The following is a 114,582-nucleotide window of genomic DNA, read 5'->3' on the forward strand; positions in this document are numbered from 1 at the left end:
GGCGCTGGCGACCCGGTGGCCGTAGGTCCCGCAGCGCTGGCGCAGAGTTTTGCCACGGCCAATGGCACGGCCAACGGCACTCCTGCCACGGTGGTTTACAACGACTCGGTGGGCGGTGCCAAGGCCTGGCAATTCGCCATTTCGCCCTCGACCGGCGTGGCCGATTTTGGCCTCGATAACGCCCTGTGCCAGCGCGCGCTGGTCACCGGCACCGACCCGGTCAGCGGCGCGGCGCTCACGGCCACCACTACGCCAAGCAAGGCGCAGAGCGATGCGGTGCGTGCAGGCATCGCCGAGGTGGTGCTGAATGGCAACCTGCGTGGCAAGCCCACCATCATCGTCAGCGGCCGCAGCGACGCCTTGATCCCGGTGAACAACAACTCGCGCGCCTATGCCGCCTACAACAAAGTGGTGGAAGGGGCCGCCAGCAAGCTGCGCTATATCGAGGTGACGAACGGCCAGCATTTCGACGCCTTCCTGCCGCTCAGCGGGTTTGACACGCGCTTCGTGCCGCTGCATCCGTACTTCAACCAGGCCATGGACGCGATGTATGCGCACCTGAAGTCGGGCGCCGCCTTGCCCGCCAGCCAGGTGGTGCGCACCACGCCGCGCGGCGGGTTGTACGGCGCTGCGCCGGCCATCACGGCTGCCAATGTGCCGCCGTTTGTGGCGGCGCCTGCCGCTGCGGACCAGATCGGCTTTGCCGGCACGTCACTGAGCGTTCCCAACTGAGCGCTTAACCAAGCGCACACCTGAGCGCCCATTGATCCGGCCCTTTGTCGTTTCCAGCGCCGTTCGGTTTGAGCGGGTTGATGTACTTCGACCCGCTCAGGGCGGATGGCTCACGCTTCATCGGGCCGGAGCATGAGGCCTTGTATTTCGCACCGGAGTTTCGATTCATGAAAAAGTTATGGAAATCATGCGCGGCAAGCTGGCTGGCCGCCATGGCCCTTTGTGCTGGTGCAGGGCTTGCGCCGCCCGCCGGGGCGAACGAGATCGTCATCGGCCAGGTGGCCCCGCTGTCGGGCGTGCTGGCCAGCACCGGCGCACAGATGGTGCTGGGCGGCAAGATCTACTTTGACTGGGTCAACGCACAGGGTGGCGTGCATGGCGCCACCATCCGTCAGGCGGTGGTGGACGACGGCTACAAGGTGGCCGATACCGTGCGCCTCACGCGCGAGCTTCTGGCCAAACCCGAGGTGGTGGCACTGTATGGCTTTGCCGGCACGGCCAACATCACGCAGTTGCTGGCCGACGGCGTGCTGGCGCAGGGCGGGGCGGCACTGGTGGCGCCCTATACCGGAGGGGAATCGCTGCGCAACCCGTTCAACCCATGGATCTTTCACGTGCGTGCTGGCTACGTGGATGAGACGGAGCACATGGTGCAGCAGCTCACCACGCTGGGCATGAGTCGCGTGGCCGTGATGTACCAGGATGACGGCTTTGGCAAGGCGGGCCTGGCCGGTGTGGAGGCTGCCCTGTCCAAGCGCCAACTCAAGCTGGCGGCTTCTGCCGGTTATGAGCGCAACACCGACAAGGTGGACGATGCCGTGAAAGCGATCAAGGCATCCGATGCCCAGGCCGTGATCATGATTGCAGTGAACAAGCCGGCTGCGGCCTTCATCCAGCGCTACCGCGAGCAGGGGGGCGGAGCGCAGCTGTACAACATCTCGGTGGTGGACCCGAACGAGCTGGTCAAACTGGCGGGCCTGAAGAACGCGCACGGACTGGGCATCAGCCAGGTGGTGCCTTATCCCTATCGCCCCTCGTTGTCGGTGGTGCGTGAATACCAGGCATTGCTCAAGAAATTCGCGCCGGACGCAGAGGTCAACTACACCAGCTTCGAGCAGTTCCTGGGCGCCAAGGTGCTGGTCGAGGCCCTGCGCCGTGCCGGGCCTGCGCCCACACGCGCCAAGGTGGTGAAGGCGCTGGAGTCGTTGCAAAACTACGATCTGGGCGGCATCACGCTGGGCTACTCGCCTACCAACCGCGTGGGCTCGCGCTATGTCGAGGTCACGGTGATTGGCGCCAACGGCCGCCTGATGAAATAAGCGCACGTTGACGCCCCTGTACCTGTTTCTCAAGGCTGACCACCATGCTGCCGTCTTCGCGTTACATCCGCTGTGCTGGTTACGAGATTCACGCCACCGAATGGGGTGCGCCCGATGCGCCCGTGGTGATCGCGTGGCATGGCCTGGCGCGCACCGGGCGTGACATGGACGAGCTGGCGCGGCACCTGGCCCCGCGCTACCGGGTGATCTGCCCCGACACCATCGGCCGGGGATTGAGCCAGTGGGCGCGGGCGCCGCAGGACGAATACCGCCTGTCGTTTTATGCGCGCATTGCTGCGGATCTGTTCGACCAGTTGGGAATAGCCCAGGCGCACTGGATAGGCACCTCCATGGGCGGCGCCATCGGTACGGTGTGCGCGTCGGGTCTGTTCGAGCCGCAACTCAAGGGCCGCATCGCCAGCCTGCTGCTCAACGACAACGCGCCGCGTCTGGCCGATGCGGCGCTGGAGCGCATCAGGGCCTACGCGGGCCAACCGCCCGCTTTTGACACGGTGATGGAGCTGGAGGCATTTTTTCGGCAGGTGTACCAGCCTTACGGCTGGCTCAGCGATGCCCAATGGCGCCACCTCACCGAAACCTCCACCCGGCGCCTGCCCGATGGTCGCGTGACGCCGCATTACGACCCGGCCATGGTGCAGCAGTTCACGCACCATGCTAACGACTACCTGATTTGGGCGCACTACGACGCGCTCGACATCCCGGTGCTTTGCCTGCGTGGTGCACATTCCGATCTGGTGTTGCCCGAAACCACCGCCGAGATGCTCACCCGCGGCCCTGGCGCGCGGGCCTGGCGCAGGTGATCGAGGTGCCGGAGTGCGGCCATGCGCCTGCGCTCAATGTGCCCGCGCACTATGCGCTGGTGGATGGTTTTCTGGCAGGTGTTTGAGCCCGGTCGCTGTCTGATCCGTAAGGCCAGAGGCCGGCCCTGTAGCGACGGACTGCACTAGTGCATGGGAGAGCCTGCACAGGCGCCTTGCTTGCCATCCCTGGACGCAGCGTGGCCCTGCACAGCGCTCCATCCAGGGTTGGTATACCATTCGGTTTTGTTTGTGACCGATTGGTAATCAATGTCTACGCTGACTTCCTGGCTGCGCGGGTTCGCGCTGCTTGTCATTGCGGCCGTCGTGCTGGCCGTCTCCGGCTGCGGCTCCATGCGTCCGCCGGAGGGCATCTCCCCCGTCACTCCGTTTGACCTGGCCCGCTACGAGGGGCGCTGGTACGAGTTGGCACGGCTCGACCATTCGTTCGAGCGCGGCATGACGGACGTAAGCGCCACCTACCAGCGCCAGGCTGACGGCAGCGTGCGGGTGGTCAACAGGGTTTTGTCACGGACAAGAACGAGTGGCGCCAGGCCGTGGGCAAGGCACTGTTCACTGGCGATGCGCAAACTGCCTCGCTCAAGGTGTCGTTTTTCGGGCCGTTTTACGGCGGCTACCATGTCGCCGCGCTCGATGCGGATTACCAATGGGCCCTGGTGGTGGGGCCAGACCGCAGCTACTGCTGGATCCTGTCGCGCAGCAAGCAACTGGCACCCGCCGTGCGTGGGCAACTCATCGCCCGCGCCAGCGCGTTGGGTATCGGTACCCAGGCGCTGATCTGGGTGACCCACGAGCGAACCGATCCGCAGTCATGAACTTCGCGGCCCCCCAGGCTGTTGCTGGCATCGGCCCGGGCCCGTCGGGTGTGCCGGTGCTGCTTTCCGCTTGCGACGCCGATTCATCCTCACCCTGGCCAAATTTCTGATCCATGCGCATGCGCAAAAAGCACGACCTGCCGCACAAAACCTGCCTGCATTGCGGTCTGCCGTTCACATGGCGCAAGAAATGGGAGAAGGTGTGGGACGAGGTGAAATACTGCTCTTACCGTTGCCGCAGCGAGCGCAAGCGCAGGGGTAATGCAACGGATGCCACAACCTCAGAGGGTGCTGCATGAGCACCGTGCTCATGTGGTTTCGCAACGACCTGCGCCTGCACGATCAGCCGGCGCTGCACGCGGCTCTGACCAGTGGCGCCACCCACCTGATGCCCTTGGTGTGCCAGCCACCGGTGGATCAGGTCACGCGCTGGGGCTTTGCCCGCGTGGGCCCGCACCGCCGCGCCTTTGTGGCCGCCGCGCTGCGCGACCTGGGCGCACGCATGGCCGCGCAAGGCAACCCGCTGCAGGTGTGCCACGCCGCGCCCGCTACCGCTTTGCCCGCGCTGGCACGCGCCGTGGGCGCCACCACTGTGGTGTGCGAAGACATTGCTGCCCCCTACGAACAGGCCGAGGTGGCCGCCCTGCGCGCTGCGGGGCTGCAGGTGCGCACTGTGTGGCACAGCAGCCTGCTGCAGCCTGCCGACATGCCGTGGCCTGCATCCGACTTGCCCGGCGTGTTCACCACCTTCCGCCAGATGGTGGAGCGCGCAGGCATCACCCCACCCGCGCCGCTGCCCGCGCCGGGGGCGCTACTCCCGCCGCCGGCTGTATCTGCCGATGTAGTGCAAACCCTGGGCGCAGGGCAGGGCGCCGTCACCGCTGGGGCCGATGTCGACAATGCCGCCGGGCAAGACCCGCGCTCCTCTTTCCCCTACGGCACCCCGGCCTGCGATGGTGGTGAAACCGCTGCCCTGGCCCATCTGGCGCAGTACCTGGCCCGCAAGCTGCCCCACAGCTACAAGGCCACGCGCAATGGGCTCAAGGGGTTTCAATACTCCAGCAAGTTCTCGCCCTGGCTGGCAACGGGCGCTCTCTCGGCCCGGCAGGTGTTTGCCGATCTGACAACCTTTGAGCGCGAGCACGGTGCCAACGATGGCACCTATTGGCTGTGGTTTGAACTGCTGTGGCGCGACTACTTTCGCCTGCTGCATCGGCAGCACGGCGCGGCGCTGTACCGTGCGCAGGGCCTGTCGGCACTGCCCCTGGCCCCGCACAACACGCCGGGGTTCGAACGCTGGTGCCAGGGCCGCACGGGCGAGCCGCTCGTTGATGCCGCGATGCGCGAGCTGGCCGCCACCGGGTACCTGAGCAACCGCCTGCGTCAGGTGGCGGCCAGCTACCTCATCCATGTGCTGCACGGCGACTGGCGCGCGGGTGCCGCATGGTTCGAATCACAACTGGTGGACTACGACCTGTACGGTAACCAGGGCAACTGGCTCTACATTGCCGGGCGCGGCACTGACCCGCGCGGTGGCCGCCGCTTCAACCCGGTGAAGCAAGCGCAAGATCACGACGCCGACGGCAGTTACCGCCGCCTGTGGGGCACGTTGTGAGCACAACGCCGCCTCGTGCCCACACCCTGCGCCTGCTGCTGGGCGATCAGCTCAACCCCGGGCACAGCTGGTTTGCCACGCGCGACGAAGGCGTGGTCTACGTGCTGATGGAAGTGCGGCAAGAGACCGACTACGTGCTGCACCATGCGCAAAAAATCCTGGCCATTTTTGCCGCCATGCGCGACCTGGCCCGCCACCTGCGCGAGGCCGGGCACCGCGTGCGCTATGTGGCCATTGACGACGCGAGCAACCGCCAGTCCATCCCCGACAACCTGGCCGCCCTCATGGCCCACTACGGCGCGCAGCAGCTGCACTACCAGGACCCCGACGAATGGCGGCTGGATGCGCAACTGCGCGAGTGGGGTGCTACCCAACCCTTTGCGGTGCAGGCCTTCAGCAGCGAACACTTCTACACCACCCGCACCGAAATGACCGAGGTGTTCCAGGGCCGCAAACAGTGGCTCATGGAGCACTTCTACCGCCGAATGCGCCAGCGTCACCAGGTGCTGATTGACGCAGCCGGCGAGCCCGAGGGCGGCCAGTGGAACTACGACCACGACAACCGCAAGCCCTGGCCGGATACCACGGACGCGCCAGCACTGCCGCCCGATGCCCGCCCCACGCACGACCACCGTGCCCTGTGGGTCGCCATCGAGGCCGCAGGCGTGCAAAGCTTTGGCAACCCCCAGGCGGCTGCATTGCGCTGGCCGCTCAACCGGGCCGAGGCCTTGGCGTGGCTCGAGCACTTCATCTCCACCACGCTGCCGCACTTTGGTGCATACGAAGACGCCATGAGCACGCAGAGCAACCGGCTGTTCCACTCGCTGCTGTCCTTCGCTCTCAACACCAAGATGCTGCACCCGCACGAGGTGGTGCAACGCGCCGAGGCCGCGTACCACGCAGGCGCCGCGCCCCTGCCGGCGGTGGAAGGCTTCGTTCGCCAGATATTGGGCTGGCGCGAATACGTGCGCGGCATTTACTGGGCCCACATGCCCGGCTACGACGAGCGCAATGCCCTGGGCCACCGCACGCCGCTGCCGCAGTGGTTCTGGTCCGGCAACACCCGTATGCGCTGCCTGGAACATGCCGTGGGCCAGTCGCTGCAGGATGCCTACGCCCACCACATCCAGCGCCTTATGGTCATCGGCAACTTTGCGTTGCTGGCGGGGCTCGACCCGGCCGCCGTGCACCGCTGGTACCTGGGCGTGTATATCGACGCCTTTGAATGGGTGGAATTGCCCAACACCGTGGGCATGAGCCAGTTTGCCGACGGCGGCCTGCTGGCCACCAAACCTTATGTGAGCAGCGCCGCCTACATCGATCGCATGAGTGACTACTGCAATGGCTGCCACTACGACAAGAAGCTCAAGGTCGGCGACCGCGCCTGCCCGTACAACGCGCTGTACTGGGACTTTTTCGCCCGTAATGAGTCCACGCTCGGGCAGAACTTCCGGCTGGGCATGGTGTACCGCCAGTTGCAAAAGATGCAGGGCCCGCAGCTGGAGGCGCTGCGCGGGCACGCCGCCCACCTGCGCACGCGGCTGGACATCCTGTAGTCACCTGGCACTCTGTGCCCCCCACCTCCATACCGGAGCCCACCCATGACCATGCCAACCCTCCCATCCCTGCCGCAGGGCTACCGCGCCATCGTCATCGGCGCCACCGGCGCCATCGGAAGCGCCTTGCTGGCCCAACTGCAGGCCGACCCACGCTGCGCCCAAGCCGTGGGCCTGGGCCGCCACACCACGCCCGCGGTGGACCTGGACGACGAAGCCACCATTGCTCAAGCCGCCGAGCAACTCAAAGCCCATGGGCCATGGCACTGCATCATCCACGCCGCAGGCATGCTGCACGGCCCCCGTGGCCTGCCCGAAAAACGCCTGAGCCAACTGAATTACGCACAGATGGAAGCCACCTTTCGCACCAACACCTTCGGCCCCGCCCTGGTGCTGGCCCACTTTGCCCCGCTGCTGGCCAAGCGGGAGCGCAGCCTGCTGGCCGTGCTCTCCGCCAAGGTGGGCAGCATTGGCGATAACCAGTTGGGCGGTTGGTACAGCTATCGGGCATCGAAAGCGGCCCTCAACATGTTGCTCAAAACCGCGTCGATCGAAATGGCCCGCACCCACCCGCAGGCGGTGCTGGTGGCGCTGCACCCGGGCACGGTGAACTCGGCGCTGTCGGCGCCGTTCAATGGGGCAGAGATTGGGCGGCCGGCTGCAGAGGCTGCCGCCGATTTGCTGCGGGTGCTCGATAGGCTGGGGCCGGAGAAGACGGGCGGCTTTCACGCCTACAGCGGGCAGGAACTGCCGTGGTGAGTTCAGCTTGATGGGTGGCCTCAGGTGACTTGTCAGCAGCGATTGCGTGTGCAGTCAAATACTGCGGGTACGAAGTGGTTTCAAGCGCGCGAAACACCTTCCAACAAAGAAGGGACACAACCCACCGCGCAGCCGTGCGTGAAAAGGGCACGCGCTGCGCGGTTGCAGGTGAAGGGTGTGTTTCCCTTTACCGTGTCGTGGCCGCGGTGGAGGTGCTTGCGCCGACCGCCAGGTTGGCCTGCACGTTCACGCTTTGCTGCACCAGCGAAGCAATGCCGCTGTTCTGGCTGGCGATCATGATGCCCGCAGCCGACTGACCCACGCTGCTCATGGTGTTGGACATGTCGAACGTACCGGCGCTCACGGTATTCGTTCCGCCCGCGCCGCCGATACCGCCCTGGCCGGCTCCGCCCGTGCCCGCGCCCGCAGTGTTTACGCCACCGTTGCCTGTGCCGCCGTTACCCCCGGTGCCGTTACCTCCAGCGGCGCCGTTGCCGGCGGTATTGGAGCCGTTGCCGGCGTCGCCGTTGGTGGCGCTGCCATTGGTACTTGCGCCACCAGCGCCACCGGTGCCCACACCTCCAGTGCGGGCGCCGCCGCCGCTGGTATTGCTTGCTGTACCGCCTGTACCTGTGCTGTTGGAGGCGCCGCCGGCACCGGTGTTGCCGCCGTTTCCACCTGAGCCGCCCAAGGCGCTCGCTGCAATGGCGGGGGTTTCGCCGTCAGTAGGTATGCCTTGGTTGCCGCCGCCGTTGGCCGAGCCACTGCCGCCGCCATTGCCACTACCTTTGCCATTGGCAGAGGCCATGCTGCTGCTGTCGCCGCCGTTGGCGCGCCCGCCATAACCCTTGCCGCCGTTACCGGCGTTGGCGTCGCCGTTGCGGGCGTCGCCGTTGCTGACGTTGCCATTGGAAGCGTAGCCACCCGAACCGCCCATGCCACCGTCGCCGTAGCCGCCCGATCCACCCTGGCCCGAACCCTTGGCATCGCCACCATAGCCCTTGCCCCCATCGGCGCCATACGCTTTGCCACCGTTGGCATTGCCGTAGTTGGTGACGTTGTTGCCAATGTCACGCACCTTGTTGCCTGTGACCATGCCATGGAGGCTGCTGGTGGCTGTGGCCTTGGACACGTTGAAAGCGTCGGTGAAGCTGCCCGTTGAGCCATTGCTTATCACAGCAGAACGTTCCGCGCCGGCTGTGGCAGCGCCCGACCGCTTGTTGACGCTGTTGTCCGTACGGTCCGCGTTGCGCGTAAGGGTGATGTTGTCGTTGCTGTTTCGCGTGCTGGTTTTGGAGCTGTTGTCGGTATACGAGCGACTGTTGTTGTCGTTGCTGTTGATGGTGCTTTCGCTGGTGTTGCTGTTGTCCCCAGTTACGGTGACCTGGTCGGTGGTCTGGTTCGTAGTGCTGGCGAAAGCCACGCCACTGATGCCAAATGCAACTGCCATGGCCGAAGCCACAAGTGTCTTCTTCATAACGCCTCCTGAGTGGATTGAAACAAGGTCAAGGGTTGAGTTGCGCGCACGCAATTCGGGGGGCTTTTAGCAACTTCAGTGCCAATCACATGAGTGCCGATTGCAACGGTGCGGTCCTTGCATGGGACACAGCGATTCGAGGGAGCAGAAGAGACATGTCCAACGTGAAGCAGTTGCAATGCTTGCGCGCGAACTGTCACAACAGCTTGACGGCAATACAGCCGTGCAAAGCGGTTTCGGCGGATTTGGTTCGGCCCTTGCAGTCCTGCCTGTTGGTCCATGCCGAATGCACTACGCAACTGCAGTAGCACTGATGTCGCAGCAGTGTGACGATGTGGGTGCAGGGCGCGCATTGCCGCATGATCAATCGCACGCAACAAGGGCCGAGCGACACATTGCAGTGGCTTTGCCCAGTGCACGCAAAGGCAGCCAGGGGTGGCTTCAGAAGATGCTGACAGGACGTACATGATGCTATTAGATGTATAGCTGTATGCGCTTTTCTATCAATCGGTTGAGCTTGATTTTTCGCATGGTCAACGCTGTCCAATGCTCTGCTGAACCGCCTCGGTCAGCGTGTTGTGCAGGTTCATGGACCGCACCATGCCCAATCCGTTGCTGCTGGCATTGATGATGGTTTGGTAGCGGATCTGCTGGTTGTTCAGGGAGTTCTGTATCAGCGTGCCTGTGCTGCTGCCGGCGATGGCGGTGACTGTGGGTCCAGCTGCATCGGGGTTGCTGATGGTGGTGGTCGAGGGGCTCGATGCAAAGGTGTTTCCCGGGCCGTTTTGCACCAAGCTGAGGGTTGCCAGCTTCTGGCTCAGCTGGGTTGCCTGCGCCGGCGTGATGTCTGCCATGCGGCCGACGTTGATCGTGGTTTCGGTGATCAGTGCGCCGTTGATGTACACCGCGCGGGAGATACCGAACGACACCATCAGCCCATCACCCAGGCTGAAGCCGCCACGCAGCGAGTCCAACTTCTGGTCGCCCACGGCCATCCAGAACCGGTCTTGCACCGGTGGCGCAGCATGGGCACTGTTCGCCAGTGTCCCCAGCAGGCTCAGTTGCGCTGCAGTCCGGATGATGGCTAAGGCCGTTTTCACACGGAAATGCAGGTTGCGCATCAGAAGTCTCCCGGCCCCTGCTTTTGCAGGGTAAAGCCGCTAATCCCGGCCCGCGCTACGTCACTGCCGATGGGTGCGCGAGGCGCCACACGCCATTCGGCGGCAAGGTTGAAGCGTGCGGAATCCATGCGGTTATGGATGACAAACAGCAGTTTGCTTTGCCAGTGGGATTCGAAGTCCTCGCGCGAAAGAGCGCGCGTGCCTTGCGCCGGATCGCCCACCAGAACGCGGTCGCCTTGCAGGCCCTTGACCACGACGAAATGCTGGTAACCGTTTTCGTTGATCAGCACGATGGCAGGAATACGCGCCTCCAGTAACTTGTCCAGTGGTTGCTCGAACCCGTCTGCCAGGAAGCCGAGGCTGCCCAAAAAGCGCTTCATGTCGAGCAACGAGAAGCCTTCGCGCTGGATCTTTGCCTGGTCGCCATGGATATACATCTGGGCAAACACGGTCTGTTCGTCGATCGGTGTGCCGTAGTGGTGGGTAAGCAACGTGGCGATGGCCGCCGAACCGCAGCTGAAATCGAATTTCTGGAGCAATGTGCCAGCCAGGCGCGCCTGTTTGATGCTGGTCACGGGCAAGGTCACGTCGCCGACACCCGTGGACGGGAAATAGGCCGTTTGTGCACACACACCAGTTGCCAAGCCAAGCAGCGCGATAGAAAAGAGAGCGAGTCGCATGGTGGCCACCGGGGTCAGTTCATCTGCACGTGCACGATGACGGCGTTTTGGATCAGCACGTTCGCGCCCGAGTTCTGAATCACGACGGGCATTCCGTTCATGTTGGCGAAAGCACCAGCGCTGATAGCGTTGTTGCCGGTGTTGACGTTGTGCGCCGTGTTGTCGGCAGTGGTCCCTGCCAGTGTCAAATCGTTGCTTACCTGGGAGCTACCGCCACGGTATGTGTCGAGGGAGGCGTTGTCCACGGCCGAAGCTACAAAGGCGGATGGTGCGGGCGCAAAGGGCACGCGTGCGCTGTCTGTTTCCGTGATTACATGGTGCACTTGCGCTGTCGCATGGACTGTCAGCAATGATGCAGCGATCAGGCTCAGAACTGCGTGGATGGTGCGGGTCGAGGTCATGGGTGAGCCCTCTATGAACAAGGTGGACGGCAGAAAATGCCGCGCAGCCGTGCATGAAAAAGCACGCGCCGCGCGGTTTTCTGTTGGCTGCGCTTACTTGCCGACGGCCAAGTTGGCCTGTACGTTCACGCTTTGCTGCACCAGCGAAGCAATGCCGCTGTTCTGACTGGCAACCATGATGCCCGCAGCCGACTGACCAACGCTGGTCATGGTGTTGGACATATTGAAGGTGCCAGCGCTCACGCTGTTCGTGCCACCCGCGCCGCCAGTGCCGCCCTGGCCTGAGCCGCCCGTGCCAGCGCCGGCGGTATTCACACCACCGTCGCCGTTGCCGCCGTTGCCACCGGTGCCATTGCCACCAGCGCCGCCATTGCCGGCGGTGTTGGTGCCGTTGGTGGCACTGCCGTTGGTGGCGCTGCCGTTGGTGCTTGCGCCGCCGGCGCCGCCGGTACCCGCACCTGCAGTGCGAGTGCCGCCGCCGCTGGTGTTGGTAGCCGTACCGCCAGAGCCGCTGGCGGTGGAGTTGCCACCGGCACCGGGGTTTCCACCGTTGCCACCGATGCCAGCCCCACCGTCGTTGTTGCCGCCATTGGCCGAGCCGCTGCTGCCGCCGTCTCCACGACCTTTGCCGTTGGCGGAGGCCGTGCTACTGCTGTCGCCGCCATTGGCGCGGCCACCGTATCCCTTGCCGCCGTCACCGGCGGTGGAGTTTCCGTTGCTGGCGCTGCCGTTGGTGACGTCGCCGTTGGAAGCGGAGCCACCCTTGCCGCCCTTGCCACCGTCGCCCGCGCCGCCATCGCCGCCCTGGCCATAGCCTTTGGCATTGCCGCCATAGCCCTTGCCGCCATCGGCGCCATAGGCTTTGCCGCCGTTGGCATTGCCTTCGTTGGTGGCGTTGTTGCCAATGTCACGCACCTTGTTGCCTGTGACCATGCCATGGAGGCTGCTGGTGGCTGTGGCTTTGGACACGTTGAACGCATTAGTGAACGTGCCGGTGGAGCCATTGCTCACCGCAGCCGAGCGCGCACCGCTGGCTGTGGCGTCGCCAGAGTCCTTGTTGACGCTGTTGTCGGTCTTGTTGGCGTTACTGGTTTTGTTGATCGTGTCGTTGTCGTTCTTTGTGTAGTTGCGCACACTGTTGTTGGTCTTGACGACGCTGTTGTTGTCTGTGCTGGTGGTGTTGCTGGTGACGTTATTGGTGTTGCTTCCTTCTTCGGTCGCCTGGGTTGTGGTTTGGTTGGTGTCGCTGGCAAATGCCGCGCCGCTGATACCGAACGCAATTGCCATGGCCGAAGCCACAAGTGTCTTCTTCATAAAGCCTCCTACGGTGGAATGAACCAAGATCAAGGGTTGAGTTGCGCGGACGCAATTCGGAGGACGTTCAGCAACTTCAGTGCCAGTCACCTGCCAGTGGGTTGTGGTTGTGCGGCCCTACAGGAGAAAAGGCAAGTCAATGTGGCGAATGGGCATTTGCAGAGTGAAGTGGACGGGATGGTTCCGCGCAAAGTGTCACAGGAGGTTGACGCCGGGACCACATGTCGCAGCGCTTTCGGTGTTTTCGCTTCTGCTGTGGCAGTTGATTCTCATGAAGAATCGCCCTGTATTTGTCCTTCCACTGGTGTCTCAGTGCTGTGACGCTGGCTGTGTCGGGGCGCGTGCGAGGGGGGTGATGCACGGATATAGCCGTCGAATCGAGCATTGCGAATCACATGCGCGGACGCTGCAGATTCCGCACCAATCTTTGGGCCTGTCACTTGATACCAGTGTGAAGTCTTGCACCCAAAATTACTTCCTCTTGCAGAGTGTTGCTTGCCCGATGAGAGCCTCGCTCCTATTCTTGCCCGGCGTTCACCGCCACTGTTGGCAAAACAAAAACGCCGTTGCAGCGCCATGGGGAGTAGTCGCATGAAAACGCACAGTTCACCCAGATCGTGGGTTCTGGTTACCGGTTCGGTCATGGCCCTTTCAAGCGCCATGGTGCAGGCACAAAGCTTGCCTGCCCGCCAGGGCATTGGCCAGCGCCTTGAGGCACTGGAGGAGCAGGTCAGCGCACAACGTCGCCAGATCGAGGCAATGCAGCGGCAGGTACTTGACCAGGAGGCCCGCTACCGGGACTTGGAGCGCTCGGTTGCCGAAGCAGCGCGCAACGCGCCGCAGCCGGTCACGGCAGAGGCGGCGCCTGCAGGCAAGGCGCCTGCGGACACCGGGGAACGCCCCGTGCAGGTGGGGGTGGCACCGGCAGTGGACAACCAGCCTCCGGCGGTGGCGCCCTTGTTCGACCAGCCCGGCATCCTCACGCAGCCGGGCCACTATGTGCTCGAACCGTCTCTGCAATACGGCTATTCGTCCAGCAACCGCGTGGCCCTTGTTGGCTACACCGTCATTCCGGCGTTGTTGATCGGGCTGATTGACGTACGGGAAGTGAAGCGCAACACACTGACTGCGGCGCTCACAGGCCGGTGGGGACTGACCCGCCGCCTTGAAGTCGAGATGAAGGTGCCCTATGTGTACCGCTCGGACAATTCGATCAGCCGTGAGATCTTTACGGGGTCGGCATCCGAGCAGGCGTTCAACTCCAGCGGCCGAGACATTGGCGATATCGAGTTTGCGGCGCGCTACCAGCTCAACGAGCCCAAGGGCAACGACCCCTATCTGATTGGTTCGCTGCGCTTCAAGACCCGCACTGGCAAGGACCCGTTCGAGGTGGTTACCGACTGCGTGACGCGCTGCCTGGGCAACACCACCGGAACGGGGTTGCCGCTGGACCTGCCCACGGGGTCGGGCTTTTATTCGCTGCAGCCTTCGCTGACCTGGCTGCTGCCTTCAGACCCCGCGGTGTTTTTTGGCGGCATCAGCTACACGCACAATTTCGGCCGCAGCAACGTGAGCCGCCGGGTACTGGCAGGTGAACAGGAGTTCATCGGCAGCGTCAAGCCTGGTGATGTGTGGGGCATCAACTTCGGCATGGGCCTGGCGCTCAATGACCGCTCGTCGTTCAGCGTGGGCATTGACCTCAATTCCGTGGGCCGCACCAAACAGAACGGCGTGAACGTACCGAGCTCTGTGCGCACGCAGCTGTCGTCGCTGCTGCTCGGGTATTCGTACCGGTACAGCAATCGGACCACCCTGAACGTCACGGTGGGTGCAGGCCTCACGCGCGACACGCCCGACCTCACGCTGAGCGTGCGCCTTCCGATGTCCTTTTGACCGTGCAACGTGAACCAACGAGAACAAGATCCTATGCCTGCGCGCAAGATCCTATGCCTGAGTCTGGGAGCAGAGGGCAAGACAGTGGAAGGCCACCTGCGGCGCGCCGGGTGGGACGTTGCATGCTGCAGCGATGTGTCGGCAGCCCACAGCCTTCTGGCACAACGTAAATTTTCCGTGGCTCTGGTCGTGGCAGATGCCGCGCAGCGGCTGGACGAAGCCGGCGTGGCCGCCTTGGAGGCCTGTGTGCATGCCTCGCTGAAAACGGAATGGGTGGCTTTGTGTGAACAGGCGGTGCTGGAGTCGCATGTTTTCCGTGCGCTGATCCTGAACTGCTTTTTTGACTACCAGGTGCTGCCGCTGGAATGGCCCGATCTGGACCGGATGATCGAACATGCCGCGCAGCGCGCCATGCTGCGCCACGGCGTCGCCGACACATCACCGGAGGCCGACACCTTGGGCATGGTGGGGCAGGCCGGGTCGATGGTGCAGTTGCGCAAGGACATCCGCAAGGTCGCCGGGGCTTTTGCACCGGTGCTGATCCACGGTGAAAGCGGCAGCGGCAAGGAGCTGGCGGCCCATGCCATCCATGCATGCTCGCCACGCAAAAGCGGGCCCTGGGTGGAGGTCAACTGCGGCGCCATTGCGCCGTCCCTGATCCATTCGGAGCTTTTTGGTTACGTGAAGGGGGCGTTCACGGGAGCGTCTGCCGATCGGCGCGGGCTGATCGAAGCCGCCGATGGCGGCACCATCTTTCTAGACGAGATCGGGGACCTACCGCTGGAATTGCAGGCGAATCTGCTGCGCTTCCTGCAAGAAAAAACCATCCAGCGCGTGGGCGCCGTGCGCAGCACCGCGGTGGATGTGCGTGTGGTGGCTGCCTCGCATGTGAACCTGGCCGAGGCGGTGGCGCGGGGGCGCTTTCGGGAGGATTTGTTCTACCGGCTCAATGTGCTGACCATCGAGGTTCCCCCGCTGCGCCAGCGCATGGACGATGTGCCACTGTTGGCCAAGCATTTCCTCAAGGTCTGCGCTGCCGACCGGCCCCGGCGCGTGGAAGGCTTCGACCGGCAGGCCCTGGCGGCCATGGCCGCCTATTCGTGGCCAGGCAATGTGCGCGAGCTTTACAACTGTGTGCAGCGTGCGGTGGTCATGACCGACCAGCGCTATATCAGTGCCCGCGACCTTGGTCTTGCGCCCGCCGATGTGGTGGCCAGTACCGACCTGGATGCTGCCCGCACGCTGGCCGAGCGCGAAGCGATCGCGCGGGCGCTGACGCTGATGGGCAACAACGTTACGCGCGCCGCGCGCGAGCTGGGTGTTTCGCGCATGACGCTGTATCGGCTGATGGACAAGCACCGCATCAGCGCGGAGGCATCGTAAGCCCCGCTTGAGGGGCTCAGCCAGCCTGCCGGGCCGCCCCGTTGCGCCTGACACTGCCACGCCGGGTTTGCCCTGCGCTCTGGCAGGCACGCCGGAAGGCGCGCAGGGTCTGCTCGGCCCGGCTGAGCACGGTGCCCTCCACATCGGCGGCCAGGTCGGGCAGGGCGCCGGGCACCATGCCCGAGGCCTCGCCCGTCAGCAGCGCAATGCCTTCGCTCACATGGCACACGGTATACACATGAAACAGCCCGCGTTCCACGGCATCCACGATGGCGCGGCTGAGCATCAGGTGGCGCAGGTTGCGGGCGGGGATGAGCACGCCCTGCGTGCCATCGAGCCCCGCGGCAGCGCAGGCGTGGAACCAGCCCTCGATCTTTTCGTTGATGCCGCCCACGGGCAGCACCTCGCCGTGCTGGTTGAGCGCGCCCGTCACGGCAATGCCCTGGCGCAGCGGCAGGCCCGACAGGCTGGATAGCAGCGCATAGAGCTCGGCACACGAGGCCGAGTCACCCTCCACGCCGCTGTATTCCTGCTCGAACACGATCGAGGCATTGAGGGCCAGCGGGGCCACATGGCTGAACAGCGCGGTCAGGTAGCTGTGCAATATCAGCACGCCCTTGTCGTGGATGGGGCCCGACATATCGACCTCGCGCTCGATGTTGAGCAGGCCCTCGTGCCCGGCAAAAGTGCGCGCCGTGATGCGCACGGGGAACCCAAAGCGGTAGTCGCCCAAATCGACCTGCGTCATGGCGTTGATCTGGCCGGCCACCGTGCCGTGCAGTGTGATGAGGCGCTCGCCCTCGGTGATGGATTCGTGCAACTGCTCCTCGGGATAGTTGTGGCGCAAGGTGTGGGCCAGCAGTGCGGCATCCACATCGGGGGCCTCGACCAGCGTGCCGCCGCGCGCGCGGCACAGGGCGGCGCTTTCGATCACCAGCGCGTCGGTGTTGGCAAACAGCGCGCTCTGGCGGCACTGGTCGTCGGCTTCGCGGTGGGTTTGCTCCAGCAGGCGTGCCACGGCGCTGGGTGCGAAGTGGGGCAGGCCTCGTTTTTTGCAGCTGTGGGCAACAAAGATGGCGGTGGCGTGGCGGGTGGCAGGGCTGGCAGCAAAACGCTCGGCAAAGTCCACCTTCACGCGAAAGCGGCGCGCGGTGTCGGGGTCGGCCTCCTGCAGGGCGTAATACTCCTCGACCGAGCCAATCAGCACGATCTTCACGTCCACATCCACCGCTTCGGGCTGCAGCGCGATGGGCGTGGTGGGGCCATGCGCCGCTGCGCTGGCCTCGTCGATCTGCAGGCGGCTGCTGCGCAGAAACCGGCGCAGCCTGGGCCACAGGCCCTCGTCTTCCACCAGGTCGCGCAGGTGCAGCACGATGAAGCCGCCATGGGCCTTGAGCAGGCTGCCCGCGCGGATGCAGGAGAAGTCGGCGTGCGGCGGGTCGGTATCGGTCTGGATGTCGATGGCGCCGAACAGGCCACGCATCTGGGGGTTTTCTTCCACCACCACCGGCGCGCCGTTGCGTTCGCTGTTGTCGACGGCCAGGTTCACCTGGCAGCGGGCCAGCAATTCGGCCAGCTGGTGCTTGCGCTCGTCTTCGGCGTCCTCGTCGTCCGCGTTGCCCGCTTCGAACAGCGCCAGGCGCGCCAGCACTTCACGTTCCACCTGGTCGAGCCACTGCCCCAGCTTGGCCGCGTCCTTGATCTGCTTCTTGAGGCCCTGGCGGATGTCCTGCACCGCATGTTCGATCAGCGGCTTGATGGTCTGGCGGCGCAGGTTGGCCAGGGCCTCGTCGCGTGCCCGCTCCAGCGGGCGCATGGCGTCCAGGAACCGCGCAATCTCGCTGCGCAGGGCCTGCTCGGCGGCATCGATTTCGGCGCGGCGTTCGCGCGGCAGGGCCAGGGCCTCGTTTTCGGTCAGCGGGTGGCCTTTGTCGCCCGTAAGGGTGAACACCATCTGCCCGCCTTCGCGCGAGAGGCGAAAGTGGCGGGCCTCGGCAAACGCATCCAGCGTGGCAAAGGCGCTGGCCTCCTCTTTTTGCCAGGCTTTCTGGATTGTCTCGGTTTCGGCCTTGCAGTCGGGGCTGGCCAGGCGCTTGGGGATGTCGGTCTGCAGCATCTTGGCCATCTCCAGCATGGCCACGCGCAGCTGGCGCCCCTGGCCGGCGGGCAGGCGCAGGGCGCGGGGCCGCTCGGGGGCGTCAAAGTTGTGCAGGTAGCACAGGTCGGGCGGCACGGCGCGCTGCGCGGCCGCCGCCTGGGTGGCCTGGCGCAGCAGCGAGGTGCGCCCGCTGCCCACTTCGCCCAGCACGAACAGGTGGTAGTCGGGCTGGTCCATGGACAGCCCAAACTGGGTGGCGGCCTGGGCGCGCTCCTGGCCGATCCAGGGCAGGGGCAGGTCTTGCAGTTCGGCGGTGCTGGCAAAGCCCAGGGATTCGGGTGCGATGGTCAGCCGCAGCTGATGGGGTTCAAGGGCGATGGCGGGCATGGGCGAGGGCGTTGCTGCAAGCGGCATGGGCCTGCGCACGGCGCAAGGCGGGTGGCAGGTTGTTGCATTCAAAATATGGATAAAAATGGCCTCTGGCGCTTGTTGGATAAGCGCTAGAAGCTATAAAAATAATAGTTAATGCGCTACGGGGCAGGCCCCCGCAGGCGCTCCACCCGCCAGCGCCAGGGCCCGCGCATCGGCCAGCGCGGCCGCATCGGGCACCGCAGTGGGCCAGCCGGCCAGGTGCTGCTGGGCCACCTGGCTCAGCGCAGTGATCCAGGCGGGGTTGTCATTCAGGCAGGGGATGTAGTGAAACTCCTTGCCACCGTTGTGCAAGAAAGCCTCGCGCACTTCCATGTTGATCTCTTCGAGCGTCTCCAGGCAGTCACTGGTGAAGCCGGGGCACACCACGTCCACGCGCCGCGTGCCGGCCTTGCCCAGGGCCTCGATGGTGGGCTGGGTATAGGGCTCCAGCCACTTGGCCTTGCCAAAGCGCGATTGGAAGGTGATCTGGTAGTGATCCTTGCGCATGCCCAGGCGTTCGGCCAGCAGGCGGCCGGTCTTGAGGCTTTCGCAGTGGTAAGGGTCGCCCAGTTGCAGCGTGCGTTCGGGCACGCCGTGAAAGCTCATCACCAGCTTGTCGGGCTGGCCGTGGTGCTTCCAGTGGGTTTCGATGGTGCGGGCCAAGGCGTCGATGTAGCCGGGATGGTCGTGGTAGCGGTTCACAAACCGCAGTTCGGGCACATTGCGTGTGCGGGCGGCCCAGCTATACACGGCGTCCAGCACGCTGGCCGTGGTGGTGCCAGAGTACTGCGGGTACAGCGGCAAAATCAGGATGCGGGTGGCACCCTCGGCCTTGAGGGCGTCGAGCTGGCTGGCGATGGAGGGGTTGCCGTAGCGCATGGCATGGCGCACCAGCACGTTGTGCCCGGCCTGGCCCAGCCAGCCGCGCAGCAGCGTGGCCTGTTTGGCGGTCCACACCGCCAGGGGCGAGCCCTCGGGGGTCCACACGCTGGCGTATTTCGCGGCGGATTTGGCAGGCCGGGTGCGCAAAATGATGCCGTGCAGGATGGGCCACCACACCAGCCGTGGAATCTCGACCACCCGGTGGTCGCCCAGAAAGTCTGCAAGATAACGCCGCACGGCAGGGGCCGTGGGCTCGTCGGGTGTTCCCAGGTTGCACAGCAGCACGGCGGTGCGCTCGGCCTGGCCGTGGGTATAGGGCGGTTCGGTTTGAAAAGGCATGCCGCATTCTCACGCAAGGCAGGGCCGGTGCACCGGCATGGGCCTTTTGCCGTGCTCGCGGCCTGTGTGTCAGCCCGTAAAGCGCAGGACTACGCCCGGGCGTGGCTCTTGCCTTGTTCCCAGCGCGACTTGCAGGCCACGCAGTGCTGCGTCTGCGGCTCGATCTTGAGGCGCTCAAACGGAATGGAGCAGCCGCATTCGGCGCACAGGCCGTAGCTGCCGTCTTCCAGGGCATCCAGTGCGTGGTCGATGCGCGCCAGGTCGGCTGCGTCGATGTTGGTGAGCGCCTGGTCCACTTCGCGCCCCACATTGCCCTGCACGGTGCCGTCCTGGTCGGCAGCGGGGGGCGCGAGGTTTTCTCGGTTTTGCTGCATCTGGGCCTGCACGTCCTTGCGCGCCGCCAGCAGCAGGGCCTTGAGTTCTTCGCGTTGTGTGGCGGTCAGTGTTTCGCTCATTTTTCTCTCCTAGAGGGGTTTATCGGTGCGTGGCCGGAACCCGGCCCATGCGGCGGTCTGGCGGAGATGGCCCCGCCGGGAACCTGCCGTGCACCATGGTCTGCATGGTACGGGGGTTTGCGGCGGTGTCTGGCCCCCGCTGCCTACAACGACATATTGTCGTGCGACAGCACGGTCTTTTTCACATGCACCGAGATGATGGCCACCACTTCGTCGGGCTTGGCCGGGCGCAGCAGCTGCTCGGACTCGACCGACACCTTGGTGACCAGCGAGTCGTCTTCGAGCAGGCAAAAGAAGGGCAGGGGGGCTGGCTCCTGGGGCAGCTCGGCGCGGCCCTCCATGGCGCCGCGCGGCACGCGCAGGCCGTCGAGCAATGTTTTGAGTCGGTTGTCGATGTCTCCGCCATCGGTGATGAGTGTGCCGCGCGGCTGCTGGCGAAACAGCAGCACCGAAAGCTCGGCATACAGGTCCAGCCGCTGGGTGACCAGGGGCGCAAAAAGCAAGCCGCCTTTTTCCACGATGACGGAGACACGGTCCGGTGGAGCCGGATGGGCCAGCAGCCGGCTGGCGGCTTCTTTGAGCGGGCGCTCCTGCCACAGGCGTTGCAGTTGGGGATGCAGGGCGCGGCGGATTTCCCACTTGTGCGAGGACTTGGCGCCCTGCCCGTGCAGGGGGCCTTCGTAGATCAGGCGAAATTCCATGGTGGTCCGGGTTGTCTGTGCAAGCGTGGCGACGGCGCCTGTTGCCATTATGGGCAGAGCACCAGGGCTGAAAATGTCTGCGGCTGGCGCATAAAGCTGCTCCTGTGGGCTGTGTGGAGTATTCTCTGACTGGTCTTTTCCAGGCTCTGCCTGCCACCCGCCTCTCACTCATCCACTGTGCCTGCTGCCGCCTTCGACATCTCCCGTATCCGTGCCGTCACCCTGGATCTGGACGACACCCTGTGGCCCATCTGGCCCACCATCACTCGGGCCGAGGCGGTCTTGCTGCACTGGCTGACCGAGCAGGCCCCGCCACCGCGGCCTTGTTTTCCGACACCACGGCGCTGCGCGCCATCCGCAACCAGATGGTGAGCCTGCGCCCCGACCTGCAGCACGACCTGAGTGCGTTGCGCCGCGAGTCCATTCGCCTGGCCCTTACCCAAGCCGGGGATGACGCGGCACTGGCCGAGCCCGCGTTTGACGCGTTCTTTGCCGAGCGCCAGCGGGTGGAGCTGTTTGACGACGCCCACGCCACCCTGGCCTTCCTGGCGCAGCGCTACCCTGTGGTGGCAGTGTCCAATGGCAATGCCGATGTGCACCGCGTGGGCATTGGGCACTATTTCAAGGCCAGTATCAGCGCCCAGGAGTTTGGTGTGGCCAAGCCCGACCCGCGCATCTTTCACGCCGCCGCCAGTGCCATGGGGGTCGCGCCCCATGAAGTGCTGCATGTGGGGGATGACGCGACGCTCGATGCGCTGGCGGCCATCACGGCCGGCATGCAGGCAGTGTGGCTGAACACCGCGCAAAAGGCCTGGCCCCACGACACACCGCCCCATGCCACCGTCTCCAGCCTCACCGAGCTGTGCCGTTTGCTGGATGGCCCGGTGGCGCTCCCTTAACCCGCTTTGCCCGATAAACCGATGCGTTTTACCCCGCCCCCATTGCCCGTCGTCCGAACCATCGGGCTGATGCAACCGCTGGTATGGCTGGCCCTGGGCTGGCGCGACATGGCGCGCGCCGGCTGGATCAGTTTTGCCCACGGCCTGGCCATGACGCTGCTGGGTGCCGTCATCATGGCCGTGGCATACAACCGCTTCTGGCTGCTGGCCGGTGCGCTTTCGGGCTTTCTGGTGGTGGCGCCCGTGCTGGCCACCAGCCTGTATGCGCTGAGCCGGGCGCTGGAGCGGCGCGAGCCGGCCAACACCGCCATGGTGCTGAAAACCTGGCTCAACTGGCAAAACAGCCACGTCAACAAGTGGGGCAACGACTATTGGTGCATGGTGCAGTTCGGTGCCTTGCTGGCGCTGGCCGCCACCGGCTGGGTGTTGACCTCGGCGGCCCTGATCACCCTGCTGGCCCCGGTGCCCATCGAGACGCCGCGTGATTTTCTGCAGCATGTGGTGCTGGCCAGCGAGGGCTGGCTGTTTGAGCTGTGGCTGGCGCTGGGCAGCCTGATGGCCGCGCCCATATTCATGTCCAGCGTGGTGGCCATGCCCTTGCTGCTGGACCGCCGCGCCAGCCTGCGCCAGGCCATCCTCACGAGCTGGCTTACGGTGCTGGCCAACCCGGTGCCGATGGCACTGTGGGCCGCGCTGATTCTGGGCTTTACCCTGCTGGGTCTGGGTTCGTTGTTGCTGGGAATGATCGCCGTCATGCCCATGCTGGGCCATGCCAGCTGGCACGCCTACCGCGACCTGGTGGATGCATCCAGTCTGCCGCTGCGCGAATCGTACCGGGGCCCCGCCCAAGGGGGGAAGCTGTGATTTTTGGTTTCACCGAAGCGCAGATTTCGGGCTTCTTCCTCACCTACGGGGTGGGAGCTTTCATTCTGTACATGATTTTCATCATCGGGCAGCTGGCCTGGTCATCGAAGGCCGGGCGGTTTGGCACCTTTGTGCTGTTCCTGGGGCTGGGCGTGGGCTTTCTGGGCTTTCTGGCCAAGGTGGTGATCCAGTGGTGGCTGGAGAAATAGCGGCGCCGCCCGCCGGACCACGGTCTTGGGCCCGGCGCCGATAGCCATGCAGGCTGCGCAGCTCAGTCGGGCTTGACCTTGGCGCGCAGCAGCACCTTCTTCCAGCGCGCCTGTTCGGCTGCGATGAACTGCGCAAACTGTGCGGGCGTGCCGCCAATGGCTTCCGCCGCGTCGCCATTGAGGCGCTTGAGCGATTCCGGTGCCTTGACGGCCTTCATGGTTTCGGCGGCGAGCTTGTCCAGGTGTTCCTGCCGCAGGCTGGCGGGGGCCAGCATGCCATACCACTGCGTCATCTCGAAACCGGGGAAGCCCTGTTCGGCCACGGTGGGCACGTCGGGCAGTTGCGGCAGGCGCTGGGCCGAGCCCGTGGCGATGCAGCGCACCTTGCCAGCCCGGATGAACGGCAACATGGCGGCGGCGCCCACCGCGGCGGCGTCAAGCCGGCCCGAGAGCAGGTCGGTCACCATGGGGCCGGTGCCGCGGTAGGGCACATGCAGCATGAAGATCTCGGCCGTCATCTTGAGGTATTCGAACGCCAGGTGCCCCGCGCTGCCATTGCCCGCCGAGCCGTAGCTGAGCTTGGCCGGGTTCTTTTTGGCGTAGGCAATGAACTCCTTGAGGTTATTGGCCGGCACATCGGGGTGCACCACATACAGGCTGGGCACCTTGGCCAGCAGGCTCACGGGCTTGAAATCCTTGTTGGCGTCGTAGGGCAGCTTGTCGAAGATGAAGGGGTTCACCGCCAGCGTGCCGATGTGGCCCAGGATCAGCGTGTGCTGGTCGTCTGCGCGGGCCACTTCCGACATGGCGATGTTGCCTGCAGCGCCCGGTTTGTTGTCCACAAAAACGCTCTGGCCCAGCGTCTTGGAGAGCTCGGCGGCGGTGGAGCGGGCCACGATTTCCGAACTGCCGCCCGGTGCAAAGGGCACCACAAAACGCACCGATTTGCTCGGCCACGCGGCCTGGGCCCATGAGGCCGCGGGCAGCAGGCCGCCCAGGGCCATGGCGCCGCTGGCGCTCAGCAACCGACGGCGATTGGGTGCAAGGTACTTGGGGTTATCTGAATGCATGGACTGTTTTCCGTTCAATGGCACATACGGTATGCGGGTGGTGCGATGGTGCCCGGTGTGGCTGTCGAAATGCTGTCAGTAATATGGGTAGTTTCCCGGGGTGGGCACGCTACGGCCTCTACCGGTCGCAACGCAGCTCAGGTGGCTGACAGGCAAGCCGCCACGGCCGTACCGCTGAGCACGGCGCCTTCAAGCGTGGCAGGGTAGGGGCCTTGCACATAGTCACCGCAGGCAGTCAGCCCCGGCAGCACCTGCATGCCGGGCCGCTCCAAGCCGGGGGTGCAGGCAAAGGTGGCGCGCTTTTCCACCACGGTCTGCACGGGCTGCAAGGCGGGCAGCGCGAGCTGCGCGGCGGCCTGCTGCAGCACTTGTTGTTCGACGCGAGCGCGATCGCCATGGCTGGCGCTGACCACAAAGGCCAGCAGCCCGTGCTGGCCGTCGAGCTGGCCCCGGTCGAACACAAACTGCGCGGGGTGCTGCGCCGTGTTGCGCAGCGCCAGCATGGGCCGGTGCAGGCTGGCGCCGAGGGCATGCGCGTAGACGGTGGTGATGGCTTCAAAGCGCAGCGCGTTGGCCGCCTTGCTCCAGCGGCTGGCGTGTGTTGTTCCGTCCAGTCCGCACAGTCGGTCCAGCCCGGGCAGGTCTGCCAGGCCCTGCACCAGGCGGCTGGCCTCCCAGGAAGGGCAGGCCAGGGTGATTTGGTCAAACACCTCGCGCGTTGCGGGGTCGTCGGCGCTGTCGCCGGTGCACACCGCCTGCCAGCGTCCGCCCGGCACGGGCTGCAGGCGTTGCACGCGTTGCCCGGTGACAACCTGGCCGCCGGGGCGCTGCAGCCAATGGGCCGCAGCCTGGGGGAATAGCGCCCCCAGATCGACGCGCGGCAGCAGCAGGTTGGAGCCGCCCCGGCCGCTGAACAGGCTGTCCTGCAGCACGCGCAAAAAAACCTGGCCGCTGGCTTCACGCGCCGGTGTGTTCAGGGCCGATACGCACAGTGGGTCGATGAACTCGGCCATCAGGCGCGGAGTGAGCGGCGCGCACAGCTCGGCCACCGAAGTCTGCGGCGCGCAGCGAAAACCGCGCAGCTGCCAGGCGGTAGCCGTGCGCAGCAGCGCCAGCTTGTCCCGCCAGTGCCACCCCTGGGCGCGGGCAATGCCCAGCAAGGCATCCAGCGGCGGCGGCAGGTCGGGCAGTTGCAGCCCCTGGCCATCGGGAAACTGCAGCGTGAGCGGCAGGCGCAGCAGGGCCGAATGCGTATCGACCCCCACCAGCCGCATCAGGCGCAGGCTCTCGGCATAGGCGCCAATCAGGATGTGCTGGCCGTTGTCGAGGCTGACGGGTGTGCCGTCAGGCAATGTGGCTGGCACGGCCCGCGCACGGCCGCCCACGGTGCGCGCCGCCTCGAACACCGTGACCTGGCGGCCTGCCTGCTGGTGCCCAATGGCAGCCGCCATGCCCGCCCAGCCCGCACCGATGACGGCCACTTTCATACCTGAATATCCACGAAATCAACGAAAGAACTGGGCGCGCACCACTGGCGCGGCCCAAGGCCAGGGCCACTGTGGAACCGGCTTTGCCGGGCCACTGGTGGCGTCCCCCTTCCCGCGCGCAGCGCGAGAGAAGGGGGAAGCGGCGCAGCCGCACAGGGGGTTGTACTCACATTCTGCCCAGCGCCTGCACCTTCCACGCCAGCCAGAACTTGCGCAGCGGCGTGAGGCGGATGCGCTGGTGCAGCACCTGAAAGTTCTCGTGCTCCACCTCGCGCAGCAGCGTGCGGTAGATGCTGGCCATCATCAGGCCGGGCTTTTGCGCGCGGCGGTCGGCATCGGGCAGCAGGGCAAAGGCCTCGTCATAAAGGCGGTGCGCACGCTCGGCCTGAAAGCGCATCAGCGCGGTGAAGCGGTCGGAATACTGGCGTTTCAAAATCTCGTGCGCCTTCACGTCAAACTGCTGCAGCTCGCTGACCGGCAGGTAGATGCGGCCCAGCATGGCGTCTTCGCCCACGTCGCGGATGATGTTGGTGAGCTGAAACGCCAGGCCCAGCCGGTGGGCGTATTCGGTGGTGCGCGCATCGGTCTGGCCAAAAATGCGCGCCGCCACTTCACCCACGATGCCCGCCACCAGGTGGCAATAGCCCTTCAGGCCCGCAAAGTCGAGGTAGCGGGTCTGCTCCAGGTCCATGTGGCAGCCGTCAATCACCGCCTGCAGGTGGCGTTGCTCAATGCCGTAGTCAAAGGTGTGCGGCATCAGCGCCTGCATCACCGGGTGCGTGGGCTGGCCGGCAAAAGCCTTGGCCACCTCTGCTTGCCACCAGGCCAGCTTGGTGCGGGCCACGCCGGGGTCGCTCACCTCATCGACCACATCATCCACCTCGCGGCAAAACGCATAAAACGCCGTGATGGCCGCGCGGCGCGGCGCGGGCAGAAAAAGAAAGGCGTAATAAAAGCTGCTGCCCGAGGCCACGGCCTTTTGCTGTACGTACTGCTGCGGTGTCATGGGGCGAGATTGTCCCATGGCGCACAGCGCCGGCTGGGGTGTCGGGGTTTGGGATGTTTTTGGCTTCTAGCGCTTGCTGAGTAAGCGTAACAAGCTACTATTTTTATAGTGTCATCGGAGCGGGCGTCGTGGTGCCAACGCCGCTCCTTCTTCTGTGGCCTCTTTGCGCGCAACCCGGCGTGGTGGTTGTCGCTGTCTTCCGGGTGTGCAGCGTCGTAGCCGTTCGGGTGCCGGTGCCTGCGCTGACCAGGTGGGTGCTTTGTCTCGGTGCGTCATGCTGGGCTGCAGGCCTTGGGGCAGCGTGCCCCCGGGGCACTCCTCAGTGGCGGAATTTTCCTTCGCGGGTCACGATGGCCAGGTCTACCAGCGACAGGCCCGTGTGGTTGCCGTTGCGGTAGCTCACCTTCAGGCCGTCGATCTGGAGGTCGGCGTCCTTAAGCCCCGCGACGAAGCTGTCACGGGTGGGGTTGGGCCCCGCGCGGCGCAGGGCTCCCACCAGCGCGCGGGCGGTCATGTAGCCCTCCAGGCTGCCGTATGAAAAGTCTTCCTTGGGCTTGTAGGCCTTGAAGGCTTCCTGGTAGGCGCGGGTGATCGCGGTCTTGCGCTCCCAGGGGCTGGGCATCACCTGGGCAAAGATCATGTTGTGCGCCAGAGGCCCCAGGTGCCTGGCCAGCTGGGCAGAGCCCGAGTTGACGCCATAGAACTGGGTGGAAAGCTGCTGTTCGCGCGCTTTGCGGATGATCTTTTCATACGTGCCGGTGCTGCCATGGTTGAACACCATCTGCGCGCCACTGCTGGCGATCTGTTTCACCACGGCGTCGATGCCCGCGTCATTGATGTCAGATTTGAACGGCAGGTCGGCCGCCAGCTCCAGTCCGAGGGGCTGGATGATCTTGCGCACGTTGGCCAGGTGCTCCTGCCCCACCGCCGAATCCGAGCGAAGGAAGGCCACGCGAGTCATGCCCAGGTTTTTTGCGTGTTCTAGCAGTGCGCGGAATTCCTCCTTGTGCTCGGCGCGCACGGGAAAGACCAGCGGCTGGTGCGGCGCGCGGAATGTGGGGGAACCTGCCATGGGGCCAAAAAAAGGCACTTTGAGCTCGTTGGTGACCTGCATCACCGCATTGGACGGCCCACCTTCAATGGAGCCGAACACCATGAAGACCTTGTCTTTTGTAATCAGCTCGCGGGCGTTGGCCTCTGCCTGCGCGGGCTTGTTGTCGTCATCCAGCACCTTGACGACGACTTTGCGCTCGAAAACGCCACCCTGGCGGTTGACCTGCGCGAGATAGGCCTGGACACCATCGAGCACGGCGACGCCGTAGTCGTTTTTGCCGCCCTGCAGCGTGATGGTCTGGCCAATCAGGAGTTGTTGGGCCGTGACGCCGTCTGCGGCGTGAGCGCTGGGAAATGCCAGCACAGTGGCCATGACAGCCGAAAGGAATCCGTGACGAATCGATGTATTGATGTTCATAGTGAATTTCTATTGCATCGCGATTTTACGAAGCTCCAGTATCCCCCGCCGGTGTCTGGCATAGACAAGGACGGGCAACGCGAAACAGCCGACAGGTCCCATCCATCCATCCATCACGATGGTCAAAGCGAAGAAATCCATGAACCCTGTGAAGCCACTGTCAGCATGGGTGCCGCCATCGGCCGGGGCTGCATCCGCCGCACCCTGCTGAAAGGGGCAGGACATTGACCAGATAGGCAGCCTGCTTAACTGCCTCAGCACTCGACCACGTTCACTGCCAGGCCGCCGCGCGAGGTTTCCTTGTATTTGGCTTTCATGTCGGCGCCGGTCTGCATCATGGTCTTGATGACCTTGTCGAGCGAAACCACATGCTGGCCGTCGCCGCGCAGGGCCATGCGGGCGGCGTTGATGGCCTTGATGGCGCCCATGGCGTTGCGCTCGATGCAGGGGATTTGCACCAGGCCGCCCACGGGGTCGCAGGTCATGCCCAGGTTGTGCTCCATGCCGATCTCGGCAGCGTTTTCGATCTGCTCGGGCGTCCCGCCCATCACGGCGGCCAGGGCGCCGGCGGCCATGGAGCAGGCCACGCCGACCTCGCCCTGGCAACCCACCTCGGCACCCGAGAGCGAGGCGTTTTCCTTGTAGATGATGCCGATGGCGCCCGCAGTGAGCAAAAAGGTGGCGATGCCGTCGTCGTTGGGCTTGCCAGCGCCCTGCAGAAAGTTGACGTAATAGTGCAGCACGGCCGGGATGACGCCCGCCGCGCCGTTGGTGGGGCCGTCACCACGCGGCCACCGGCGGCGTTTTCTTCGTTGACGGCCATGGCGTACAGGTTCACCCAGTCCAGCATGGCGAGCGGGTCGCGCAGCGCGGCCTCGGGGTGGCTGCTGAGGCTTTTGTGCAGCTCGGCGGCCCGGCGGCGCACCTGCAGGGGCCGGGCAATGTGCCGGTGGCGGCACAGCCGCGCTGCACGGCACCCGCCATGGTCTGCCAGATGGCCATGAGCTGGCGGCGCACTTCAGCGGCGCTGCGCCAGTGCTGCTCGTTGGCGGCCATGAGCTGGGCCATGGACAGGCCTGTGGCGTGGCATTGCGCCAGCAGTTCGGCACCGGTGCGAAATCGGTAGGGCAGGCCCTGGCCGTGGCCTGCGGCGTCAGGTTGCGCGGTGGCGGCGGCGTTGAGCACGCGCTGGCCTGCCGCGTCGATCACAAAGCCGCCGCCGACCGAGTAGTACTCGCGGACCGCGATTTCTTCGCCCTGCGCGTTGAAGGCGTGAAAGCACAGGCCGTTGGGGTGCAGCGGCAGGCTTTTGCGGCGAAACAGCAGGTGGTCTTTTTCGATGAACGGCACGCGGTGCTCGCCCAATAGGGCCAGCGCCCCGCTGCTGCGGATCTGCGCGATGGTGGGCGCGATCTGCTCGGGGTCGATATGGTCGGGCTCGTGCCCGGCCAGGCCCAGCAGCACGGCGCGGTCGGTGCCATGGCCCACGCCGGTGGCAGAAAGCGAGCCAAACAGTTCCACGGTGACGCCGTGCACCGCCGCCAGCCCCACGGTGGCCTGCAGGTGGCAGGCAAACTGGCGCGCGGCAATCATCGGCCCCACGGTGTGCGAGCTGGAAGGGCCGATGCCGATCTTGAAAAGATCGAAAACGCTGACGGGCAGGGTAGGTGTGGACATGGTTGCGAGGCTAACCGGGCTACAGGGCCGCAGCATGCTCGCAATCCCTGCTGGTGGGGTGTGGCCGGGGGTGCAACCCTGGCGGCAGGCAGGTCGATTGCTTCAACTTTTATAGCTGCTATCGCTTGCTGGTTAAGCGCTAGCGACTGTTCTTGCTTGAAACCATGCGGGCTGGGCGCAGGGGTCTGTCAGACCGTCTTGCCGCCCATGAATCTTTCTTACATGACCAGCGCACGGCCCAGCATCACGCCCCAGTCCCACGCATGCAGGCGCGGGCGGGTTTGCAGGCTGGCGCCGTGCAAGACATCGACCTTGTCGAGGATGCGCAGGCCGCCTTGCACGACCAGGCGCAGCTCCCAGCCCGCGCGGCCGGGCAGGCGGTGCACCAGGGGGGCGCCTTGTTCCATGAGGGCGCGGGCCCATTGGGCGCAGTCGGTAATCAGCAGCACGTTTTCGGGCGTGCTGTGCAGCGCCTGCAAGTCTGCCGGACCCGCGCCGTGGCGGGCGCAGTCGGCGTGGGGCAGGTAGTGGCGGCCACGGGGGATGTCCACACTCAGGTCTTGCCAGAAGTTGATGAGTTGCAGGGCGGTGCAGATGGCGTCGCTTTCTTGCAGGGCCTGCTCGCCCGTCACGCCATACAGGTGCAGCAGCAGGCGGCCGACGGGGTTGGCAGAGCGGCGGCAATAGCCCAGCAGCTCGGCGCGGTCGGCGTAGCCTTGGGCATCGCGGGTTTTTTCCACGTCCTGGATGAAGGCGCTGAGCAGGTCGTCGAGCAGCGGCACCGGCAGCGCGTGCTGGTGCAGCGTGGCCTGCAGCGGGCCGAACACGGCGGCCCAGCGCGCTGCGGGCGGCTGGCCGGCGGCCACGCGGGACAGTTCGGCGCGGTAGGCCACCAGGTCAGCGAGGCGCTGCGCGGGCGTTGCGTCGCCCTCGTCGGCAATGTCGTCCGCCGTGCGGGCAAAGGCGTAGATGGCTGCAATGGGCTGGCGCAGGTGCGGCGGGCACAGCAGCGAGGCGACGGGGAAGTTTTCGTAATGCGTGACGGGCGCGGCCACCAGCGGCGCAGGTGGGGGGGTGCCGTTGGGGCTCCGTGGGGCGTGGCGGGGGCGGGTGGCGAGGAGGGCGGGCGTGGGTTCACGGCCGGGATTGTCGCTTGACATTGTTGGGGTGACCCTCTAGATTACTAACCGGCCAGTCAGTAAAAGTTCACGGTTTGGTTGCTTTGTCCCGACAAAAGCGGGCGCGCGCAGTGGGTCGGCGCTTGAGGGAGTCACATTTTGTGCAAGGCAGCCCCCGTTCCTACCCCCGGATTTCTCATGCGCACACCCTTCACCCGGCGGCCTTCGCTGCGGTATCTGTTTCTTGTGGCCTCTGTCGCGTTGCTGGCTGCGTGTTCCCGGCCGGCGCCGCCCGAAGAGCCCGTGCGCTCGGTCAAGCTGCTCACGGTGGGCTTGGGGGCGCTGCAGTCCAGCCTGGAATATTCGGGCGAGGTGCGGGCGCGTGTCGAGTCGCGCCTGGGCTTTCGGGTGGCGGGCAAGATCGTGCAGCGCCAGGCCGAGCTGGGCCAGCGGGTGAAAGCCGGTCAGGTGCTGGCGCAACTTGACCCCCGCGACTACCAGCTGGCCACCGATGCCGCGCGTGCGCAGCTGGCATCGGCCACCACGCAGCGCGACCTGGCGGCGGCTGATTACAAGCGCTATCAGACGCTCAAGGACCAGAACTTCATCAGCGGCGCCGAGCTGGAGCGCCGCGAATCCACCCTCAAGGCCGCGCAGGCCGCGCTCGACCAGGCGCGGGCGCAGCTGTCGTCGCAGGGCAACCAGGCGGCCTACACCACGCTGGTGGCCGATGTGTCGGGCGTGGTGACGGGCATCGAGGCCGAGCCGGGCCAGGTGGTGGCGGCGGGCACGCCCGTGGTGCGCATTGCGCAAGACGGCGCGCGCGACGTGGTGTTTGCCGTGCCCGAAGACAAGGTGGCGCAGATCCGGCCTGGCCAGGAAGTGGTGGCGCGGGTGTGGTCGGGGGGCGCGCAGCTGGCGGGCCAGGTGCGCGAGGTGGCGGCCAGCGCCGATGCGGCCACGCGGACCTACCAGGTCAAGGTGGCGCTCGAAGGCGCCGAGGTGCCGCCCCTGGGCTCCACGGTGTATGTCACGCCCAAGGCATTGAGCCATGCGGGGGCTGTGGCCATCAAGCTTCCGACCAGCGCGCTGCGCCAGGAAGGGCAGACCACGGCGGTGTGGGTGTATGACCCGGCCACCAGCACGGTGAAGTCGCAGGTGGTGCAGATTGCCACCGCCGATGGCAACGATGCCGTGGTGGCTTCGGGCCTGACGCCCGGCATGCAGGTGGTGGCTACCGGCGTGCATGTGCTTTCGCCGGGGCAGAAAGTCATGGTTTATCAGCCAAAAACGGCTGTAGCGCCCGTGCCTAAAGCGCAAACAGCTATCAATTCAGTAGCTCTTCCGGCAGCGCCTGCCGCATCTGCTGCGGCTGCGGCCTCTTCCGCAAAGTAAGGCTGGCCATGACCCAACGACAACCCAAAGAGGGGTTCAACCTCTCCAAGTGGGCACTCGACCACCCCGCGCTCACCCGCTATCTCATGGTGGTGTTGATGCTGCTGGGCTTTGCGGCCTATTTTCAGCTGGGACAGGACGAAGACCCGCCGTTCACCTTTCGGGCCATGGTGGTGCGCACCTACTGGCCCGGTGCCACGGCCCAGCAGGTGGCCGAGCAGGTGACCGACAAGATCGAGCGCACCCTGCAGGAGGTGCCCTACGCCGACAAGATCCGCAGCTATTCCAAGCCCGGCGAGTCGCAGATCATTTTCCAGATCAAGGATTCGTCCAGGGCCAGCGAGGTGCCCAATGTCTGGTACACGGTGCGCAAGAAGGTGGGCGACATGCGCTACACCTTGCCGCAGGGCATTCAGGGCCCGTTCTTCAATGACGACTTTGGCGACGTGTATGGCGTGATCTACGCGCTGGAGTCGGAAGGCTTCAGCTACGCCGAACTAAAAGCATTTGCCGACGACGCGCGCCAGCAACTGCTGCGCGTTCCCGATGTGGCCAAGGTGGAGCTGTTTGGCGCGCAGGACGAAAAGCTGTTCATCGAGATTTCGCAAAAGCGCCTGGCGCAACTGGGCCTGGACATGAACCAGGTGCTGGCCCAACTGGGGCAGCAAAACGCGGTGGAGGGCGCTGGCGCCTTCGAGACCCCGCAAGACCAGGTGCAGGTGCGGGTGGGCGGGCAGTTCAACGCCGTGGAAGACCTGCGCGCCATGCCTATTCGGGGCCCTTCAGGAGCGCAGCTGCGATTGGCGGACATTGCCGAGGTAAAGCGCGGCTATGTGGACCCGGCCGCGGTGAAGGTGCGCCACCAGGGGCGCGAGGTGATTGCGCTGGGCGTCTCGATGGCCAAGGGTGGCGACATCATTGCCCTGGGCAAGGCATTGCATGGCGTGACCGGGCGCATCAACGGCGCGCTGCCGGCGGGCGTGAAGCTGGTGAATGTGCAGGACCAGCCCAAGTCGGTGGCCAGCTCGGTGAACGAGTTCGTCATGGTGCTGATCGAGGCGGTGGTGATTGTGCTGGCGGTGAGTTTCATCAGCCTGGGGCTGCACAAGCGCCCCGGCAATCAACCGCTCTGGAAGCGCTGGTACATCGACCCGCGCCCGGGGCTGGTGGTGGGCATCACCATCCCCATGGTGCTGGCCGTGACGTTTTTGGCCATGTGGTACTGGAATATCGGCCTGCACAAGATCTCGCTGGGCTCGCTCATCATTGCGCTGGGCCTGCTGGTGGATGACGCCATCATTGCGGTCGAGATGATGGTGCTCAAGCTCGAAGAAGGCTACGACAAGGTGCGCGCCGCCACCTTTGCCTATGAGCTCACGGCCATGCCCATGCTGACCGGAACGCTCATCACCGCCGCCGGCTTTTTGCCCATCGGCATTGCCAAGTCGGTGACCGGCGAATACACCTTTGCCATCTTTGCCGTGACGGTGATTGCGCTGGTGCTGAGCTGGATCGTGTCGGTGTATTTCGTGCCATACCTGGGCACGCTGCTGCTGAAGGTGCCGCCGCATGTGCTGGCGGCGCAGGCCAGCCAGGGCATCACCGACGACCCGCACGAGGTATTTGACAGCCCGTTCTACACCGCCTTTCGCCGGCTGGTGAACTGGTGCGTGGAGCACCGCTGGCTGACCATCGGAGCCACGGTGCTGACCTTTGCGCTGGGCATCGTGGGCATGGGCAAGGTGCAGCAGCAGTTCTTTCCCGATTCGAGCCGCCCCGAGATCATGGTGGACATCTGGTTCCCCGAGGGCACTTCGTTCGCGGGCAATGAAGAGGTCACCAAGCGGGTGGAGCAGCGCCTCCTTGCCGAGCCCGGCGTGAGCACCGTCAGCACCTGGGTGGGCTCAGGGGTTCCGCGGTTTTACCTGCCACTCGACCAGGTGTTTCCACAGACCAATGTGTCGCAGTTCATCGTGGTGCCGCAAGACCTGAAGATCCGCGAGTCGCTGCGCAAGAAGCTGCCGGCACTGCTGGCGCAGGAGTTTCCGGAGGTGCGGGGCCGTATCAAGCTGCTGCCCAGTGGGCCGCCCGTGCCTTATCCGGTGCAGTTCCGCGTGGTGGGGCCCGATCCGCTGGTGCTGCGCGAGCGCGCCGACGAGGTGAAGGCGCAGATGCGCCAGAACCCCGACATGCGCGGTGTGAACGACAACTGGAACGAATCGGTGAAAGTGCTGCGCCTGGAGGTGGACCAGGCCAAGGCGCGCGCGCTGGGCGTGACGAGCCAGTCGATTGCGCAGGCGTCCAAGACCATTTTGTCGGGCACGCAGGTGGGGCAGTTCCGCGAGGGCGACAAGCTGATCGACATCGTGCTGCGCCAGCCGCTCGATGAACGCAATGCCATCACCGACATCGCCAATGCCTATCTGCCCACGGCCTCGGGCAAGGCGATTCCGCTCACGCAGATCGCCAAGCCCGTGTTCACCTGGGAGCCGGGCGTGATGTGGCGTGAGAACCGCGACTACGCCATCACGGTGCAGGGCGACGTGACCGAGGGGCTGCAAGGCGCCACGGTGACTGCGGCGCTGCTTCCGGCACTCAAGGAGATCGAGGCCCAATGGCGTACTGCGGGGCAGGGGGGTATCGCATTGAAGTGGCGGGGGCCGTGGAAGAAAGCTCCAAGGGCTCGGCGTCGATCGCGGCGGGCATTCCGATCATGCTGTTCATCACCTTCACGCTGCTCATGCTGCAACTGCACAGCTTCAGCCGCGCGATGCTGGTGTTCCTGACCGGGCCGCTGGGCCTGGCGGGCGTGGCGGCGGCCCTGCTGCTGCTCAACCGGCCGTTTGGCTTTGTGGCCTTGCTCGGCGTGATTGCGCTCATGGGGATGATCCAGCGCAACTCGGTGATCCTGATCGACCAGATCGAGCAGGACCGCGCGCGGGGCGTGCCGGCATGGGATGCGATTGTCGAGTCGGCAGTGCGCCGCCTGCGCCCCATTGTGCTCACGGCTGCGGCGGCGGTGCTGGCCATGATTCCGCTGTCGCGCAGCGTGTTCTGGGGCCCGATGGCCGTGGCCATCATGGGCGGGCTGGTGGTGGCCACGGTGCTGACGCTGCTGGCGCTGCCGGCCATGTATGCCGCCTGGTTCCGTGTGCGGCGGCCCGTGCCCGAGGTGGCATGACCGCCCGGATTCAAACCGTCTCCCACATCAGGGTAAAATCGAAGGTTGACTGATTTCACACGGGCGGCTGGCCTTGGCTTGCCGCCTGTTTGTTTGTAGAACCGCGCGGGTGGCGAAATTGGTAGACGCACCAGGTTTAGGTCCTGACGCCAGCAATGGTGTGGGGGTTCGAGTCCCCCCCCGCGCACCACCCATGTGAGACTTTGCGGAACACGGCGCCGCTGCGCTGCAGCCAGCACGATCCACATTCATACGAGGAAGAGCGATGTCCGTTACTGTTGAAACCCTTGAAAAGCTCGAGCGCAAGATCACGCTGAGCGTGCCCCTGACCACCATCCAGACGGAAGTGGATTCGCGGCTGAAGCGCCTGGCCCGCACCGTGAAGATGGACGGTTTCCGTCCAGGCAAGGTGCCCATGAACGTTGTCACCCAGCGCTACGGCTACTCGGTGCAATACGAAGTGCTCAACGACAAGGTGGGTGAGGCTTTTGCCGTGGCGGCCAACGAAGCCAAGCTGCGCGTGGCCGGCCAGCCCCGCATCACCGAAAAGGAAGGCGCACCCGAAGGCCAGGTCACCTTTGATGCCATCTTCGAAGTGTTCCCTGAAGTCAAGATCGGCGATCTGGCGGGTGCCGAAGTGGAAAAAATCTCGGCCGAAGTGACCGATGCCGCCATCGACAAGACCATCGACATCCTGCGCAAGCAGCGTCGCAGCTTCGCCCAGCGCGCGCTGGACGCGGCGGCACAGGACGGTGACCGCGTGACGGTGGACTTCGAAGGCAAGATCGACGGCGAGCCCTTTGAGGGCGGCAAGGCCGAAGACTTCCAGTTCCTGGTCGGCGAAGGCCAGATGCTCAAGGAATTCGAAGACGCAGTGCGCGGCATGAAGCTGGGCGAAAGCAAGACTTTCCCCCTGGCATTCCCCGCCGACTACCATGGCAAGGACGTTGCCGGCAAGACGGCCGACTTCCTGGTCACCATCAAGAAGATCGAAGCCGCCCATCTGCCCGAAGTGAACGATGCCCTGGCCAAGTCGCTGGGTATTGCCGACGGCTCGGTGGAAGGCCTGCGCGCCGACATCAAGAAGAACCTGGAGCGCGAAGTCAAGTTCCGCCTGCTGGCCCGCAACAAGGCCGCCGTCATGGATGCCCTGGTCGCCAAGGCCGAACTCGACCTGCCCAACGCCAGCGTGCAGGCTGAAATTGCCCGCCTGCTCGAAGGCGCGCGCGCCGAACTCAAGCAGCGCGGCATCAAGGATGCTGACAAGGCAGAGATCCCCGAAGACGTGTTCCGTCCCCAGGCAGAGCGCCGCGTGCGTCTGGGTCTGGTGGTTGCCGAACTGGTGCGCGCCAATGAGCTGCACGCCAAGCCCGAGCAGCTCAAGGCCCACATCGACGAGCTGGCAGCCAGCTACGAGAAGCCCGAAGACGTGGTGCGCTGGTACTTTGGCGACCGCCAGCGTCTGGCCGAAGTCGAAGCGGTTGTCATCGAAAACAACGTGACTGATTTCGTGTTGGGTAAGGCCAAGGTGATCGACAAGGCCGTGTCGTTTGACGAACTGATGGGTCAAGGCTGACGCCGGCGGCGAGCGCGTCCCATGCGGATGATCTCGCGGTAGTCGTCCGTCAGGGGCTTGTGCTTTCGTGCACAAGCCCCAATTCATTTCTGGGTACAGTATCTGCTTGACTGGAGAAATAATGAGCGCATTGGAAACACAAGGCCTGGGCATGGTCCCCATGGTCATCGAGCAGTCGGGCCGTGGTGAGCGGTCCTATGACATCTATTCGCGCCTGCTCAAGGAGCGCGTCATTTTCCTGGTGGGCGAGGTCAATGACCAGACGGCTAACCTGGTGGTGGCACAGCTGCTGTTCCTGGAAAGCGAAAATCCTGACAAGGACATTTCGTTTTACATCAACTCCCCGGGCGGAAGCGTGACGGCGGGCATGTCGATCTACGACACCATGCAGTTCATCAAGCCGGATGTCTCCACGCTGTGCGTGGGTTTTGCGGCCAGCATGGGCGCATTCCTGCTGGCTGCAGGCGCCAAGGGCAAGCGGTTTTCGCTGCCCAATTCCAAGGTCATGATTCACCAGGTGCTCGGCGGCGCGCGCGGTCAGGCCACCGATATCGAAATCCATGCACGCGACATCCTGCGCACCAAGGACCAGATGAACCGCATCCTGGCCGAGCGTACGGGGCAGCCGCTGGAAAAGGTCAAGGCAGACACCGAGCGCGACTACTTTCTGACGGCCGACGAAGCCAAGGATTACGGCATCATCGATCAGGTGATTCACAAGCGTTCCTGAGACGGCCCCCTGCGGCCGCGCGGCGTTTTCCCACAGGGAAGACGCCGTTTTTTATTTGGGTATCATCCCGACAACTTTCCCAAACAAGGCATTGCCCCCATGGCCGAGAAAAAAGGCTCTTCCAGCGAAAAAACCCTTTACTGCTCTTTTTGCGGCAAGAGCCAGCATGAAGTGAAGAAGCTGATCGCCGGTCCGTCGGTCTTTATCTGCGACGAGTGCATTGACCTGTGCAACGAGATCATTCGCGATGAGCTTCCGGCTGGTGACCTGGCGCGCGAAGGGCGCAGCGACCTGCCCACGCCAGTGGACATCAAGACGAACCTGGACAACTACGTCATTGGCCAGGAGCAGGCCAAGCGTACGCTGGCTGTGGCCGTTTACAACCATTACAAGCGCCTGCGACACAAAGACAAAGCCCAAAAGGATGACGTGGAACTGGCCAAGAGCAATATCCTGCTGATCGGCCCCACGGGCTCGGGCAAGACGCTGCTGGCGCAGACCCTGGCGCGCATGCTGGATGTGCCCTTCGTGATGGCCGATGCCACCACGTTGACCGAGGCGGGCTATGTGGGTGAGGATGTCGAGAACATCGTCCAGAAGCTGCTGCAGAGCTGCAATTACGACGTGGAGCGCGCCCAGCGTGGCATCGTCTACATCGACGAAATCGACAAGATCTCGCGCAAGTCGGACAACCCCAGCATCACCCGCGACGTATCGGGGGAGGGGGTGCAGCAGGCGCTGCTCAAGCTCATTGAAGGCACCATGGCCAGCGTTCCACCGCAAGGTGGGCGCAAGCATCCGAACCAGGATTTCCTGCAGATTGACACCACCAACATCCTGTTCATTTGCGGTGGCGCCTTTGCGGGGCTGGAAAAGGTCATCGAAAACCGCACGGAGGCGTCGGGCATCGGATTCGGCGCATCGGTCAAGAGCAAGAAGCAGCGCTCGCTGTCCGAGGTTTTTACCGAGATCGAACCGGAAGATCTGATCAAGTTTGGCCTGATTCCGGAGCTGGTGGGGCGCATGCCCGTGGTGACGGCACTGGCCGAGCTGAGCGAAGACGCGCTGGTGCAGATTCTGACCGAGCCCAAGAACGCGCTGGTCAAGCAGTACAGCAAGCTGCTGGCCATGGAAGGTGTCGATCTGGAGATCCGCCCCGCCGCCCTGAAGGCCATTGCCCGCAAGGCACTGGCCCGCAAGACGGGAGCCCGTGGCCTTCGCTCCATTCTGGAGCAATCGCTGATCGGAACCATGTTCGACCTGCCCAATACCAGCAATGTCGAAAAGGTGGTGGTTGACGAGTCCACCATCGAAGAAAACAAGCCGCCACTGCTCGTTTACCGCGAGGCGGCCAAGAAGGCTTGAAATGCCCGGAGCGGGCGCCTTGTCGCTGCCCTCTGAACCTATCAACCCTTGCCGCAACGCGGCTGCGTACAAGGGTTGAAAATCCCCGCATGTGGACCCACTTCCACAGAGTACTTTGAGGATTTCCATGTCCGGACATACCCCCCTGCCAGCCACCCCCATCGATCTGCCACTGTTGCCCCTGCGCGATGTGGTGGTGTTTCCCCATATGGTCATCCCGCTTTTCGTGGGACGACCCAAGAGCATCAAGGCGCTGGAGTTGGCGATGGAGTCCGACCGCCGCATCATGCTTGTGGCCCAGAAGGCTGCCGCCAAGGACGAACCCTCGGTTGAAGACATGTTCGATGTAGGCTGCGTCTCCACCATCCTGCAGATGCTCAAGTTGCCCGATGGCACCGTCAAGGTGCTTGTGGAAGGGCAGCAGCGTGCGCTGGTGACGTCCATAGCGGATACCGAAACGCACTTCACTGCCACCGTGACGCCCGTCGAGCCCGACCAGGAAAAGCATAAATCCAGTGAAATCGAGGCGCTTCGCCGTGCCGTGATGCAGCAGTTTGACCAGTACGTCAAGCTCAACAAGAAGATCCCGCCCGAGATTCTTACCTCCATCTCCAGCATTGATGATCCGGGACGTCTGGTGGACACCATTGCCGCGCATCTGCCGCTGAAGCTGGAAAACAAGCAGGTGGTTCTGGATCTCTCCGATGTCAAGGCACGTCTGGAAAATCTGTTCGAGCAGCTTGATCGCGAAGTCGACATCCTGAATGTCGACAAGAAGATTCGTGGCCGTGTGAAGCGCCAGATGGAAAAAAACCAGCGCGACTTCTACCTCAACGAACAGGTCAAGGCGATCCAGAAGGAACTCGGCGAGGGGGAGGAGGGCGCCGACATTGAAGAGATCGAAAAGAAGATCAAGCTGGCCAAGATGCCGGCAGAGGCCCGAAAGAAGGCGGAAGCCGAGTTCAAGAAGCTCAAGCTGATGTCGCCCATGTCGGCCGAAGCCACGGTGGTGCGCAGCTACATCGATGTGCTTACCGGCTTGCCGTGGAGCAAGAAGAGCAAGATCAAGCACGACCTTGGCAATGCCGAAACGGTGCTGAACGAAGACCATTTCGGTCTCGACAAGGTCAAGGATCGCATCCTTGAATACCTTGCAGTGCAGCAGCGCGTGGACAAGGTCAAGGCTCCCATTCTTTGCCTGGTAGGGCCACCCGGCGTTGGCAAGACCTCCCTGGGGCAGTCGATTGCCAAAGCGACCGGACGAAAGTATGTGCGCATGGCGCTTGGTGGCATGCGCGATGAAGCGGAAATTCGGGGGCATCGCCGTACCTACATCGGTGCCATGCCAGGTAAGGTGTTGCAGAGCCTTGGCAAGGTGGGTGTTCGCAACCCGCTGTTCCTGTTGGATGAAATCGACAAGCTGGGCACCGACTTCCGGGGCGATCCGTCGAGCGCGTTGCTTGAGGTGCTGGATCCGGAGCAGAACCACACTTTTGGTGACCACTATGTGGAGGTCGATTTCGATCTGAGTGATGTCATGTTCGTGGCCACGTCCAACTCCATGAACATTCCGCCCGCCTTGCTCGATCGCATGGAGGTGATTCGTCTGTCGGGCTACACCGAAGACGAGAAAACCAGCATTGCCATGAAATACCTGCTGCCCAAGCAGCTTAAGAACAATGGCGTGAAGAATGAGGAGCTCCTCATCACCGAGGGAGCTGTGCGCGACATGGTGCGCTACTACACCCGCGAGGCGGGGGTGCGATCCCTGGAGCGCGAACTCTCCAAGATCTGCCGCAAGGTGGTGAAGGGGCTGCAGCTCAAGAAGCTGCAACCGCAGGTCGTAGTGAATGAAGACAATCTGCCCGACTTTCTGGGTGTGCGCAAGTACACCTATGGCCGCGCCGAGCAACAGAACCAGGTCGGCCAGGTGGTCGGTCTTGCATGGACCGAGGTCGGTGGTGATTTGCTCACCATCGAGGCGGCTACCATGCCTGGCAAGGGTGTCATTACCCGTACCGGCTCGCTGGGCGATGTGATGAAAGAGTCCGTCGAGGCTGCCCGCACCGTGGTGCGCAGTCGGGCACGCATGCTGGGCATCAAGGATGAAGCCTTTGAAAAGCGCGATATCCATATTCACGTGCCCGATGGCGCCACTCCCAAGGACGGCCCCAGCGCGGGTGCGGCGATGACCACTGCGTTTGTGTCTGCTCTCACGGGCATTCCGGTGCGCGGCGATGTGGCCATGACAGGGGAAATTACCCTGCGTGGTGAGGTCACTGCGATTGGCGGTCTCAAGGAAAAACTGCTTGCGGCATTGCGCGGCGGTATCAAGACGGTGCTGATTCCTGAAGAGAACATGAAGGACCTGCAGGAGATTCCGGACAACGTGAAAAGCGGGCTTGAGATCGTGCCGGTCAAGTGGATCGACAAGGTGCTTGAAGTTGCACTGGAGCGCAAGCCGGTTCCCTTGACGGATGAAGAGGTTGCGGTGGTGGTTGCGTCTGCCGCCGAAAAATCAGCCGTGGGTGCACCCAGCGCGGATCCGTTGAAACATTGATGCAAAAAGTGCTGGCGCACCCTCAAAATTGCGCTACAATTGATCCCATCGCAGCCAACGTTGTACAATGTGAGGCTTCGGTAAAATGCGGGAATAGCTCAGTTGGTAGAGCGCAACCTTGCCAAGGTTGAGGTCGAGAGTTCGAGACTCTTTTCCCGCTCCAATTTCCAAAAAGGGAAGCATCAGCTTCCCTTTTTTGTCAGAGGAAAGTGATTTTTCTGGCGCGGTAGCAAAGCGGTTATGCCCCGGATTGCAAATCCGGTTAGTCCGGTTCGACTCCGGACCGCGCCTCCAAAACACCATCGGTTGAATCCGGTGCAACAAGGTCCTTCGGGGCCTTTTTTGTTGGGTTGACTCAATGGCCGGTGAGCGAAGTTTTTTCAAAATTTCTTCAAAATTGCCAGTTAGACAAAAAATAACGCTATAATTTGAGACTTGCTGATGCACGCTGAAGGCGACGACAGAGTGCAATAGTAAATGCGGGAATAGCTCAGTTGGTAGAGCGCAACCTTGCCAAGGTTGAGGTCGAGAGTTCGAGACTCTTTTCCCGCTCCAGATATGCAAGGGAAGCTTCGGCTTCCCTTTTTTCTTGGTGATGGCCTTTGGCTGGCTGTTGTGCTGGCATTGCCTTCATCGGATAAGACAGGGGCATTGCGCGTCCGCGCGGCCCGGGTTACGCTGTGACGCAGGTGTGCGTTGCGCAGCCGGCGCCCCGATGGTGAAATTGGTAGACACTGCGGACTTAAAACCTCCTTTGTCAAGTCTTTTCCATCACGAGAGAATAGGCCGAAAAGCTAGCAATGGCGCGGGTTTCAAGCCTCCAGGCATTGCTTCCGAGTTGGTCCCTTGGACGGCTAGGAGCCAGCCAGGGGCCAAGCGAGCGGTACAGTTAGAGCAAGCTCGGCAGTAGCCGTGCGAAAATGGCCTCGGTAACGAGGCAAGCCAGCCCGAGTGGTGAAATTGGTAGACACAAGGGACTTGAAAAATTTGAGCCCTCCGGAGGAAACTCCGAAGGTGAAGCCCGTCAAATTCGGTGAACGCCCTGGATGCGCAAACGTCCGAGCCAACGCCGAGCCAAGCCCTGAATCTAAAGGTTCGTGGGAAGGTGTAGAGAGCAGACGGCGGGCACCTACGGCCGCAAGGCTATGGTGAAGGCGTGCTCCAGACCACGAACAGCGTTCACGCTGGCGGCGAAAGTCGAAGTGGTAAGAAAATCCCTCGACCTCACGGTCATGCCGGTTCGATTCCGGCCCCGGGCACCAACTCAAAAACCGTTCCTGCGAAAGCGGGAACGGGTTTTTAGCTGGATGGTTGACCTGTATTCGATCCTCTTTGATTCACTCCAGAAGGCTTGCGTCCGATTAACTCGATTGCATTGGCTTTCCTGAACCCCCGATCCCCAGCCATGAATGCTTCGAGCATGTGCGGGATCAACGTCGCCACATCGACCGCTTTGCCATAGGTTTGCGCGTGCATCGAGGCGTAGCGGTCGAGGTCTGCTTTCAAGCTGGCCGGGCATGTGAAGGTCACCTTCGTGGACTCCAGTTTCGGGAGCGGCCCAAGCCGCAATTTTCTGCTCGTGTTCATCGGGCACCTCCGCGCTGAAGAAAGAGTGGTTGGTAGGGCCGAAGGGCGACATCCTTATTGACGATGATGCGCACCGGCAACCCCGGTCGCGCCGTCAGCGTCGGCTGGATGTTCATGTTGCGTCGGGTCATCTCCTGGCCCACCTGGTTCACGCTGTCCTGCAAGCCGTCGCGCCCGGCGATGATGATGCGGTTGCCGTCCTGCCGGTTCTCCGGCGCGGCCAGCTCGGCCCCCACGCCCAGCAGCGTGGTCAGCGCCGCGCCGGCCAGGATGCGGCCCCAGTGCCGGTCAACCTCGTCCTCCACGCCGGCATAGCCCGCCGGATCAGTGCCGACAAGGTTGTCCAGCGTCAGCGAGGACGTATCCGGCAGGATGATTCGGTTCCACACCATCTGCACACGACTCTGGCCGTAGCTGACCTGGCTGTTATATCGGCCCAGGATGCGCGATCCCTGCGGGATCAGCAGGAACTTGCCGGTGGCCGTGTCGTAGACCGGCTCCGTCACCGTGGCGATCACGTCGCCCGGCAGATCGGACTTGATGCCCGTTACCAACGCCGCAGCGATCACCGTCCCTGCCATGACCTGGTACGGTGAGGCCGGCATCTGGAGATTCCCTGAATTGCGCGTTTCCGTAGAACCGGCTTTCAGGAACGCCTCCTTCTGATCTTGCCGGTTCTGCGTGGCAGTCGGGTCGGCCGGCTGTGCCGCCGTCGAGGCCGGGCCAGCGGCCAGCGGGTCAAAGGCCGCCAAGGCGTTGCCCATGCCGGGCGCACCGGGCGTTGCCTGCACGGCCGCGCCAGCGGTCTGCCCTGGCTTGCCCGAGCGGAAGAACACCGACGAAGCCGCCGCCGCATCGGCTTCCTTGCGCAAGGCATCTTCGGGATCATGGCCCGGCGGCGCATAGGTGGGCGTCACCGGCTGCTGCGACTTCACGATAGCAGGGCCAAGATCGCCCGGCAACGGCGGCCCCAGCTCGGGCACCTTTGGCGGCAGCTTCGAGTAGTCGGCCGGCAACCCATCCAGCCCTTCGGACTTCGAGACCCGATCCACGTTGTACAGCTCGGTCTGCTCGCCCGCGCCGCGCCGGTGCGGCTGCAGTGACCAGATCGTGGCCCCGAGCACGGCGACCGAAAGGCCGCCGGTGAGGATGGCCAGCGTGCGCCGGTTCAGGCGCGTGACCGGGCGCGGCTGGGCGCGCAGCGCCACAGGATCGGGCGCCACCTTGCCCGCTTGCGGGGCAAGATCAGGAGAGTCGTCCTGGTTCATGGTCAATTCCTCCGCGCGCCATCCGTGCGCTCGATCCGCACCACGTCGCCTCCACCACTTCCTTTTCCGCCGCCCAAGCGCAGTTCTGCCGCGCCAAACAGGCGATCCACGATGTAGTACGGTGTGCGAAAGCGGTAGTTCACCAATTGCCCATCGCCCTGCGCGCCGATGACGAACAACGGCGGCAGCTCGCCCTGGGCGATGCCTTGCGGAAACTGGATATAGACCTTTTCACCGTCGTCAAAGGCGCGTAGCGGCTTCCACGGCGGATTACTGCCGCTGACTGCGTAGCGGAAGCGGATCTTGTCCAGCGACAGGCCGGTATCGACCGGCGTGGCGGCGCTGGCCGCCTGTGCCTGGCGCTGCAAGGCCAGCATCTTGTCCTTCGGATACTCCCAGGACACCGAAGCCATCCACGTTTTGTCGGTCGATGTCAACTCCAGCAGATAGGTGCGCCGGCTGGTGGTGATGACCAGATTGGTCTTCAACCCTGAGCGGATCGGTTTGACCATCACATTGACGCGCAGCGCATCGCCGCTGCCGCTCGACGTGTCTCCGACGATCCAGCGCACCGTATCGCCGGCGGCCACCGTCACCAGCTCCTCGCCCGGCTGGAGCGCGATCACGGTCACGCGGCCCACAGCCGCATAGACCTGGTACAGCGCGCCATCGGTGAAGGGCCAGACCTGGATCGCATTGACGTAGCCCTCACGCGTGGGCGCGATGCGGGCTTCGGCGTTCGCACGCGATACCCGGACTTTCTCGTCAGTGGGCTCCGGCGCTGGCTTGGCGCCCTCGCCCTCGGGCAGCGGCTTCAACTGCGCTGGAAGCGCCAGCGGCTCGGGAACCGTGACCACATCCACCGGATTGGGCGGCTCCGGCAGCGGCTGTGCCTGCACCGGCTCATCGAGCGAAATGGTCGGCGGTGGCTTGCCCTGCGTGGCGCAGCCCGAGAACAACAAGGCCGAAGCCAACAAAATCACCGGCAAAGCGGATTTACGGAAAACATCATTCATGGTTTGGCTCCTTCGTTCGCTTCCAGTTCTCGGCTCCACGACAGGCCGTTGACGTAGATGCCCAAGGGGTTCTTGCGCAGGCGCTGCTCGGTGCGCGGGGCTTGCAGCACGGTGGAAATCACCGCGTTCCAGCGCTCGGTGCGATCCAGTGCACCGTTGACAAAGCGCTGCTCCGTCCAGCGCACGTTGAACGACGTGTCGCTGGCGCGGGTCACGCTGCTGATCTGCACCGTCACCGACTCCTTGCCGATGCGCGCGAACGGGTCATTGGTGCGGGCGTACTCGTTGAGCACAGCCGCCCCCTTGTCGGTGGTGTAGTCGTAGGCATCCAGCCAGTTCTGGCGCACGACGATGGGGTCGATGGACAGCGAGCGCACCAGGCCGATGAAGCGGCCCAGGTGGTACGCGATCTGCGCATCGTTGGGTCGGTACGGCGTGGCGGCTTCGCCGACGGTCCGCACTTGGCCCGCGTTGTCCACCTCGATGACGTAAGGCGTCACGATGGACTGCGCCGAGCGCCAGACCAGGCCGCCCGTCATCAGCAACGCGAGCGCAAGACAGCCAAAAGCCATCAGCCGCCAGTTCTTGGCCTGCACGCGGGCTGAGCCAATGCGCTCATCCCAGACCTGGGCCGCGAATTGGTAGGGAGTGGCAGGCTGCGGCGTATCGGCGTAGCGCACCTGAGGTCGTTTGAATCGCATGGGAAGTTCTCCTTTCAATCGTCAGGACTACGCAGACTCGGGCCTTGACTGGAGCTACCGGCGTCGCCGCCGCGTAGCGTGTGGGCGGCGGTCGTGGCGGCATGGGTGATTTGTTGCCTGCGATGCAGGCGTTTGGCCCAAGCGGGTTGTTCGGTGGATGTGGGTGACGCTGCGGCATCGCTTGTGCCCTGGGCTGCAGCACCGGCCCCGGATGCCGTCATAGCGTCATCGGGCCGCAAGGCAGAGGCAGCACGCTCCTTGAGCGAGCGCGCTCCATCGGCCACCTTCTGCCCTGCTGCCTGCGCCCCGGTCTTGGCGACATTGCCCAGGCCAGCGGCAGCGCCCTTGAGGCCGCCACCGGCCGAAGCTGAACCAGCCTGGTATGCGGACTTGGCACTGCTGGCGTTCGATGCCATCGAACGCGCACCACTGGCTGCTGCTCTCGCGGCTGCCGGGGCCATGCGTGCCCCGGCGGCCACGGCACTACCAACGCCAGAAGCTGCGGCACCGACTGCGACAGCGGCTCCGGCCGCGCCGATGGCAGCACCGGCCATCGCGCCCGCGCCGAGCTGCGGTCCACCGGATACCAATCCGGTCGCGATGCCCGGCCCGAAGATGCCCAGGGCCAGCATGGACAGCGAGGCCAGCATGATGACCAGCGCCTGGTCGATGGAGGGCTCGGAGCCGGCCGGTATATTGAACTCGGCGAACAGTCCCGAGCCGATGCCCACGATAACGGCGAGCACCAGCACCTTGATGCCCGAAGACACCACATTACCCAAGACCTTCTCGGCAAGGAACGCCGTCTTGTTCCACAGCGCGAATGGCACCAGTACGAAGCCCGCCAGCGTAGTCAGCTTGAACTCGATCAGCGTGACGAAGAGCTGCACCGCCAACACGAAGAAACTGACGATGACCACGATCCAGGCGAGGAACAGCACAACGATGGGCGCGATGTGGATGAACACCTCCGGGAATCCCGCAAGCTCCCTAATCTGGTCGAGGATCGGCGCCCCGGCGTCGATACCGACCTTGGCCAGCCGCCCCGGTTGCAGGAAGTTGCCCATGCTCAAGGTTGAGCCGCTGGCCGTCAGGCCCAGGCCGGTGAACGAACGAAACAGGACGCCCGCCAGCGTGTTGAAATTGCCGATGATGTAGGCGAAGGCGCCGACGTAAAGCACCTTGCGGATCAGCTTCGCGATCACGTCCTCGCCCTGCCCGGTGGCATGGCCCATCGCCCAGAACAGCCCGGCGAGCGTCATGTCGATGACGATCAGCGTGGCGGTCAGGAACGCCACTTCGCCTTGCAGCAGCCCAAAGCCCGAGTCGATGTAGCGCGAGAAGACATCGAGGAAGCGGTCGATCACGGAAACGTCGTTCATGGCCCGCACCTGTCAGCGACTGTAGAAGTTCACGGGCTGCGGCGTGTACGGCGTGCCCTCGCCCAGAAAACGCTGCGTCACCTCGCGGCCACGCTCGACGGCAGCGGCCTGCCGCGCCAGCTCAAGCGAAGCCGCGCGACCCTGCGTGATCTGCAACCGCTGCGTCTGGATGGACTGCTTGGCCTGCAGGGCCAGCAACTGGTTCATGGCCTGCATCGCCTGCAGAGCACCTTCCGCTGACTGGCTCTTACTCACCAGGTCGGCCAACACGCTTTCGTCATCGCTCAAGTTCTGCGATGCCTGGGCCTGCATCTTCATCGTGGTCTGCAAGCCGTTGAGCGTGTTCTTCCAACGCTCCTGGGCGTCGCGGTACATCTGGTCGCCGCTGACGGTGGCGGCGTACTGCTCGGGGTACAGGCGCGCGAACTCGCGGTCGATGCTCGTCACGTCGTAGGCCAGGCCCTTGGCCTGCGCGATCAGCCGCTGGGTGGTCGCCAGGTTTGCGCGCAACTGACCGACCACGCTGGACGGCAGGCTGGCCAGGTTGCGCGCCTGGTTCATCAGCATCTGCGCTTCGTTCTGGAGCTGCTGGATCTGGTTGTTGATCTGCTCCAACGTACGGATGGCCGTGAGCGTGTTCTGCACGAGGTTCGTAGGATCAATCACGACCCTTTGCGCATGGACAGTGGTCGCGGTGCAAAGCATGGCCGCGACGGCGGCGGCGAGAAGACGCTTTTTCATGATGGGTTCTCCTGTGGGTGGGGGGACGGAAACGAAGGCAACAGGTCAGCAGCCCAATGCAGGCCGCGATGGCGCAGCCAGGCGGTTGCGAATGCGGCGGACTTGGAAGAAGTCGCAGCGAGCACCGCGTCCATGTCGCGCTGGTCCTGCGGCATGGAAGCGCCCGCGAAGGCCAGGGTGGCCGGCCCCAGGTCGAGGTCGAACAGCCGATTACCGAGACGCGATTGGTAGTAGTAGTCGCGCTTGGGCTGCGCGGTGGCGACGATCTCGATCTGGCGGCTGTTGAGGCCGAAGCCCTCGTAGATCGTCCTGATCTGCGGCTCGGTGGCCTGCGGGTTTGGCAGGAAGATGCGGCTCGCGCAGCTTTCGATGATCGCGGGCGCGATGCTCGAATCCTTGATGTCCGCCAGGCTCTGCGTGGCGAAGATGACGCTGACGTTCTTTTTGCGCAGTGTCTTGAGCCATTGGCGGATGCGCGCGGCAAACACCGGGTCATCGAGGAACAGCCACGCCTCATCGAGCATCAGCAGTGTCGGCGCACCATCGAAGCGTTCATCGAAGCGCGCGAACAGATAGCCCAGCACAGCCATGACGGCGGCCTTGCTGTGCATCAGCTCCTCCATCTCGAAGCACTGCACGTCGGCCATGCCCAGCCGGTCGTGGTCGGCATCCAGCAGCTTGCCGTGGGCACCGCCAAGCACATAGGGCGCGAGCGCTTGGCGAAGCGCATTCGATTGCAGCAATACCGACAAGCCAGTCATCGTGCGCTGCTCCAGCGGCGCGCCGGCGAGACTCCCCAGCGCCGACCAGATCGCGGCTTTCTCGTCCGGACCGACGGCCACGCCCTCGTGCCGTAGCCGTCCTTCGATCCACTCGGCGGCCCAGGTGCGGTAGCCCTCACGGTCGATGCGGGCGAGCGGCTGGAAGGCGATTTCGCCATCGGCCCCCAGGTCGTAGTGCTCGCCGCCCAGGCCCAGGATGGTGGCGCGCATCGAGCGCCCCATGTCGAACGCAAAGATGCGCGAGCCACGATAGCGGCGGAACTGCATCGCCAGCGTGGCGAGTAGCACCGACTTGCCCATGCCGGTCGGGCCAGCCACCAGCGTGTGCCCCACGTCGCCGATGTGCGTAACCAACCGGAACGGCGTCGCTCCCTCGGTGCGCGTGACGATCAACGGTGGGCCGTCGAGGTGGGCATTGCGCTCGGGACCCGCCCAGACAGCCGACACCGGCATCATGTGCGCCAGGTTCAGCGTCGAGACGATGGGCTGACGCACGTTCGCGTAGGCATTGCCAGGGATCGAAGACAGCCAGGCATCGACCGCGTTCAATGTCTCGGGGATCGTCACGAACCCGCGTCCTTGAATGACGCGCTCCACCATGCGCAGCTTCTCGTCGGCCACGGCCGGATCGGCATCGAGCACCGTCACCGTGGCCGTGACGTAGCCGAAGGCCACCTGATCACTGCCCAGCTCCTGCAAGGCAGCATCGGCGTCGGTGGCCTTGTTGCTGGCGTCGGTATCGACCAGCGGCGATTCCTGCTGGAAGATGGTTTCACGCAACAGCGCCACCACGTTCTTACGCTTGGCGAACCACTGGCGGCGAAGACGGGACAGCTCCTTTTCCGCATCGGCTTTGTCCAGGCAGAGAAAGCGCGTACTCCAGCGGTAGGCAAAGCCGAGGCGGTTGAGGTCGTCCAGAATCCCCGGCCAGGTCGAGGTCGGAAAGCCGCGCACCGTCGCCACGCGCAGGTGCTGGTCGCCGAGCATCGGAGCCAAGCCGCCAACCAGCGAGGAATCAGCCAGCAGCGCGTCAAGGTGAAATGGCACCTCGGGCACGCCCACGCGGTAGCGCCGAGCGGAGATGGTCGAATGCAGATAGGTCAGCGTCTGGCTGTCGTCCAGCCAGGCGATCTCCGGCATCACGCCATCGAGCAGATCGAAAATGCGATCCGTTTCCGAGAGGAAAGATTGCAGCCGCTCGCGCCAGTCCACACCTTCGGTGGGACGGTTCTCATACAGCAGGCCCGCCGCACGGGCACGGGATTCCTCAGGCGGCAGATACACCAGTGTCAGGTGATAGGCACTCTCGAAGTGGTTTCCCGAGTCCTCGAAGGCTGCGCGACGCTCCTCATCCACCAGCCAGGACAGCGGTTCCGGGAAATCCGAGTGCGGGTAATCCGCCGCCGATCGGCGCTCAGCCTCGATGAACAACGCCCAGCCAGGCCCTAGCCGGCGCAGCGCGTTGTTCAGCCGCGCCGACGTAGCGATCAGCTCGCTCTGTGTGGCGCTGTCGAGGTCGGGGCCGCGAAAGCGCGCCGTGCGCAGAAAACTGCCATCCTTGTTCAAGACGACGCCCGGTGCGACCAGCCCGGCCCAAGGCAGCCAATCGGCAAGCAAGGCTGGGCGCTGTCTGTATTCGGCAAGGTTCAGCATGGCATTCCCCTCACACGTCCAGCAGCGGCCGGTGTTCGATGTGCCGCGCAAAGACCTGCATGAACTGCGGATCGACGCGGGCACCCCAGACCGCCAACGCATGTCCGACGATCCAGAGCACCAGCCCCGGAATCCACAGTTGCAGGCCCAGCCCGACGGCAGCGGCCAGCGTACCGTTGGCAATCGCCACAGTGCGCGGCGCGCCGCCCAGCAGAATCGGCTCGGTCAGCGAACGATGCAGCGGCACTTCAAAGCCTGCGGCGAATTCCTCGGGCGCGCTCATACGACGGCCCCGCCGGAGAAGCTGAAGAACGACAGGAAGAACGAGGACGCCGCGAACGCAATGGACAGGCCGAAGACGATCTGGATCAGCTTGCGGAAACCACCGCTGGTATCGCCAAAGGCCAGCGCCAGGCCCGTGGAGATGATGATGATGATTGCCACAATCCGGGCGACCGGCCCCTGGATGGATTCGAGAATGGATTGCAGCGGGCCTTCCCACGGCATCGAGGAGCCGGCGGCCTGCGCGGTGCCGGCGAGTAACAGCGTCAGTGCAGCCAGCACCAATCCCTGCATGGCCGGGCGAGCAAGACCATCCAGCCGCGCGAGGCGGGAAAGGGGATTTGCGGAAATATGGAAAGCATCAGCGTGCGTCATGGCAGTTCTCCGGGGTGGTTGAGGGACAGGAAAGAAGCATCGGATTGCGATGGCAGCTCGGGAAACGGCACTTCCAGCGCATCCGCCAGGTGGTAGCCCACGCCGTCGAAGCCAACGACGCGGGCGATGCTCTCGATGCGGCGCTTGCGTCCGCGCCCGGCGATGTGGATCACCACGTTGACTGCCTCGGCGATCAGCGCACGGGGCGGATTCACCGCCACTTCGAGAATCAGTTGCTCCAGGCGCAGCAGCGCGCCCAGCGCGGAGCCAGCGTGGATGGTGGCGATGCCACCCGGATGGCCGGTGCCCCAGACCTTGATGAGATCCAGTGCCTCGGCGCCGCGCACTTCGCCCACGACGACACGATCTGGGCGCAGCCGCATCGTGGCGCGCACGAGTTCCTGCATGGACACGATCCCGGCGCGGGTGCGCAGCGGTACGTGGTCGCGCGCTGTGCATTGCAGCTCGATGGTGTCTTCAAGCACCAACACGCGATCGCCCGTGGCGGCGATCTCGGCCAACAAAGCATTGGCGAGCGTGGTCTTGCCGGTACTCGTTCCGCCCGCGATCAGGATGTTGTGGCGCTCGCGCACGACGCGCACAAGGAGGTCCGCCTGTGCGGCAGTCATCATCCCGTCTTCGACGTAGCGCGCCAGCGGGATGACACCGACGGCGCGCTTGCGCAAGGCGAAGGCCGGACCAGGAGCGGCCGGTGGCAAGATGCCCTCGAAACGTTCACCTGTCTCAGGCAGCTCAGCGGTCAAGAGCGGCTGACCGCGATGAACTTCAGCGCCAACGTGAGCCGCCACCAGACGGATGATCCGTTCGCCATCGGCTTCTGGTAGCTCCACGCCCATCGGCGCGCGGCCCGAGGAAAGCCGGTCGATCCACAAGGTTCGATCCGGGTTGAGCATGATTTCCACCACGTCCGGGTCTTCAAGCGCGGCGGCGATCAGCGGCCCCATTGCGGTGCGCAGCATCTGGATACGGCGATCCAGAGACGTGGCGGCCGATGAACGAGGTTCTGGCGGGAATTGAGGAACAGCGCTCATGAGGCACGCTCCTGCGCTTCGGCCAACGTCGCTGCTTCATCCATGTGCATGCCGAACTCGTGCCCCTGGGGATGCAGTTCTTCCACCACGTCGCGCACCAGGCTGCGCCCGCGCAGCAGGTGGCGACCCAACTGTTCGACGAACTGCTCGAAACGCGCCTTGCCCTGGGCGCGTGCCGCGTCCTGATGCGCTTCGGGAACCGGCGTGCTGACCGTGAGGTAGTAGCGGATGAACAGAGCCAGCGTCTCAATCTGGATGTTCTGGTCGCGCTCCAGGCGCTCGGCCTGGCGCGACAGGCGATCCAGCCGCTTGGAAATCGCTGCCTCGCGCTGGTTGGCCGCGTCCGGTGACAGCCATGATGCGAGCGCCGCCGCGACGATGCTGGACTTGGACACACCTTTCTTGGCGGCCAGCTCATCGAGCCGCTTGGCGTGTTCAGGTTGGATGAAAAGATTCAGGCGGTAGGTGGAGTGGCTGGGACTCATAGATCGATTCCGTCGTTGGGGTCGAGGGATGCCAGCCGGGCCGTGCGCTGCATGGCCGGATCGAGCTGACGCGGAAGGGGAAGCGGGACGTCGTCGTCATCAAGCAGCGACAGGTCGCTGGCCGGGTGTTCCTGTTCGGGGTTGTAGGTGACGACTTCGGACAGTTCGGGTTGCTGGCGTGGGCCGCCGTCATCGGCCGTGCCCAGGTGCTCCAAGCCATCAGCGGTTGTGGAAGCGGGCGGCGTGGGGACAAGAGGAATCGCCAGCCCGCTCCAGTCGTCAGGACGCGCGCGCGGCACGTCGGCGTAGCAATCCGCCGCGAGCGCGGGCGGCGACAGCACGCGCCGCTTGAAGTTGGCGTCCGCGTAGTAGCGCAGCTTCTTGGCCTTGATCGGCGCATGGCCGGACACCATCACCACCGATTCATCGGTGGGCAGTTGCATGACCTCGCCAGGGGTGAGCAGCGGCCGGGCCGTCTCCTGACGCGACACCATCAGATGGCCCAGCCACGGGGCGAGCCTGTGGCCCGCGTAGTTGCGCTGCGCGCGCAGCTCGGTCGCTGTGCCCAGCGTTTCAGAAATTCGCTTGGCGGTACGTTCGTCGTTGGTGGCGAACGTCACGCGCACATGGCAGTTGTCCAGGATTGAATGGTTCTGCCCATACGCCTTGTCGATCTGGTTGAGCGACTGTGCAATCAGGAAGCTCCGGATGCCATAGCCCGCCATGAAGGCCAGGGCCGTCTCGAAGAAGTCCAAGCGGCCCAGCGCGGGGAACTCATCGAGCATCAGCAGCAGCTTGTGACGGCGGGCGATGCCGTCGCTGCCGTCGAGTGATTCCGTGAGCCGCCGACCGATCTGGTTGAGGATCAACCGGATCAGCGGCTTCGTGCGGCTGATGTCCGAGGGTGGCACCACGAGGTACAGCGATACTGGATGTTCGGCGGAAATCAGGTCCGCAATGCGCCAGTCGCAGCGCGAGGTGACTTCGGCCACCGTGGGATCACGGTACAGGCCGAGGAACGACATGGCCGTGGAGAGAACGCCGGAGCGTTCGTTGTCGCTCTTGTTGAGCACTTCGCGGGCAGCGGAGGCAACGACCGGATGCGGGTCGTTGCCCAGATGCCGCGTGCTCATCATCCGGTGCAGCGTCAGCTCGAACGGACACGCCGGATCACTGAGGAAGTTCGCCACACCCCGCAGCGTCTTGTCTTCGTCGGCATAGAGCACATGCAAGATGGCACCGACCAACAGCGCGTGCGAAGTCTTCTCCCAGTGGTTTCGCTTCTCCAGCGCGCCTTCGGGATCGACCAGGATGTCTGCAATGTTCTGCACGTCGCGCACTTCATGTGCGCCGCGCCGAACTTCCAGCAGTGGGTTGTAGGCGGCCGACTTCGCATCGGTCGGGTTGAACAGCAGACAGTGCGAAAAGCGCGCGCGCCAGCCGGCGGTGATGGTCCAGTTCTCGCCCTTGATGTCATGGATGACGGCGGATGCGGGCCAGGACAGCAGTGTGGGCACCACCAGGCCAACGCCCTTGCCCGAGCGTGTGGGCGCGAAGGTCAGGACGTGTTCCGGACCTTCGTGGCGCAGGTACTCATCACCATGCCGACCGAGGAACACACCAGCGGGCTGGGTCAGCCCTGCCTTGCTAATGTCGCTGGCGTCGGCCCAGCGTGCCGAACCGTAGGTCGTGACCAGGCGCGACTGGCGCGAGCGCCAGATAGACATGCCGATGGCGACCACCACGGCAAGCAAACCGCTGCCGGCGGCAATGGCGCCGCCCACGTCGAAGATGTGGGACGCATAGGCATCGAAGAAGAACCACCACTCGAACAGCTTCCACGGGTGGTAGATCGGTGTGCCCAACAGATCGAACCAGGGCGAACCCAGGCGTAGTTGATAGCCCAGGGCCGCTGCTGTCCATTGTGTGGCGCTCCACACTCCGGCGATCACGATGCCGAATACCACGGCGATCTGACCGAACAGCACGTTCGTTCCTTGCATCTCCCGGCCTCCGATTTTTCCTGCGCGCACTCCGCTCAACGGCTGCACAACAACGTGCCGCTGGCGTCAGGATCGGTGCCGGGTCAGTGCCGGTCAAAGACTGTTATCAGAACGAAGATGATGCAAAAAACATCGATTCAAGCAAGGACGAAGACAGTAAAAGCGCCGCAAGCAAAGGCGCGTTGCGGCGTAGCGAGCAGAAAATCGAGCGATGTGTGGCTTACCGGCCACGGTTAAAAATTCGACGATTCCTTAGGCAGTGTATAAGGCACCTTGCCATTGCCGAAGAAGCGGCGGTTCGTCGCTTCGGCCACGCGGTTGCAAAGTTCGTCGCCCAACTTGGCGCGGTTCAGCTTGCACTGCTGGCGCAATTCTTTCAGCCGCTCGGGATCGGCTGCCAAGGATTCCACCGTCTCGCCTGGAGCAGAAGACTGACCGCAAGAGGCCAATAGCGTGGCTAACGACAATGAGGCGAAGATGTTGAACGGGCTCATGACCTGATTCCTCGAAGGCGTGACACTTGAGAAGCGGGTTTGGGCGTTAGGCGTCATCCGACCCCTGGGAGGCCAACCGCTCAATAAAGCGAGCCAGCGCCTGAGACGGTTCGGTATCCCGGCGCAGCAGATAGGTGGTCAGCATAGGGGAGCGCCCTGCGAGCGGGCGGCCCACTACCCCTGGTTCGCGGCTGGCAGCAATATGCGCTGTGCCCGCAAGCCCTAACGCCAAACCGGCCGACACAAGCGCCATCATCACATCAAATGTAGCGACGTGCTGAACCACCAAGGGTTCCTTTTCCTGCTTGCGCAGGATTCGGTCGATTTGGCGGGCATGGCCTTCGCAGACGGCGGGATCGCCCAGCACAAGGGGGTAACGTAGCACTTCCTCCAGCGGGATTCGCTTATAGGCCAGAGCCGGATGGCGTGCGGGCACGGCCACCATCAACTCGTCTTCCCAGGCCGACTCGACGATGATGCCGTCGCCCACTTCGTCGGCCATCGAGAAACCCGCGTCATACAGGTCATCATGCAAGCCCTTGAGTTGTTGGGCCAACGGAACCTCGAACAGTCGTATTTCTATTTCCGGGTCTTCCTCGCGGCAGTGCGCCAGCAGAGCAGGCAGGCGCGACGGCGTAATGCCATCGGATAAAGCAATGCGCAACTGCCCATGGAAGCCATTGGCGGCCGATTTCACGCTTTCGCGGGCTTGCTCCAACGCGGTAAAGACACGCGGTACATGCTTCAGGAATAGCCTACCCGCAAGTGTCAGCCGCGTGCTGCGACTGGTGCGGATGAACAACTGCACCCCCAACTCTTCCTCCAGTTCCTTGACGGTACGTGAAAGAGGCGACTGTTCTATATGAAGTTTTTCAGCCGCGCGTGCAAAATGAAGCTCTTCCGCGACCGCCAAAAAGCAGCGGAGATGACGCAATTCCATGGGGCGATGCCTCCGTGAAAGTAGGTTGCATGAATTGCGTATTCATTGTTCCGTTCATTCGTGACGAAGTGATGAGTAATCGGTTACATTTTGTTGGAAACCCTTCTTAAGGAAGTCTCTACAGAAAAATTGATCCCGATCAGTAAGTAGATAAGGTGCTGTTACGCTGGTGGAAGTTCTGTTGGCGTTAGTTATTTCTATTACGCCAGCCTGCTAGGAAATTCTAGACTGAACTTTGTTCTCCCCGCACCGGATTCAACCGTGACGCGTCCTCCGTGCGCTTGTGCGATGGCACGGGTAATTGATAGTCCGAGGCCCGCACCATCGGATTGTGGGTGGGACCGAGACGGGTCGGCACGGTAGAAGCGGTCAAAAAGGCGAGGAATGATTTGAGGGTCAATGTCCTCCCCCGTGTTCTCGACCGTCACGACAACGGCCTTTGCTGTCTCGCTGATGTCAATCGTTACATCGCTATGGTCATTGGTATGGCGCAATGCGTTCGACAACAGATTGCTCAGCGCTCTTCGAAACATCAATCGGTCACCCAGGATGTCTCCATCACCGAACTGGCGTAGTGTGACGTTCTTTTCTTCAGCGACGGCTTCATAAAATTCTAATAAGGCCTGGGCTTCCTTGGCTGCAGAAAACCGCTCCTTGTTCGGCAAGTCAACCCCACGATCCGTCTTGGCCAGGAACAACATATCCGACACCATGCGCGCCAGGCGTTGGAATTCCTCCGCGTTCGACGCCAGTATGTCTCGATAGGTGTCAGCGTCTCGCCGGGTGGCGAGTGCCACCTGGGTTTGCGTCAGCAGGTTGCTGATGGGCGTGCGAATTTCATGCGCCAAGTCCGAGGAGAACTCGGACAGTCGTTGAAAGTCATTTTGCAGCCTGTCCAACATTTTGTTGAGTTCCTGTGCCAAGTCAGCCATTTCCACAGGAACTGCTTCGATGGGCATTCGCTCATCGAGACGATGGGAACTGACCGTTGTGGCTTGGGTCTTCATGGCGCGCAACGGTGCCATCCCTTTGTAGGCTGCGAACCATCCCAGCATCCCGCTGACAAAGATGGCACAAATAGCATAGAGCACAAGCGTACGCTGTAATTGCGCCATGAATTGCATGTGATCTTCCATGTCAATGGCGATCAGGACATCCAGTGGTGGCGCCGCACTATTGGCAGGGTTGAAACGCAAGTTCAACGCGCGAAATTCACGGCCTTGATTTTTCCAACTCTGAATCTCGGAAATCCGATGCTCTGGTTTTGGCGCGTCCAAAGTGGCTGGAGGTTGAAACCCTTCAGTCCTGAAAAGAACATCCCCATTAGCGTTTTTGACAATGACAGACAAGCCGTGGTGATTGTTCAAAGATTCGCGTAAGCGCGATGGGATGTCATCGGTGGAGTTGGCATTGACTACTATGTTCTCGATCAGGTGCTGCTTGTCTTGCAGCGTGATTCGATCCAGTTCCAGGAAGTGGCGTTCGGTCGCAACCAGGAACAACATTCCAAGCCCCAGCACGACGGCTGCGGCCACCGTCGTGAAAAAGATGGCCAAACGATGGGTGAGCGAGAAGAACCGAAACATTCAAGCGTTCTCCGGTGCTTCCAGCACGTAGCCCATGCCCCGCACGGTCTGGATCAACTTGACGTCCTGGCCTTCGTCAATCTTCAGGCGCAAGCGGCGCATCGCCACTTCGATCACGTTGGTGTCGCTGTCGAAGTTCATGTCCCACACCTGGGAGGCAATCAGCGAGCGAGGAAGCACTTCTCCATGCCTGCGCAACAGCAACTCCAGCAAACCAAATTCTTTGGCTGTCAGGTCAATGCGACGGCCACCCCGCGAGACCCGTCGGCGCAGCAGATCAAGTTCCAGGTCAGCCACGCGCAATGTGTTGGTTTCGGTGCCTCCTCGGCCCCGGCGCAAGATTGTCCGTACACGGGCCAGCAACTCGGCGAATGAAAAGGGCTTGACAAGATAGTCGTCAGCGCCCAATTCCAACCCTTTGACCCGATCTTCCACCTGGTCCCGCGCCGTGAGGAACAACACAGGCATCTGCAATCCGCGATTGCGCAGCGACTGCAGCACCTGCCAGCCATCCAGTCCGGGCAGCATGACATCCAGGATCACGAGGTCGTATTCACCTTGGAGTGCCAGGTGCAGGCCATCACTACCGTTTTGCGCCAGGTCGGCCACAAATCCGGCCTCGCTCAATCCCTGGCGAAGGTATTCGCCGGTTTTAGGTTCATCTTCGACGATCAATATCTTCATGGTCACTCTCCGCTATCTGGCGTAGACGTGAGTTTGACGAGTTTCTGCGTGCCTGACACGTAGATAACAAATTTGTAATCCGGCGCACAGCTTTCTGACATGACCGCGCTTCAGAATCACCTCCATGAGATCGGTCATTTTTTGTGATGTGCCCAGCAAGGTCACGCGGGCCCTTGGCAAGCAAGGTGAGATCGTCTGGCAATTCGCCAAGAAGGCGGGCACTGCCGAGTTCGCGTGCCTGATGTCTGGTCATTCGAGGCCGGTATGAAAGGCGCTGTCAAAGTGGCTATGAAATAACCCACTTTTTTTACTCTCAATCGTGAGGAAATCATGAAAACCATCAAGAACATTCTGGCCATCTCCGCTCTTGCCATGGGCACATTCACGCCCATGGGCAGTTTCGCCCAGACCATGATGGATCACGGCAAGATGGATATGTCCCAAGCATCGGCATCCCTGACGGACGGCGAAATCAAGAAGGTCGATCAGGAAACTGGCAAGATCACCATCAAGCACGCAGAAATCAAGCACATGGACATGCCCGGCATGACCATGGTGTTCACCGCAAAAGACAAGAGTCTGCTGGGCAAAGTGAAGCCCGGCGACAAGGTCAAGTTCATGGTCATCAACGAGGGCGGGAAGATGGTTGTCACTGACATTCAGCCCGCTCAGTAAGAACACGCTGCGCGGGCGTGCTGTGTCGTCGCGGTCAGAGGGTTTGAATGCTGAATGCGACGGTTTTTCACCGGAAGAAGGAGAGCACTATGTCAAAAATTCGCCATACCCTGGTTGGTATCTGTGTCGCTTCGCTCTCACTGAGCGTGATGGCGCAAACCGCCGATGAGCACAAGGCCCATCACCCTGCAGGAAGCACATCGCCTGCGTCCACCCAAATGAAGGCGGCCGCGACGCCAACGGGTGCGGGGCAGATGGCCGGAATGGCCAAGATGGACGAACAGATGAAAGCCATGCAAGCGATGCACGAAAAGATGATGGCGGCCAAAACACCAGAAGAGCGGCAGGCGCTCATGGATGAGCACATGAAGCTGATGCAGGACGGTATGGGAATGATGCAGCAGATGGGCGCAGGCATGCAGGGCATGGGTGGCATGCAAGGTGGCAAGGGCATGCCCACCAACATGGCCGAGCGCCATCAGATGATGGAAAAGCGCCTGCAAATGATGGAGTCCATGATGCAGATGATGATGGACCGTCTGCCAGCTACGCCAGCCAAGTAACGCATTCACCGAATTGGGGGTCACCATGAACCATCAACACGGCGGGCACGAGTCGCCCCCCAGCTTTTGGAGTTCTCGCTATGCCATCGGCCTCGTGGTGATAGGCGGCGTGGCGGCATATTTCCTGTTGACCGAACACCTCGCGCATGTCGTCGGGGCGCTGCCTTTTCTCCTGCTCCTCGCCTGCCCGCTGATGCATGTCTTCATGCATGGCGGACATGGGGGGCATGGCGGACATGGCCAGAGCAAGCCTGATGCAACGAAATCTACCGAATCACGCAATGAAGGGGATTCACGATGAACCATACCGAATCCGCTTATGGTCTGTGGTCGCTGGTCATCATCAATTCAGCGATCTTCATCATGTTTGCGTTCAGCTTTTTCAAGCCTGCGACGGCCCGTGACTGGAGAACGTTTGGCGCATTCGCAGCCTTCGTCGTTGCCTTGTTCGTAGAGATGTATGGCTTCCCGTTGACGATTTATCTGATGTCGGGCTGGCTGCAAACCAAGTTCCCTAACCTGGATCTGCTCTCCCACAGCTCGGGTCACCTGTGGTCTACCCTCTTGGGCGAAAAGGGCGACCCGCATTTTGGCGCGCTGCACATCGCCAGCTACGTTTTTCTGGGCTATGGTTTCTACCTGTTGTCCACCGCGTGGAATGTGCTGTACCACGCTCAGCGTCGCCAGTCGCTCGCCACAGCCGGCCCCTATGCACGCACTCGCCATCCGCAGTACGTGGCTTTCGTGATGATTTTGCTGGGCTTCCTGCTGCAGTGGCCCACGTTGCTGACCTTGGTCATGTTCCCAGTCTTGCTCCTGATGTACGGGCGTCTCGCCATCACCGAAGAGAACGAAATGCGCAAACAGTTTGGTGCTGAGTACGACAGCTACGCCCAGCGAACACCCCGGTTTATTCCTCGCATTGGCAAATCCCAGTCGACCACTGACTCTGTGTCAAAAAGATGATCTGGATTTTTTCCCGGCGGTACACGTTTCATTTTTTAGGAGTTTGAAATATGAGCACGATTGATCTGCAAGTCGATGGTATGAGCTGTGGCTCTTGTGTGAAGCACGTCACGCAGGCATTGCAGCCGCTGCCCGGGGTCCGCGGGGTGGAGGTCGATCTCCCGTCTGGCCGCGTCCGGGTGAGCGGGGAACTGGCGCAGGGCAGCGCTCCTTTGCTGAGGGCCTTGACGGATGCGGGCTACCCAGCACAGCTGGCTACAGAAACATCCATTCCCGCTGCGACTTCGCAGCCTAAAGCATCGGGCTGCCACAGTGGCGGCACGGGGGGCTGTGGTTGCCGATAACGGCCACGGCATTTGATTACGGATTGATCGGCCGGGCGATTGCGCTCCCCCGTACTTTTTTGGCAACTCTGAAGGAGCTACGCCATGGATCATCCTGACAACGACTCCCATGCGCCTACGTTCTGGCAGCGCCCATCCGGCTTGGCTCTGGCAACGGCTGCCTTGATCGCCGGTTTTTACCTGCTGCGAGAGCACTGGGGTCATGTTTTGGGCTATTGGCCCTACCTGTTGCTCCTCGCCTGTCCGCTGATGCACCTGATGCACGGCCACGGCGGCCATGGTGGGCATGGCAACCATGCGCAGACACCCCGGCGCACCAATAACGACAAGGAATAAGCAATGGACATGCATGCACACCATCATCACGGCAGTCACCCTCCAGCCGAGCCAGCCCCGCCATCGGAGCTGAAGGATCCGGTGTGCGGCATGACCGTCACAGAGCAGTCAGATCACCAATTGACGCACGAAGGTCGGCCCTATTACTTTTGCAGCGCCAAGTGCCAGGGCAAGTTCGCGGCAAACCCGTTGCAGTACCTTGCACCTTCAGCGCCTGAGGAACCCGCACCTGCTGCGGCCGGCACGATCTACACCTGCCCCATGCACCCCGAGGTGCGGCAGGATCATCCTGGAATCTGTCCCAAGTGCGGCATGACATTGGAGCCCATCATTCCGCTGGACGAGGAAGACAACCATGAATTGAAGGATTTTCAGCGTCGCTTCTGGTGGACGCTGCCATTCACAGTCATCGTTACCGTTCTTGCCATGTTCGGCCACCGTCTCGGGTGGTTTGACATGAACGTTCAAACCTGGGTTGAACTGGCGCTGTCCTTGCCTGTCGTGTTGTGGACGGGTTGGCCCTTCTTCGTACGCGGCTGGCAGTCTCTCGTCCTCCGCAGCCCCAACATGTGGACCTTGATCGGTTTGGGTACGGGCGCGGCCTTTCTCTACAGCCTCGTGGCTACCGTGGCGCCGGGCTTGTTCCCGGATTCATTCATTTCCATGGGGCGCGTGGCGGTCTACTACGAGGCGGCAGTGGTCATCATCTCGCTGACCATGTTGGGCCAGATTATCGAGTTGAAGGCCCGTTCGCAAACTTCTGCGGCGATCAAGGCGCTGCTCGGTTTGGCACCCAAGACCGCTCGCCGCATCAATGTGGATGGCAGCGAAGAGGACGTACCGCTGAACCATGTTCACGTCGGGGATCTGCTGCGTATTCGTCCCGGCGAGAAAGTGCCGGTCGACGGCGTTGTGACCGAAGGCAGCAGTGCGGTCGATGAATCCATGCTGACCGGTGAGCCTGTGCCGGTGACCAAACGCCTTGGTGACAAGGTGATTGGGGCCACGATGAACACCAGTGGTGCCTTGGTGATGCGCTCCGAGAAAGTCGGTGCGGCCACCATGCTGTCGCAGATTGTTCAGATGGTGGCCAATGCCCAGCGCTCGAAGGCTCCCATGCAGCGCATGGCGGATGTGGTCGCCGGCAAATTTGTGGTCGTGGTGGTGCTCATCGCCATTGCCACCTTCTTTGTCTGGGGGCTGTTCGGTCCGGAACCCAGCTGGGTGTTTGGCTTGATCAACGCAGTGGCCGTGCTGATCATCGCGTGCCCCTGTGCGCTGGGACTGGCCACGCCGATGTCGGTGATGGTGGCCACAGGGCGTGCCGCGACACAGGGAGTACTGTTCCGCGATGCTGGCGCCATCGAAAAAATGCGCGAGGTGAACACGCTGATTGTGGACAAGACAGGAACGCTGACCGAAGGTAAACCCGCCTTCGACACCGCAGTTGCCGCCCCCGGCTATACCGCGGACGAAGTGTTGCGCTTGGCCGCCAGCCTGGACCAAGGCAGCGAACATCCCCTGGCCGAGGCCATCGTTAGTGCAGCACGTGCCAAGGGCCTGGAACTGATCAAGCCGCTTGATTTCGAGTCCGGCAGCGGCATAGGCGTGCGCGGCATGATCGATGGCAAGCATCTGGTGTTGGGCAACACCGCATTGATGCAGCAGGAGGGCGTGGCCACTGATGCGCTCAAGATCGATGGCGAGCGTCTGCGCAGTGAAGGCGCCAGCGTGATGCATCTGGCCGTGGACAGACAACTGGCTGGAATCTTGGCCGTGACCGATCCCATCAAAGCCACCACGCGGGAAGCTATTCAAAATTTGCACGCCAGCGGCTTGCGCATCGTGATGGCAACTGGCGATGGTCTGACCACCGCCAAGGCCGTGGGTGCCAAACTGGGAATCGATGAGGTGCATGGCGAAGTCAAGCCCGCCGACAAGCTGGCGCTTGTGGAGCGGCTCCAGAAAGAGGGCCACATTGTCGCGATGGCCGGCGATGGTATCAACGATGCGCCTGCGTTGGCCAAGGCCGATGTCGGCGTGGCCATGGGCACGGGAACCGATGTGGCTATGAACAGTGGGCAGGTCACGCTAGTCAAAGGCGACTTGCGCGGAATCACTGCGGCGCGTGATATCTCCACTGACACTGTCCGAAACATGCGCCAGAACCTCCTGTTCGCATTCGTTTACAACGGCATTGGGGTGCCGATTGCGGCAGGCGTGCTGTACCCGTTCACTGGGTGGTTGTTGTCCCCGCTGATCGCGGCACTGGCCATGAGCCTGAGCTCGGCCTCGGTGATATTCAATGCGCTGCGTTTGCGGCGCGGAAAAAGATGACCCCGTAGTTCGGAGGAATGATGAAAACCCCCACGTCACCACAAAAACCTCGGACCTCTCAACGCACCACGGCGGGGGGTAAGGAAGCAGCGGTGCAAGGGACGCACCGCCAGGCAGAGGATCTACCACCGACCGTCTTGGATCATTCCGAGGAGTTGTTGAAGCCTGCGCCACAGGATGCGTCCAGTGGCATGAAAAGAGCAGCTAAAGCACCTTCGGCGCAGGACTATTTCGATTACCAGCGTGATTTCTTCGAACGCACCATTCTGTTCTGGGACACGCTTCGCCAGCGCGCGAACAACATGCTGGAGCACGAGCGAGCCGGATTGCCGCCGCTTCTGGACTTCAAGTATGAAACGCTGTTGGACGCGCGCAGCTTCGAACGGTCCGTCAACTATGCACTGCTACGCATCACGGAAATCGACGGGCATTGCTGGGACGACTGCGTCGACTCTGACAAACCGCCGGTCATCATCGTCGATCCACGCGCCGGCCACGGCCCCGGCATTGGCGGCTTCAAGCGCGACTCCGAAGTCGGGATGGCCATGCGCGAAGGCCATCCGGTTTATTTCGTGATTTTCTTTCCAGAGCCGGCTCTGGGGCAAACCCTGGCAGACGTTTTGCATGTGCTGCGGCGTTTCGTCGAAGAGGTTGCAGTACGCCATCCTGGCAATGCTCCTGTGCTTTATGGCAACTGCCAGGCCGGGTGGGCGGTGGCGCTGCTGTCCGCAGACTGCGCCGGTCTGGTCGGACCGGTGGTGCTCAATGGCTCTCCTTTGTCGTATTGGGCGGGCGAGTCCGGTGTCAATCCGATGCGTCTTTCCGGAGGACTCCTTGGCGGCAGCTGGTTGGCGCATCTGACGGCCGACCTGGGCAATGGCCGGTTTGACGGGGCCTGGCTAGCGCAGAATTTCGAGAACCTCAAGCCCGAAAAGGCCGTTTGGGAGAAGTACGCCCAACTCTTCACCAACGTTGACAGTGAGCAGGCGCGCTTTCTGGAGTTCGAACGATGGTGGAACGGTTTCTATTTCCTGAGCCGAGAAGAGATCCTCGCGATCGTTGAGAATTTGTTCATCGGCAACCAGCTTGAGCAGGGTGTTTTCCAGATTTGCCAGGGTTGTACTGCTGACCTGAGGCGGATCAAGAATCCAATCGTCATCTTTGCATCTTACGGCGACAACATCACGCCACCGCACCAGGCGCTTGGGTGGATCCCCGCTGTCTATAGTGACACCGAGGATCTCAAGCGGGCAGGGCAGCGAATCGTTTACCTCACGAACCGGCATGTCGGCCATCTAGGCATTTTTGTCTCTGCTGGGGTGGCTCGTCTGGAGCACCGGGCGATCCTGGAGAGCCTGGCTGAGATTGAGGCGCTGGCACCGGGCCTCTATGAGATGAAGATCGACAACCCGTCCGGGAACCCGGACTGCCATAAGCCCACTTACAGCATTCGCTTTGAATCCCGTCAGGTTGAAGACCTGAAAACGGATTACCCGGAAGAAGCTTTTGAGCGCGTGAAACAGGTCTCGACATTCAACGAGGTGCTTTACAGGGCATTCGTCAGTCCCTGGGCGCAAGCGCTGTCCACGCCCTGGACAGCCGAAGTGCTCAAGTGGCTCCATCCAATGCGCAGCAGCAGGTATTTGTTTTCAGAAGCATTTAGTCCGTGGATGAAAGGGGTCAGTCTGTTGGCCGAACCCCTCGCTAGGAGCCGACAGCCGCTTGCGCCGCATCACCCGTTGATCGAGCGTGAGCGTGAAGCTGCAGGACAAGTTACTCATGCGCTGGGACGACTTCGCGAAGGCCGCGACGCTGCGATCGAGCAAGCGTTTCGTTTGATGTTTCAACGTCCTGGCTAGTTTTTATGCGTCCTGGACATGATGGACAAAAACGGTGACGGTAATACAGGACCCACAAAGTGGACATAGCCCTGATCTAAGGGCCGTTTCTCAACAAGGATTGATCATGATGAGAAGAAAAATCAACTGGCTTTTGACAGCGGTCCAGATCGGCCTGCTGACTTGGTCCGGAACCACTTTGGCCGCCGATCAAGTGTATGTGGCCAATGAAGGCGCTGACACGGTCAGCGTCCTCGATGCGGCATCGTTGAAAACGCTGACGAACGTGCACGTCGGCAAGATGCCCCACAACGTGCAAGTGTCGCCCGACGGCAAGCTCGTATGGGTGACCAACAACGGCGAGCCTGACCATGCAGCCGACGTTTCTGCGCACAAGGGCATGGCCCAAGGCGACCACGATGCGATGGGAAAAGCGGGCGCGATCTGGGCCATCGACACCGCGACCAACGTAGTCGTCGCCAAGGTGCCGGTGGGTATGCACCCAGCCCATGTGGTGGTGTCACCAGACGGCCGCTTTGCCTATGTCACCAATGGCGGCGACAACACGGTCACTGTGATCGACACAGCGGCGCGGAGCCACGTGGCGACGATTCCGGTCGGTCAGTTTCCCCATGGTCTTCGGTTCAGCCCGGATGGCAAGGAGGTCTACGTCGCCAATCTCAAGGGTGGCACGGTATCGGTCATCGACACCGCCAGCCAGAAGGAGATTGCGCAGGTGCCGACCGGCAAAGGTCCGGCCCAGACTGGCTTCACGCCAGACGGCCGTTTGGCCTTTGCCTCGTTGTCGGGCGAAAACGCCATAGCCGTGATCGACCCAGCAACGCGCAAGGTAATTCGCAAGGTTGAGGTAGGAACGGTGCCGATTCAGTTGTATGCCACGCCTGACTCGCGCACGCTCCTGGTGGCCAACCAGGGTACGCGCAAGATGCCGGGCAAGACCGTCAGCATGATTGACCTGGAGACTTTCAAGGTCGTCAAGACAGTCGTAACTGGCGCTGGTGCTCATGGAGTGGTTGTTGATCGTGACGGGCGGTACGCCTATGTGACGAACATTTACGCCAATTCGGTTTCCGTGCTTGACGTGAAAGATCGCAAGGTAACGAAGACCGTTCCTGTCGGTAAGGCACCCAACGGCATCAGCGTAACGCCTTGAGTGGGGCCCGTCGCCTACACCGGTACGTACGGTACACAAAAAAGTAGAACCAGCCAGCGTCAACCCTGGCGTATGTCCAAATGACGGTCATCGATATTCGAATTCAACGAATCACGCAGCTTTACGATTCTCTGGACCCTTCACCGCTCCATGAGAAAACACTGAGCCATGCTGTTGAAACCTATATCGTTGACTGTGCTGGTGAAGATGGTCGAGAAGAACCGCTTCGGCTTATGGTGCACGTCCCGACTCCGATCAGAGAGTACGAAGTCGAAATCACACGAGCGATTCACGCGCACTTTCAGGCGCAGCATGCACAGTGCAGGCGCCGATATCGCCGAAGGATGCGACAGGGCATGCGCTTTCTGTTCATAGGACTCGCCGTTCTGACGACGACACTGCTTGCACGAGCCTTATTGGTTGATCCGGGCAACAGCAAAGTGCATGTTGGGATTAGCGAAGGCTTGTTGATTATTGGCTGGGTGGCAATGTGGCGCCCGATAGAGGTCCTCTTATTCGAGCGTGCAGAGAACCACCAAAACATGGCGCTTCTTGAGCGTCTTTCCCAAATCGACGTGGAGTTCGCCCTTGAAGAGACTGCGGTGGACCCAGGGGAGAAAAGTGGTGAGACAAACGACCTGCGGGCACCGGCTTTGTTGCCTTGACGGCGAGAATACTTGGAGAACCCAACAAAAGGTGGCGTTGTTAGACAAGCCAGCACCGTAAGTCCTCTTTTCCATTGAGAGTTTCGACTCTAGGCGGCCGGAGCCGCGGAAATTCGGATCCTCTGTTTGTCTCTTGACCGTGCGAGGTCCGAGGTCTGCTGTTTTCGCGAGTTTGAGGGCAGACGGTTGCGTTTTTCATCTGGATTAGCGGAGACGACCGAGAACGGAGAGCTCCGGGAACGTCAAGTATCCGTCGCAGGTTGCAGGGCGATCACCGACATGCCGGCCAGCGCGATGGCCGCTCCCACGAAGTCCCAACGGGTCAAGGCAACACCGTCGACGACGTGCAACCAGACCAGCGCCACGGCGATGTACATCCCGCCGTAAGCCGCATAGGTTCGCCCGGCAGCTGTCGGGTGCAAGGTCAGCAGCCAAGCGAACAACGACAAGGAAACGGCAGCCGGCAAGAGCAGCCATGCCGACTTGCCCTGCTTTACGACCAGCCAGGGCAAGTAGCAGCCAACGATTTCAGCTACTGCCGTCACCGCAAACAGAATGGCAACTTTCAAGAGTTCCATCGTCACGCTTCCTGCAGCGCCTGGATCATCGGGCAACGCACCTGTCCCCTTGCGGCGCAGCAGCGCTGCACCAGTGCTTCCAGGACTGCCTCAATGCGGTGGAGATCGGCGAGCTTGGCGCGCACATCCCTGAGCTTGCGTTCGGCTTGTTCGCGGGCCTCGGGGCAATGCGACCCGTCCTCGAGCTTCAGCAAGTCCCCGACTTCGTCAAGGCTGAAACCCAGCCGTTGCGCCGATTTAATAAAGCGTACCCGGGCCAGATTTGCCTCGCCGTAGCGGCGGATGCCGCCCAGGGGGCGGTCGGGCTCTTGCACTAAGCCCTTGCGCTGGTAGAAGCGGATCGTCTCAACATTGACCCCAGCGGCCTCGGCTAAGCCACCGATGGTCAGGGTTTCGGTTGGTTCATTCATGGCACTTGACTCCGTACTTAACTACGGAAGTAAGCTTAAACGATGAAACCCGATTCCCCAACTGAAACTCGAAGCGGCGGCGGGCGTGGTGCGCTGTTAACCGGCGGTCTGGCGGCCATCCTCGCCTCCACTTGCTGCCTCGGGCCTTTGGTGTTGATTACGCTTGGCGTCTCCGGGGCATGGATTAGCAATTTGACCCTGCTCGAACCCTATCGGCCCATGTTCATCGGTGCCGCGCTTGTGGCACTGTTTTTTGCGTACAGGCGGATATGGCGAGCGCCAGCAGCCTGTGAGGCCGGGCAGGCTTGCGCGCTACCGCAAGTCAACCGAAGCCACAAGTCGTTGTTCTGGACCGTGGTGGCGCTAGTCATCGTCGCGCTCGGATTCCCGCTGATCGCTCCCTGGTTTTACTGAATGGAGATTGCTATGAAAAAACTCGTTGCTCTGGCCATGCTGGCCGCTTCTGCTTCGCCCCTCTGGGCTACCACGCAGAGTGTCACGCTGTCCGTGCCCGACATGAACTGCGCCACCTGCCCGATCACAGTCAAGAAGGCGCTTACCAAGGTATCCGGCGTCAGCAAGATCGACGTGAATCTGGATCGGCGCGAGGCCAAGGTGACGTTCGACGATACGAAGGCGAATGTCGAGGTCCTCACACGCGCCACCAGGAACGCAGGGTATCCCGCGACCGTGTTGGGAGACGCCAAGTGACTGCGGTGATACTGGAATCGACGCTGACCTGCCCCGAGTGCGGCCACGCCAAGACAGAGACGATGCCCACGGACGCCTGCCAGTGGTTCTACGAGTGCGAGCAATGTCACACCGTGCTAAAGCCCAAGTCGGGTGACTGCTGTGTGTACTGTTCTTACGGCTCAGTGCCTTGTCCTCCAATCCAGGAACGGGGGCACGCAGCCAATCTTGGGTTCGCGCCGGCCGGATCGCCCGATCGGAAATGAGTCAAGCGTCACGAGATCAATTCGGGCGCCAGGGACGCCATCACCACATCCGAGTTGAACTTCCGCAACACCGTTGTGCGGGCCCATGTGGCCATCAAACGCGCCAACGTTCATCGGTGGCTGATATGCCAAGCCCCAAGAAGCACATGACAAAGATGTAATCTTTGAAACATATTCCGGTCAGCCTTGGTCTCGCAAAATGCATAACGTGCATTCACACAAGGTAGGTGGATACCAATGCGAAGTTCAACAACCTGAAATTCAGTGACCGAGGGTCTGATGCAACGTGAGGAATTTATGCTGAACGTGGATTGGACCGAAGTGGTGGCGCTGTTCAATGTCGACTCGCGTTATGCCTGCAGTGTGGTCGTTGCGCCTGTCATACGCAAGATCGTGCCTGCGACTATGCAGGGTATCAACGGAGCGCATCGATGAACGGCTACGAACTCCCCCCGGGTGCCGCGGGCTTGGTTGCCGCGCTTGCTGTCGGTCTGGTGATTGGCCTGGAGCGCGGCTGGCACGATCGCGAATTACCGGAGGGTGGACGTGTTGCAGGCCTGCGCACCTTTGCGCTGACCGGACTGCTCGGTGGCGTGCTTGGGCATCTGCAGCCAGATTTCGGCGCTTGGCCTTTGCTGGGTGCGCTGCTCGGACTCGCCCTGCTGCTGACGGTGTCCTACGCCCGTAACGCCAAACTGTCGGGTAACCTGAGTGCCACTACCCCGGTGGCGATGCTTCTCACTCTGGTCCTGGGTGCCTTTGCGGCACACGGCAACATCACCTTGGCGTTGTCGGCAGCAGTGGTTGGCGCTGTGTTGCTGGATCTCAAGCCGACCTTGCACGGTTGGTTGCGTTTGATCGATCACCGCGAATTGACTGCATCGCTGCAACTGCTGGTGTTGTCCATGGTCATCCTGCCTTACCTGCCCAATACGGGCCTCGGGCCCTATGCCGCGCTCAATCCGTACCAGCTGTGGTGGGCAGTCATCCTGATTGCGGGCCTGTCGCTGACGGGTCACTTTGCCATGCGGATCACCGGCGCGCAAAGGGGTGTGCTGTGGACCGGGATCCTGGGAGGACTGGCATCTTCCACCGCAACCACGTTGGCTTTGGCTCGCTACGCACGCGAGCAGCCTTCGCTGACAGGCGCGGCGGTAGCCGGCACGTTGGCATCCTGTGGCGTCATGTTTTTTCGCATGGTCGTTCTGCTGGGTGTCATCCAGCCGGCGCTGCTGTCCACCTTCGGCAGCGCCCTGGTGGTCACTGGCGTGGCACTGCTGTGTATTGCGCTATGGGGGTGGCGCAAGTTGGACCGCACTGTAGTGGGGGAGGGCGCTGTCGGCGCGATGGCGCCATTCGACCTTGGCACCGCGCTCGGTTTTGGTGTGCTGCTCGCTGTCATGAGCGTCCTGGTGCCCGCGGCAAAGCAGTGGCTGGACACCAGCGGCCTCTATGTGCTGTCGGCGGTTTCAGGCCTTGCCGACGTGGATGCGATCTTGATCTCGGTCGCTCGGCTGCATGGTGCCGGTGGATTGTCCACGGGCGCCACCGTCACGGCGCTCGGTCTCGCGACATTGGCAAACATGGTGGCAAAGGTCGGCATCGCCTGGACGACAGGCGGCGCGCAGGTCGGTAAATCGGTTGTTTTCGGCTACCTGGGTGCGATGGCGTCCGGAGCTGCCGTATTGGCGCTGAGCGTGACGTTTTCGTGAGCGTCCACTGGCCACGTCTTCAGAATTTTTTGTGTTTGAACAATAGGGATCACCGCTATGGAAAAGTCATTTCATCGATTCTCTGAACTGTTTGCCCAGCTCGGCCTGCGCATGGATGCAGCAGGCATTGGGGAGTTCTTGGAGGCCCACTCTCCACTGCCGGCCGATGTGCTGCTGGCCGATGCCCCATTCTGGACGCCAGCTCAGGCGACTCTGTTGCGCGAAGAGCTTCTGGAAGATGCGGACTGGGCCGAAGTAATTGACCGGTTGAATGCCGCCTTGCGTGCACCCAAGGGGAGGTCATGATGCCTATGAGGAATCGTCTGTCGTTGGGGGTAGTCGTGGTGTCTCTGGCGCTGAGCTCGATGGTTCACGCGCAGGAGGCCAAGCTGGGATCGAGTGTTGAAGGGTTGCTGCAAGCGGCCAGGGATAGAAACCCAGAAATCGCCAGCATGCGTTTTGATGCGGATGCGGCAGCAGAGCGCGTCGCGCCTGCGGGCGCCTTGCCGGATCCTAAATTCCGAACCGAATTGCGTGACATCACGCGCATGGGAGAACAAAACCCCACGCTATTGCCAGGGCGCGTCGGAAGCACCCGCTACGTGCTGATGCAGGATTTTCCCTGGATGGGCAAACGCGGTCTGAAGCGTGAGGTGGCTGAGTCACAAGCACAAGCTGCGAGAAGCCGTGCAGCAGGCGCCTGGGTTGAACTGGCTGGCAAGATCAAGACGACTTATGCCGAGCTCTATTACCTGGACCAGAACGAACGCTTGTCGCGGGAAATTCTCGACCTGATGGCGCGATTGGAAAAAGTCGCGCAGGTCCGCTATGCGGGCGGGCTTGCTGCGCAACAGGATGTGATCCGTGCGCAGGTGGAGCAGTCCACCATGCGCAACGAACTGATTGCACTGGACGCTGAGCGTCGCCAACTCCAGTCCAAGTTGAATGCGCTCGTGGGGCGTCCGACCTCGGAGATTTTGGCTGCACCCGAGCAGATCCGCGCCTTGCCGTCGCCGGAGCAAGTCAGCTTCGCAGCGCTGGAAGGGCGCGCCCGGATGAACAATCCGCTGCTGCGCACGGAAGAGTCCCAGATCAGGGCGGCCGAGAAGAACCGCGAGCTGACCTACAAGAACCGCTATCCCGACTTCAACGTCGGTATCTCTCCGATTCAGTACCGAGGCTCGATCAAAGAGTGGGAGCTGATGGTCGAGTTGAATATTCCCCTGCAGCAAGATTCGCGGCGCGCCCAGGAGCGGGAGTCCGAGGCCATGTTGGCCGCTGCACGCTCACGCCAGGAAGTCGTCACGAATCAAGTCCTGGCAGACCTTTACGCCAACGTGGCAGGTTTTGAGTCCGCCCGGCGCTCTTTGGCGTTAACGACCGAAAGTCTCTTGCCGCAGTCGGAGTTGACCTTCCGCTCTGCGCTGGCTGGGTACCAGACGGGCAAGGTGGATTTTGCGACCTTGCTGGACGCGCAGCGCCAGATTCGTCAGTCCAAACTGAATCAGATCAAAGCCGGCGTGGAAGCGCAGAAGCGGCTTACCGAAATTGAACGCATCGTGGGAGAAGAACAATGACAACAGGTTTCAAGGCCGGCGTATTCCTGGCTATCGTCGCCGCAGGGTTGGCGGCGGGTGGTGGCTATTGGATGGGACAGCGCCAATCAGAAGCCCGCAGTGGTGACCAGACTGAGTCGCAGGGCGCCTCTGCCGGTCCTACCAAGAAGGAGCGCAAGGTACTTTTTTACCGTAACCCGATGGGGCTGCCCGACACATCTCCCACACCGAAAAAAGATCCAATGGGGATGGACTACATCGCGGTCTACGAGGGAGAGCAGGAAGAAGCAGAAACCAACTCCAATCAAATTCGCATCAGCACCGAAAAGATTCAGAAACTTGGCGTTCGCACCGAGGCGGTGAGTCTTCGCTCTCTGGACAAGGTAGTGCGTGCCGCCGGACGCATTGAACCAGACGAGCGCCAGACCTTCACCATTGCTGCCAAATTTGAGGGCTATGTGGAGCGTCTGCATGCCAACGTTACCGGGCAGACGGTGAACAAGGGGCAGCCACTCTTCGAGGTATATAGCCCCGAACTGGTGTCTGCTCAGCGCGAGTACGCCATCGCGGCACAGGGTGTCGACGCGTTGAAGGATGCCTCTGGTGAGGCACAGCGTGGCATGCGTGAGCTGGCCGACTCCAGCCTGGCGCGGCTTCGCAATTGGGACATATCGGACGAGCAGATCAAGACCTTGGCAAAATCCGGCGACGCACGCCGCACGCTGACATTTCGCTCACCAGTGGCAGGAATCATCACGGACAAGAAGGCCATCCAAGGTATGCGATTCATGCCGGGCGAAATGCTCTACCAAGTTGCCAACCTGTCCTCGGTCTGGGTCATCGCGGATGTCTTCGAGCAAGACATCGGCTTGGTCAAGTCGGGGGGCAAGGCCAAGGTGCAAATCAATGCCTACCCAGACAAGGTGTTCCAGGGGACAGTCAGCTATGTGTATCCCACCCTGAAGCCTGAAACCCGAACGGTGCAGGTGCGCGTGGACTTGTCGAACACGGGTGGCTTGCTCAAGCCTGGCATGTTTGCCCAGGTGGAACTTCCGACCGCCAGCAAGGGGGCGGTTTTGACGGTGCCGACTTCGGCCGTGATTGACAGCGGCACGCGCCAGATCGTCCTGGTGCAGCTCAAGGAGGGACGATTCGAACCCCGCGATGTCAAAGTGGGCGCACGCAGCGACGACCGCATTGAAGTCACCGAGGGCGTTCGCGAGGGTGAGCAGGTGGTCATCGCTGCCAATTTCCTGATCGATGCAGAAGCCAACCTCAAGGCGGCCGTGGGCGGCTTTGGGCACTCCTCACATGGAGCTAAGTCGGAAGCACAAGGCACCCCTGATGCGAGCAAGCCCGCTGCCTCCGTCGGGCACCAAGGTGAGGGCAGGGTGGAGGAGTCTGATGCGAAGGCCGGCACGGTGACCATTGCCCATGGTCCCATACCCTCCCTCAAATGGCCTGCAATGTCCATGGAGTTCAAGGTCTCCAACAATGGGCTGATGGCGGGCTTGCAACCTGGCGCAGCGGTGGTCTTCGAGTTCGTTGAGCGTGGACAGGGTGAATGGGTGGTCACCTCCGTGAAACCCATGGGCAAAGCGGCGGCCACTCCGCACGCCGGCCATAACTGATCTTCAGGGAACAACATGCTCGCGAAGATCATTGACTGGTCAGGAAGAAACAGCTTCCTGGTGCTCCTGGCCACGCTGTTTGTCATTGTCGCAGGGGTATTCGCGGTGTTGCGAACGCCTTTGGACGCCCTGCCGGACTTGTCCGACGTGCAGGTCATCGTCTACACCGAATACCCTGGACAAGCGCCCCAGGTGGTTGAGGATCAGGTCACCTATCCCTTGACCACCGCCATGCTGTCGGTACCCAAGTCCAAGGTGGTGCGCGGCTTTTCGTTCTTTGGAGCGTCCTTCGTCTACATCATCTTTGAGGATGACACAGACATCTATTGGGCGCGTTCGCGCGTGCTGGAATACCTCAATTTCGCATCCAGTCGAATGCCCAAGGGGGTCACGCCCCAAATTGGCCCTGATGCCACCGGTGTGGGTTGGGTCTACCAGTACGCTTTGATCGCCAAAGACCGGACGCTGGCCGAGTTGAGAACTTTGCAGGATTGGTACCTGCGCTACCAGCTGACCAAGGCGCATGGCGTCGCTGAGGTGGCATCCGTCGGTGGCTTTGTCCAGACCTACCAGATCACCGTCGACCCGGTGAAGCTGCGGGCCTACGGCATTCCTTTGGCCAAAGTGTCACAGGTCGTGCGCGACTCCAATCGTGACGTCGGCGGCCGTGTGGTGGAGATGGCCGAGACAGAGTACATGGTGCGCGGAAAGGGCTATCTGCGCGGCGCGGCGGACATTGAGAACCTGGTCGTCAAGGCCGAAAAAGGCACACCAGTATTGATTCGAGACATCGCTCGCGTTGAACTCGCTCCCGATGAACGGCGCGGCCTGACCGAACTCAACGGGGAGGGGGAGGTGGTCTCGGGCATCGCCATGGCCCGCTATGGCCAAAACGCCCTGGAAGTCATCCATAACCTGAAGGAGAAAATTACCGAAGTTTCGGCAGGGCTGCCGCAGGGCGTCAGCATCCAGGCTGTTTACGACCGATCTGACCTGATTCATCGGGCCATCGATACGCTCAAGCGAACGCTGATTGAGGAGAGCCTGATCGTTGCCTTGGTCTGCATGGTCTTTCTCATGCACATCCGTTCAGCCCTCGTGGCTATCTTGATGTTGCCCGTAGGGGTGCTGATCTCATTCATCGCGATGCGCTTGCTGGGTATGAATTCCAACCTGATGAGTCTAGGCGGTATCGCCATTGCGATCGGTGCCATGGTGGATGCGGCCATCGTCATGATCGAGAACGCCCATAAACACCTGGAGCGGCTCCCACCCGAGCACAACAGCAAGCAGCGGGTCGAGGCCATGATCGCCGCCTGCAAAGAGGTTGGCCCGGCACTGTTCTTCTCGCTGCTGATCATCACCGTGTCGTTTCTGCCCGTGTTCACGCTCGAATCACAGGAGGGGCGCATGTTCTCACCGCTGGCGTTCACCAAGACGTTTTCTATGGCAGGAGCGGCGCTGTTGTCGGTGACGCTGGTGCCGGTGCTCATGATGATTTTCATTCGCGGACGCATCATGCCGGAGTCCCGTAACCCGGTGAACCGGTTCCTGATCTGGGTCTACCGACCCATCATCGCTGGCGTGATGCGCTGGAAGAAGGTGACCATTGCCATTGCCCTGGTCGTGCTTGGGGTGTCGTTCTATCCGGCCAGCAAGCTGGGGTCCGAATTCATGCCGACACTCAATGAAGGCACTTTGCTCTACATGCCTGCTTCGCTGCCGGGCATGTCGATCACCAAGGCCGCCGAGTTGCTTCAGACGCAAAACAAGATCATCAAGAGTTTTCCTGAGGTTGAATCGGTCTACGGTAAGGCAGGACGGGCCAACACGGCCACCGACCCGGCACCGACCGAGATGTTCGAGACGGTCATCAACCTCAAGCCGGAGTCAGCGTGGCGATCTGGCATGACCACCGACAAATTGATCGCCGAGATGGACAAGGCACTGCAATTTCCTGGCGTCTCCAATGCCTGGACCATGCCCATCAAGGCGCGCATCGACATGCTGTCCACCGGTATCCGCACACCCATTGGTATCAAGGTCTTTGGCAAGGACTTGAACGAAATGGAACGCCTGGCGCGGGAGATCGAGACCGTAGTGAAATCCGTGCCCGGCACCACCTCGGCATTCGCGGAGCGGATCACAGGCGGCTTCTACCTGAACATCGAGCCCGACCGCGCCCAACTGGCACGCTACGGTCTGGCGGTGGGTGATCTGCAGGAGGTCATTGGTACGGCGCTCGGCGGTGACATGGTGACCACCACGGTGGAAGGGCGAGAGCGTTTTGGCGTTACGGTTCGCTACCCACGCGAATTGCGGTCTGACCCGCAGCAGATCGCCCGCGAAGTGCTGGTGCCGACCATGGATGGAGCCATGATTCCGCTGGGCCAGGTTGCCCGCGTGGAGGTGGCCAAGGGCGCCCCTGGCATCCGTACCGAAAATGCGTTGCTATCTGCCTACATTTTTGTGGACATCCGTGAGCGTGACATCGGTGGCTACGTCGCCGAGGCGCGCAAAGCAGTGAATGACCAGGTCAAGTTCCCGCCCGGCTACTACGCCACATGGAGCGGTCAGTTTGAGTCTATGGAGCGTGCCATCGAGAAAATGAAACTCGTTGTGCCAGTAACGCTGTTGCTCATTTTCCTGCTGCTGTACCTGAACTTCAGGCGACTGACGGAGACTTTGATCGTCATGCTGTCGGTGCCGTTCGCGTTGGTTGGCGGCGTCTGGCTGATGTGGTGGCTTGGCTACAACCTCTCTGTCGCAGTTGCTGTGGGCTTCATTGCCCTGGCTGGTGTGGCCGCTGAAACCGGGGTCGTCATGCTGATCTACCTGGACCACGCCTGGGAAGAGATCAAGGAAAAACGCCGCTCTGAAGGGAAAGAGCCAGGAGTTGGTGACCTTTACGAGGCAGTCATGGAGGGCGCTGTCGAACGGGTTCGTCCTAAAATGATGACGGTCGTTGCCATCATGGCGGGCCTGCTGCCCATCATGTGGGGGACCGGCACCGGCTCGGAAGTGATGAGTCGCATTGCCGCACCGATGGTCGGTGGCATGATTTCTTCGACCGTGCTCACGCTGGCTGTGATTCCGGCGCTTTACGCGCTGGTCAAACAGTTTGAACTTCGAAGGCAGCGTGCTTCGGGAACGGATTCGCATCCATCCGACCCAGTCTGGAGCCGTGAAGTTTGAGCCATGGACGCTGGCCCTTGGCGTCGACGCGGAGCGTGGGACAGGGTCTAAAAGGAGGCGCTTTACTTGTTTCACCAACTGCTCTGACCCCTCTCTCAATGCACAACACATCAAACTGCGAGTTGACCTCCTTTGAGCGGCTCAACCGCGACTGCTTCTGTCTGAGCCTGGATCCTGCGGCGCTGGCGGCTGCGCTCGATGCCGAGTTGGGCTCTCCGAGCTTGTCGCAGCTAGTGCGCGACCGATGCCCCTACCTGTTTGCTGCGCAGCCGGTCTTCGTGGCGCGGCCTCCTCTCGAACGAATGGCCCGCGTCGTGCAAGCCATCGAGGCAGTGGTGGCACTCCCGGCCTACCGGGAGCAGGTCTTGGCGGATGCCCCCGCCATTGCGCGGGACGGCACCGGTGGCTCCCAGGGCGTGTTCTTCGGCTATGACTTCCATCTGGACCAAGACCGTCTCGGTTTGATCGAAATCAACACGAACGCTGGTGGTGCGATGCTGAATGCGGTGCTGGCCCGTGCTCAGCGCAGCTGCTGTCAGGCTGTGCATGCAATGGTGCCCGGCCGAGCAGGCGTCACAACGTTCGAGCAGCGGCTGGTGGACATGTTCCGCCGTGAGTGGCGGCTGGCCGGTCACTCACGGCCGTTGGTCTCGATCGCTATCGTGGACGAAGCGCCGCAGCAGCAATACCTGTATCCAGAGTTCCTGCTGTTCCGGCAGCTGTTTGAGCGCCATGGACTGCAGGCCATCATTGTCGATCCCTCCGAGCTGGCGTGCCGTCACGGCAGGCTCTGGCACGGCGAACTCGCCATCGACGTGGTTTACAACCGTGTCACAGATTTTTATCTGGATCTGCCTGCCAACGCCGTGCTGCGACAGGCTTGGCTGGAACAGGCAGCGGTTCTCACGCCCCATCCGACGGCGCACGCGCTATACGCCGACAAGCGGCGACTGGCCTTGTTCAGTGACGATGGTGCGCTGCGGGAGCTGGGCGTTGCTGACGACGACAGGAAGGTGCTGCTGGCGAACGTGCCGCGCACCGAAGTGGTCGATGAGGCACATGGTGACCGGCTGTGGGCGGCTCGTCGTAGCCTGTTCTTCAAACCCGCGGCGGGCTTCGGTAGCCGCGCCGCGTACCGAGGTGACAAACTCACGCGCCGGGTCTGGCAGGAGATCATGACGGGAGCCTATGTAGCACAGGCCCTCGTGCCTCCGGGCGAACGCGTCATTGCGAATACGGAGGGACTGCAGTCCATGAAATTCGATTTGCGCGCCTACGCCTATGCCGGCGACGTTCAGTGGGTTGCTGCACGCGTGTATCAGGGACAAACCACGAACTTCCGCCAGCCGGGCAGTGGCTTTGCCCCCGTCTACACCACCGTGGATGGCTCCGGCCGCGGAATGTGCGACTCGGATGGTGAACACGCGTCCTATGTGTTCCTGCTCGACGAGGCGGGCGAGGTGCACGCGTTGCCGCATGTGCTGTATGTGGCGCTTGCCAGGGGCCAGGCCTTGGCACCGATATTTGCGGACCAAACTCTGCGCCTAGCGGACTGGTATGTACGGCTTCGGGCCGATGGGGTGCCGGGTGCTGTGGTCAACGAGACCTATGGGTTTGTTCGCTTCGACCGAGAGGGGCGGTTCAAATTGGAGGCTGCGCCAGGAGATGCAGCATGGCCTACTCCTGAGGAGCGCCGACGGATGCAGGAGCTGCTATTCTCCATAGACTTGGAGCCCAACGGCGCCTGATCATAGGAGCCGGTAGGAGGGTGGGCCGCCCAACGAAGTGAATCATTTGGGTTGCTGCAAGAATGGTCAGACGATGATGCGTGGCTTCTGGCCTGGCAAAATGCAGATGGTCACGTCGCATGGGCGAGGACCAACTCCCACCAGATGCACGCAGCGACCAATCCCATCTCAAAAGTTACGGGGCACAGGTTTCTTTGGCGGCTTTTGCGCCATCTTTGCAGGCCTTGACTTCGGCCTCATAACGCGCCTTGCGCAATTGGTTCAGGTATGGCGTCGTCTGTGCGCGCGGGCCATGGTCGAGCTGCAATACGAGTTTCTTGGGAGGGCAGACCTTTTCTTGGTCTGGAGCGGCACTGGCCGAGAGACTGAAGCCAAGGGTCGTGGCGCCAACGAGAGCGATGAGCAAGTATTTCATGATGAACTCCTTGGATAGGAAAACCGAACATATGAATCAGCGAGGCACAGGGCTGCCGGCTGACTGCGCCAACAGCGGTACGCGAAGCGCAAGGGCACGCTTTTTTCTGTTTTTGACAGATCCCGGGGTTTCTGTGCCAACGTCGAAGGTTTTTTCCGCAGTTGCCACGCCGCCTGTTTAGATTCCTCGGCCTCCCCGGAAACCCGCTGCAACCCCAACTGGCAATCAACCCCGGTAGTAGAGACGCAGACGCGCGTCGCGTTCGGCAGGTGACTCGTTCCGCAACTCGTTGACTACTTGCTCACGCGTCTTGCCTGGACCTGCCGCATCAGGTGTGCGGATAGGGTAGTTGCTTTCGCCGTAAGAAAGGAGGCCTTGCCGCATGGCAGCCTCGGCTTCTGTTTTGACTTGAGCACGGGTTTTATCGCTCTTGAAGTGTTCCGGGTGAACGATGACGCCCATTTCGTTGTTGGCGGGATGCTCGTACGCTGCCGAAGCCATCCCTGGAAGGCCCAGGGTAACCACTGCGGCCGCGGCGGCAATCATGGAAGAAAGGGAGAGGCGTTTTTGGATCATGGTTGAAGCTCCTAGCGATAGTGAATAAAACTTGCATCTCTCATGCCTTGCTTGGGCGTTGAGGAGATGTGTTCATCGTAGGGAGCGCACCCCAACAGAATCTAGACAGCCCGATGATATTTTTGTCAGGGAGCGGCGCGAACTGGAGCGCAAGTTGGTGGACCTGCGCGGGGGGTAAACACGGAGGACGGAGAATCTACCTCAAGGATACGCGCCTATCACGGCAGCAGTCCGGGTGCCATTGGGCAGCCCCTGGCTTACGCGCACCCTCCAGCGATGTGGCTCCAGCGAGCTATCGCAAGCGATTGATAGGTGGTTGTGGGTCCGCAGGCGTGCCAACAAGTGCAGCGATGATGGGGCAGGGAAACGCCTGCCCCGTCTCCTCGCACCGCGCGAGCATGTCACGCAGTGCACCTCGCATGCGCTCCAGATCCCCGACCTTCTCATCGATTTGCTCAAGGCGTCGCTGCGTCACCGTCTGGATGGCCCGGCGATTCCGTCCGTCCTCCAGGTCTAGCAGCGATCCCACCTCATCCAACGAGAAGCCCAGGCTCTGCGCCCGCTTGATAAAGCCGATCCGCTGAACCATTGAAGCGGGGTAACGCCGGAAACTGCCTGCGGCCTTCGGGACCGGCAAAAGCCCGCGACCCTGGTAGTAGCGAATCGTCTCTACGCCGACGCCAGCGACTTTGGCCAGTCTGCCGACCGTCATCCAATCGCCCGGGCCTTCGTTCATCGAGGGATCTACCGTTTTCTTCATAGCCATGGCAGGATAACGCTGTACCGCGTAGTTGACCCCTGTCTCCATTTGATTAAGATCAAGATCTCGCAGCTTGCCTAAGCATAGGATTGGTGTCATTGGGTATATAGGCCGCACATGCGCACACATCTCAACCCTCGTAGGATTCGTGCCATCGCGTGGATGGTGCTGGGGTATGGTTTTTTGCGCTTGCGGCCGGGATGGCGAATGCCTGCCTGTTGGAGTCCCCGGAGCCGCACCACTATGCGTCAGGGTATGAGCACGGCAATGGCCACTCCCATGGGGGTCATGAGGGCGCCCACGAAAAGCATGAAGAGGGGAGCCAGGACCCGTCGAAGGCACCTTGCCTGAAACTTTGCGGAGAGGTCAACCAGTCGGCAATGCAGAAGACGCCGACCTTTGCGTTCGACCTTATTGGGCTTCCGCCCCCTTCCTATACTGCCTGGGAACCGGCCCCGGCGCTGGCTCTGCGAGCCATCCTATTGAGGAGCCCCCAGCGGGCTCACCCACAGCCGCCTGCTTGGCTGCTGTTTGCACGTCTCGCGTTATAGCCCCTCCTGTGAGCGCTGTGCCGGCTATGTCCCGCACGCGTCTCGTACGCCTTGACTCTGTACCCGGCTACGGAGTTCTCATATGGGATTTGTCTTCTGGAAGCGCCACTTGGCTCGACCAGACGACAAAAACCAGCGGCTAAAGGAGAAAGAAATGACATTCGTGCGCTCCATCGCGGTCGTCTTCGGCGCCGCCCTCGTCAGTTTGTTTTCATTCGGGCAAGACGACCATCAGGCCCATCATCCTGCGGGTTCGAGCGCCCCTGGGACTTCGGCTCTAGTGGCGCCGAGCTTCGAGGGCATCCCGGAGCACTCGCGGATCAATGCTGCCTGGAACGAGCAGGCGTAACGGAGAACCCCATGGCAAAGAACAAGAAGGCCGCGACAGGCGCGAAGAACAAGGCTCATGCGGACGTGACCGATGTCGCGCACAACCCGTCGCGCGACGAGGCAACGGAACGCTCGATCGGCCGCGAGGACTATGAGGCGCAGTTGCACATGCTGCAGATAGAACTCGTGAAGCTGCAGCGTCACTTCATCAAATGTAGCGACCGCATCCTCATCCTCTTGGAGGGACGGGACAGTGCGGGCAAGGATGGCAGCATCAAGCGACTCGTCGAACACCTGAGTCCGCGGGAAACCCGGGTCGTCGCGCTCAGCAAACCCTCCGATCGGGACCGCACCAGTTGGTACTTCCAGCGCTACGTGCCGCACCTACCGGTCGGCGAAGAACTCGTTGTGTTCAACCGCAGCTGGTACAACCGCGCCGGCGTGGAGCCGGTGATGGGTTTCTGCACGGCTGAGCAGCACGAGGAGTTCATGAACTCCGTGCCGAAGTTCGAGGAGATGCTGGTCAACTCCGGCATCAAGCTGCTGAAGTATTACCTCGACATCGGGAAGAAAGAGCAGACCCGCCGGCTCAGTGAACGCCGCCGTGACCCGCTCAAGCAATGGAAATCAAGTCCGGTCGACGCCGTGGCGCTGAAGCACTGGGACGGCTACACGCGTGCGCGCGACGAGATGTTCATACGCACGCACACCGCTGCCGCTCCCTGGTCCGTCGTGCTCGCCGACAACAAGCGAGTCGCCAGGCTCAACCTGATCAGGGACGTCCTCTCGCGGCTCCACTACGCGGGCAAGAAGCACAAGCTCATCGCACCCGACCGGGAGATCGTCTTCGAGTTCTCGCAGGACTGCCTGGATTCCGGCCGACTCGCACGTTGATACATCGAACAGAACCAACAGGATGAACCATCTATGAAGTCAATCAACGTTGAAGTCGGAGGGCTCATATCGAGCCTGAGCGCGGAGGGAGTACGTCGCAAGTTGCTGCAGCTTCCCGGCGTCCATCACGCGGATGTCAACTACGTTGCGGGAAGCGCAACGGTCCATCTCGACGAACGGCAGCTCAGTGTCGAGGATCTGCGCCGCCGGATCGTGGAGTGCGGCTATCACTGCAGTGGCGAGCAGACGCCTAAGCATGTGTGCGATCCCGCCACGGGCAGTACGGCGGGCCAGCGCCATGACGGACACGCCGATCACGCCGTGTCTGCGAAGCAGGAGGATCACGCGGTGCATTCGGGGCATGCCCATGCAGTCGGAGCGACTGCGACGATGGCCGCCTCGCCGGCCTCCCATGCCGGGCACCAGGGCCACGCAGGCGAGCCCGTCATGGACGACATGATGCACGACATGGGGCACGGGTCTGGGTCGATGCAGGACATGGCCCGGGACATGCGCAATCGGTTCTTCGTGTCCCTGATCTTTTCGATTCCGGTGTTTCTCTATTCGCCGATGGGGAAGATGTTCGGCGACTTCCAGACACCGTTCGGGCTGGACAACAAGCTCTTTCTTTTCATCTTCGCGAGCGCGGCGATCCTCTATCCCGGCTGGCCTTTCTGCATCGCTGCGTGGCGCGCTTTGCGCAACGGTGTCGCCAACATGGCCACGCTGGTCGTGCTGTCGGTGGGCGTGGGATACCTGTTCAGCGTCGGAGCGACCTTCTTCTACGAGGGTGAGGTGTTCTATGAAGCGGCGTCAGTGCTGCTGGTTTTCATCCTGCTGGGCCACTGGTTAGAGATGCGCGCCCGCGCGGGTGCGTCCGACGCGATTCGCGCGCTGATGGATCTCGCGCCACCGATGGCCACCGTCGTGCGCAACGGTGTCGAGACCAAGGTGCCAACCGCCGAGGTCGTGGCCGGTGAACTGGTGGTGATCAAGCCCGGCGACAAGATCCCGGTGGATGGCGAGATCGTCGAAGGAGCCTCGCAGGTCGACGAGTCGATGCTGACCGGCGAGTCGATGCCGGTCAAGAAGGTGGTAGGCAGCACCGTCGTTGGCGCCAGCATCAACAAGAGCGGGAGCTTCCGCTACAAGGCCACGAAGGTCGGTGCGGACACGGCATTGGCCCAGATCGTCAAGCTGGTCCAGGAGGCCCAGAACTCGAAGGCACCCGGCCAGCTGCTGGCCGACCAGGCGTCGCAGTGGCTGGTGCTGGCGGCGATCGTGATTGGCTTGTTGACCTTCAGCGTCTGGTACTGGGTGATGGGCCAGACGCTGCTATTCGCACTCACCTTGACCATCACGGTATTCGTGATCGCATGCCCTGATGCGCTGGGCCTGGCCACGCCGATGGCCATCATGGTCGGGACCGGCCTGGGTGCGATGAACGGCATCCTCTTCAAGAACGCGGCCGCGCTGGAGAACGCTACCAAGCTGACAGTGGTGGTGTTCGACAAAACCGGCACCTTGACACTCGGGCAGCCCGATGTCGTCGAGATCGTGGCCGCGCCCGGTTTCGAAGAGGCGCGGCTTCTGGCGACGGCCGCCGCGGTGGAGAAGTTCTCCGAGCACCCCCTTGCACTCGCAGTGCTCAAGCGTGCGGGGGACATGCCGACGGAGGTCACCGAGAACTTCACCAACATCGATGGGCAAGGTGCACGGGCCACCATCGGGGGCGAGAGGGTGCTGCTCGGGAACCGGCTGCTGATGCAGTCGGAGCAGGTAGACCTGACCGTCCTCGCCAGCGAGGCAACGCGGCTGCAAGGCGGCGGGCGCACGGTGGTCTATGTCGCGCGCGGCGGCCGGCTGATCGGCCTCATCGCAATCGCGGACGCCGTCCGGCCGACCTCGCGCGAGACGATCTCCAAGCTGCAGGCGCGGGGCGTGAAGGTCGCGATGCTGACCGGCGACAACCAGGCGACCGCCGAGCGCATCGGCAAGGAACTGGGCATCGACATCGTCCTTGCGGACGTGCTGCCCGGCCAGAAGGCATCCAAGATCAAGGAGTTGCAGCAGCAGGGCCACAAGGTGGGCATGGTCGGCGACGGCATCAACGACGCTCCAGCGCTGACCCAGGCCGACGTCGGTTTTGCGATCGGCGCCGGGACGGATGTCGCCATGGAAAGCGCCCAGGTGGTGTTGATGAAAAGCGACCCGTACGACGTCGTCGGGGCCATCGAGCTCTCTCGCGCAACGCTGCGCAAGATGCACCAGAACCTATGGTGGGCCGTGGGCTACAACGTGGTCGCCTTCCCGCTTGCGGCTGGGGTGTTGTACCCCTTCACGCTGTCGCCGGAGGTTGCCGCGTTGTCGATGTCCGGCAGTTCTGCGATAGTGGCCATCAATGCACTAATGCTCAAACGCACGCGCTTACCGGGCATCAAGCGCGTCACGTCGCGCACCTCCGCTCAAGCGGTCGCGTGAGCCCGTGCTGCGAGCCACCATGGTCGAGAGCCGCCCGATGAGATCGCCGCCGTCCAAAGCCAGGCTGGCCCGTCAGGACGATCTGGGCGTCGTTCAGCTGGGCTGGCTGGCGGCGGCCGTGTTCGTTGTCTCGGCCGGGTACGGCGCGTTGATGCCCTTGATTCCCGACTGGCTGCGCCCTCTGATGGGTGACGCCGACCCAGCGGTGCTCGCGCGCCATGTCGGCTACCTCAGCGGCATCTACACGGCCGGGATCCTTGTGGGGGCGCCACTGTGGGGCGTGCTGGCGGACAGGCTGGGACGCGCCCGCGTGTTGCTGGTCGGGCTGGTCGGCTATGTGGCGAGCCTGCTTCCGCTGCTGCGCCCCGAATCTGTGGGCGTGGTCGGCATCTATGCGCTGCGCGGCGCTGCGGGCTTCTTTGTCGCCGCAGTCGTGCCCGTGGTGCCGGCGCTCGTCGCGCAGTACACGCCGCAGGCGATACGCGCCAAGCGCTTCGCATGGTTGGGCGCGATGTCGCTGCTCGGGTTCCTGTTCGGACCCGGCCTCAACGCCGTCGCGGATCGCCTTGCCGGCTTGGGCGTCTTCGCCGCCCTCGTGCAGGGGTCATCGACCAAGCTCGTGATCGGACTCTCGGCCGCGCTGGGTGCGTTGATGATGCTGGGCCTGGCCGCCACGCTTCCCGCGCCGTCCAGCACTCTGGATGCGGGCCCGAGCGATGACGACGGCCCGCCCGAGAGCCGGTCCTTCACGCTCTGGCTGCTCAATGGCGTGGTCATGTTCGTGCTCGCTGGCTTTGAACTCGGCATCGTGCTGCAGGGCCAGCGTCATCCCGAACTCACGTCGCGCGAGGTGTCGTGGATGTTCGCCGCATGCAGCCTGGTGATGTTGGGCGTCAACGCGGTCCTGTTTTTCACCGGCTTGCTTGAGCGCGCTGATCCCCGTCGCATGTTGGCTGCCGGCATGGTCCTGGGTATCGCGGGACTCGCGGTGCTTGCTCGCCATGGCAGCGAGACCTGGATGTACGTTGGCGTCAGTTTCACAGCGGCGGGCACCGGTATCGTGCTGCCGACCGTTGCCTACCTCGCCGCAGGCTCCGCACGTCGGCGGCTCGGAACCGCGATGGGCGGCCTAGCGGCAGCAGCCGGCTTCGGGCAGACGCTTGGATCGGCAGTCGCCGGCTGGCTGTTCGGCACCGTCATGCAGAGCAGCTTCGCATGGCTCTCCATCCCGCTCGTGGCCACCCTCGCATTCTTGCTGATTCCCCGGCAGTGGTGGCCAGCGAACCCGGCCCTGCTGACAGCTTCACCTTCCTCCACTTCACCCACCTCCACGGAGACCGAACCATGAGACTTATCCTGACGACCCTGCTCGCAGCGCTTGCCCTGTCGCTGAGCGGATGCGGCTACAACGACTTCCAGCGGTTGGACGAACAGACCAAGTCTGCCTGGTCCGAGGTGCTGAACCAGTACCAGCGACGCGCAGATCTGATACCGAACATCGTCGCGACGGTGAAAGGAGAGACCAACTTCGAACAAGAGACGCTGACCCGGGTCGTCGAAGCGCGCGCCAAGGCCACCTCGATCCAGGCTACTCCGGAACTCGTCAACAACCCCGAGGCGTTCCAGAAGTTCCAGGCGGTGCAGGGCGAGCTGTCCGGCGCGCTGAGCAGGCTGCTGGTCGTGAGCGAGAACTACCCGCAGCTCAAAGCCAACCAGGGCTTCCAGGAACTGCGCGCGCAGCTTGAAGGCACCGAGAACCGCATCACCGTGGCCCGCGGGCGCTATGTGAAGGTGGTGCAGGACTACAACGTCCTCACGCGCAGCTTCCCGACCAACATCACGGCCAAGGTGTTCAGCTACGACGTCAAGCCGAACTTCTCCGTCGCCGACGAGAAGGCGATGGCCACGCCGCCCCAGGTCAACTTCGGCGCCTCGGCACCGGCGGCGCGCCCCTGATATGAGCACGCTGAGAACAGCGGTGCCGTACCCGGCCGCCCACCTGCGCCTGGCCCGCATGTTGGTCTGGCTGTTGCTGAGCCTGTTCCTGGTGGTCGCGTCCGCGCAGGAGCTGGTCGCTATTCCGCCGCTGCAGGCGCGTGTCACCGACCTCACGGGGACGCTCGCCGCCGATCGGGTCGCCTCGCTGGATGCGCAGCTTCGTGCCTTCGAGGAACGCAAGGGCGTGCAGATCGCGGTGCTGATGGTCGGCTCCACGCGGCCTGAACCGGTCGAGCAGTACGCCATGCGGGTGGTCGAGCAGTGGAAGCTCGGCCGCCGCAAGGTGGACGATGGCGCACTGCTGCTGGTTGCCAAGGAAGATCGCGCCGTGCGCATCGAGGTTGGCTACGGCATCGAGGGCGCGCTGAGCGACCTGGTGGCGCGGCGCATCATCGACGAAGTAATCACGCCGCGCTTTCGCCAGGGCGATTTCGACGGTGGCATCGCGGCAGGCGCCGAACAGATCATGCGCGTCGTCGACGGCGAAGCCCTGCCTGCGGCGGATCCACGGCGGCAAGGCCGGACCAACGACATCGGCCAGGCCTGGCCCTTCCTGTTCATCGTGGCTTTGATGCTGGGCGGATTGCTGCGCAACGCGCTCGGTCGGGTCCCTGGCGCCGTGGTCACAGCCGGGGTATTGGGTGCTGCGGCGTGGCTGGTGGTGGGCACCCTCGCGGTAGCCGCGCTGGCCGGATTGGCGGGATTCTTCGTCACGCTGCTAGGCATCGGCATGGGCGGCCACGGCGGCATGCATGGGCACCATCGGGGTGGTGGGTGGCCTGGTGGCGGATTCGGCGGCGGCGGAGGAGGATTCCGCGGCGGTGGCGGTGGCTTTGGTGGCGGTGGCGCCTCAGGACGGTGGTGAGATGAACATTCAACGACTTCTTCGCCACCTCGCCACCACCGGCGGCGCGGTACGCCGCGCCTTCCCGCCGCGCACTCTGGACGCCATCGAGCAAGCCATCCGTGCGGGAGAGTCCCAGCATGGCGGCCAGTTGCGCTTTGTGGTCGAGGGCGCGCTGGATGGATCGCCGCTGTGGCGAGACCAGTCGCCGCGCGAGCGAGCGCTGGATCTGTTTGCCCGTATGGGCGTATGGGACACGGCGCATAACAGCGGCGTGCTCATCTACGTGCTGCTGGCCGATCGGGCGGTGGAGGTCGTGGCCGATCGCGGCATCCATGCCTGTTGCGGTGCCGACATGTGGTCAGGTGTGTGCCAGCGCATGGAAGCCCAGTTCGCGCAGGGGCACTTCGAGGCCGGTTCCATGGAAGGCATCGCCGCCGTCAGCCATCTGTTGATGCAGCACTTTCCGCGCGACGCGGGCGACGGAAACGAGTTGCCCGATCGGCCAGTTCTTTTTTGAACGACAACATCCTTGGAGACTTTCCATGCAACTTCAGTTTTTGGGTGCCACGGGCACCGTGACCGGTTCGAAATTCCTCCTGCGCCATGGCGACTCGACAATCCTGGTGGACAGCGGCCTGTTCCAGGGCTTTAAGCAGCTGCGGCTGCGCAATTGGGAGCCGCTGCCGGTCGCGCCCAAGACGATCGATGCTGTCGTGCTCACCCACGCCCACATCGATCACAGCGGCTACCTGCCGCTGCTGGCGCGGCAGGGTTTTCGCGGGCGGGTCTATTGCACGTCCGCGACGCATGAGCTATGCAAGATCCTGCTCACCGACAGTGGTCATTTGCAAGAAGAAGATGCGAAGTTCGCCAACCGCTACGGCTTCTCCAAGCACAAGCCCGCGTTGCCGCTGTACACGCGGGAGGATGCCGAGCGCTGCCTGAAGCTTTTCTCACCGCGTCCGTTTGCCGAGGCCTTCGAGGCTCTGCCCGGACTCACAGCCCGGCTGGAGCCCTCGGGGCACATGCTCGGCTCCGCCTTCGTGCACCTCAGCGATGGGCAGCGGTCGGTGCTCTTCTCCGGCGACATCGGCCGCCCGAACGACCCGGTGCTGCGCCCGCCGGTGCAGGTTCCGGGCGCAGACTACCTGCTGGTGGAGTCTACCTACGGCAACCGCAAGCATGAAGAGACTGACGCGCTGGAAAAACTGGAGACCGTGATCAATCAGACCGCCGCCCGCGGCGGTGTCGTGGTCATCCCAGCGTTCGCGGTCGGCCGCGCCCAAAGCCTGATGTATGGCATCTACCAACTCAAGAAGCAGGGCCGCATCCACCACCTGCCGGTGTACCTCGACAGCCCGATGGCCATCGATGCGACGCAGCTGTATCACGCCCATCGTGACGAGCATCGGCTCTCGCCCGAGGAGTGCGAGGGCATGTGCCACGCCGCGAAGATCGTCAACAAGGTCGAGGAGTCCAAGGCGCTCAGTGCCAGCCGCGGGCCGATGGTGATCATCTCCGCCAGCGGCATGGCCACGGGTGGCCGGGTGGTTCACCACCTGAAGTCCTTCGCACCCGATCGGCGCAACACGATCCTGTTCGCCGGTTACCAGGCGGGTGGAACCCGCGGCGCGGCGATCCTGCATGGTGCGTCCACCGTTCGCATCCATGGCGAAGACGTGCCGATTCGCGCCGAGGTGGCCTCGCTCGACAACCTCTCCGCCCATGCCGATGCCGACGAGATCATCGCGTGGCTGCGCGGCTTCACGCAAACGCCGCGCCGCACGTTCGTGACGCACGGCGAGCCCGAAGCGGCCGATGCGATGCGCTCGCGGATCGACCATGAACTCGGCTGGGCGGTCTCGGTGCCCGACTACCTGCAGACCGTGGAGCTTGCATGACAGCGCAAATGCATGAAGCCGGCCGCACCAAGGAGGCCGGGAACAGGCTGCAGGCGTGGCGCACGGGCATCGACACCTATCAGGAGCCGGTGGTCTACATGCGGCGCGATTGCCCGGTCTGTCGATCGGAGGGTTTCACGACCCAGGCGCGCGTGCAATTGACGGCCGGCGGCCGAAGCATCGTGGCGACGCTCAGTGTCGTCGACGGTGATTGGCTGGCCGAGAACGTCGCCGGTCTGTCCGAGTCCGCGTGGGCATCGCTGGGTGCGCAGCCGGGTGAGCCGGTCGCGGTCACCCATGCGCCACCGCTGGATTCGCTCAGCCATGTCCGGGCCAAGGTCTACGGCAACTCCCTTGGCGACGCCCAGTTCGGCGCGATCATCTCCGACGTCGCGGCGGGCCGTTACTCGGACCTGCACCTCGCCACCTTCATCACCGCCTGCGCGGGTGATCGCCTTGACCTGGCGGAGACGGTCTCGCTCACGAAAGCCATGATCGCCGTCGGCGACCGCATCGATTGGGGTCGTCCGCTGGTCGTGGACAAGCACTGCGTCGGCGGCCTGCCGGGGAATCGCACGACCCTGCTCGTGGTGCCCATCGTGACCGCCTGCGGCCTCATGATGCCCAAGACCTCCTCGCGCGCCATCACCTCACCGGCCGGGACGGCCGACACGATGGAGGTGCTGGCACCGGTCAACCTGGATGTGCCGAGCATGCGACGCGTGGTCGAGCGCACGGGCGGCTGCATCGTGTGGGGCGGCTCGGTCCGGCTCAGCCCCGCCGACGACATCCTTATCCGCGTCGAGCGGCCACTCGATCTCGACAGCGAAGGGCAGCTCGTGGCCTCGGTCCTGTCCAAGAAGGCCGCTGCGGGTTCGACCCATGTGCTGATCGATCTGCCCGTGGGCGCCACCGCGAAAGTGCGCAGCGCACACGCCGCGGCGTCGCTCGGCCGGCGCCTGCAGGAGGTGGGTGGCGCCATAGGCCTGCAGGTGTTCTTGCGCGTCACCGACGGCGAACAGCCGGTTGGCCGCGGGATCGGTCCCGCACTGGAAGCCCGCGACGTGCTGGCCGTCCTGCAAGGGACGCGCGAGGCCCCGGCCGACCTGCGAGAGCGGGCGCTGCGGCTGGCGGCGGACATCCTCGAAATGGGCGGCGCGGCGCCGGCCGGCGGCGGCCTGAAGCTCGCCACCGAGGTGCTGGCCGATGGCCGGGCCTGGGCCAAGTTCCAGGCAATCTGCTCTGAGCAGGGCGGCCTTCGCAGCCTCCCGATGGCGGCGCATCTGCACACCGTCGAATCGCCGGGCACGGGCCGTGTCACCCGCATCGACAACCGCCTGCTCGCGCGGGCGGCCAAGCTCGCCGGTGCGCCGACCGCCCCGGCCGCCGGCATCGATGTGCACGCGCGCCTTGGCGATCGCGTCGAAGCCGGACAGCCGCTGTTCACGCTGCATGCCCAGGCACCAGGCGAACTGGCCTATGCCCTGGAGTTCGTCCGCGCGCGCCCACCGATCTTCCAGATTTCAGAGAACGTATGAAACCACTCATTTTTCACCTGCCGGGCGACGAAGACTTCGCCGATGGACTGATCCGGGCGTTGGGCGCGCAGCGGGCTGCCCTGCAGCTGCACCGGTTCCCGGACGGCGAGTCGCTGGTGCGGCTGGACGCCGACGTCACCGGCCGCACCGTCGTGATCGTGGCCAGCCTGGCACAGCCGGACGCCAAGGCGCTGCCCTTGTTGTTCGCCGCGGACGCAGCGCGCGACCTCGGCGCCACCCGCGTGTTGCTGGCTGCCCCGTACCTGGCGTACCTGCGTCAGGACCGGCGCTTCAACACGGGCGAAGCCATCACGTCCCGCACGTTCGCTGCGCTGGTGTCGACGGTGTTCGACGGTATCGTCACCGTCGATCCCCATCTGCACCGCTACCGCTCGCTCGGCGAGGTCTACCGGGTGCCGACCCGTGTGGTCCAGTCCGCGCCCGCCATCGCGGCCTGGGTCGCAGCCCATGTGGACCGTCCCGTGTTGATCGGACCCGATGCGGAAAGCGAGCAATGGGTCCAGGAAGTCGCGCGCTTGGCTGGCGCGCCGTTCACGGTGTTGCAGAAGATCCGCCGGGGCGACAAGGACGTGGAGGTCAGCCTTCCCGACACCGCGGCCCTGGCAGACCGCCAGCCCGTGCTCATCGATGACATCGTGTCCAGCGCGCGCACGATGATCCAGGCAATCGTCAGTGTGCGCAGCGTGGGATTGCCGCCACCGGTGTGCATCGGGGTGCACGCCCTGTTCGCCGCCGACGCGTACCACGCACTTCTTGCGGCAGGGCCCCAGCGGGTGGTGACCTGCGACACCGTGCCGCATGTCTCCAACGGCATCAGCGTGGTGGCACCGCTGGCGACAGCGGTGCAGGAACTGATGGAAGTCGGCGCGCCATGAGCCGCTGCGCCACGCTCGTCATGACGCTCACGATCGAGGGGAGATGACTGCCCATGTGCTTTTCCGCACCCGCCAGTTTCACGGCCGCAGCGGTTCTGCTGGGCCTGGGGACCGTCACCATGCGCCGGGCCCGCTCACGGCGCGAACTGCCGTATGCCGCCATCCCGCTGCTGTTCGGGGTCCAGCAACTGCTCGAAGGCATGCTGTGGCTGACGTTCCCCGACCGCGCGCCCTTGCTGAACGTGGCGCTAACGCATCTCTACTCGTTCTTCTCGCACGTCCTGTGGCCGATCTACGTCCCGCTGGCTGCGCTGGCGCTGGAGAGCGTCCGTTGGCGCCGTCGGGTTCTGGTGGCCATTGCAGTCGCGGGCGCGCTCGTCGGTCTGTACCTGCTGGCGATGCTGGTGAAGCTGCCCATCACGGCCCGCGTGGTCGGCCAGCACATCCTCTACGACTCTCCGCACTTCTACGTGATGACCACGATGGCCCTGTATCTGATCGGCACCTGCGCAAGCCTGATGGTTTCTAGCCACCGGCGCGTGGCGGCTTTTGGGGTGGCCGCCTTTGTCTCCGCAATCGCCGCCTACATGTTCTATGCAACCTGGTTCATCTCGGTGTGGTGCTTCTTTGCCGCTGTGCTCAGCTTCATCGTGCTGTGGCAGTTCCGTGAGCCCCGAGCGAGGCTGGCCGTGCCATGACGAATCCTCCGGCCAGATTCAAGCCCGCACTGGCCTACGCGGACTGCGGCCGCACGCAGGGCCCGATGCGCCGCGCGGCGTTCTTCACGGTTCAGTTGCTCGACGGATTCGAGACCATGCGCGATGCGGTCGCCGGCCGGCTGCCGACGGTATTCGCGCAAGCGGAACTCGCGCAAGGCACCAAGACCGGGCACTTCATCGCCGCGTTCTGCATCCTGTCCCTGCACCGGGTAATCGAGGAGGGCTCATGACCGCACAAAACCGTCTGTCCGTTCTGTTCTCCGACATCGCACCGGCGGACCAGGCCGCGCTGCAGCAAAGGCTTCCGACCCACTGGCACGCGCACTTCGTCCAGAACGAACGCCTGGTGGTATCCGATGTCGGCGATGAAGACACCGAGGTGCTGTGCGTCTTCGTGCGCACGCGCGTTGACGAATCGGTGCTCCGGTTGCTGCCGCGCGTGCGGCTCGTGGCAACGCGCTCCGCGGGCTTCGATCACATCGACCTGCAGGCTTGCCGCCGACGCGGCATTGCCGTGTGCCACGTGCCGGACTATGGGTCTGCCAGCGTCGCCGAACATGCCTTCGCGCTGCTGCTGGGCGTGGCTCGCCATCTGACACAAGCCCACGAGCGGGCGCGCCAAGGTTCGTTCGCTTACCGCGGCCTCACCGGCTTCGAGCTGGAAGGCAAGACGCTGGGCATCGTCGGGCTGGGCCGGATCGGGCGCCACGTGGCCCGTATCGCCCTGGGCTTCGGCATGGAAGTTCTCGCGTACGACCCGGCCCTCGCCCCATCGCTCGACATCACGGCAGCACCCATCGCCGGCGTCCGCGTGGTGACGTGGGAGCAGATCCTGCAAAGCAGCGATGTTCTGAGCCTTCATGTTCCGGCCACGCAGGCCACGCACCACCTTCTCGATGGCCAGGCCTTCGCGCGCATGAAACCGGGCATGGTACTGATCAACACGGCACGGGGTGCGCTCATCGACGAGGCCGCCCTGCTGCACGCACTGGAGGCAGGTACCGTCGCCGCAGCAGGACTGGACGTGCTGGAACAGGAAGGGGATCTGTCTCCCGAAGTGCCCACGGGCTGCGGCGGACTGGGTTGCGATACCGGCTGGTCGGCATCCAGCCCACTGCTGACGCATCCGCGTGTGCTCGTGACACCGCATGTCGGGTTCAATACGTCGGAGGCGATCGCGCGCATCCTCGACGAGACCATCTCGAACATCGCAGCCTGGCATGCGGGCCGCCTGCGCAACAGGTTGGATGAGCCATGACGCGACCGAACCGCCCCGTTTCCACCGTGCGTCTTGCGGGCCGCCCAACGCAACGCTCGGCGCTGCGCCGGGCCACGCAGATCGCTATGGCCCTGAGCGGGTTCCTGCTCTGGGTGGCCTGGCACCGGGGCCTGATGCGCTGCGATACCCACCGGGCGGCCGACCGCTTCGCCGAAGTGCTGCAGCGATTGGGCACGACCTTCGTGAAGCTGGGCCAGCATCTCAGCCTGCGGGCCGACATTCTGGCGCCCGATGCGCAAGAGGCTCTGGCCAGCCTGCAGGCCAATGTGGCGCCGTTTCCTCCCGAGCAGGCGGTCCAGGAGGTCGAGGCGGCGCTCGGCCGCCCATGGCAGCAGGTCTTCGCACGCTTCGACATGCACGCGCTCGCCGCGGCCTCGATCGCCCAGATTCATCGTGCAGCCCTGCCGGACGGAACGGAAGTGGTGGTGAAGATCCGCCGCCCTGGCGCGGCCGAGCAGGCCGAGATCGACATGCGCATCCTGCGCCGCATCGTCCTGGTCATGCAGGGGCTCGTGCCCTCGCTGCGTCGCTGGGGGCTGGCAGCCATCGTGGACGAGGTTGCGGCCAACTTCCGCTACGAGATGGATTTGTCGCGCGAGGCAGCTTCCGTGCGACGTTTCGCCGACGCCTGGCGCGGCTCTGCCGACATCGTGATCCCCGACGTGGTGGACGGCCTGTGCACGCCGACCGTCATGGTCCAGCAGTTCAGCCACGGAGCTCACCTGCACGGTCTGCCTTCGCCCACCGCGGTGGCGGCCGCGGGCAAACTCGTGGACAGCTACGTCGCCCAGATCTTCCGCGATGGCTTCTTCCACGGCGACCCCCATCCCGGCAACGTCTTCGTGATGGACGATGGCCGCATCTGCCTGCACGACTTCGGCATCGTGGGCCGGGTCGACGGCAACATGCGGCGGGCGCTGGTGGCGTTCGCCCTGGCCTTCGTCGAGCAGGATGCCGAATGGGTGGTCGACGCCTGGCTGGACCTGGGCCTGCTCGGCGACGGCACCGATCGGGCCGTGTTCGTGCCTGTCGTGCGTGCCCTGGTCGCAGACTGCGCACAGAGGCCGCTGAAGGACTGGTCGCTCTCAGGTGCTCTCGCGCAGCTCGTGGCGGCGGGCCGGACCCAGGAAGTCCGGCTGCCCAGGGACCTCCTCGTGCTCACGCGTACCCTGTTGTTGCTCGAAGGGACGGTGCGCCTGCTGGCACCCGAGTTTTCCATCATCGAAGCCATCTCTCGCCACACGACCACGGGCGTCTTCGACGAGCCCAAGTCTGCGGCATCGCAGCGTCTGCCCTATGAACTGGGGAACGCGGCCCACGCCCTGCCCACGCTGCTGGCGCGGCGCCTGCACAGCGTACTGCGGCAGCGTGAGTTGCTGCAACTGTCGATCAAGCCCGACGCCCGGATGCTGAGCGGTATCGACCGCCTCGGCCGCCGCATCGCCCTCGCGCTCGTGACGCTGGGCCTGTACATCGCGTCAAGCTTGCTGATGCAGCACGCCGTAGGCCCTCGCTGGGGCGACATGCCGGTGCTCGCGCTGCTGGGCTATGCGCTGGCGATCCGGTTCACGTTTTTCATTGCGCGCAGCCGTGGCTGACGCGTCTCATCAAGTCAGGAGCAAGGAATGAACAAGGTCAGAGTGGCGGTGAACGGGTACGGTGTGATCGGCAAGCGGGTGGCAGACGCGGTCGCGCTCCAGGAGGACATGGCACTTGCCGGCGTCGCAGACGTGGTGCACGACTATCGACTACAGGTCGCCGCGCAGCGCGGCTTCGCCATCCACGCGGCAACCTTTGAAGCTGAAGGAGCGATGCGCGCCGCAGGTCTTGCTTTGGCGGGCAATCTGGCAGAACTGCTCGCGAAGGCCGATGTCGTGGTCGACTGCACGCCCAAGAAAGTCGCTGCGGTCAACAAAGAGGTGTACGCCGCGGCCGGCGTGAAGTCGATCTTCCACGGTGGTGAGTCTCATGCGCTGACGGGGCACTCATTCGTCGCGCAAGCGAACTATGCGTCGGCCATCGGCCGCGAGTCCACTCGCGTGGTCTCCTGCAACACCACGTCCATCGTGCGAACGCTGGGGGCGCTGCGGACGGCCGGCCTGCTCAAGCGTGCACGCGGCACGCTCATCCGCCGCGCATCCGACCCCTGGGAAGCGCATGCTGAGGGCATCATTAACACGCTCGTGCCGGAGAAGACGATCCCCAGCCATCAGGGACCGGACGCGCGCACTGTGATCCCGGACCTGGACGTCGTCACGATCGCGGTCAAGGCGCCGCACAACAGCAGCCACCTGCACACCTGGTGGGTCGAACTGACGAGGCCGGCCACGCGCGACGAGGTGCTGGCGGCCTTCCGTGCGGCACCACGGATCGCGTTCGTGCGTTCCTCGGATGGCCTCGTGGCACTCAACAGTACGGTGGAGCTGATGTCCGATCTTGGCCGCCCGCGCGGCGACATGTGGGAGGTCGCCCTGTGGGAGGACGTCCTCGCGGTAGATGGCGACCAAGCGTACTACACCTACCAGGTCTTCAACCAGGCGATCGTGATTCCCGAAACCATCGATGCGATCCGCGCGCTGAGCGGCATCGAGTCCGATCCGTCAGCGTCAATCGCTCGGACGGATGCCGCACTCGGCTTGCGGCACGACTTCATCCACGACCGCGACTAGGCGTCGATTCACGCTTGGGCGGTACATTCTGCCGCTGGTGCCGATCGTGCCTCGACGACCGTGCATCACAGCAGGTGCGATATCTCGTTCAACGGCTTTAGGCCTGAGCCGAATCTGCCGATCGCATCGCGATGCGCGCCAAGCTCGCTGTAGGGGAGGTAGCGAATTCCCAGCTCCGCCACCCGCGTGAATGCCGGCCGACGCAACTGGCTGCGGACATCCTCGCGGCGAGCGTCCGGCGCCACCAGGAACATCGATACGCCCGCTCCCAGTTCCGTTCCCAAGGCCAGGTCGAGCATGCGCACGATGCCGGAATAGATCGAGGTCGAGTGCTCGACCTCGAAGGCAGCGGCGACCTTCGAGCCGTCGGCCTCCACCCAAATGACGTCGATCAGGCGAACAGAGTCCAGACCGGCCCGGGCCTGCGCGGGGAGCTGCGTCAGACAGCCGTCTCCAAGGCGACCTCCCTGATAACTGCGCCCCTGATCGTTGGACGCAATCCAGACACCGTAGCCGAGCGACTTGCCCAGGTCGCGCAGCCATCCCTGAATTTCGGTGTGGGTCGCGTCGCTCTCGCGCTCCGCGGCCCAGCGTTTGTGGGCCGCGGCCGATTCCTCGCGCACCTTTTCGAGATCGGCCTCCCAGCCCTGGAGGGCGGCCGCATCGTCATCGCGCGGTGGCGCCGCGTACCGGCCCGAGCCGATGTCGAACAGCAGCCCAGCCAGTGCCCCCATGTCGTTCGACAACGCGTTGCGGTGCTGGGCATTGAGGCGAAGGCCGCCTTCGCGCATCGAGAGGTAGTGCTCCCACTTGCCGAGCTTGACGCTGCTGCCCGTGACCGCGTTGTAGCCCTTCACGATCGCGGTGTTGAACGGCATCACGATCGTGGGGTGAACGAAGTACAGGAGATTCGCCACGGCGGGGCCCAGACCCTTGATCTGACGAGCGTCGATCCGCCGTATTGCTTCGATCACTTCCTCTGCGCTGTTGCAGCAGTCGCAGGTGTGCAACAACCGGGCAAAGGCCTGTTGGTTGGTCGCGTTCTCGTAGATGTCGGGAATGCGCAGCTTGGGCTTCCACAGGAATGCATGGTCTGCCCCCTTGAAGATCTGGCGCTGCTCTGCCACCGAGCCGACCACCGTTTCGAGCGAGGAACCGCGGAATGCGCTACCGAAGGTGCCCGCATCGATGTCCTTGACCACCTGCGCCAGGCCGCGGCGAATCGAGCGGAAGTTCTTCAGCCGTTCTTCCCAAAGGAACCAGGTGTTGTAGGTGCTCAGCGGATCGGCTTTCCAGTGACCGATGAGAGTTTCAAGCGCGTGGGACATGGTCTCGATAAATGGGCGGGCACAGGGTTCCAATTGGACCACGGCCTCGTACCGATCGGCGCCGGAAACGACGTTATTCTTGTCCCTATGGGGAGAACAGGGGAATCATGCCGAGACCATCACCGCCCGCGGGTCGCCGTGGCCTCCCACCGCGGCCAACTCCTCGGCGGTCAATATGCTCGCGGGATCGACGCCGAGCGCCTGCGCTGCCTCGGTCGCGACGTGCGCCCACGTGCAGCGGTTCGCGAACAGCATGCCGGCAACGTCGAGCGTCCCACCGCGCGCCTGGTAGCCCAGTGCACGGGTCTGCCGAGGCCCTGTATCGATGCGGCGCAACAGGCCCAGCGTCGGCTCCGGCCGCATGTGCGAGACGATGACGCGCACCGCAGCGGTGTCCGGGAACAGCGAGCGCAATGCCGCGTCGCCCGCCACGAAAGCCCGCTCGCGCTCGTCGCGTGGCAGCCGGAAGCGGCCCGGCTCGATGACGCAGGTGACTGCCGTCCGATGCCCGGCGTCGTCCAGCCGCCGCGCCGCGAGCAGCGCCTGCTGTAGCTGGTACGCACCGATGGCGACCAGCAAGACATCGGGTGCGTCGCAGGGCTTCACCACGCAGGCACCCTCATCGGCCAGACGCTGGGCCTGTTCGCCGCTCAGTTGGCTGGCCATGGCCCGCTTTGGAACGACCAGTGTCCAGAACTGGCCATGCGAGGTGTAGGCGGCTCGCAGCGCCGCGACGGCACTGTTGGCATCCACCGGGAACAACACACGTGCGGTGTCGGACATCTCGCCCAGCAGCGCTTCGGCCAGTGTCGGGTCCTGATGGGACTGCTCGTTTTTGCCGTTCTCCCAGGTGTGGGATGTCGCCACCGTCACTACCGACAGCCAGCCCGGAGGCATGCCGGCCTCCGCCTGGTGGCGCGCGAACAGGATTTCCTGCCGCAGTGCACCCAGCATCTTCACGGCAAAGGCCTCGTAAGAAACAACGAGGTTGATGCCGCCCTTGTTACCCAGCGCCGCACTGACCACAGCCTCTTCGTTGAGGGCCGTGATCACGGCACCATCCACGGCTTCAGCCAAGCCCGGTTCGGGCGTGAAGACGCGGTGTTTGAGCAGGTCCAAGGTCTGGCCCATGCGGTTGCTGCGCAGCTCGTCGGGATTGCCGACGCGCGGGCGCAGTTGAGTATTGGCCTTGATGATTGCGGCGAAGGCCCCGTCGAGCGCGCCCATCGGCGAGACATCGTTGTCGTGCCACTGCGGCTCCGGAAGCCTCGGCGCTGCGACCTGGCGATGCGCTAGGGCATGCTCCCGCTCAAGGGGACGGCGCTGCACCTCATGCCTGCAGAGCAGGGCCACCGCTTGGTCGATTTCACCCGGCGGTACAAACAACGCGCGCGCGCCCTCGTTGAACTGCTGCCGTGCTGACGGGTCGAGACGGGGATTGCCCGCCAGCGGCAGGTTGTGCGCGGCGTTGGTTCCGGCACCGGGAAAACCGAATCCTTTGGGCGCTTCGGCGATGGTGTAGTGAAGTGGCACCGGGTACTGAACGGTTCCACGCGAAACCCCCGTAGCGCAGGCCGCCAGCCGTTCCTCCATCGCGTGGATGGCCCAGGCGAATGCGGCGGGGTCGGTGCCGTCGATCTCCATAGGGTCGAAGCCGTTCAGGCGCAGATGCTGCTGGAACCATTCGAGGCCGCCCTGCTGCTGCATGGTGCTGCGCTGCTCAATGCGACGGCCGTTGAGGATCATGAACGGAGCCACGAATCCACTGTCCTCGGCGCGCCACCAGCGCGGCGCCCAGTCGCTGCCGCGCTGCTCCTCGAATGCACCGTCGCTGAGGAACACCACCAGCCGTTCGCCGGGCAGGGGCATGTGCACGTACTGCAGTTCGGCAAAGCCGAGATAGCCCCCCTCGGACAGGCCGCCTGCCGTGTTCGGGCCGACGTGGCTGCCCAGCGGCGAGGCCGGGCGCCCCTGCGCGTCGATCGCGTAGCTGTAGAAGTCCCGAGCGAAGCGCGTAAGGCCGTTCTCGCTTCGGTCGTACCGCTCGGCGTGGCGCGGCGTCATGTTGCCAACAAGCAGGTTGCAGGCGTCGATGCCCGCCACGCAATGGCCTTGACCCATCAGCCAGCCGCGTGTCAGGCCGCTGAGCGCGTTCGCGGCAAGGTAGCCGACATAGGCCGGCACGATGTTCAGTGATCCGCCGGTGTGGCCTTCAGGCGTCTCCTTGAAGTCCTCGGCCGCCATTTCCCGGCCGTCGGTATAGACCCGATCGGCATAGGTCATGTGAACCGTTAGCCACATCCCGGCCACGGCCAATCGGTCTGCGGCCCACAGCGTGCGGTAGATCGCGGATGTGTCGCTCGCCTTGCCTTCGGCGACCAGCACCTGTGCGAGGTCGTGGATTCGCAGCTGCGTGAGGTCGTTGTGGGCGATGGGGCCATGCCCGCGCGCCCAGCGCGCGAACTCGGGATCGAATTCGCGGAACAGTCGCACCCGCTCGGCGACCCAGGGGAGGTTGTGATTCATTTTGAAGGTCCTTGGAACCGACCCGCAATGACGAGCGTCGGTGGGGTTGGGAACGCCGGCGTCTCGGATCGCCGGCGCAGAAACGAATGGCATGGCGCTGGGCACGTCAGACCTGCCTCGCATATAGCACCGCGGCCACGGCCCACAGCAAGGCAGGCAGCAATAGCACCCAGCGGAAGTCCGAGTGGAGGACGAAGTCCATCGCACTCATCAGCCCGACCGTCACAAGCCCGGAGAACGCGACGGCCCCGCCGGTACCGCCTTGCCGCTCGCGCATGGCCATGCGCGCCAGGTGGACGATCAGTACGCACGCGCCCGTCATGAAGCCGCCCATCACCGTGAACACGATTCGCCGCCATGCCTCCAGACCGGGTGCCAATCCACGAAGCCGATCCAGCGGCACGCTGATGAAGCGCGGATCCTCGGGCAGCAGCGCCGGCCGCAGGAACACGAAGTAGGCGCCCAGCCTGACGAGCCAGACGCCGCAGGCCATGAACAGCGACATGGAGGTGCGCGGCGCCTGCGTGCGCAGAGGTGCCACCGCGCTGTGTCGGCGGGCGTCTCGGCGTGCTTGTCGGCGGCTCACGGCGTACCATCGCTGCGGCGACCGCGTCACTGCGACCACGCGAAGCCGAACTGCGGATAGGGCGAACGCAGGTCTGCTGACCGTCCACCTCCACGCCCTCACATTGACCTGCATCGGGCAGAAGAATACAACTCGCGCAAACCGGTCAGCGGGTCTGCTCATCGTTCGCGCACCGTCATTGGCGTTCATGGGGTAGTACCCGAGTAAAGATCGCGGCGCGTCAAAGGAACGGGCCATCTTCCGTCGTCTCGTTTGGACGCTACGATCTGGTAGATCCCTGTGCCGCCCGCCTCGAATTCCAGCGCGCATGCCGCCATGTACAGGCGCCAGACGCGGAAGGTCACCTCATCGACTTCCTGCAGGGCCTCCTCTCGGCGCGCTTCGAGTCGCTGAACCCAATGACGCAACGTCAGCGCGTAGTGGGATCGAAGACCTTCGACATCATGGATTTCGAAGCCGGACCGCTCCATCCCGAGCTGGATGTTGCTCACGCAGTCCAATTCGCCGTCAGGGAAGACATAGCGGTTGATGAACTCGGTCGCGACAGTTCGGTTCCAGCCCTCTTCGTCATGGGTGATCCCATGGTTGAGGAAGAGCCCGCCCGGCCGCAAAACACGCTGCACTACGGCGTAGTAGGCCGGCAGATTAGCGAGGCCCACATGCTCGAACATGCCGATGCTGGACACCTTGTCGAATACGGCAGTGCCCTCGAGGTCACGGTAGTCGTGCAGCTCAACCGTGACGAGGTCCTGCAAGCCTTCTGATCGGATGCGCTCGCGCGCGTATTCGAGCTGCTGCTGGCTGAGAGTGATGCCGTGCGCGCGGACGCCATGTTCTCGTGCCGCCCAGCACACGAGCGCGCCCCAGCCGCAGCCGATGTCGAGCAGACGTTCGCCGGGCTGCAGCCGCAGCTTGCGGCAGATGTGCTCCAGCTTGTTGCACTGCGCCTGGTCCAGCGTGTCGTCCGGCGTCTCGAAGTAGGCGCAGGAATAGACTCTCTCGGCATCGAGCCAGAGACCATAGAACACGTTTGAAACGTCGTAGTGGAACGAAATTGCTGCTCGGTCGGTTTGGCGCGAATGTCGATGGGAGTAGCGGCGGGCAACGCGCGAGGCCAGACTCCGCGATGGTTTCAAACCATCCTGGTCAGACACGCGCAGTATCAGAGCGTCGCGCAACAGGGCCAGCTTGTCGCGCCAGGAGAGCGAGAACTTCTCGAAGTGCGCCTTGAGCCCAAGCGCGGTGTACAGGTCTCCTTCGATGTCGATGGTGCCGCGGAAGTAGGCCTCCGCCAGCAGCAGCGGATCCGGCCGCAGGACAAGGCGTCGAAGAAGACCCGGGTCGCGGATGATCAGGGTGTACTCTGGATGCGACTCGAACTCGTGCAGGAGCACATCGCCCAGACGCAACGCCGGCTGGCGCTCGATGCCGGCCAGCAACCGGCGCAGGATGCGCAGCGCGGCGGCATTCATGTCTGGTGACGGGGGTTGCGCAAGTGTCTTGGATTGGTTCATCTGGGGCACCTCAGTTGCTCGTGTGCAGCGCAAGCTGCGATGTAGGCAGACGACTCTTTTTCGCGCCGGCACGATCGACATGACCAACGCCACTTTTTTGCATGTCCGTAGAGCCTCATGATGTCTGGGAATATCAAAATCGATCAAAGTCGGTCATGCGCGTACACGACTAGACTTCGCTCGCACAGATTTGCGCTGAACGTCCGCTGCCGCTCCTTCGATCAGACTGCAGACGGAATGGCCATCCGGTACTCCGTCAGGGAGTCGCGTCCAGTCGCGGTCTGCCTGCTGCATGCGCAGATGCAGCTCCGTCGCTTCCTTCAGTCGTCGAGCCTGTTCGTCAAGCCGCTCGCTCAGCAGCGCCCGAGCGCGCGGACAAGGAGATGTTCCGCGTTGACTCATCTCAACGAACTCCGCGGCGTCCTTGAGCGTGAAGCCGAGCGCCAATGCGTTGCGGATGAACCGCACCCGCGCCACGCTGCGCTCGGAGAACGCGCGATAGCCGTTCGCGCCGCGACCATCCGGCACCAGGAGGCCAACCCGCAGGTAATGGCGCAGCGTGTCTGGGGTCACACCTGCCTCCCGGGCGCATTCAATGAGTTGCATCACCGTTCTCCAGCGGGGTAGTCTCGCGTCGAAACGCATGGCAGGAGTTTGAACCCAGGTGCCGCACATAGGTCAAGAGCGTGGGTGTTTGATCGGCTGTGATCCCATTGTCCGTGCGCTTTCGGAAGTACAACCGGCAGAACACGGTGACAGGGGTGGACCGGCTTGTGGGCGACGCCGAAAGCGGGGCTGTTGCTGACCACGGTGCTCTCCCTATTCATCGATTTCGTGTTCGGCACTTACCGAACCATTCAACAACCTGGCAGTCTCGTGCGCGATCACCCACTGTTCGCGCGCACGCACGGCCAGCACCGCGACCGAGGACCTTGACGCCTGAAGCTGGGCGACTTCGGATGCCGGACTGAAGGCGAGATTGCGCTCCTCGTCCAGATGCAGGCCAAGGAATTCCAAGCCGTCCAGAATGCGGCAACGCAGCGTCGGGGAGTTTTCCCCTGCTCCGCCAGTGAAAGCCACCGCATCGCAGCCGCCCATCGCCGCGGCGTAGGCACCGATGTACTTGCGCACGCGGTAGGCATGGACCTGCAACGCCATTTGGGCAGCAGCATGACCATCCCGCGCGCGACTCTCGATCTCGCGCAGGTCCGAGCCCACACCCGACAACGCCTTCAGTCCACTGTCGCTGTAAAGCGCCGCTTCGATTTGCACCAGTGACAAGCCCAGGGTACGCGCGACATAGCCTGGCACGCCGGGGTCGAGGTCCCCGCTGCGTGTGCCCATCACCAGACCTTCCAGGGCCGTCATCCCCATCGAGGTGTCGACAGAGCGGCCACGGTCGATCGCGCAGACACTTGCCCCATTGCCGATGTGGCAGCTCACGATGCGCAGTTCGGATGGAGGCCGCATCAACGCGGAACTGACAGCCGCCAGTACGCTCTGGTGCGACAGGCCATGAAACCCGAATCGCCGCACCCCAACTGCGCGCCATGACTGCGGAACGGCATAGCATGAGGCGTGTTCTGGCATGCCGGCATGAAAAGCGGTGTCGAAGACCGCCACGTGGCGCACGCCTGGCCAACGCTCGCGCGCGATGCGGATGCCGGCCAGTGCAACGGGGTTGTGCTGCGGCGCCAGCGCAGCAGCCTGGTCGATCTCGTGCTCGACTTTCGCGTCCACGAAAGCCGCCTCGCGCAAGAAGGGGCCACCGTGTGCGACACGGTGGCCGATGGCATCGAGCGACGTCACGCCGGACCTTCGTACTCGCTGCTCGATCTCGTCAAACGCCGCGACATCAACTGCGGGATGGTCGATCGTCGACTCGATCACAGTCGTGGCCGATGCCGGGTCGAAAACCCCGAACTTGAGGGTCGCACTGCCGGCGTTGATGGCTAGGATGTGCATGTCTTGGTCGCCGTCAGTGCAGATCGACGTCGCGACTGCCGGCCTCGGCAGTATGAGCCAGCCAGTACAACAGGACAACACACAGTGCGAGCAGCGCATGGAGCCACCAGCCCAGTTCATGGGCTCGGTGCTCCAACACCCCGGTACTAAAACGGCTCTTCAGGCGATCAGCAGTCAAAGCTGGAGGGGCCTTTGTCAAAAAGGCTCCAACTCCAGCTTGTTCGCCACGTGAGCCGGCGATTTCAGCAACGAGTGCGCTCATTACCTGCATTTGTACTGCTTCGCCTTCCGAGCATCAGACCTGCATGTTCATTACATCGGTGTAAGCCTGAACAATTCGGTTTCGGCTCTGCAGCGTGGCCTGAAATGCAATGTTCGACTTGACTCCTGCAAGCATCGTTTCTTCAAGACTGACAGTGGGGTTGTCTAAGGTGACCTCGCGGCTCAGGCGCCCAGATTCACTTTGCAATTGGCTCGTGGTCGCTAACGCTTGCTTCATCGCGTCCAAAAATCCACCGTCTTGAACTGTGGATGCTTTGGACACCAACTTGCCCACCGGATTGAATGGCAGTAGTGCGTCAAGCGAGTTTGTGGTGACGTTCATGGTGTGTCCATTGTCGAACTGACGGAGGTTATGAGGGGCCTTTTTTGCTGGAGATCGAGACCAGCGATCGATACGAAATAGTAAGTGTCGCCAGCCGATCAAGAAGCCCTGCAACTGGTGCGTCAGTCGTTCAATTGCACAGCTATGGATAACAGAAACGTCATCTTGCCGACATCGCCGTGAGTTGCCGGTACGCGTAGTGGTGCGCACCGCAAAGCATGAAGGTTGGCAGGTGCCACGCAAAGGGAGCGTGGTCTACGGCCGTTGCGCAATCTCCAGCAACGGTTTGATGCTGGAGCCAAAGCGGCTCCTGGACGCGTGGTTCTGCTCCAGTTGGCTGTCGGGCAGATAACGGATCTTCAGCTCCGACACCCGGGAGCGCAGTGGAAGCGGCCACTGACGCGAGAAGCGCAGATGCGACGCTACGGGCTTGATGCCCTGCGCGCACGGCGCTCCAGCGTCAACTGGCGCGGCCCCTGGTGGAACCCCGGGCCAGGCACATGGTCGCCGCACTGCCGCCCAAATACTTCACAGGCGTGGGGCTTGTATCGGTAGTTGACCATCCACCAACACCTCCAGCGTTTCACTTGAACCGCCGTAGGCGGAACCGCACGTACGGTGGTGTAAGAGGGGTGAGGGGTTACCCCTCACCCCTCTCGATCATGACAAAGATGTAATGAAGCCGTTATGCTTTTGACAGCTAGTCGTTTGCACAATGACAAAAGTCAAAAATGCATCACAAATCCATGAACAATCTCTGGCTTTCACGACCTACCTCAAGCCTCTGGCTGGGCGCCGCACTAATGGTGCCGTCCCTGGCATTTGCACAGATGTCAGAGGGCGAAACCGCGAAGGTGGGCTACCTGCTCTCGTACCGATCAGCCCTCTCGGGTTACGAGGCCTACAAGGAGCAGTCCGTCCAGCCCTGGAAGGCGGCGAACGACAAGGTGGGTGAAATCGGCGGCTGGCGCGCCTATGCGAAGGAAATCAAGTCGGGCCAGCCCGGGTCCGCCAAGGACGCTGCTCCCGTCACCGACCCGCATTCTGGCCATCACGGGGGAGAAAAACCATGATGCGTTTGCGTGCCACTCACGCCAAACTCGCTCTATCTGCACTCGGACTGGCGGTGCTGACCGGCTGTGCCAGCGTCAGCCTGGATCAGAACATCAATCGTGTCAACGTCGAAGCGGGCAGCTTTACCGAAGGCAAACTCGCCTTGGCTCGTACCCAGGAGGAAAGCGACCAGCGGGCGCAGGCCGCTCAAGCCTTGCTTGCGCAGCCTCTGGGTCAGAAAGAAACCGTTCAGTTGGCTTTGGTTAACAGCCCGTCTTTGCAGGCCCTGCTGGCGCAAGGCTGGGCGGAGTCTGCCGATGCCGCGCAGGTGGGGCGGATTGCCAACCCCATCTTCAGTTTTGAGCGCATGACGGCCGGCACTGAGCTGGACTTGGGGCGTGCGCTGTCCTTTGGCCTGTTGGATCTGCTGACCCTGCCGACCCGGTACGGTGTCGCCACCCGGCGTATCGAGCAATCTCAATTGCGCCTGACCGGCAGCGTGGTGGACCAGGTCACCGGGGTGCGCCAGGCTTGGGTACGGGCCGTGGCCGCGCAGCAGGCGCTCCAGTATGCCAAGCAGGTCTATGACAGCGCCGAAGCGGGCGCCGAATTGGCCCGGCGCATGCAGGGCGTGGGCAACTTCAACCGCATTACCCGCGCACGCGAGCAGGCTTTTTATGCCGATGCCGCCACCCGACTGAGCACGGCCCAGCACCAGGTCACGGCCAGCCGGGAAGAACTGGTACGTTTGCTGGGGCTCGATGAAAGCCAAGCGCAAGCGCTGAAGCTTCCCGAACGTCTACCCGATCTCCCCAAGCAAGCACTGGATCCGCAGGCGGTTGGCTCGCTGGCGACCAAGGCGCGGCTGGACATCCGTCTGGCGCAGGCTGCGCTGGATGGCGCTGCCAAGGCCCAGGGCTTGAACATGGTGACCAGCTTCACCGATATCGAACTCACTGGGCGCCGCAATACCACCTTCGACAATGCCGAGGGCACCCGCTCTACCGCGCGCGGCTGGGAAGTCGCGGTACGCCTGCCCATCTTTGACTGGGGCGGAATGCAACGCGATGCGATGAACGCTCGAACGCTGGCGGCCGCCAACCAGCTTGAAGGCACGGTGCGTTCCGCGGGCTCCAGCCTGCGCGAAAGCTATTCGGCCTATCGAACGGCCTACGACGTGGCGCGGCACTACCGCGACGAAGTGGTTCCGGTGCGTAAGGTGATCGCGGAGGAGAACCAGCTTCGCTACAACGGCATGCTGATCAGCGCGTTCGAACTGCTGGCCGATGCGCGCGACCAGGTCGGTGCCGTCACGGCGGCCCTGGACTCGCAGCAGCAATTCTGGCTGGCCGATGCCGCATTGCAGGCAGCCGTAATCGGACGCCCCACCAACACCACCTTGTCGGTCACCACCAGCGCCCCCAGCGACGCGGGTGCCGGTCACTGATGCAGAGACGATTGCCATGACATCCAGAAGAGATTTTTTCAAGGTCGCCGGTATTGCTGGCGGCGCCGTTGCGGCCGGCGCGGTCAGCCGTGTCGCCATGGCGGCCCTGCCTGAGCCCGTCATTCAGACCAGCCCGAACACCATGGCCCCGCTGATGCCCAATTCGGGACGGCCGTACAACCCAGTGGTGACGCTCAACGGCTGGACGCTGCCCTGGCGCATGAATCAGGGCATCAAGGAGTTCCACCTGGTCGCCGAACCGGTGGTGCGCGAAGTGGCACCAGGGATGAAGGCCCACCTGTGGGGCTACAACGGACAGAGCCCCGGCCCGACCATCGAGGTCGTCGAGGGCGACCGTGTGCGCATCTTCGTGACCAATAGGCTGCCCGAGCACACCAGTGTTCACTGGCACGGCCAGCGCCTGCCCAGCGGCATGGATGGCGTGACCGGTCTGACGCAGCCGGCGATTCCGTCGGGCAAAACCTTTGTCTACGAGTTCGTGGCGCGCCGCCCGGGCACCTTCATGTACCACCCGCACGGCGACGAGATGGTGCAAATGGCCATGGGCATGATGGGTTTCTGGGTCACGCACCCGAAAGCTAGGCACCCGCTGATCGACGAGGTGCAACGGGACTTTTGCTTCCTGCTCAGTGCCTATGACATTGAGCCCGGCGCGGCTACACCCAAGGTCGCGGAGATGACGAACTTCAACCTGTGGACCTGGAATAGCCGTGTCTTTCCTGGCATCGACTCTCTGAACGTGCGTCTCAACGACAAGGTGCGCATCCGCATGGGCAACCTCACCATGACCAATCACCCGATGCACGTGCATGGCCACGAATTCGTGGTCACGGGCACCGATGGCGGCCCCACGCCCAAAAGCACGCGCTGGCATGAAGTAACCACCGACGTGGCCGTGGGGCAGATGCGCCAAATCGAGTTCGTCGCCGACGAGGAGGGCGACTGGGCTTTCCACTGCCACAAGAGCCACCACACCATGAACGCCATGGGGCACGACATTCCCACCATGATTGGCGTGGATCACAGCGGCCTTGCCAAGAAAGTCAACAAGCTCATCCCCGACTACATGGTCATGGGCGAGCGCGGCATGGCCGACATGACGGAGATGGAAATGCCGATTCCCGACAACACCATCCCGATGATGACCGGCCAGGGGCCGTTCGGCTCGGTGGAGATGGGTGGCATGTTCAGCGTGCTCAAGGTACGCCGCGACCAGAAGCCGGGCGACTACAAGGATCCGGGCTGGTACAAGCATCCCGCAGGCACGGTGGCGCATGAGTACACCGGCCCCATGGCCGAGCCCGCGCGCTTCAGCGCCGAGGGCGGCCAGTCCATGCCGCGCGCTCGCAAGCCAGCAACGCCGACCGAAGTCAAGGTGCGCAAGCCCACTTCGCATGGCGAGCATTGAGTTTTCCCTGCAATCTTCAATATTCAACTGGAAACTACCCATGAAATTCACGCGATCCACTGTTTCTCAACTCTTCGCCATGATCGCGTTGGCCGCATCGGGGGCAGCCTTCGCCAGCGGCAACCATGCGGGCGGCCACGGCCATGATGAGGGTGGCGAGACGGCCGTTGGCAAGCCCGGCGTCGCCGCCAAAGCCAGTCGCACCATCACCATCGAAATGAGCGACAACATGCGGTACACGCCGTCGAACATTCAGGTCAAACAAGGCGAGACCGTGCGCTTCATCGTCAAGAACACAGGACAGGTCAAGCACGAACTCAGCCTGGGCACCGAGAAGGAATTGCTGGAGCACCTGGAGCAGATGAAGAAATTCCCCGACATGGAGCACGACGAGCCCAGCAAGATCACCTTGGGGCCGGGCAAGCAAGGCGACATCGTCTGGCAGTTCACCAAGGCGGGAGCCGTGAACTTCGCCTGCCTGATGCCTGGCCACTATGAGGCCGGCATGAAGGGCGCCATCAAGGTGGGCCGCAAATGATGGCCTGAAACGCACACCACAGCTGGCCCGGCCATGGCCGGGCCAGCCCATAGATCCATCCATTTACCCAGAGGTCACCATGAACACCATCCAACGTCTGCTCACCATTTCCGCCCTGGCCATGGGCGTTGCCCTGCCGATGGCGGGCCATGCCCAGGTCAGTCCCAATTCAGGCCAGACTGCGGCGCCCGCACCCGCATCCATGACCGACGGCGAGGTCAAGAAGGTCGATCCGGACAACGGCAAGATCACCCTCAAGCATGGGGACATCAAGAACCTGGACATGCCCGGAATGACCATGGTCTTCACCGTCCGCGACAAGGGGCAGCTCACCAACCTCAAGCCCGGCGACAAGGTGCAATTCATGGTCGTCCAGGAAGGCGGGAAGATGATCGTCACCGATATCCAGTCCGTGCGCTGAGCAAATTCACAACCGCGCCATCTCGTGGGGCGCGGCAGACCTAGTCAGCCCCTCCACCACAAGGAGGAGGCATCATGGTTCACATTCGCCATACCCTGATCGGCCTCTGTGTCGCCGCCGCCTCCATGGGCGTGCTGGCGCACGGCTCCGACGAGCACAAGGACCAACCTTGGCGACGTGCGGTTTGAGCGCTGTCACGATCGAGGTGGTGTTTCCTGCGGCTTCGAGCACTACTTCGTCGTAGGCTTGCAAGCCTTGAGCAGACTTTTGCAGCGCGTCGTGCTGAAGCATGACTCGGCCGCCGGCTCGCAAGTGGTCGTCCTTCAGATAGGCAATCTCGCCAAAGGTTCGCGAGACATTCAGTCCGATCACTCTCATTGTCAAAGCTCCTTTCTGTGGGTTGAACACGTCACCGTGGGAGCTTGTGGGCAACACGACAACTACGGAATCGCGCGCGCAGCGAAACCCGGCGGCCCGCAGGGGCGGCCAGCTACTATTGATCCGGCCCTTTTGTGTATGAACGCTCACACTGAGCTTGTCGAGGGCGCAGCCTTATTGCTTCGGCCCCATGAAGTCTCAACCTGCGGCATATTTGACCCTGGGGTCCTGAAAGTAGCTCATCACCCGCTCGGGTGACTTCTCCAACATCGCCATATGCTCGTTGGCTGCATCGCGCAACTTGGCCTTGGTTCTGACGGGCACCCGCTTGCCTATGGCCTGCTTGAGGTCGGCGTTGAGCCGTTCTTCCGGGTTGAGCTCGGGGCTGTAGCTGGGCAGGTAGAACACTTCGATTTGTTGGGTTCTCTGTGCCAACCAGGCCTTCACTGGTTTACTGTGGTGGACGCGCAGGTTGTCCATAATCAGAAACACCTTCTTGCCCGCGTCCTTGATCAGCGCTTGCAGGAACTCGATCAGCCGCTCGCTGTTGAAGGCCTCGTCAATGATCATCCAGCGCGCCTTGCCCCGGTTGGTCACGGTGGCGATCATGGACAACTTCTGACGTGTGCTGCCCACGGTGTAAGCCACGGGTTTTTCACCCGCTGGTGCATAGCTCCAGCCGCGCACATCGGTGTTGACCAGTGCGGTTTCATCGCCCCAGTGAATTTCGCCACCCTCTGCGCTGGCCTTTGCCTCGATGGCCGGGTAGTGCTCATCCAGCCAGGCCTTGACCGCCTCGGGTCGCTGCTCGTATGCCTTCTTGATGGGCTTTTGTGGGGTAAAGCCCCAGCGCGCCAGGTATTTTCCCACAGTGCGCACGCCCAGCTTCAAGCCGCATTCCTGCTCGATGAGTTGCATGACAGCAGCGCGACTCCACAGGAAGAAATCTATCTTCAACTGCTCGGGACGCTTGTCAGAGATGGTCTTTTGAATGTGGGCTTCCTGCTGCGGTGTGAGCAATCGGGCATCCCCTTTGGCTCGCCCACGGCCTGCGGGTTTGATGCCAGCCCAGCCGCCTTGCTCAAACAGGTCCAGCACCCGGCGCACTGCCGGGTAGCTCAAGCCCGTCATCTGCACCAACTGCATGACTTTGATGCCTCGTTTGTGCAGCCGCACGACTTGCTTTCGCCGCTCGTGCAACTGCTCCAGTGTCTGGTAACGCGCGTCTTCTTTGTCCATGGAGGTTGGAGAAAACAAACACCCAGAAATTCAATCTTTATGAGGCCGGATCAATAGCACTGGCGAAAGTGCAAACATCATGAGGCCGGAGCAATAACTCGAGCTATCGGCTCATTGAATAAATCGGCCTGCCCACGCTACGTGCTGCCAGGTGCTCCCGTCCCGGATGGGCTCATCCATACGCGGAGGTCGGCCGGGACTGTGGGGCTCCGCCCAGTTCGCGCCGCTCCCTGATAAAAATGTCATCGGGCTGTCTAGATTCTGTTGGGGTGCGCTCTCTACGATCAACACATCTCCTCAACGCCCAAGCAAGGCATGAGAGATGCAAGTTTTATTCACCATCGCTAGGAGCTTCAACCATGATCCAACAACGCCTCTCCCTTTCTTCCATGATTGCCGCCGCGGCCGCAGTGGTTACCTTGGGCCTTCCAGGGATTGCTTCGGCAGCGTACGAGCATCCCGCCAACAACGAAAAGGGCTTCATCGTTCACCCGGAACATTTCAAGAGCGAGAAGACGCGAGAGCAAGTCATCGCAGAAACCAAGGCAGCTATGCAGCAAGGACGCCTTTCTTACGGCCAAAGCAACTTCCCGCTTCGCACACCTGATGCGGCAGGTCCAGGCAAGACGCGTGAGCAAGTAATCAACGAATTGCGGAGCGAGTCCCCTGAAGAGCGCGACGCGCGTCTGCGTCTCTACTCCCCGGGTTGATTGCCCACGTTTGGGATGCGGAAAATTGCTTGGAATACATTCTGTGGGATTGTTGGCGTCGGGCTGACTGATAGAAATCTAGTCTAAACAGTTCATTCCAAAATGATCGCAGGCCAATGCTCCTCGGCTTTCGGTAAAATTGTCGGCGCCGCGCGTGTCTATCTGGTCGGTTAGATTGCCTCGATTGTCCTGGCAAGACGTTAGCGATCCAACCGGCCGCGCATCCGGACTCCGAGCCGAAGAAACGTGATTTTTAGTACGTTGATTTTTAAAGATATTTTTTAAGTTTCTTAACAGGCTGCTGAAATACTCCCCTGCGGTCGAACCTGCTCATCGGCTGCAGCCACATTTTTCGCAGAAGCTTTCCGTATGCTGGAAGTCAGCCCGCAAACACGCGTGTTTTCAGCCGCAAAGCACGGTTTTCTGATCCTTTTCCCTTCACATCTGCCCCTGCAGACGGATTTGCCCCAAGCTGCGCAGTCGCGTGAGGTTGTAGCCAGCCATCGTCAGCACAAACATCTGGTCAACTTTCTTGATCCCGCGCACCAGCACTTGGCGCATATGCCCCACCGTCTTGGCCCAGCCAAAGCCCTGTTCGATCAGCTTTCTCTTTTGCTGCGAGATGGCATAGCCTTCGCTGCCTGCGATCCTGTCAGATACCGCAGATTGGCGCCCCGTTTTGTTCTGCGCTACGTGGGGCAGTACGTTCATCTCTTGCAGGGCTTCAATGAATTCCTTGGCGTCGTAGCCCTTGTCCGCGCCCAGCGTGATCGTGATGGACTCATCGCCCGGTAGTGCTTGGCGCGCATCGTTGATCATGACCTTGGCCGCTTCGCGCTCTGCATAGCCATCGGCCTGGGTGACCACAGCACTGACCACCAGCCCGTGGCGGTTGTCGGTGAGCGTGTGGCCCATGAAGCGCAGTTCGCTGGCGGTCTTGCCCTTGCGGTACGGCCGCGCATCCCCATCCGTAGTGGATTCATGGGTGTCATTGCTGCGCTTTTGGTCTTTGAAGTTGCCCGCGTCGGTGCCGTCATCGTCCTTGCGGTCTTTGCGCACAAAGCTCTTGTGGCCCGCCCAGGCCTGGATCAGGGTGCCGTCCACGCTGAAGTGCTCGCCCGAGAGCAGTTCCTGCTCCTGGGCTTGTTGCACGATCTGATTGAAGAACTCGATGACCGCATCGTGCTCGATCAGGCGTTCGCGGTTCTTGCTGAAGACGGTGGGCACCCAAACGGCATCGTCCATGGCCAGGCCAATGAACCAGCGAAACAGAAGGTTTTATTGGGTCTGCTCCATGAGCTGGCGCTCCGAGCGCACGCTGTAGAGCACCTGAATGAGCATGGCGCGCAGCAGCTTCTCGGGGGCAATGCTGGGGCGCCCGCCTTTGATGTCGGCCGCATACATCTGAGCAAACAGCTCGTCCATGTTCGCCAGGGCCTTGTTGACCATGATGCGGATCACCCGCAGGGGGTGATCAGAGGGCACGAAGTCATCGAGGTGGCGCATCGTGAACAGGCTCTCGGTGAAGGTGTCGGCTCCGCGCATGTCTGGCTTGTCTGTATGGTCGGTTGGTTTGCCTCGATTGTCCTGGCAAGGCGTCAACCGGGAGGTGACGGCGGGGAGTATTTCAGCAGCCTGTTAAGAGCTGGGCGCGGCGGGGAGTATTTCTGTTAAGCATTTACCAAGGGTGATGCGTCATTTATAGATCACCTCGATTGCATCAATTCAGACAGACACATGCGTGCCGCGATCCCTTTTTTCGCCGATACAACCATTTCCGCCGAAAAATCCAACTCTCATTGATGTCCAGAGTCTGACGCAACAGCCTTGCCTTGATGCATCGCAGCAGCAAGTAAGCAGGCCGCGCCAAATGCGAT

At 62.9% G+C, this 114,582-nt stretch carries 101 protein-coding genes, 4 tRNA genes and 7 pseudogenes (2 of these 112 cut by a window edge); 65 read left to right on the forward strand and 47 right to left on the reverse strand.

The annotated features are described in order from the left end of the window. The 8 genes and pseudogenes from CBP34_RS06620 to CBP34_RS06655 all read left to right on the forward strand — a co-directional run. Positions 1-732 carry the 3' portion of a 3-hydroxybutyrate oligomer hydrolase family protein gene (locus CBP34_RS06620; protein ID WP_208616376.1) on the forward strand. The gene continues 1,455 nt to the left of window position 1, outside the view, so the window shows 732 of its 2,187 coding nt (coding positions 1,456-2,187); the start codon falls outside the window, past its left edge; its stop codon occupies positions 730-732. Between the two features lie 167 nt (positions 733-899). Then, positions 900-2,051, forward strand: coding sequence for an ABC transporter substrate-binding protein (locus tag CBP34_RS06625; RefSeq protein ID WP_418134708.1), 1,152 nt, complete (start codon positions 900-902; stop codon positions 2,049-2,051). A gap of 44 nt (positions 2,052-2,095) precedes the next feature. Continuing rightward, positions 2,096-2,958, forward strand: a pseudogene (locus CBP34_RS06630) (alpha/beta fold hydrolase). A gap of 181 nt (positions 2,959-3,139) precedes the next feature. After that, positions 3,140-3,705 (forward strand): annotated as a pseudogene (locus tag CBP34_RS06635) (lipocalin family protein). 113 nt (positions 3,706-3,818) lie between these two features. Next, positions 3,819-4,004, forward strand: a complete 186-nt coding sequence (locus CBP34_RS06640) for a DUF2256 domain-containing protein (protein ID WP_094097637.1) — start codon at positions 3,819-3,821, stop codon at positions 4,002-4,004. After that, a complete protein-coding gene (locus tag CBP34_RS06645; protein ID WP_094097638.1) occupies positions 4,001-5,320 on the forward strand; it encodes a DASH family cryptochrome in 1,320 nt (439 codons plus the stop codon). Before CBP34_RS06640 ends, CBP34_RS06645 begins: the two co-directional genes overlap by 4 nt. After that, positions 5,317-6,876, forward strand: a complete 1,560-nt coding sequence (locus CBP34_RS06650; protein WP_094097639.1) for a cryptochrome/photolyase family protein — start codon at positions 5,317-5,319, stop codon at positions 6,874-6,876. The genes CBP34_RS06645 and CBP34_RS06650 overlap by 4 nt, the downstream gene beginning before the upstream one ends. Positions 6,877-6,921: 45 nt before the next feature. Further along, positions 6,922-7,635, forward strand: coding sequence for an SDR family NAD(P)-dependent oxidoreductase (locus CBP34_RS06655; RefSeq protein ID WP_208616377.1), 714 nt, complete (start codon positions 6,922-6,924; stop codon positions 7,633-7,635). A 187-nt stretch (positions 7,636-7,822) separates the two neighbouring features. On the opposite strand, the gene CBP34_RS06660 is transcribed toward CBP34_RS06655, so the two are convergent. The 5 genes from CBP34_RS06660 to CBP34_RS06680 all read right to left on the reverse strand — a co-directional run bounded on the left by CBP34_RS06660 (position 7,823) and on the right by CBP34_RS06680 (position 12,628). Next, the gene (locus tag CBP34_RS06660) at positions 7,823-9,112 is read right to left on the reverse strand and encodes a hypothetical protein (protein WP_094097640.1); all 1,290 of its coding nucleotides are present in this window, start codon (positions 9,110-9,112) and stop codon (positions 7,823-7,825) included. A 533-nt stretch (positions 9,113-9,645) separates the two neighbouring features. Next, positions 9,646-10,212: a hypothetical protein gene (locus CBP34_RS06665; protein WP_162290899.1), complete on the reverse strand. Its 567-nt coding sequence runs from the start codon at positions 10,210-10,212 to the stop codon at positions 9,646-9,648. Between the two features lie 20 nt (positions 10,213-10,232). Continuing rightward, entirely contained in the window at positions 10,233-10,913 is a 681-nt protein-coding gene (locus CBP34_RS06670; protein WP_094099098.1) for a C39 family peptidase, read from the reverse strand. A 14-nt stretch (positions 10,914-10,927) separates the two neighbouring features. Then, a complete protein-coding gene (locus CBP34_RS06675; protein WP_094097642.1) occupies positions 10,928-11,314 on the reverse strand; it encodes a hypothetical protein in 387 nt (128 codons plus the stop codon). 93 nt (positions 11,315-11,407) lie between these two features. After that, positions 11,408-12,628, reverse strand: a complete 1,221-nt coding sequence (locus CBP34_RS06680) for a hypothetical protein (RefSeq protein WP_094097643.1) — start codon at positions 12,626-12,628, stop codon at positions 11,408-11,410. Between the two features lie 642 nt (positions 12,629-13,270). Here CBP34_RS06680 and CBP34_RS06685 point away from each other — a divergent pair. Further along, complete coding sequence (locus CBP34_RS06685; RefSeq protein WP_094097644.1) at positions 13,271-14,521, forward strand: type IV pilus assembly protein FimV; 1,251 nt, start codon at positions 13,271-13,273, stop codon at positions 14,519-14,521. Positions 14,522-14,554: 33 nt separating this feature from the next. After that, a complete protein-coding gene (locus tag CBP34_RS06690) occupies positions 14,555-15,904 on the forward strand; it encodes a sigma-54 dependent transcriptional regulator (protein WP_094097645.1) in 1,350 nt (449 codons plus the stop codon). 16 nt (positions 15,905-15,920) lie between these two features. On the opposite strand, the gene CBP34_RS06695 is transcribed toward CBP34_RS06690, so the two are convergent. The 4 genes from CBP34_RS06695 to CBP34_RS06710 all read right to left on the reverse strand — a co-directional run bounded on the left by CBP34_RS06695 (position 15,921) and on the right by CBP34_RS06710 (position 20,790). Then, positions 15,921-18,389 carry a Lon protease family protein gene (locus CBP34_RS06695; protein ID WP_094097646.1) on the reverse strand — a complete coding sequence of 823 codons (2,469 nt, stop codon included), beginning with the start codon at positions 18,387-18,389 and terminating at the stop codon, positions 15,921-15,923. Between the two features lie 135 nt (positions 18,390-18,524). Next, the gene (gene hemH, locus CBP34_RS06700; RefSeq protein WP_094097647.1) at positions 18,525-19,634 is read right to left on the reverse strand and encodes a ferrochelatase; all 1,110 of its coding nucleotides are present in this window, start codon (positions 19,632-19,634) and stop codon (positions 18,525-18,527) included. 89 nt (positions 19,635-19,723) lie between these two features. Beyond that, positions 19,724-20,089 (reverse strand): TraR/DksA family transcriptional regulator, encoded by a 366-nt coding sequence (locus tag CBP34_RS06705; RefSeq protein ID WP_086927038.1) that lies wholly within the window; start codon positions 20,087-20,089, stop codon positions 19,724-19,726. A gap of 143 nt (positions 20,090-20,232) precedes the next feature. Further along, a complete protein-coding gene (locus CBP34_RS06710; protein WP_157896446.1) occupies positions 20,233-20,790 on the reverse strand; it encodes a hypothetical protein in 558 nt (185 codons plus the stop codon). A 177-nt stretch (positions 20,791-20,967) separates the two neighbouring features. Here CBP34_RS06710 and CBP34_RS06715 point away from each other — a divergent pair. From CBP34_RS06715 to CBP34_RS06725, 3 genes and pseudogenes are all read left to right on the forward strand, one after another. After that, a pseudogene (locus CBP34_RS06715) lies at positions 20,968-21,689 on the forward strand (HAD family hydrolase). 21 nt (positions 21,690-21,710) lie between these two features. Further along, entirely contained in the window at positions 21,711-22,553 is an 843-nt protein-coding gene (locus tag CBP34_RS06720) for a DUF2189 domain-containing protein (RefSeq protein WP_094097649.1), read from the forward strand. After that, the gene (locus tag CBP34_RS06725; protein ID WP_086911953.1) at positions 22,550-22,762 is read left to right on the forward strand and encodes a DUF2788 domain-containing protein; all 213 of its coding nucleotides are present in this window, start codon (positions 22,550-22,552) and stop codon (positions 22,760-22,762) included. Before CBP34_RS06720 ends, CBP34_RS06725 begins: the two co-directional genes overlap by 4 nt. Before the next feature lie 62 nt (positions 22,763-22,824). Here CBP34_RS06725 and CBP34_RS06730 read toward each other — a convergent pair whose 3' ends face one another. From CBP34_RS06730 to hpnC, 6 genes and pseudogenes are all read right to left on the reverse strand, one after another. Next, on the reverse strand, positions 22,825-23,832 hold the full coding sequence (locus CBP34_RS06730) for a Bug family tripartite tricarboxylate transporter substrate binding protein (RefSeq protein WP_094097650.1): 1,008 nt from the start codon (positions 23,830-23,832) through the stop codon (positions 22,825-22,827). 137 nt (positions 23,833-23,969) lie between these two features. Then, positions 23,970-25,319, reverse strand: a complete 1,350-nt coding sequence (gene hpnE, locus CBP34_RS06735; RefSeq protein ID WP_094097651.1) for a hydroxysqualene dehydroxylase HpnE — start codon at positions 25,317-25,319, stop codon at positions 23,970-23,972. 166 nt (positions 25,320-25,485) lie between these two features. Then, on the reverse strand, positions 25,486-26,325 hold the full coding sequence (gene hpnD / locus CBP34_RS06740) for a presqualene diphosphate synthase HpnD (protein WP_094097652.1): 840 nt from the start codon (positions 26,323-26,325) through the stop codon (positions 25,486-25,488). Positions 26,326-26,644: 319 nt separating this feature from the next. Further along, on the reverse strand, positions 26,645-27,796 hold the full coding sequence (locus CBP34_RS06745; protein ID WP_094097653.1) for an ABC transporter substrate-binding protein: 1,152 nt from the start codon (positions 27,794-27,796) through the stop codon (positions 26,645-26,647). Positions 27,797-28,050: 254 nt separating this feature from the next. Then, positions 28,051-29,458: pseudogene (locus CBP34_RS06755) on the reverse strand (L-serine ammonia-lyase). 233 nt (positions 29,459-29,691) lie between these two features. After that, a complete protein-coding gene (gene hpnC / locus CBP34_RS06760; RefSeq protein WP_094097655.1) occupies positions 29,692-30,633 on the reverse strand; it encodes a squalene synthase HpnC in 942 nt (313 codons plus the stop codon). A 156-nt stretch (positions 30,634-30,789) separates the two neighbouring features. On the opposite strand from hpnC, the gene CBP34_RS06765 reads away from it, so the two are divergent. The 10 genes and pseudogenes from CBP34_RS06765 to CBP34_RS06810 all read left to right on the forward strand — a co-directional run bounded on the left by CBP34_RS06765 (position 30,790) and on the right by CBP34_RS06810 (position 41,953). Continuing rightward, a complete protein-coding gene (locus CBP34_RS06765) occupies positions 30,790-31,986 on the forward strand; it encodes an efflux RND transporter periplasmic adaptor subunit (protein ID WP_094097656.1) in 1,197 nt (398 codons plus the stop codon). Positions 31,987-31,994: 8 nt separating this feature from the next. After that, positions 31,995-35,167: pseudogene (locus CBP34_RS06770) on the forward strand (efflux RND transporter permease subunit). Positions 35,168-35,270: 103 nt separating this feature from the next. After that, a tRNA-Leu gene (locus tag CBP34_RS06775) sits at positions 35,271-35,357 on the forward strand. A 75-nt stretch (positions 35,358-35,432) separates the two neighbouring features. Next, positions 35,433-36,743 carry a trigger factor gene (gene tig / locus CBP34_RS06780; protein ID WP_094097657.1) on the forward strand — a complete coding sequence of 437 codons (1,311 nt, stop codon included), beginning with the start codon at positions 35,433-35,435 and terminating at the stop codon, positions 36,741-36,743. Between the two features lie 121 nt (positions 36,744-36,864). Then, a complete protein-coding gene (clpP, locus tag CBP34_RS06785) occupies positions 36,865-37,473 on the forward strand; it encodes an ATP-dependent Clp endopeptidase proteolytic subunit ClpP (protein WP_086911962.1) in 609 nt (202 codons plus the stop codon). Between the two features lie 99 nt (positions 37,474-37,572). Next, complete coding sequence (clpX, locus tag CBP34_RS06790) at positions 37,573-38,838, forward strand: ATP-dependent Clp protease ATP-binding subunit ClpX (protein WP_086927048.1); 1,266 nt, start codon at positions 37,573-37,575, stop codon at positions 38,836-38,838. Between the two features lie 127 nt (positions 38,839-38,965). After that, a complete protein-coding gene (gene lon, locus CBP34_RS06795) occupies positions 38,966-41,398 on the forward strand; it encodes an endopeptidase La (RefSeq protein WP_086911964.1) in 2,433 nt (810 codons plus the stop codon). 87 nt (positions 41,399-41,485) lie between these two features. Then, positions 41,486-41,561 (forward strand) — tRNA-Gly (locus CBP34_RS06800). Between the two features lie 57 nt (positions 41,562-41,618). Next, positions 41,619-41,692 (forward strand) — tRNA-Cys (locus tag CBP34_RS06805). A 185-nt stretch (positions 41,693-41,877) separates the two neighbouring features. Next, positions 41,878-41,953: transfer RNA gene (locus CBP34_RS06810), tRNA-Gly, on the forward strand. 744 nt (positions 41,954-42,697) lie between these two features. Here CBP34_RS06810 and CBP34_RS06815 read toward each other — a convergent pair. From CBP34_RS06815 to CBP34_RS06890, 16 genes are all read right to left on the reverse strand, one after another. Further along, positions 42,698-42,985: a DUF2274 domain-containing protein gene (locus CBP34_RS06815; RefSeq protein WP_026435929.1), complete on the reverse strand. Its 288-nt coding sequence runs from the start codon at positions 42,983-42,985 to the stop codon at positions 42,698-42,700. Beyond that, the gene (locus CBP34_RS06820; RefSeq protein ID WP_026435928.1) at positions 42,982-44,253 is read right to left on the reverse strand and encodes a TraB/TrbI/VirB10 family type IV secretion system protein; all 1,272 of its coding nucleotides are present in this window, start codon (positions 44,251-44,253) and stop codon (positions 42,982-42,984) included. Before CBP34_RS06820 ends, CBP34_RS06815 begins: the two co-directional genes overlap by 4 nt. Before the next feature lie 2 nt (positions 44,254-44,255). Then, entirely contained in the window at positions 44,256-45,269 is a 1,014-nt protein-coding gene (gene trbG, locus CBP34_RS06825) for a P-type conjugative transfer protein TrbG (protein WP_026435927.1), read from the reverse strand. Further along, a complete protein-coding gene (gene trbF / locus CBP34_RS06830; protein WP_086911965.1) occupies positions 45,266-45,970 on the reverse strand; it encodes a conjugal transfer protein TrbF in 705 nt (234 codons plus the stop codon). The genes trbG and trbF overlap by 4 nt, the downstream gene beginning before the upstream one ends. 14 nt (positions 45,971-45,984) lie before the next feature. Beyond that, on the reverse strand, positions 45,985-47,352 hold the full coding sequence (gene trbL / locus CBP34_RS06835; RefSeq protein WP_026435925.1) for a P-type conjugative transfer protein TrbL: 1,368 nt from the start codon (positions 47,350-47,352) through the stop codon (positions 45,985-45,987). A 12-nt stretch (positions 47,353-47,364) separates the two neighbouring features. Continuing rightward, positions 47,365-48,093 (reverse strand): P-type conjugative transfer protein TrbJ, encoded by a 729-nt coding sequence (trbJ, locus tag CBP34_RS06840; RefSeq protein ID WP_086911966.1) that lies wholly within the window; start codon positions 48,091-48,093, stop codon positions 47,365-47,367. Continuing rightward, positions 48,090-50,528, reverse strand: a complete 2,439-nt coding sequence (gene trbE, locus CBP34_RS06845) for a conjugal transfer protein TrbE (RefSeq protein ID WP_086911967.1) — start codon at positions 50,526-50,528, stop codon at positions 48,090-48,092. The genes trbJ and trbE overlap by 4 nt, the downstream gene beginning before the upstream one ends. Before the next feature lie 10 nt (positions 50,529-50,538). Beyond that, positions 50,539-50,811 (reverse strand): VirB3 family type IV secretion system protein, encoded by a 273-nt coding sequence (locus CBP34_RS06850; protein ID WP_086911968.1) that lies wholly within the window; start codon positions 50,809-50,811, stop codon positions 50,539-50,541. Then, on the reverse strand, positions 50,808-51,185 hold the full coding sequence (locus CBP34_RS06855) for a TrbC/VirB2 family type IV secretion system protein (protein ID WP_094097658.1): 378 nt from the start codon (positions 51,183-51,185) through the stop codon (positions 50,808-50,810). Before CBP34_RS06855 ends, CBP34_RS06850 begins: the two co-directional genes overlap by 4 nt. After that, positions 51,182-52,237, reverse strand: coding sequence for a P-type conjugative transfer ATPase TrbB (gene trbB, locus CBP34_RS06860; RefSeq protein WP_086911970.1), 1,056 nt, complete (start codon positions 52,235-52,237; stop codon positions 51,182-51,184). Before trbB ends, CBP34_RS06855 begins: the two co-directional genes overlap by 4 nt. Further along, the gene (locus CBP34_RS06865) at positions 52,234-52,722 is read right to left on the reverse strand and encodes a ribbon-helix-helix protein, CopG family (protein WP_034712117.1); all 489 of its coding nucleotides are present in this window, start codon (positions 52,720-52,722) and stop codon (positions 52,234-52,236) included. Before CBP34_RS06865 ends, trbB begins: the two co-directional genes overlap by 4 nt. Then, positions 52,719-54,725, reverse strand: coding sequence for a conjugal transfer protein TraG (locus CBP34_RS06870; protein WP_026435922.1), 2,007 nt, complete (start codon positions 54,723-54,725; stop codon positions 52,719-52,721). Before CBP34_RS06870 ends, CBP34_RS06865 begins: the two co-directional genes overlap by 4 nt. A gap of 233 nt (positions 54,726-54,958) precedes the next feature. Further along, positions 54,959-55,219, reverse strand: coding sequence for an EexN family lipoprotein (locus CBP34_RS06875; protein ID WP_026435921.1), 261 nt, complete (start codon positions 55,217-55,219; stop codon positions 54,959-54,961). Positions 55,220-55,265: 46 nt separating this feature from the next. After that, on the reverse strand, positions 55,266-56,159 hold the full coding sequence (locus CBP34_RS06880; protein ID WP_086911971.1) for a LysR family transcriptional regulator: 894 nt from the start codon (positions 56,157-56,159) through the stop codon (positions 55,266-55,268). A gap of 200 nt (positions 56,160-56,359) precedes the next feature. Beyond that, positions 56,360-57,745 carry a heavy metal sensor histidine kinase gene (locus CBP34_RS06885; RefSeq protein WP_094097659.1) on the reverse strand — a complete coding sequence of 462 codons (1,386 nt, stop codon included), beginning with the start codon at positions 57,743-57,745 and terminating at the stop codon, positions 56,360-56,362. Beyond that, positions 57,746-58,429 (reverse strand): heavy metal response regulator transcription factor, encoded by a 684-nt coding sequence (locus CBP34_RS06890; protein ID WP_011804755.1) that lies wholly within the window; start codon positions 58,427-58,429, stop codon positions 57,746-57,748. Positions 58,430-58,574: 145 nt separating this feature from the next. Between CBP34_RS06890 and CBP34_RS20460 the strand changes: the two are divergent. The 11 genes and pseudogenes from CBP34_RS20460 to CBP34_RS19390 form a co-directional block, all read left to right on the forward strand. After that, positions 58,575-58,726: pseudogene (locus CBP34_RS20460) on the forward strand (cupredoxin domain-containing protein); the annotation flags it as partial. Positions 58,727-58,759: 33 nt separating this feature from the next. Beyond that, entirely contained in the window at positions 58,760-59,104 is a 345-nt protein-coding gene (locus tag CBP34_RS06895; protein WP_087748564.1) for a copper-binding protein, read from the forward strand. Positions 59,105-59,193: 89 nt separating this feature from the next. Then, positions 59,194-59,667: a hypothetical protein gene (locus CBP34_RS06900; protein ID WP_087748565.1), complete on the forward strand. Its 474-nt coding sequence runs from the start codon at positions 59,194-59,196 to the stop codon at positions 59,665-59,667. Positions 59,668-59,692: 25 nt separating this feature from the next. Continuing rightward, positions 59,693-59,968: a DUF2933 domain-containing protein gene (locus tag CBP34_RS06905; RefSeq protein WP_087748566.1), complete on the forward strand. Its 276-nt coding sequence runs from the start codon at positions 59,693-59,695 to the stop codon at positions 59,966-59,968. Next, positions 59,965-60,633 (forward strand): methyltransferase family protein, encoded by a 669-nt coding sequence (locus CBP34_RS06910; protein WP_087748567.1) that lies wholly within the window; start codon positions 59,965-59,967, stop codon positions 60,631-60,633. Before CBP34_RS06905 ends, CBP34_RS06910 begins: the two co-directional genes overlap by 4 nt. 80 nt (positions 60,634-60,713) lie before the next feature. Next, entirely contained in the window at positions 60,714-60,977 is a 264-nt protein-coding gene (locus CBP34_RS06915) for a heavy-metal-associated domain-containing protein (RefSeq protein WP_233135290.1), read from the forward strand. Positions 60,978-61,061: 84 nt separating this feature from the next. Continuing rightward, positions 61,062-61,313: a DUF2933 domain-containing protein gene (locus CBP34_RS06920; protein ID WP_094097660.1), complete on the forward strand. Its 252-nt coding sequence runs from the start codon at positions 61,062-61,064 to the stop codon at positions 61,311-61,313. A gap of 3 nt (positions 61,314-61,316) precedes the next feature. Next, entirely contained in the window at positions 61,317-63,650 is a 2,334-nt protein-coding gene (locus CBP34_RS06925) for a heavy metal translocating P-type ATPase (protein ID WP_094097661.1), read from the forward strand. Between the two features lie 20 nt (positions 63,651-63,670). After that, positions 63,671-65,509, forward strand: a complete 1,839-nt coding sequence (locus CBP34_RS06930) for a DUF3141 domain-containing protein (protein WP_094099099.1) — start codon at positions 63,671-63,673, stop codon at positions 65,507-65,509. A gap of 106 nt (positions 65,510-65,615) precedes the next feature. After that, positions 65,616-66,662, forward strand: coding sequence for a YVTN family beta-propeller repeat protein (locus CBP34_RS06935; protein ID WP_094099100.1), 1,047 nt, complete (start codon positions 65,616-65,618; stop codon positions 66,660-66,662). An 80-nt stretch (positions 66,663-66,742) separates the two neighbouring features. Then, positions 66,743-67,327, forward strand: coding sequence for a hypothetical protein (locus tag CBP34_RS19390; protein ID WP_011804765.1), 585 nt, complete (start codon positions 66,743-66,745; stop codon positions 67,325-67,327). A 242-nt stretch (positions 67,328-67,569) separates the two neighbouring features. On the opposite strand, the gene CBP34_RS06945 is transcribed toward CBP34_RS19390, so the two are convergent. Continuing rightward, the gene (locus CBP34_RS06945; RefSeq protein WP_005795281.1) at positions 67,570-67,905 is read right to left on the reverse strand and encodes a YnfA family protein; all 336 of its coding nucleotides are present in this window, start codon (positions 67,903-67,905) and stop codon (positions 67,570-67,572) included. A gap of 2 nt (positions 67,906-67,907) precedes the next feature. Then, positions 67,908-68,315, reverse strand: coding sequence for an Hg(II)-responsive transcriptional regulator (gene merR / locus CBP34_RS06950; RefSeq protein WP_005795284.1), 408 nt, complete (start codon positions 68,313-68,315; stop codon positions 67,908-67,910). Between the two features lie 42 nt (positions 68,316-68,357). On the opposite strand from merR, the gene merT reads away from it, so the two are divergent. The 10 genes from merT to CBP34_RS06995 all read left to right on the forward strand — a co-directional run bounded on the left by merT (position 68,358) and on the right by CBP34_RS06995 (position 79,113). After that, on the forward strand, positions 68,358-68,729 hold the full coding sequence (gene merT / locus CBP34_RS06955) for a mercuric ion transporter MerT (RefSeq protein WP_011804766.1): 372 nt from the start codon (positions 68,358-68,360) through the stop codon (positions 68,727-68,729). A gap of 12 nt (positions 68,730-68,741) precedes the next feature. Continuing rightward, positions 68,742-69,026, forward strand: coding sequence for a mercury resistance system periplasmic binding protein MerP (gene merP / locus CBP34_RS06960; RefSeq protein ID WP_005795286.1), 285 nt, complete (start codon positions 68,742-68,744; stop codon positions 69,024-69,026). Continuing rightward, entirely contained in the window at positions 69,023-69,271 is a 249-nt protein-coding gene (locus CBP34_RS19965; protein ID WP_005795288.1) for a GDCCVxC domain-containing (seleno)protein, read from the forward strand. Before merP ends, CBP34_RS19965 begins: the two co-directional genes overlap by 4 nt. Positions 69,272-69,550: 279 nt before the next feature. Continuing rightward, entirely contained in the window at positions 69,551-69,706 is a 156-nt protein-coding gene (locus tag CBP34_RS19630; RefSeq protein WP_167372726.1) for a hypothetical protein, read from the forward strand. Continuing rightward, the gene (locus CBP34_RS06970) at positions 69,703-70,983 is read left to right on the forward strand and encodes an MgtC/SapB family protein (RefSeq protein ID WP_086911978.1); all 1,281 of its coding nucleotides are present in this window, start codon (positions 69,703-69,705) and stop codon (positions 70,981-70,983) included. The genes CBP34_RS19630 and CBP34_RS06970 overlap by 4 nt, the downstream gene beginning before the upstream one ends. Before the next feature lie 57 nt (positions 70,984-71,040). After that, on the forward strand, positions 71,041-71,289 hold the full coding sequence (locus CBP34_RS06975; RefSeq protein WP_011804768.1) for a DUF2789 domain-containing protein: 249 nt from the start codon (positions 71,041-71,043) through the stop codon (positions 71,287-71,289). Beyond that, a complete protein-coding gene (locus tag CBP34_RS06980; protein ID WP_086911979.1) occupies positions 71,286-72,560 on the forward strand; it encodes a TolC family protein in 1,275 nt (424 codons plus the stop codon). Before CBP34_RS06975 ends, CBP34_RS06980 begins: the two co-directional genes overlap by 4 nt. Further along, positions 72,557-74,170 carry an efflux RND transporter periplasmic adaptor subunit gene (locus CBP34_RS06985; RefSeq protein ID WP_086911980.1) on the forward strand — a complete coding sequence of 538 codons (1,614 nt, stop codon included), beginning with the start codon at positions 72,557-72,559 and terminating at the stop codon, positions 74,168-74,170. Before CBP34_RS06980 ends, CBP34_RS06985 begins: the two co-directional genes overlap by 4 nt. A 15-nt stretch (positions 74,171-74,185) precedes the next feature. Further along, positions 74,186-77,365, forward strand: a complete 3,180-nt coding sequence (locus tag CBP34_RS06990; RefSeq protein ID WP_086911981.1) for an efflux RND transporter permease subunit — start codon at positions 74,186-74,188, stop codon at positions 77,363-77,365. Positions 77,366-77,463: 98 nt separating this feature from the next. Next, positions 77,464-79,113, forward strand: a complete 1,650-nt coding sequence (locus CBP34_RS06995; protein WP_005795302.1) for a hypothetical protein — start codon at positions 77,464-77,466, stop codon at positions 79,111-79,113. Positions 79,114-79,288: 175 nt separating this feature from the next. Here CBP34_RS06995 and CBP34_RS07000 read toward each other — a convergent pair whose 3' ends face one another. From CBP34_RS07000 to CBP34_RS07010, 3 genes are all read right to left on the reverse strand, one after another. Further along, positions 79,289-79,528, reverse strand: coding sequence for a hypothetical protein (locus tag CBP34_RS07000; RefSeq protein WP_005795304.1), 240 nt, complete (start codon positions 79,526-79,528; stop codon positions 79,289-79,291). Between the two features lie 225 nt (positions 79,529-79,753). After that, complete coding sequence (locus CBP34_RS07005) at positions 79,754-80,104, reverse strand: DUF4148 domain-containing protein (RefSeq protein WP_086911982.1); 351 nt, start codon at positions 80,102-80,104, stop codon at positions 79,754-79,756. Positions 80,105-80,396: 292 nt separating this feature from the next. Further along, positions 80,397-80,870, reverse strand: a complete 474-nt coding sequence (locus CBP34_RS07010; protein WP_232504739.1) for a MerR family transcriptional regulator — start codon at positions 80,868-80,870, stop codon at positions 80,397-80,399. Between the two features lie 699 nt (positions 80,871-81,569). On the opposite strand from CBP34_RS07010, the gene CBP34_RS07020 reads away from it, so the two are divergent. The 15 genes from CBP34_RS07020 to CBP34_RS07090 all read left to right on the forward strand — a co-directional run bounded on the left by CBP34_RS07020 (position 81,570) and on the right by CBP34_RS07090 (position 96,967). Beyond that, complete coding sequence (locus tag CBP34_RS07020; protein WP_026435775.1) at positions 81,570-81,764, forward strand: hypothetical protein; 195 nt, start codon at positions 81,570-81,572, stop codon at positions 81,762-81,764. An 11-nt stretch (positions 81,765-81,775) separates the two neighbouring features. Next, on the forward strand, positions 81,776-82,639 hold the full coding sequence (gene ppk2 / locus CBP34_RS07025) for a polyphosphate kinase 2 (protein ID WP_026435774.1): 864 nt from the start codon (positions 81,776-81,778) through the stop codon (positions 82,637-82,639). A 33-nt stretch (positions 82,640-82,672) separates the two neighbouring features. After that, on the forward strand, positions 82,673-85,120 hold the full coding sequence (locus tag CBP34_RS07030; RefSeq protein ID WP_086911984.1) for a heavy metal translocating P-type ATPase: 2,448 nt from the start codon (positions 82,673-82,675) through the stop codon (positions 85,118-85,120). 19 nt (positions 85,121-85,139) lie between these two features. Continuing rightward, a complete protein-coding gene (locus CBP34_RS07035) occupies positions 85,140-86,468 on the forward strand; it encodes an MFS transporter (RefSeq protein ID WP_035241126.1) in 1,329 nt (442 codons plus the stop codon). After that, entirely contained in the window at positions 86,465-87,076 is a 612-nt protein-coding gene (locus tag CBP34_RS07040) for a LemA family protein (protein WP_086911985.1), read from the forward strand. The genes CBP34_RS07035 and CBP34_RS07040 overlap by 4 nt, the downstream gene beginning before the upstream one ends. Before the next feature lies 1 nt (position 87,077). Continuing rightward, the gene (locus CBP34_RS07045; RefSeq protein ID WP_086911986.1) at positions 87,078-87,983 is read left to right on the forward strand and encodes a TPM domain-containing protein; all 906 of its coding nucleotides are present in this window, start codon (positions 87,078-87,080) and stop codon (positions 87,981-87,983) included. A 1-nt stretch (position 87,984) separates the two neighbouring features. Beyond that, positions 87,985-88,482 (forward strand): TPM domain-containing protein, encoded by a 498-nt coding sequence (locus tag CBP34_RS07050; RefSeq protein ID WP_086911987.1) that lies wholly within the window; start codon positions 87,985-87,987, stop codon positions 88,480-88,482. Positions 88,483-88,507: 25 nt separating this feature from the next. Beyond that, positions 88,508-89,866 (forward strand): MBL fold metallo-hydrolase, encoded by a 1,359-nt coding sequence (locus tag CBP34_RS07055; RefSeq protein WP_086911988.1) that lies wholly within the window; start codon positions 88,508-88,510, stop codon positions 89,864-89,866. Continuing rightward, a complete protein-coding gene (locus CBP34_RS07060; protein ID WP_086911989.1) occupies positions 89,863-91,404 on the forward strand; it encodes a thymidine phosphorylase family protein in 1,542 nt (513 codons plus the stop codon). Before CBP34_RS07055 ends, CBP34_RS07060 begins: the two co-directional genes overlap by 4 nt. Further along, positions 91,401-92,300, forward strand: coding sequence for a ribose-phosphate pyrophosphokinase (locus CBP34_RS07065; RefSeq protein WP_086911990.1), 900 nt, complete (start codon positions 91,401-91,403; stop codon positions 92,298-92,300). Before CBP34_RS07060 ends, CBP34_RS07065 begins: the two co-directional genes overlap by 4 nt. 53 nt (positions 92,301-92,353) lie before the next feature. Next, complete coding sequence (locus CBP34_RS07070; protein WP_003121541.1) at positions 92,354-92,998, forward strand: DUF6629 family protein; 645 nt, start codon at positions 92,354-92,356, stop codon at positions 92,996-92,998. Beyond that, positions 92,995-93,249, forward strand: a complete 255-nt coding sequence (locus CBP34_RS07075; RefSeq protein WP_009516033.1) for a hypothetical protein — start codon at positions 92,995-92,997, stop codon at positions 93,247-93,249. Before CBP34_RS07070 ends, CBP34_RS07075 begins: the two co-directional genes overlap by 4 nt. Next, positions 93,246-94,277, forward strand: a complete 1,032-nt coding sequence (locus CBP34_RS07080) for a hydroxyacid dehydrogenase (protein ID WP_026435767.1) — start codon at positions 93,246-93,248, stop codon at positions 94,275-94,277. The genes CBP34_RS07075 and CBP34_RS07080 overlap by 4 nt, the downstream gene beginning before the upstream one ends. An 86-nt stretch (positions 94,278-94,363) precedes the next feature. Further along, on the forward strand, positions 94,364-95,896 hold the full coding sequence (locus CBP34_RS07085) for an ABC1 kinase family protein (protein WP_026435766.1): 1,533 nt from the start codon (positions 94,364-94,366) through the stop codon (positions 95,894-95,896). Positions 95,897-95,923: 27 nt separating this feature from the next. Then, complete coding sequence (locus CBP34_RS07090) at positions 95,924-96,967, forward strand: type II glyceraldehyde-3-phosphate dehydrogenase (protein ID WP_026435765.1); 1,044 nt, start codon at positions 95,924-95,926, stop codon at positions 96,965-96,967. Between the two features lie 65 nt (positions 96,968-97,032). Here the strand turns inward: CBP34_RS07090 and CBP34_RS07095 are convergent, their stop codons facing one another. From CBP34_RS07095 to fliE, 8 genes are all read right to left on the reverse strand, one after another. Next, entirely contained in the window at positions 97,033-98,295 is a 1,263-nt protein-coding gene (locus CBP34_RS07095; RefSeq protein WP_005794599.1) for a hypothetical protein, read from the reverse strand. Between the two features lie 105 nt (positions 98,296-98,400). After that, positions 98,401-100,821 (reverse strand): phosphoketolase family protein, encoded by a 2,421-nt coding sequence (locus tag CBP34_RS07100; protein WP_086911991.1) that lies wholly within the window; start codon positions 100,819-100,821, stop codon positions 98,401-98,403. Between the two features lie 106 nt (positions 100,822-100,927). Continuing rightward, positions 100,928-101,326 (reverse strand): hypothetical protein, encoded by a 399-nt coding sequence (locus tag CBP34_RS07105; protein ID WP_026435764.1) that lies wholly within the window; start codon positions 101,324-101,326, stop codon positions 100,928-100,930. A gap of 266 nt (positions 101,327-101,592) precedes the next feature. Beyond that, the gene (locus tag CBP34_RS07110; protein WP_094097663.1) at positions 101,593-102,921 is read right to left on the reverse strand and encodes an SAM-dependent methyltransferase; all 1,329 of its coding nucleotides are present in this window, start codon (positions 102,919-102,921) and stop codon (positions 101,593-101,595) included. A 153-nt stretch (positions 102,922-103,074) separates the two neighbouring features. Further along, a complete protein-coding gene (locus tag CBP34_RS07115; RefSeq protein ID WP_005794607.1) occupies positions 103,075-103,527 on the reverse strand; it encodes a MerR family transcriptional regulator in 453 nt (150 codons plus the stop codon). Positions 103,528-103,740: 213 nt separating this feature from the next. After that, entirely contained in the window at positions 103,741-104,886 is a 1,146-nt protein-coding gene (locus CBP34_RS07120; RefSeq protein ID WP_204246710.1) for an acetate/propionate family kinase, read from the reverse strand. A gap of 13 nt (positions 104,887-104,899) precedes the next feature. After that, on the reverse strand, positions 104,900-105,148 hold the full coding sequence (locus CBP34_RS19575) for a hypothetical protein (RefSeq protein ID WP_162143883.1): 249 nt from the start codon (positions 105,146-105,148) through the stop codon (positions 104,900-104,902). Positions 105,149-105,181: 33 nt separating this feature from the next. Then, positions 105,182-105,490: a flagellar hook-basal body complex protein FliE gene (gene fliE / locus CBP34_RS07125; RefSeq protein WP_026435761.1), complete on the reverse strand. Its 309-nt coding sequence runs from the start codon at positions 105,488-105,490 to the stop codon at positions 105,182-105,184. A 746-nt stretch (positions 105,491-106,236) separates the two neighbouring features. On the opposite strand from fliE, the gene CBP34_RS07135 reads away from it, so the two are divergent. The 5 genes from CBP34_RS07135 to CBP34_RS07155 all read left to right on the forward strand — a co-directional run bounded on the left by CBP34_RS07135 (position 106,237) and on the right by CBP34_RS07155 (position 110,378). Beyond that, entirely contained in the window at positions 106,237-106,563 is a 327-nt protein-coding gene (locus tag CBP34_RS07135) for a hypothetical protein (RefSeq protein WP_094099101.1), read from the forward strand. After that, a complete protein-coding gene (locus tag CBP34_RS07140; protein WP_086911994.1) occupies positions 106,560-107,990 on the forward strand; it encodes a TolC family protein in 1,431 nt (476 codons plus the stop codon). Before CBP34_RS07135 ends, CBP34_RS07140 begins: the two co-directional genes overlap by 4 nt. 16 nt (positions 107,991-108,006) lie before the next feature. Further along, positions 108,007-109,419, forward strand: coding sequence for a multicopper oxidase family protein (locus CBP34_RS07145; RefSeq protein WP_086914019.1), 1,413 nt, complete (start codon positions 108,007-108,009; stop codon positions 109,417-109,419). A gap of 40 nt (positions 109,420-109,459) precedes the next feature. Beyond that, a complete protein-coding gene (locus CBP34_RS07150) occupies positions 109,460-109,957 on the forward strand; it encodes a cupredoxin domain-containing protein (RefSeq protein ID WP_026435757.1) in 498 nt (165 codons plus the stop codon). Between the two features lie 79 nt (positions 109,958-110,036). Beyond that, complete coding sequence (locus CBP34_RS07155) at positions 110,037-110,378, forward strand: copper-binding protein (RefSeq protein WP_026435756.1); 342 nt, start codon at positions 110,037-110,039, stop codon at positions 110,376-110,378. A 576-nt stretch (positions 110,379-110,954) separates the two neighbouring features. Here CBP34_RS07155 and CBP34_RS07160 read toward each other — a convergent pair. Continuing rightward, positions 110,955-111,995, reverse strand: a complete 1,041-nt coding sequence (locus CBP34_RS07160) for an IS630 family transposase (RefSeq protein WP_026435755.1) — start codon at positions 111,993-111,995, stop codon at positions 110,955-110,957. A 359-nt stretch (positions 111,996-112,354) separates the two neighbouring features. Between CBP34_RS07160 and CBP34_RS07165 the strand changes: the two genes are divergently transcribed. Continuing rightward, complete coding sequence (locus CBP34_RS07165) at positions 112,355-112,705, forward strand: DUF4148 domain-containing protein (protein WP_026435754.1); 351 nt, start codon at positions 112,355-112,357, stop codon at positions 112,703-112,705. 438 nt (positions 112,706-113,143) lie between these two features. Here CBP34_RS07165 and CBP34_RS07170 read toward each other — a convergent pair. Further along, positions 113,144-114,250: pseudogene (locus tag CBP34_RS07170) on the reverse strand (IS5 family transposase). A 251-nt stretch (positions 114,251-114,501) separates the two neighbouring features. Next, positions 114,502-114,582 carry the final stretch of a signal peptidase II gene (lspA, locus tag CBP34_RS07175; protein ID WP_026435753.1) on the reverse strand. Its footprint extends 999 nt past the window's final position, so only the last 81 of its 1,080 coding nucleotides appear in the window; its start codon lies off the right edge, out of view; the stop codon is at positions 114,502-114,504.

It is taken from the genome of Acidovorax carolinensis (assembly GCF_002157145.1).
GTDB classification, from domain to species: Bacteria; Pseudomonadota; Gammaproteobacteria; order Burkholderiales; family Burkholderiaceae_C; genus Acidovorax; species Acidovorax carolinensis.

Bases quoted from the DNA above. Each gene is read 5' to 3' on its own strand.
- hpnE (WP_094097651.1), bottom strand. From the start codon at position 25,319: ATGAAAGTGGCCGTCATCGGTGCGGGCTGGGCGGGCATGGCGGCTGCC.
- CBP34_RS06850 (WP_086911968.1), bottom strand. From the start codon at position 50,811: ATGAGCGCGCCCGAGGAATTCGCCGCAGGCTTTGAAGTGCCGCTGCAT.
- CBP34_RS07000 (WP_005795304.1), bottom strand. From the start codon at position 79,528: ATGAAATACTTGCTCATCGCTCTCGTTGGCGCCACGACCCTTGGCTTC.
- CBP34_RS06895 (WP_087748564.1), top strand. From the start codon at position 58,760: ATGAAAACCATCAAGAACATTCTGGCCATCTCCGCTCTTGCCATGGGC.
- CBP34_RS07115 (WP_005794607.1), bottom strand. From the start codon at position 103,527: ATGCAACTCATTGAATGCGCCCGGGAGGCAGGTGTGACCCCAGACACG.
- CBP34_RS06875 (WP_026435921.1), bottom strand. From the start codon at position 55,219: ATGAGCCCGTTCAACATCTTCGCCTCATTGTCGTTAGCCACGCTATTG.
- merT (WP_011804766.1), top strand. From the start codon at position 68,358: ATGAAACCCGATTCCCCAACTGAAACTCGAAGCGGCGGCGGGCGTGGT.
- CBP34_RS07105 (WP_026435764.1), bottom strand. From the start codon at position 101,326: ATGTCGCTGTTCATGGCCTGCGGCGTCTGGCTCGTCAGGCTGGGCGCC.
- CBP34_RS07030 (WP_086911984.1), top strand. From the start codon at position 82,673: ATGAAGTCAATCAACGTTGAAGTCGGAGGGCTCATATCGAGCCTGAGC.
- CBP34_RS06990 (WP_086911981.1), top strand. From the start codon at position 74,186: ATGCTCGCGAAGATCATTGACTGGTCAGGAAGAAACAGCTTCCTGGTG.
- fliE (WP_026435761.1), bottom strand. From the start codon at position 105,490: ATGAACGTCACCACAAACTCGCTTGACGCACTACTGCCATTCAATCCG.
- CBP34_RS07045 (WP_086911986.1), top strand. From the start codon at position 87,078: ATGAGCACGCTGAGAACAGCGGTGCCGTACCCGGCCGCCCACCTGCGC.
- CBP34_RS07060 (WP_086911989.1), top strand. From the start codon at position 89,863: ATGACAGCGCAAATGCATGAAGCCGGCCGCACCAAGGAGGCCGGGAAC.
- CBP34_RS06670 (WP_094099098.1), bottom strand. From the start codon at position 10,913: ATGCGACTCGCTCTCTTTTCTATCGCGCTGCTTGGCTTGGCAACTGGT.
- CBP34_RS06745 (WP_094097653.1), bottom strand. From the start codon at position 27,796: ATGAACATCAATACATCGATTCGTCACGGATTCCTTTCGGCTGTCATG.
- CBP34_RS06645 (WP_094097638.1), top strand. From the start codon at position 4,001: ATGAGCACCGTGCTCATGTGGTTTCGCAACGACCTGCGCCTGCACGAT.
- CBP34_RS06865 (WP_034712117.1), bottom strand. From the start codon at position 52,722: ATGAGTCCCAGCCACTCCACCTACCGCCTGAATCTTTTCATCCAACCT.
- CBP34_RS07005 (WP_086911982.1), bottom strand. From the start codon at position 80,104: ATGATCCAAAAACGCCTCTCCCTTTCTTCCATGATTGCCGCCGCGGCC.
- CBP34_RS06820 (WP_026435928.1), bottom strand. From the start codon at position 44,253: ATGAACCAGGACGACTCTCCTGATCTTGCCCCGCAAGCGGGCAAGGTG.
- CBP34_RS06680 (WP_094097643.1), bottom strand. From the start codon at position 12,628: ATGAAGAAGACACTTGTGGCTTCGGCCATGGCAATTGCGTTCGGTATC.
- CBP34_RS06705 (WP_086927038.1), bottom strand. From the start codon at position 20,089: ATGAGCGAAACACTGACCGCCACACAACGCGAAGAACTCAAGGCCCTG.
- CBP34_RS06920 (WP_094097660.1), top strand. From the start codon at position 61,062: ATGGATCATCCTGACAACGACTCCCATGCGCCTACGTTCTGGCAGCGC.
- CBP34_RS07085 (WP_026435766.1), top strand. From the start codon at position 94,364: ATGGCCCTGAGCGGGTTCCTGCTCTGGGTGGCCTGGCACCGGGGCCTG.
- CBP34_RS07120 (WP_204246710.1), bottom strand. From the start codon at position 104,886: ATGCACATCCTAGCCATCAACGCCGGCAGTGCGACCCTCAAGTTCGGG.
- CBP34_RS06975 (WP_011804768.1), top strand. From the start codon at position 71,041: ATGGAAAAGTCATTTCATCGATTCTCTGAACTGTTTGCCCAGCTCGGC.
- CBP34_RS07150 (WP_026435757.1), top strand. From the start codon at position 109,460: ATGAAATTCACGCGATCCACTGTTTCTCAACTCTTCGCCATGATCGCG.
- CBP34_RS06655 (WP_208616377.1), top strand. From the start codon at position 6,922: ATGACCATGCCAACCCTCCCATCCCTGCCGCAGGGCTACCGCGCCATC.
- CBP34_RS06985 (WP_086911980.1), top strand. From the start codon at position 72,557: ATGACAACAGGTTTCAAGGCCGGCGTATTCCTGGCTATCGTCGCCGCA.
- trbB (WP_086911970.1), bottom strand. From the start codon at position 52,237: ATGAGCGCTGTTCCTCAATTCCCGCCAGAACCTCGTTCATCGGCCGCC.
- CBP34_RS07040 (WP_086911985.1), top strand. From the start codon at position 86,465: ATGAGACTTATCCTGACGACCCTGCTCGCAGCGCTTGCCCTGTCGCTG.
- CBP34_RS06685 (WP_094097644.1), top strand. From the start codon at position 13,271: ATGGCCCTTTCAAGCGCCATGGTGCAGGCACAAAGCTTGCCTGCCCGC.
- CBP34_RS06870 (WP_026435922.1), bottom strand. From the start codon at position 54,725: ATGCAAGGAACGAACGTGCTGTTCGGTCAGATCGCCGTGGTATTCGGC.
- CBP34_RS07070 (WP_003121541.1), top strand. From the start codon at position 92,354: ATGTGCTTTTCCGCACCCGCCAGTTTCACGGCCGCAGCGGTTCTGCTG.
- CBP34_RS06995 (WP_005795302.1), top strand. From the start codon at position 77,464: ATGCACAACACATCAAACTGCGAGTTGACCTCCTTTGAGCGGCTCAAC.
- CBP34_RS06765 (WP_094097656.1), top strand. From the start codon at position 30,790: ATGCGCACACCCTTCACCCGGCGGCCTTCGCTGCGGTATCTGTTTCTT.
- CBP34_RS06625 (WP_418134708.1), top strand. From the start codon at position 900: ATGAAAAAGTTATGGAAATCATGCGCGGCAAGCTGGCTGGCCGCCATG.
- CBP34_RS07155 (WP_026435756.1), top strand. From the start codon at position 110,037: ATGAACACCATCCAACGTCTGCTCACCATTTCCGCCCTGGCCATGGGC.
- CBP34_RS19575 (WP_162143883.1), bottom strand. From the start codon at position 105,148: ATGAGCGCACTCGTTGCTGAAATCGCCGGCTCACGTGGCGAACAAGCT.
- CBP34_RS07100 (WP_086911991.1), bottom strand. From the start codon at position 100,821: ATGAATCACAACCTCCCCTGGGTCGCCGAGCGGGTGCGACTGTTCCGC.
- ppk2 (WP_026435774.1), top strand. From the start codon at position 81,776: ATGGCAAAGAACAAGAAGGCCGCGACAGGCGCGAAGAACAAGGCTCAT.
- CBP34_RS07110 (WP_094097663.1), bottom strand. From the start codon at position 102,921: ATGAACCAATCCAAGACACTTGCGCAACCCCCGTCACCAGACATGAAT.
- CBP34_RS07095 (WP_005794599.1), bottom strand. From the start codon at position 98,295: ATGTCCCACGCGCTTGAAACTCTCATCGGTCACTGGAAAGCCGATCCG.
- CBP34_RS06720 (WP_094097649.1), top strand. From the start codon at position 21,711: ATGCGTTTTACCCCGCCCCCATTGCCCGTCGTCCGAACCATCGGGCTG.
- CBP34_RS06890 (WP_011804755.1), bottom strand. From the start codon at position 58,429: ATGAAGATATTGATCGTCGAAGATGAACCTAAAACCGGCGAATACCTT.
- clpX (WP_086927048.1), top strand. From the start codon at position 37,573: ATGGCCGAGAAAAAAGGCTCTTCCAGCGAAAAAACCCTTTACTGCTCT.
- trbG (WP_026435927.1), bottom strand. From the start codon at position 45,269: ATGAATGATGTTTTCCGTAAATCCGCTTTGCCGGTGATTTTGTTGGCT.
- CBP34_RS07165 (WP_026435754.1), top strand. From the start codon at position 112,355: ATGATCCAACAACGCCTCTCCCTTTCTTCCATGATTGCCGCCGCGGCC.
- CBP34_RS07020 (WP_026435775.1), top strand. From the start codon at position 81,570: ATGACATTCGTGCGCTCCATCGCGGTCGTCTTCGGCGCCGCCCTCGTC.
- merP (WP_005795286.1), top strand. From the start codon at position 68,742: ATGAAAAAACTCGTTGCTCTGGCCATGCTGGCCGCTTCTGCTTCGCCC.
- CBP34_RS07055 (WP_086911988.1), top strand. From the start codon at position 88,508: ATGCAACTTCAGTTTTTGGGTGCCACGGGCACCGTGACCGGTTCGAAA.
- CBP34_RS06885 (WP_094097659.1), bottom strand. From the start codon at position 57,745: ATGTTTCGGTTCTTCTCGCTCACCCATCGTTTGGCCATCTTTTTCACG.
- lon (WP_086911964.1), top strand. From the start codon at position 38,966: ATGTCCGGACATACCCCCCTGCCAGCCACCCCCATCGATCTGCCACTG.
- CBP34_RS06815 (WP_026435929.1), bottom strand. From the start codon at position 42,985: ATGAACACGAGCAGAAAATTGCGGCTTGGGCCGCTCCCGAAACTGGAG.
- CBP34_RS07135 (WP_094099101.1), top strand. From the start codon at position 106,237: ATGAACAATCTCTGGCTTTCACGACCTACCTCAAGCCTCTGGCTGGGC.
- CBP34_RS06935 (WP_094099100.1), top strand. From the start codon at position 65,616: ATGATGAGAAGAAAAATCAACTGGCTTTTGACAGCGGTCCAGATCGGC.
- CBP34_RS06945 (WP_005795281.1), bottom strand. From the start codon at position 67,905: ATGGAACTCTTGAAAGTTGCCATTCTGTTTGCGGTGACGGCAGTAGCT.
- trbL (WP_026435925.1), bottom strand. From the start codon at position 47,352: ATGAACGACGTTTCCGTGATCGACCGCTTCCTCGATGTCTTCTCGCGC.
- CBP34_RS07050 (WP_086911987.1), top strand. From the start codon at position 87,985: ATGAACATTCAACGACTTCTTCGCCACCTCGCCACCACCGGCGGCGCG.
- CBP34_RS06880 (WP_086911971.1), bottom strand. From the start codon at position 56,159: ATGGAATTGCGTCATCTCCGCTGCTTTTTGGCGGTCGCGGAAGAGCTT.
- CBP34_RS06855 (WP_094097658.1), bottom strand. From the start codon at position 51,185: ATGACGCACGCTGATGCTTTCCATATTTCCGCAAATCCCCTTTCCCGC.
- CBP34_RS07140 (WP_086911994.1), top strand. From the start codon at position 106,560: ATGATGCGTTTGCGTGCCACTCACGCCAAACTCGCTCTATCTGCACTC.
- CBP34_RS07090 (WP_026435765.1), top strand. From the start codon at position 95,924: ATGAACAAGGTCAGAGTGGCGGTGAACGGGTACGGTGTGATCGGCAAG.
- CBP34_RS06675 (WP_094097642.1), bottom strand. From the start codon at position 11,314: ATGACCTCGACCCGCACCATCCACGCAGTTCTGAGCCTGATCGCTGCA.
- CBP34_RS06690 (WP_094097645.1), top strand. From the start codon at position 14,555: ATGCCTGCGCGCAAGATCCTATGCCTGAGTCTGGGAGCAGAGGGCAAG.
- CBP34_RS06980 (WP_086911979.1), top strand. From the start codon at position 71,286: ATGATGCCTATGAGGAATCGTCTGTCGTTGGGGGTAGTCGTGGTGTCT.
- tig (WP_094097657.1), top strand. From the start codon at position 35,433: ATGTCCGTTACTGTTGAAACCCTTGAAAAGCTCGAGCGCAAGATCACG.
- trbE (WP_086911967.1), bottom strand. From the start codon at position 50,528: ATGCTGAACCTTGCCGAATACAGACAGCGCCCAGCCTTGCTTGCCGAT.
- trbJ (WP_086911966.1), bottom strand. From the start codon at position 48,093: ATGAAAAAGCGTCTTCTCGCCGCCGCCGTCGCGGCCATGCTTTGCACC.
- CBP34_RS06730 (WP_094097650.1), bottom strand. From the start codon at position 23,832: ATGCATTCAGATAACCCCAAGTACCTTGCACCCAATCGCCGTCGGTTG.
- CBP34_RS07080 (WP_026435767.1), top strand. From the start codon at position 93,246: ATGACCGCACAAAACCGTCTGTCCGTTCTGTTCTCCGACATCGCACCG.
- CBP34_RS19630 (WP_167372726.1), top strand. From the start codon at position 69,551: ATGCAACGTGAGGAATTTATGCTGAACGTGGATTGGACCGAAGTGGTG.
- CBP34_RS06970 (WP_086911978.1), top strand. From the start codon at position 69,703: ATGAACGGCTACGAACTCCCCCCGGGTGCCGCGGGCTTGGTTGCCGCG.
- CBP34_RS06930 (WP_094099099.1), top strand. From the start codon at position 63,671: ATGAAAACCCCCACGTCACCACAAAAACCTCGGACCTCTCAACGCACC.
- CBP34_RS06640 (WP_094097637.1), top strand. From the start codon at position 3,819: ATGCGCATGCGCAAAAAGCACGACCTGCCGCACAAAACCTGCCTGCAT.
- clpP (WP_086911962.1), top strand. From the start codon at position 36,865: ATGAGCGCATTGGAAACACAAGGCCTGGGCATGGTCCCCATGGTCATC.
- CBP34_RS06905 (WP_087748566.1), top strand. From the start codon at position 59,693: ATGAACCATCAACACGGCGGGCACGAGTCGCCCCCCAGCTTTTGGAGT.
- CBP34_RS07160 (WP_026435755.1), bottom strand. From the start codon at position 111,995: ATGGACAAAGAAGACGCGCGTTACCAGACACTGGAGCAGTTGCACGAG.
- CBP34_RS06925 (WP_094097661.1), top strand. From the start codon at position 61,317: ATGGACATGCATGCACACCATCATCACGGCAGTCACCCTCCAGCCGAG.
- merR (WP_005795284.1), bottom strand. From the start codon at position 68,315: ATGAATGAACCAACCGAAACCCTGACCATCGGTGGCTTAGCCGAGGCC.
- CBP34_RS06695 (WP_094097646.1), bottom strand. From the start codon at position 18,389: ATGCCCGCCATCGCCCTTGAACCCCATCAGCTGCGGCTGACCATCGCA.
- CBP34_RS19390 (WP_011804765.1), top strand. From the start codon at position 66,743: ATGACGGTCATCGATATTCGAATTCAACGAATCACGCAGCTTTACGAT.
- CBP34_RS06900 (WP_087748565.1), top strand. From the start codon at position 59,194: ATGTCAAAAATTCGCCATACCCTGGTTGGTATCTGTGTCGCTTCGCTC.
- CBP34_RS07065 (WP_086911990.1), top strand. From the start codon at position 91,401: ATGAAACCACTCATTTTTCACCTGCCGGGCGACGAAGACTTCGCCGAT.
- trbF (WP_086911965.1), bottom strand. From the start codon at position 45,970: ATGCGATTCAAACGACCTCAGGTGCGCTACGCCGATACGCCGCAGCCT.
- CBP34_RS07075 (WP_009516033.1), top strand. From the start codon at position 92,995: ATGACGAATCCTCCGGCCAGATTCAAGCCCGCACTGGCCTACGCGGAC.
- hpnD (WP_094097652.1), bottom strand. From the start codon at position 26,325: ATGACACCGCAGCAGTACGTACAGCAAAAGGCCGTGGCCTCGGGCAGC.
- CBP34_RS06910 (WP_087748567.1), top strand. From the start codon at position 59,965: ATGAACCATACCGAATCCGCTTATGGTCTGTGGTCGCTGGTCATCATC.
- CBP34_RS06660 (WP_094097640.1), bottom strand. From the start codon at position 9,112: ATGAAGAAGACACTTGTGGCTTCGGCCATGGCAGTTGCATTTGGCATC.
- CBP34_RS07145 (WP_086914019.1), top strand. From the start codon at position 108,007: ATGACATCCAGAAGAGATTTTTTCAAGGTCGCCGGTATTGCTGGCGGC.
- hpnC (WP_094097655.1), bottom strand. From the start codon at position 30,633: ATGTCAAGCGACAATCCCGGCCGTGAACCCACGCCCGCCCTCCTCGCC.
- hemH (WP_094097647.1), bottom strand. From the start codon at position 19,634: ATGCCTTTTCAAACCGAACCGCCCTATACCCACGGCCAGGCCGAGCGC.
- CBP34_RS06710 (WP_157896446.1), bottom strand. From the start codon at position 20,790: ATGGAATTTCGCCTGATCTACGAAGGCCCCCTGCACGGGCAGGGCGCC.
- CBP34_RS07035 (WP_035241126.1), top strand. From the start codon at position 85,140: ATGGTCGAGAGCCGCCCGATGAGATCGCCGCCGTCCAAAGCCAGGCTG.
- CBP34_RS07010 (WP_232504739.1), bottom strand. From the start codon at position 80,870: ATGGCTATGAAGAAAACGGTAGATCCCTCGATGAACGAAGGCCCGGGC.
- CBP34_RS06915 (WP_233135290.1), top strand. From the start codon at position 60,714: ATGAGCTGTGGCTCTTGTGTGAAGCACGTCACGCAGGCATTGCAGCCG.